The 115,343-nt window shown below is 34.3% G+C and carries 124 protein-coding genes, 6 tRNA genes, 3 rRNA genes, 1 pseudogene and 1 riboswitch (2 of these 135 cut by a window edge); of the genes and pseudogenes, 18 read left to right on the top strand and 116 right to left on the bottom strand.

The window, feature by feature from the left end:
• The 3 genes from MUA37_RS04110 to csoR all read right to left on the bottom strand — a co-directional run.
• Window positions 1-102 carry the 5' portion of an Lmo0850 family protein gene (locus MUA37_RS04110; RefSeq protein WP_002509006.1) on the bottom strand. Its footprint begins 39 nt before the window's first position, so 102 of the gene's 141 nt are visible here — the first part of the coding sequence; the start codon lies at window positions 100-102; its stop codon lies off the left edge, out of view.
• A gap of 169 nt (window positions 103-271) precedes the next feature.
• Entirely contained in the window at window positions 272-478 is a 207-nt protein-coding gene (gene csoZ, locus MUA37_RS04105) for a putative copper chaperone CsoZ (protein WP_002509005.1), read from the bottom strand.
• Between the two features lie 11 nt (window positions 479-489).
• On the bottom strand, window positions 490-783 hold the full coding sequence (gene csoR, locus MUA37_RS04100; protein WP_002509004.1) for a copper-sensing transcriptional repressor CsoR: 294 nt from the start codon (window positions 781-783) through the stop codon (window positions 490-492).
• A gap of 139 nt (window positions 784-922) precedes the next feature.
• On the opposite strand from csoR, the gene cls reads away from it, so the two are divergent.
• Together cls and MUA37_RS04090 are read left to right on the top strand one after the other, a co-directional pair.
• Entirely contained in the window at window positions 923-2,407 is a 1,485-nt protein-coding gene (gene cls, locus MUA37_RS04095) for a cardiolipin synthase (RefSeq protein ID WP_262624844.1), read from the top strand.
• Window positions 2,408-2,479: 72 nt separating this feature from the next.
• Window positions 2,480-3,145, top strand: a complete 666-nt coding sequence (locus MUA37_RS04090; protein WP_394371091.1) for an HD domain-containing protein — start codon at window positions 2,480-2,482, stop codon at window positions 3,143-3,145.
• A gap of 320 nt (window positions 3,146-3,465) precedes the next feature.
• Here the strand turns inward: MUA37_RS04090 and yidC are convergent, their stop codons facing one another.
• The 7 genes from yidC to MUA37_RS04055 all read right to left on the bottom strand — a co-directional run bounded on the left by yidC (window position 3,466) and on the right by MUA37_RS04055 (window position 9,420).
• A complete protein-coding gene (yidC, locus tag MUA37_RS04085; protein WP_021459216.1) occupies window positions 3,466-4,332 on the bottom strand; it encodes a membrane protein insertase YidC in 867 nt (288 codons plus the stop codon).
• A gap of 86 nt (window positions 4,333-4,418) precedes the next feature.
• Window positions 4,419-5,054, bottom strand: coding sequence for a thiamine phosphate synthase (gene thiE / locus MUA37_RS04080; RefSeq protein ID WP_214336814.1), 636 nt, complete (start codon window positions 5,052-5,054; stop codon window positions 4,419-4,421).
• 3 nt (window positions 5,055-5,057) lie between these two features.
• Window positions 5,058-5,840, bottom strand: coding sequence for a hydroxyethylthiazole kinase (gene thiM / locus MUA37_RS04075; RefSeq protein ID WP_031266631.1), 783 nt, complete (start codon window positions 5,838-5,840; stop codon window positions 5,058-5,060).
• Entirely contained in the window at window positions 5,833-6,654 is an 822-nt protein-coding gene (thiD, locus tag MUA37_RS04070; protein ID WP_262624843.1) for a bifunctional hydroxymethylpyrimidine kinase/phosphomethylpyrimidine kinase, read from the bottom strand. The genes thiM and thiD overlap by 8 nt, the downstream gene beginning before the upstream one ends.
• Window positions 6,641-7,336, bottom strand: a complete 696-nt coding sequence (gene tenA / locus MUA37_RS04065; protein ID WP_135024690.1) for a thiaminase II — start codon at window positions 7,334-7,336, stop codon at window positions 6,641-6,643. The genes thiD and tenA overlap by 14 nt, the downstream gene beginning before the upstream one ends.
• Window positions 7,337-7,412: 76 nt before the next feature.
• A riboswitch (TPP riboswitch) is annotated at window positions 7,413-7,514 on the bottom strand.
• A 404-nt stretch (window positions 7,515-7,918) separates the two neighbouring features.
• On the bottom strand, window positions 7,919-8,620 hold the full coding sequence (locus MUA37_RS04060) for a transglycosylase family protein (RefSeq protein ID WP_112369261.1): 702 nt from the start codon (window positions 8,618-8,620) through the stop codon (window positions 7,919-7,921).
• Between the two features lie 431 nt (window positions 8,621-9,051).
• The gene (locus tag MUA37_RS04055; RefSeq protein WP_112369262.1) at window positions 9,052-9,420 is read right to left on the bottom strand and encodes a single-stranded DNA-binding protein; all 369 of its coding nucleotides are present in this window, start codon (window positions 9,418-9,420) and stop codon (window positions 9,052-9,054) included.
• Window positions 9,421-9,606: 186 nt separating this feature from the next.
• Here MUA37_RS04055 and MUA37_RS04050 point away from each other — a divergent pair, with 186 nt between their 5' ends.
• On the top strand, window positions 9,607-10,050 hold the full coding sequence (locus MUA37_RS04050; protein WP_002508994.1) for a YwpF-like family protein: 444 nt from the start codon (window positions 9,607-9,609) through the stop codon (window positions 10,048-10,050).
• A 293-nt stretch (window positions 10,051-10,343) separates the two neighbouring features.
• On the opposite strand, the gene fabZ is transcribed toward MUA37_RS04050, so the two are convergent.
• The 27 genes from fabZ to fdaB all read right to left on the bottom strand — a co-directional run bounded on the left by fabZ (window position 10,344) and on the right by fdaB (window position 34,390).
• Window positions 10,344-10,781, bottom strand: coding sequence for a 3-hydroxyacyl-ACP dehydratase FabZ (gene fabZ, locus MUA37_RS04045; RefSeq protein WP_142019502.1), 438 nt, complete (start codon window positions 10,779-10,781; stop codon window positions 10,344-10,346).
• A gap of 40 nt (window positions 10,782-10,821) precedes the next feature.
• A complete protein-coding gene (murA, locus tag MUA37_RS04040) occupies window positions 10,822-12,087 on the bottom strand; it encodes a UDP-N-acetylglucosamine 1-carboxyvinyltransferase (RefSeq protein ID WP_103387748.1) in 1,266 nt (421 codons plus the stop codon).
• Window positions 12,088-12,198: 111 nt separating this feature from the next.
• Complete coding sequence (locus MUA37_RS04035) at window positions 12,199-12,432, bottom strand: DUF1146 family protein (protein WP_103387749.1); 234 nt, start codon at window positions 12,430-12,432, stop codon at window positions 12,199-12,201.
• A gap of 516 nt (window positions 12,433-12,948) precedes the next feature.
• Window positions 12,949-13,353: a F0F1 ATP synthase subunit epsilon gene (locus tag MUA37_RS04030; protein ID WP_002510309.1), complete on the bottom strand. Its 405-nt coding sequence runs from the start codon at window positions 13,351-13,353 to the stop codon at window positions 12,949-12,951.
• Window positions 13,354-13,371: 18 nt separating this feature from the next.
• On the bottom strand, window positions 13,372-14,784 hold the full coding sequence (gene atpD / locus MUA37_RS04025) for a F0F1 ATP synthase subunit beta (RefSeq protein ID WP_002510310.1): 1,413 nt from the start codon (window positions 14,782-14,784) through the stop codon (window positions 13,372-13,374).
• 23 nt (window positions 14,785-14,807) lie between these two features.
• Entirely contained in the window at window positions 14,808-15,674 is an 867-nt protein-coding gene (gene atpG / locus MUA37_RS04020) for an ATP synthase F1 subunit gamma (protein ID WP_002510311.1), read from the bottom strand.
• A gap of 30 nt (window positions 15,675-15,704) precedes the next feature.
• On the bottom strand, window positions 15,705-17,213 hold the full coding sequence (gene atpA, locus MUA37_RS04015; RefSeq protein ID WP_021458994.1) for a F0F1 ATP synthase subunit alpha: 1,509 nt from the start codon (window positions 17,211-17,213) through the stop codon (window positions 15,705-15,707).
• Window positions 17,214-17,236: 23 nt separating this feature from the next.
• Complete coding sequence (locus MUA37_RS04010; protein WP_142019498.1) at window positions 17,237-17,776, bottom strand: F0F1 ATP synthase subunit delta; 540 nt, start codon at window positions 17,774-17,776, stop codon at window positions 17,237-17,239.
• Window positions 17,776-18,294 carry a F0F1 ATP synthase subunit B gene (locus MUA37_RS04005; RefSeq protein WP_031266549.1) on the bottom strand — a complete coding sequence of 173 codons (519 nt, stop codon included), beginning with the start codon at window positions 18,292-18,294 and terminating at the stop codon, window positions 17,776-17,778. The genes MUA37_RS04010 and MUA37_RS04005 overlap by 1 nt, the downstream gene beginning before the upstream one ends.
• A 106-nt stretch (window positions 18,295-18,400) precedes the next feature.
• On the bottom strand, window positions 18,401-18,613 hold the full coding sequence (atpE, locus tag MUA37_RS04000; RefSeq protein ID WP_002510315.1) for a F0F1 ATP synthase subunit C: 213 nt from the start codon (window positions 18,611-18,613) through the stop codon (window positions 18,401-18,403).
• 38 nt (window positions 18,614-18,651) lie between these two features.
• Window positions 18,652-19,374 carry a F0F1 ATP synthase subunit A gene (atpB, locus tag MUA37_RS03995; RefSeq protein WP_002510316.1) on the bottom strand — a complete coding sequence of 241 codons (723 nt, stop codon included), beginning with the start codon at window positions 19,372-19,374 and terminating at the stop codon, window positions 18,652-18,654.
• A 20-nt stretch (window positions 19,375-19,394) separates the two neighbouring features.
• Window positions 19,395-19,751 (bottom strand): ATP synthase subunit I, encoded by a 357-nt coding sequence (locus MUA37_RS03990; RefSeq protein ID WP_002510317.1) that lies wholly within the window; start codon window positions 19,749-19,751, stop codon window positions 19,395-19,397.
• 145 nt (window positions 19,752-19,896) lie between these two features.
• Window positions 19,897-21,027 (bottom strand): non-hydrolyzing UDP-N-acetylglucosamine 2-epimerase, encoded by a 1,131-nt coding sequence (gene wecB / locus MUA37_RS03985; protein WP_002510318.1) that lies wholly within the window; start codon window positions 21,025-21,027, stop codon window positions 19,897-19,899.
• Window positions 21,028-21,049: 22 nt separating this feature from the next.
• Window positions 21,050-21,679: a uracil phosphoribosyltransferase gene (gene upp, locus MUA37_RS03980; protein WP_002510319.1), complete on the bottom strand. Its 630-nt coding sequence runs from the start codon at window positions 21,677-21,679 to the stop codon at window positions 21,050-21,052.
• Window positions 21,680-21,697: 18 nt separating this feature from the next.
• Window positions 21,698-22,936 (bottom strand): serine hydroxymethyltransferase, encoded by a 1,239-nt coding sequence (locus MUA37_RS03975; RefSeq protein ID WP_142019496.1) that lies wholly within the window; start codon window positions 22,934-22,936, stop codon window positions 21,698-21,700.
• Between the two features lie 23 nt (window positions 22,937-22,959).
• Window positions 22,960-23,487 (bottom strand): TIGR01440 family protein, encoded by a 528-nt coding sequence (locus MUA37_RS03970; protein WP_002510322.1) that lies wholly within the window; start codon window positions 23,485-23,487, stop codon window positions 22,960-22,962.
• Between the two features lie 138 nt (window positions 23,488-23,625).
• Window positions 23,626-24,051: a low molecular weight protein arginine phosphatase gene (locus tag MUA37_RS03965; protein WP_002510323.1), complete on the bottom strand. Its 426-nt coding sequence runs from the start codon at window positions 24,049-24,051 to the stop codon at window positions 23,626-23,628.
• Window positions 24,048-25,091 (bottom strand): L-threonylcarbamoyladenylate synthase, encoded by a 1,044-nt coding sequence (locus MUA37_RS03960; protein WP_214336812.1) that lies wholly within the window; start codon window positions 25,089-25,091, stop codon window positions 24,048-24,050. The genes MUA37_RS03965 and MUA37_RS03960 overlap by 4 nt, the downstream gene beginning before the upstream one ends.
• Window positions 25,092-25,176: 85 nt before the next feature.
• Complete coding sequence (gene prmC, locus MUA37_RS03955; RefSeq protein ID WP_021459000.1) at window positions 25,177-26,013, bottom strand: peptide chain release factor N(5)-glutamine methyltransferase; 837 nt, start codon at window positions 26,011-26,013, stop codon at window positions 25,177-25,179.
• The gene (gene prfA / locus MUA37_RS03950) at window positions 26,000-27,079 is read right to left on the bottom strand and encodes a peptide chain release factor 1 (RefSeq protein ID WP_002510326.1); all 1,080 of its coding nucleotides are present in this window, start codon (window positions 27,077-27,079) and stop codon (window positions 26,000-26,002) included. The genes prmC and prfA overlap by 14 nt, the downstream gene beginning before the upstream one ends.
• Window positions 27,079-27,678, bottom strand: a complete 600-nt coding sequence (locus tag MUA37_RS03945) for a thymidine kinase (protein WP_002510327.1) — start codon at window positions 27,676-27,678, stop codon at window positions 27,079-27,081. Before MUA37_RS03945 ends, prfA begins: the two co-directional genes overlap by 1 nt.
• Window positions 27,679-27,867: 189 nt before the next feature.
• Window positions 27,868-28,125 carry a type B 50S ribosomal protein L31 gene (locus tag MUA37_RS03940; protein WP_002510328.1) on the bottom strand — a complete coding sequence of 86 codons (258 nt, stop codon included), beginning with the start codon at window positions 28,123-28,125 and terminating at the stop codon, window positions 27,868-27,870.
• A gap of 166 nt (window positions 28,126-28,291) precedes the next feature.
• Entirely contained in the window at window positions 28,292-29,608 is a 1,317-nt protein-coding gene (rho, locus tag MUA37_RS03935; protein WP_002510329.1) for a transcription termination factor Rho, read from the bottom strand.
• A gap of 267 nt (window positions 29,609-29,875) precedes the next feature.
• A complete protein-coding gene (locus MUA37_RS03930) occupies window positions 29,876-31,309 on the bottom strand; it encodes an aldehyde dehydrogenase family protein (protein WP_002510330.1) in 1,434 nt (477 codons plus the stop codon).
• A 255-nt stretch (window positions 31,310-31,564) separates the two neighbouring features.
• The gene (locus MUA37_RS03925) at window positions 31,565-31,891 is read right to left on the bottom strand and encodes a winged helix-turn-helix transcriptional regulator (RefSeq protein WP_002510331.1); all 327 of its coding nucleotides are present in this window, start codon (window positions 31,889-31,891) and stop codon (window positions 31,565-31,567) included.
• Between the two features lie 72 nt (window positions 31,892-31,963).
• Window positions 31,964-33,223 carry a UDP-N-acetylglucosamine 1-carboxyvinyltransferase gene (locus MUA37_RS03920; RefSeq protein ID WP_002510332.1) on the bottom strand — a complete coding sequence of 420 codons (1,260 nt, stop codon included), beginning with the start codon at window positions 33,221-33,223 and terminating at the stop codon, window positions 31,964-31,966.
• Window positions 33,224-33,529: 306 nt separating this feature from the next.
• Window positions 33,530-34,390: a class IIb fructose-bisphosphate aldolase FdaB gene (fdaB, locus tag MUA37_RS03915; RefSeq protein ID WP_142019493.1), complete on the bottom strand. Its 861-nt coding sequence runs from the start codon at window positions 34,388-34,390 to the stop codon at window positions 33,530-33,532.
• 210 nt (window positions 34,391-34,600) lie between these two features.
• Between fdaB and MUA37_RS03910 the strand changes: the two genes are divergently transcribed.
• Window positions 34,601-35,134, top strand: coding sequence for a DUF2529 family protein (locus tag MUA37_RS03910; RefSeq protein ID WP_002510334.1), 534 nt, complete (start codon window positions 34,601-34,603; stop codon window positions 35,132-35,134).
• Window positions 35,135-35,549: 415 nt separating this feature from the next.
• On the opposite strand, the gene MUA37_RS03905 is transcribed toward MUA37_RS03910, so the two are convergent.
• The 3 genes from MUA37_RS03905 to MUA37_RS03895 form a co-directional block, all read right to left on the bottom strand.
• Window positions 35,550-37,157, bottom strand: a complete 1,608-nt coding sequence (locus tag MUA37_RS03905) for a CTP synthase (protein ID WP_142019492.1) — start codon at window positions 37,155-37,157, stop codon at window positions 35,550-35,552.
• 320 nt (window positions 37,158-37,477) lie between these two features.
• Window positions 37,478-38,002 (bottom strand): DNA-directed RNA polymerase subunit delta, encoded by a 525-nt coding sequence (gene rpoE, locus MUA37_RS03900; RefSeq protein ID WP_002510336.1) that lies wholly within the window; start codon window positions 38,000-38,002, stop codon window positions 37,478-37,480.
• 108 nt (window positions 38,003-38,110) lie between these two features.
• Complete coding sequence (locus tag MUA37_RS03895; protein ID WP_002510337.1) at window positions 38,111-38,971, bottom strand: GNAT family N-acetyltransferase; 861 nt, start codon at window positions 38,969-38,971, stop codon at window positions 38,111-38,113.
• A gap of 435 nt (window positions 38,972-39,406) precedes the next feature.
• Here MUA37_RS03895 and coaW point away from each other — a divergent pair, with 435 nt between their 5' ends.
• Complete coding sequence (coaW, locus tag MUA37_RS03890; protein WP_262624842.1) at window positions 39,407-40,204, top strand: type II pantothenate kinase; 798 nt, start codon at window positions 39,407-39,409, stop codon at window positions 40,202-40,204.
• Between the two features lie 62 nt (window positions 40,205-40,266).
• Here coaW and MUA37_RS03885 read toward each other — a convergent pair whose 3' ends face one another.
• The 3 genes from MUA37_RS03885 to MUA37_RS03875 form a co-directional block, all read right to left on the bottom strand.
• On the bottom strand, window positions 40,267-40,932 hold the full coding sequence (locus tag MUA37_RS03885; protein WP_021459005.1) for a DUF2750 domain-containing protein: 666 nt from the start codon (window positions 40,930-40,932) through the stop codon (window positions 40,267-40,269).
• Window positions 40,933-41,034: 102 nt separating this feature from the next.
• Window positions 41,035-42,228 (bottom strand): L-aspartate--L-methionine ligase LdmS, encoded by a 1,194-nt coding sequence (ldmS, locus tag MUA37_RS03880; RefSeq protein ID WP_142019490.1) that lies wholly within the window; start codon window positions 42,226-42,228, stop codon window positions 41,035-41,037.
• Window positions 42,225-43,409, bottom strand: coding sequence for a M20 family metallopeptidase (locus tag MUA37_RS03875; RefSeq protein ID WP_002510342.1), 1,185 nt, complete (start codon window positions 43,407-43,409; stop codon window positions 42,225-42,227). Before MUA37_RS03875 ends, ldmS begins: the two co-directional genes overlap by 4 nt.
• Window positions 43,410-43,634: 225 nt before the next feature.
• On the opposite strand from MUA37_RS03875, the gene MUA37_RS03870 reads away from it, so the two are divergent.
• Window positions 43,635-44,099 carry an S-ribosylhomocysteine lyase gene (locus MUA37_RS03870; RefSeq protein WP_002510371.1) on the top strand — a complete coding sequence of 155 codons (465 nt, stop codon included), beginning with the start codon at window positions 43,635-43,637 and terminating at the stop codon, window positions 44,097-44,099.
• A 143-nt stretch (window positions 44,100-44,242) separates the two neighbouring features.
• On the opposite strand, the gene deoB is transcribed toward MUA37_RS03870, so the two are convergent.
• The 3 genes from deoB to deoC all read right to left on the bottom strand — a co-directional run bounded on the left by deoB (window position 44,243) and on the right by deoC (window position 47,484).
• Entirely contained in the window at window positions 44,243-45,430 is a 1,188-nt protein-coding gene (deoB, locus tag MUA37_RS03865) for a phosphopentomutase (protein WP_002510370.1), read from the bottom strand.
• Between the two features lie 11 nt (window positions 45,431-45,441).
• A complete protein-coding gene (locus MUA37_RS03860) occupies window positions 45,442-46,743 on the bottom strand; it encodes a pyrimidine-nucleoside phosphorylase (protein WP_107373943.1) in 1,302 nt (433 codons plus the stop codon).
• A gap of 78 nt (window positions 46,744-46,821) precedes the next feature.
• Window positions 46,822-47,484, bottom strand: coding sequence for a deoxyribose-phosphate aldolase (gene deoC / locus MUA37_RS03855; RefSeq protein WP_103388810.1), 663 nt, complete (start codon window positions 47,482-47,484; stop codon window positions 46,822-46,824).
• A gap of 242 nt (window positions 47,485-47,726) precedes the next feature.
• Between deoC and deoD the strand changes: the two genes are divergently transcribed.
• Complete coding sequence (deoD, locus tag MUA37_RS03850; protein WP_002510366.1) at window positions 47,727-48,437, top strand: purine-nucleoside phosphorylase; 711 nt, start codon at window positions 47,727-47,729, stop codon at window positions 48,435-48,437.
• A gap of 91 nt (window positions 48,438-48,528) precedes the next feature.
• Here the strand turns inward: deoD and MUA37_RS03845 are convergent, their stop codons facing one another.
• The 7 genes from MUA37_RS03845 to MUA37_RS03815 form a co-directional block, all read right to left on the bottom strand.
• Window positions 48,529-48,975: a Dps family protein gene (locus tag MUA37_RS03845; RefSeq protein WP_262615787.1), complete on the bottom strand. Its 447-nt coding sequence runs from the start codon at window positions 48,973-48,975 to the stop codon at window positions 48,529-48,531.
• Window positions 48,976-49,145: 170 nt separating this feature from the next.
• Window positions 49,146-49,529, bottom strand: coding sequence for a thiol-disulfide oxidoreductase DCC family protein (locus tag MUA37_RS03840; RefSeq protein ID WP_002510364.1), 384 nt, complete (start codon window positions 49,527-49,529; stop codon window positions 49,146-49,148).
• A 197-nt stretch (window positions 49,530-49,726) separates the two neighbouring features.
• Window positions 49,727-51,109, bottom strand: coding sequence for an EVE domain-containing protein (locus MUA37_RS03835; protein ID WP_142019489.1), 1,383 nt, complete (start codon window positions 51,107-51,109; stop codon window positions 49,727-49,729).
• Window positions 51,110-51,251: 142 nt separating this feature from the next.
• The gene (locus MUA37_RS03830) at window positions 51,252-51,485 is read right to left on the bottom strand and encodes a hypothetical protein (protein ID WP_002510362.1); all 234 of its coding nucleotides are present in this window, start codon (window positions 51,483-51,485) and stop codon (window positions 51,252-51,254) included.
• A 19-nt stretch (window positions 51,486-51,504) separates the two neighbouring features.
• Window positions 51,505-52,443 carry a type I phosphomannose isomerase catalytic subunit gene (locus MUA37_RS03825; protein ID WP_002510361.1) on the bottom strand — a complete coding sequence of 313 codons (939 nt, stop codon included), beginning with the start codon at window positions 52,441-52,443 and terminating at the stop codon, window positions 51,505-51,507.
• Window positions 52,444-52,832: 389 nt separating this feature from the next.
• Window positions 52,833-53,537: a FadR/GntR family transcriptional regulator gene (locus tag MUA37_RS03820; RefSeq protein ID WP_002510360.1), complete on the bottom strand. Its 705-nt coding sequence runs from the start codon at window positions 53,535-53,537 to the stop codon at window positions 52,833-52,835.
• 163 nt (window positions 53,538-53,700) lie between these two features.
• On the bottom strand, window positions 53,701-54,354 hold the full coding sequence (locus MUA37_RS03815) for an SDR family oxidoreductase (protein ID WP_002510359.1): 654 nt from the start codon (window positions 54,352-54,354) through the stop codon (window positions 53,701-53,703).
• Window positions 54,355-54,502: 148 nt separating this feature from the next.
• On the opposite strand from MUA37_RS03815, the gene MUA37_RS03810 reads away from it, so the two are divergent.
• Window positions 54,503-54,808 (top strand): ArsR/SmtB family transcription factor, encoded by a 306-nt coding sequence (locus MUA37_RS03810; protein WP_002510358.1) that lies wholly within the window; start codon window positions 54,503-54,505, stop codon window positions 54,806-54,808.
• 18 nt (window positions 54,809-54,826) lie between these two features.
• Window positions 54,827-55,753 carry a CDF family zinc efflux transporter CzrB gene (czrB, locus tag MUA37_RS03805; protein ID WP_262624841.1) on the top strand — a complete coding sequence of 309 codons (927 nt, stop codon included), beginning with the start codon at window positions 54,827-54,829 and terminating at the stop codon, window positions 55,751-55,753.
• A 66-nt stretch (window positions 55,754-55,819) separates the two neighbouring features.
• Here the strand turns inward: czrB and MUA37_RS03800 are convergent, their stop codons facing one another.
• Window positions 55,820-56,551 carry a metallophosphoesterase family protein gene (locus MUA37_RS03800; protein ID WP_002510356.1) on the bottom strand — a complete coding sequence of 244 codons (732 nt, stop codon included), beginning with the start codon at window positions 56,549-56,551 and terminating at the stop codon, window positions 55,820-55,822.
• Between the two features lie 130 nt (window positions 56,552-56,681).
• Here MUA37_RS03800 and MUA37_RS03795 point away from each other — a divergent pair, with 130 nt between their 5' ends.
• Window positions 56,682-57,764, top strand: a complete 1,083-nt coding sequence (locus MUA37_RS03795; protein ID WP_262624839.1) for a DUF975 family protein — start codon at window positions 56,682-56,684, stop codon at window positions 57,762-57,764.
• A gap of 144 nt (window positions 57,765-57,908) precedes the next feature.
• Here MUA37_RS03795 and MUA37_RS03790 read toward each other — a convergent pair whose 3' ends face one another.
• The 4 genes from MUA37_RS03790 to glmS all read right to left on the bottom strand — a co-directional run bounded on the left by MUA37_RS03790 (window position 57,909) and on the right by glmS (window position 61,890).
• Entirely contained in the window at window positions 57,909-58,766 is an 858-nt protein-coding gene (locus tag MUA37_RS03790; protein WP_232198692.1) for an HAD family hydrolase, read from the bottom strand.
• 21 nt (window positions 58,767-58,787) lie between these two features.
• On the bottom strand, window positions 58,788-59,570 hold the full coding sequence (locus MUA37_RS03785) for an ABC transporter ATP-binding protein (RefSeq protein ID WP_142019485.1): 783 nt from the start codon (window positions 59,568-59,570) through the stop codon (window positions 58,788-58,790).
• Between the two features lie 43 nt (window positions 59,571-59,613).
• On the bottom strand, window positions 59,614-59,964 hold the full coding sequence (locus MUA37_RS03780) for a DUF2200 domain-containing protein (protein ID WP_002510352.1): 351 nt from the start codon (window positions 59,962-59,964) through the stop codon (window positions 59,614-59,616).
• 120 nt (window positions 59,965-60,084) lie between these two features.
• Window positions 60,085-61,890 carry a glutamine--fructose-6-phosphate transaminase (isomerizing) gene (gene glmS / locus MUA37_RS03775; protein WP_002510351.1) on the bottom strand — a complete coding sequence of 602 codons (1,806 nt, stop codon included), beginning with the start codon at window positions 61,888-61,890 and terminating at the stop codon, window positions 60,085-60,087.
• A gap of 609 nt (window positions 61,891-62,499) precedes the next feature.
• On the opposite strand from glmS, the gene MUA37_RS03770 reads away from it, so the two are divergent.
• The 4 genes from MUA37_RS03770 to MUA37_RS03755 are packed head-to-tail and all read left to right on the top strand — an operon-like array spanning window position 62,500 to window position 67,638.
• Window positions 62,500-64,026 carry a PTS mannitol transporter subunit IIBC gene (locus tag MUA37_RS03770; protein WP_142019483.1) on the top strand — a complete coding sequence of 509 codons (1,527 nt, stop codon included), beginning with the start codon at window positions 62,500-62,502 and terminating at the stop codon, window positions 64,024-64,026.
• A gap of 27 nt (window positions 64,027-64,053) precedes the next feature.
• Window positions 64,054-66,108 (top strand): BglG family transcription antiterminator, encoded by a 2,055-nt coding sequence (locus MUA37_RS03765; protein ID WP_262624838.1) that lies wholly within the window; start codon window positions 64,054-64,056, stop codon window positions 66,106-66,108.
• Window positions 66,101-66,535, top strand: coding sequence for a PTS mannitol transporter subunit IIA (locus MUA37_RS03760; RefSeq protein WP_002510348.1), 435 nt, complete (start codon window positions 66,101-66,103; stop codon window positions 66,533-66,535). The genes MUA37_RS03765 and MUA37_RS03760 overlap by 8 nt, the downstream gene beginning before the upstream one ends.
• The gene (locus MUA37_RS03755) at window positions 66,535-67,638 is read left to right on the top strand and encodes a mannitol-1-phosphate 5-dehydrogenase (protein ID WP_142019481.1); all 1,104 of its coding nucleotides are present in this window, start codon (window positions 66,535-66,537) and stop codon (window positions 67,636-67,638) included. The genes MUA37_RS03760 and MUA37_RS03755 overlap by 1 nt, the downstream gene beginning before the upstream one ends.
• Before the next feature lie 90 nt (window positions 67,639-67,728).
• On the opposite strand, the gene glmM is transcribed toward MUA37_RS03755, so the two are convergent.
• The 20 genes and pseudogenes from glmM to MUA37_RS03655 all read right to left on the bottom strand — a co-directional run bounded on the left by glmM (window position 67,729) and on the right by MUA37_RS03655 (window position 84,425).
• Window positions 67,729-69,081: a phosphoglucosamine mutase gene (gene glmM / locus MUA37_RS03750; RefSeq protein ID WP_002510346.1), complete on the bottom strand. Its 1,353-nt coding sequence runs from the start codon at window positions 69,079-69,081 to the stop codon at window positions 67,729-67,731.
• Between the two features lie 30 nt (window positions 69,082-69,111).
• The gene (locus MUA37_RS03745) at window positions 69,112-70,044 is read right to left on the bottom strand and encodes a CdaR family protein (protein ID WP_002510345.1); all 933 of its coding nucleotides are present in this window, start codon (window positions 70,042-70,044) and stop codon (window positions 69,112-69,114) included.
• A 1-nt stretch (window position 70,045) separates the two neighbouring features.
• A complete protein-coding gene (cdaA, locus tag MUA37_RS03740) occupies window positions 70,046-70,852 on the bottom strand; it encodes a diadenylate cyclase CdaA (RefSeq protein WP_002510344.1) in 807 nt (268 codons plus the stop codon).
• A 210-nt stretch (window positions 70,853-71,062) separates the two neighbouring features.
• Entirely contained in the window at window positions 71,063-71,965 is a 903-nt protein-coding gene (gene rocF / locus MUA37_RS03735) for an arginase (protein WP_002510343.1), read from the bottom strand.
• Between the two features lie 232 nt (window positions 71,966-72,197).
• Window positions 72,198-72,270 (bottom strand) — tRNA-Lys (locus tag MUA37_RS03730).
• Window positions 72,271-72,273: 3 nt separating this feature from the next.
• A tRNA-Gln gene (locus tag MUA37_RS03725) sits at window positions 72,274-72,348 on the bottom strand.
• Between the two features lie 4 nt (window positions 72,349-72,352).
• Window positions 72,353-72,436, bottom strand: a tRNA-Tyr gene (locus tag MUA37_RS03720).
• A 19-nt stretch (window positions 72,437-72,455) separates the two neighbouring features.
• Window positions 72,456-72,531, bottom strand: a tRNA-Val gene (locus MUA37_RS03715).
• Between the two features lie 9 nt (window positions 72,532-72,540).
• A tRNA-Glu gene (locus MUA37_RS03710) sits at window positions 72,541-72,612 on the bottom strand.
• A 3-nt stretch (window positions 72,613-72,615) separates the two neighbouring features.
• A tRNA-Asn gene (locus MUA37_RS03705) sits at window positions 72,616-72,690 on the bottom strand.
• A gap of 16 nt (window positions 72,691-72,706) precedes the next feature.
• Window positions 72,707-72,821, bottom strand: a 5S ribosomal RNA gene (rrf, locus tag MUA37_RS03700).
• A 77-nt stretch (window positions 72,822-72,898) separates the two neighbouring features.
• Window positions 72,899-75,820 (bottom strand): 23S ribosomal RNA (locus MUA37_RS03695).
• A gap of 276 nt (window positions 75,821-76,096) precedes the next feature.
• Window positions 76,097-77,649, bottom strand: a 16S ribosomal RNA gene (locus tag MUA37_RS03690).
• The 16S, 23S and 5S rRNA genes sit together here with 6 tRNA genes alongside, the layout of an rRNA operon.
• A 479-nt stretch (window positions 77,650-78,128) precedes the next feature.
• A complete protein-coding gene (locus MUA37_RS03685) occupies window positions 78,129-79,193 on the bottom strand; it encodes an Mrp/NBP35 family ATP-binding protein (protein WP_002509227.1) in 1,065 nt (354 codons plus the stop codon).
• 302 nt (window positions 79,194-79,495) lie between these two features.
• Window positions 79,496-79,648, bottom strand: a pseudogene (locus MUA37_RS03680) (MFS transporter); the annotation flags it as partial.
• 81 nt (window positions 79,649-79,729) lie between these two features.
• The gene (locus tag MUA37_RS03675) at window positions 79,730-80,185 is read right to left on the bottom strand and encodes a SepA family multidrug efflux transporter (RefSeq protein WP_002509229.1); all 456 of its coding nucleotides are present in this window, start codon (window positions 80,183-80,185) and stop codon (window positions 79,730-79,732) included.
• A gap of 173 nt (window positions 80,186-80,358) precedes the next feature.
• Window positions 80,359-81,687: a multidrug efflux MFS transporter SdrM gene (sdrM, locus tag MUA37_RS03670; RefSeq protein WP_002509230.1), complete on the bottom strand. Its 1,329-nt coding sequence runs from the start codon at window positions 81,685-81,687 to the stop codon at window positions 80,359-80,361.
• A gap of 225 nt (window positions 81,688-81,912) precedes the next feature.
• Window positions 81,913-82,599 carry a PAQR family membrane homeostasis protein TrhA gene (gene trhA, locus MUA37_RS03665; protein ID WP_002509231.1) on the bottom strand — a complete coding sequence of 229 codons (687 nt, stop codon included), beginning with the start codon at window positions 82,597-82,599 and terminating at the stop codon, window positions 81,913-81,915.
• A 14-nt stretch (window positions 82,600-82,613) separates the two neighbouring features.
• On the bottom strand, window positions 82,614-83,804 hold the full coding sequence (locus MUA37_RS03660) for a UTP--glucose-1-phosphate uridylyltransferase (RefSeq protein WP_002509232.1): 1,191 nt from the start codon (window positions 83,802-83,804) through the stop codon (window positions 82,614-82,616).
• A 117-nt stretch (window positions 83,805-83,921) separates the two neighbouring features.
• Window positions 83,922-84,425 carry a metal-dependent hydrolase gene (locus tag MUA37_RS03655; protein ID WP_262624837.1) on the bottom strand — a complete coding sequence of 168 codons (504 nt, stop codon included), beginning with the start codon at window positions 84,423-84,425 and terminating at the stop codon, window positions 83,922-83,924.
• A 172-nt stretch (window positions 84,426-84,597) separates the two neighbouring features.
• Here MUA37_RS03655 and MUA37_RS03650 point away from each other — a divergent pair, with 172 nt between their 5' ends.
• Window positions 84,598-84,858, top strand: a complete 261-nt coding sequence (locus MUA37_RS03650; RefSeq protein ID WP_002509234.1) for a SunI/YnzG family protein — start codon at window positions 84,598-84,600, stop codon at window positions 84,856-84,858.
• A gap of 136 nt (window positions 84,859-84,994) precedes the next feature.
• Window positions 84,995-85,306: a heme oxygenase gene (locus MUA37_RS03645; protein WP_002509235.1), complete on the top strand. Its 312-nt coding sequence runs from the start codon at window positions 84,995-84,997 to the stop codon at window positions 85,304-85,306.
• A gap of 49 nt (window positions 85,307-85,355) precedes the next feature.
• On the opposite strand, the gene MUA37_RS03640 is transcribed toward MUA37_RS03645, so the two are convergent.
• The 3 genes from MUA37_RS03640 to MUA37_RS03630 all read right to left on the bottom strand — a co-directional run bounded on the left by MUA37_RS03640 (window position 85,356) and on the right by MUA37_RS03630 (window position 89,902).
• Window positions 85,356-86,765 (bottom strand): YjiH family protein, encoded by a 1,410-nt coding sequence (locus tag MUA37_RS03640; RefSeq protein ID WP_239441190.1) that lies wholly within the window; start codon window positions 86,763-86,765, stop codon window positions 85,356-85,358.
• Window positions 86,766-87,072: 307 nt separating this feature from the next.
• Entirely contained in the window at window positions 87,073-88,137 is a 1,065-nt protein-coding gene (locus tag MUA37_RS03635; RefSeq protein ID WP_238126132.1) for an alanine racemase, read from the bottom strand.
• Window position 88,138: 1 nt separating this feature from the next.
• Window positions 88,139-89,902, bottom strand: a complete 1,764-nt coding sequence (locus MUA37_RS03630; protein WP_107376850.1) for an IucA/IucC family protein — start codon at window positions 89,900-89,902, stop codon at window positions 88,139-88,141.
• 356 nt (window positions 89,903-90,258) lie between these two features.
• Between MUA37_RS03630 and MUA37_RS03625 the strand changes: the two genes are divergently transcribed.
• The gene (locus tag MUA37_RS03625) at window positions 90,259-92,196 is read left to right on the top strand and encodes an IucA/IucC family protein (RefSeq protein ID WP_262615772.1); all 1,938 of its coding nucleotides are present in this window, start codon (window positions 90,259-90,261) and stop codon (window positions 92,194-92,196) included.
• A 1,174-nt stretch (window positions 92,197-93,370) separates the two neighbouring features.
• Here the strand turns inward: MUA37_RS03625 and MUA37_RS03620 are convergent.
• The 6 genes from MUA37_RS03620 to MUA37_RS03595 form a co-directional block, all read right to left on the bottom strand.
• Complete coding sequence (locus MUA37_RS03620) at window positions 93,371-93,883, bottom strand: Asp23/Gls24 family envelope stress response protein (RefSeq protein WP_002509240.1); 513 nt, start codon at window positions 93,881-93,883, stop codon at window positions 93,371-93,373.
• 66 nt (window positions 93,884-93,949) lie between these two features.
• Window positions 93,950-94,189, bottom strand: a complete 240-nt coding sequence (locus tag MUA37_RS03615) for a DUF2273 domain-containing protein (RefSeq protein WP_002509241.1) — start codon at window positions 94,187-94,189, stop codon at window positions 93,950-93,952.
• Window positions 94,190-94,201: 12 nt separating this feature from the next.
• Window positions 94,202-94,738: an alkaline shock response membrane anchor protein AmaP gene (gene amaP / locus MUA37_RS03610; RefSeq protein ID WP_002509242.1), complete on the bottom strand. Its 537-nt coding sequence runs from the start codon at window positions 94,736-94,738 to the stop codon at window positions 94,202-94,204.
• Between the two features lie 187 nt (window positions 94,739-94,925).
• Window positions 94,926-96,470 carry a BCCT family transporter gene (locus MUA37_RS03605; protein WP_262615770.1) on the bottom strand — a complete coding sequence of 515 codons (1,545 nt, stop codon included), beginning with the start codon at window positions 96,468-96,470 and terminating at the stop codon, window positions 94,926-94,928.
• A gap of 224 nt (window positions 96,471-96,694) precedes the next feature.
• The gene (locus MUA37_RS03600; RefSeq protein WP_002509244.1) at window positions 96,695-97,711 is read right to left on the bottom strand and encodes a zinc-binding alcohol dehydrogenase family protein; all 1,017 of its coding nucleotides are present in this window, start codon (window positions 97,709-97,711) and stop codon (window positions 96,695-96,697) included.
• 17 nt (window positions 97,712-97,728) lie between these two features.
• Window positions 97,729-98,736 (bottom strand): NADP-dependent oxidoreductase, encoded by a 1,008-nt coding sequence (locus MUA37_RS03595; protein ID WP_002509245.1) that lies wholly within the window; start codon window positions 98,734-98,736, stop codon window positions 97,729-97,731.
• 139 nt (window positions 98,737-98,875) lie between these two features.
• Between MUA37_RS03595 and MUA37_RS03590 the strand changes: the two genes are divergently transcribed.
• Entirely contained in the window at window positions 98,876-99,874 is a 999-nt protein-coding gene (locus MUA37_RS03590; RefSeq protein WP_002509246.1) for an LLM class flavin-dependent oxidoreductase, read from the top strand.
• Window positions 99,875-99,996: 122 nt separating this feature from the next.
• On the opposite strand, the gene rpsI is transcribed toward MUA37_RS03590, so the two are convergent.
• The 29 genes from rpsI to rplV form a co-directional block, all read right to left on the bottom strand.
• Window positions 99,997-100,389 (bottom strand): 30S ribosomal protein S9, encoded by a 393-nt coding sequence (gene rpsI / locus MUA37_RS03585; RefSeq protein ID WP_021458975.1) that lies wholly within the window; start codon window positions 100,387-100,389, stop codon window positions 99,997-99,999.
• A gap of 19 nt (window positions 100,390-100,408) precedes the next feature.
• Entirely contained in the window at window positions 100,409-100,846 is a 438-nt protein-coding gene (gene rplM / locus MUA37_RS03580) for a 50S ribosomal protein L13 (protein WP_021458974.1), read from the bottom strand.
• Window positions 100,847-101,056: 210 nt separating this feature from the next.
• Complete coding sequence (truA, locus tag MUA37_RS03575; protein ID WP_002509249.1) at window positions 101,057-101,860, bottom strand: tRNA pseudouridine(38-40) synthase TruA; 804 nt, start codon at window positions 101,858-101,860, stop codon at window positions 101,057-101,059.
• Between the two features lie 3 nt (window positions 101,861-101,863).
• Window positions 101,864-102,670 (bottom strand): energy-coupling factor transporter transmembrane component T family protein, encoded by an 807-nt coding sequence (locus tag MUA37_RS03570; RefSeq protein WP_002509250.1) that lies wholly within the window; start codon window positions 102,668-102,670, stop codon window positions 101,864-101,866.
• Window positions 102,660-103,523, bottom strand: a complete 864-nt coding sequence (locus MUA37_RS03565) for an energy-coupling factor transporter ATPase (RefSeq protein ID WP_002509251.1) — start codon at window positions 103,521-103,523, stop codon at window positions 102,660-102,662. Before MUA37_RS03565 ends, MUA37_RS03570 begins: the two co-directional genes overlap by 11 nt.
• Window positions 103,520-104,332 (bottom strand): energy-coupling factor transporter ATPase, encoded by an 813-nt coding sequence (locus tag MUA37_RS03560; RefSeq protein ID WP_002509252.1) that lies wholly within the window; start codon window positions 104,330-104,332, stop codon window positions 103,520-103,522. Before MUA37_RS03560 ends, MUA37_RS03565 begins: the two co-directional genes overlap by 4 nt.
• A 287-nt stretch (window positions 104,333-104,619) precedes the next feature.
• On the bottom strand, window positions 104,620-104,988 hold the full coding sequence (gene rplQ, locus MUA37_RS03555; RefSeq protein ID WP_021458972.1) for a 50S ribosomal protein L17: 369 nt from the start codon (window positions 104,986-104,988) through the stop codon (window positions 104,620-104,622).
• Window positions 104,989-105,007: 19 nt separating this feature from the next.
• Window positions 105,008-105,952, bottom strand: coding sequence for a DNA-directed RNA polymerase subunit alpha (locus tag MUA37_RS03550; RefSeq protein ID WP_002509254.1), 945 nt, complete (start codon window positions 105,950-105,952; stop codon window positions 105,008-105,010).
• Between the two features lie 75 nt (window positions 105,953-106,027).
• On the bottom strand, window positions 106,028-106,417 hold the full coding sequence (rpsK, locus tag MUA37_RS03545) for a 30S ribosomal protein S11 (protein WP_002509255.1): 390 nt from the start codon (window positions 106,415-106,417) through the stop codon (window positions 106,028-106,030).
• Window positions 106,418-106,440: 23 nt separating this feature from the next.
• Window positions 106,441-106,806, bottom strand: a complete 366-nt coding sequence (gene rpsM, locus MUA37_RS03540) for a 30S ribosomal protein S13 (protein WP_002509256.1) — start codon at window positions 106,804-106,806, stop codon at window positions 106,441-106,443.
• 22 nt (window positions 106,807-106,828) lie between these two features.
• Window positions 106,829-106,942: a 50S ribosomal protein L36 gene (gene rpmJ / locus MUA37_RS03535; RefSeq protein WP_002509257.1), complete on the bottom strand. Its 114-nt coding sequence runs from the start codon at window positions 106,940-106,942 to the stop codon at window positions 106,829-106,831.
• Window positions 106,943-106,973: 31 nt separating this feature from the next.
• Complete coding sequence (gene infA, locus MUA37_RS03530) at window positions 106,974-107,192, bottom strand: translation initiation factor IF-1 (protein ID WP_001118443.1); 219 nt, start codon at window positions 107,190-107,192, stop codon at window positions 106,974-106,976.
• A gap of 201 nt (window positions 107,193-107,393) precedes the next feature.
• The gene (locus MUA37_RS03525; protein ID WP_002509258.1) at window positions 107,394-108,044 is read right to left on the bottom strand and encodes an adenylate kinase; all 651 of its coding nucleotides are present in this window, start codon (window positions 108,042-108,044) and stop codon (window positions 107,394-107,396) included.
• 17 nt (window positions 108,045-108,061) lie between these two features.
• The gene (gene secY, locus MUA37_RS03520) at window positions 108,062-109,354 is read right to left on the bottom strand and encodes a preprotein translocase subunit SecY (RefSeq protein ID WP_002509259.1); all 1,293 of its coding nucleotides are present in this window, start codon (window positions 109,352-109,354) and stop codon (window positions 108,062-108,064) included.
• Window positions 109,354-109,794: a 50S ribosomal protein L15 gene (gene rplO / locus MUA37_RS03515; protein WP_002509260.1), complete on the bottom strand. Its 441-nt coding sequence runs from the start codon at window positions 109,792-109,794 to the stop codon at window positions 109,354-109,356. The genes secY and rplO overlap by 1 nt, the downstream gene beginning before the upstream one ends.
• A 16-nt stretch (window positions 109,795-109,810) precedes the next feature.
• Complete coding sequence (gene rpmD, locus MUA37_RS03510; protein ID WP_002482630.1) at window positions 109,811-109,990, bottom strand: 50S ribosomal protein L30; 180 nt, start codon at window positions 109,988-109,990, stop codon at window positions 109,811-109,813.
• A 15-nt stretch (window positions 109,991-110,005) separates the two neighbouring features.
• On the bottom strand, window positions 110,006-110,506 hold the full coding sequence (gene rpsE, locus MUA37_RS03505; protein WP_002509261.1) for a 30S ribosomal protein S5: 501 nt from the start codon (window positions 110,504-110,506) through the stop codon (window positions 110,006-110,008).
• 20 nt (window positions 110,507-110,526) lie between these two features.
• Window positions 110,527-110,889, bottom strand: a complete 363-nt coding sequence (gene rplR / locus MUA37_RS03500; RefSeq protein ID WP_002509262.1) for a 50S ribosomal protein L18 — start codon at window positions 110,887-110,889, stop codon at window positions 110,527-110,529.
• A 31-nt stretch (window positions 110,890-110,920) separates the two neighbouring features.
• Complete coding sequence (rplF, locus tag MUA37_RS03495) at window positions 110,921-111,457, bottom strand: 50S ribosomal protein L6 (RefSeq protein WP_002509263.1); 537 nt, start codon at window positions 111,455-111,457, stop codon at window positions 110,921-110,923.
• A gap of 24 nt (window positions 111,458-111,481) precedes the next feature.
• Window positions 111,482-111,880 (bottom strand): 30S ribosomal protein S8, encoded by a 399-nt coding sequence (gene rpsH, locus MUA37_RS03490; RefSeq protein WP_002509264.1) that lies wholly within the window; start codon window positions 111,878-111,880, stop codon window positions 111,482-111,484.
• A 30-nt stretch (window positions 111,881-111,910) separates the two neighbouring features.
• On the bottom strand, window positions 111,911-112,096 hold the full coding sequence (locus tag MUA37_RS03485) for a type Z 30S ribosomal protein S14 (protein WP_002482625.1): 186 nt from the start codon (window positions 112,094-112,096) through the stop codon (window positions 111,911-111,913).
• 22 nt (window positions 112,097-112,118) lie between these two features.
• Window positions 112,119-112,658, bottom strand: a complete 540-nt coding sequence (gene rplE / locus MUA37_RS03480) for a 50S ribosomal protein L5 (RefSeq protein ID WP_002509265.1) — start codon at window positions 112,656-112,658, stop codon at window positions 112,119-112,121.
• A 25-nt stretch (window positions 112,659-112,683) separates the two neighbouring features.
• Window positions 112,684-113,001: a 50S ribosomal protein L24 gene (gene rplX, locus MUA37_RS03475; RefSeq protein WP_002509266.1), complete on the bottom strand. Its 318-nt coding sequence runs from the start codon at window positions 112,999-113,001 to the stop codon at window positions 112,684-112,686.
• Window positions 113,002-113,040: 39 nt separating this feature from the next.
• Window positions 113,041-113,409: a 50S ribosomal protein L14 gene (gene rplN / locus MUA37_RS03470; protein WP_002509267.1), complete on the bottom strand. Its 369-nt coding sequence runs from the start codon at window positions 113,407-113,409 to the stop codon at window positions 113,041-113,043.
• A 30-nt stretch (window positions 113,410-113,439) separates the two neighbouring features.
• Entirely contained in the window at window positions 113,440-113,703 is a 264-nt protein-coding gene (gene rpsQ, locus MUA37_RS03465) for a 30S ribosomal protein S17 (protein WP_002509268.1), read from the bottom strand.
• A gap of 25 nt (window positions 113,704-113,728) precedes the next feature.
• Window positions 113,729-113,938, bottom strand: a complete 210-nt coding sequence (gene rpmC, locus MUA37_RS03460) for a 50S ribosomal protein L29 (protein ID WP_002509269.1) — start codon at window positions 113,936-113,938, stop codon at window positions 113,729-113,731.
• The gene (gene rplP, locus MUA37_RS03455) at window positions 113,928-114,362 is read right to left on the bottom strand and encodes a 50S ribosomal protein L16 (RefSeq protein ID WP_002509270.1); all 435 of its coding nucleotides are present in this window, start codon (window positions 114,360-114,362) and stop codon (window positions 113,928-113,930) included. The genes rpmC and rplP overlap by 11 nt, the downstream gene beginning before the upstream one ends.
• A 2-nt stretch (window positions 114,363-114,364) precedes the next feature.
• Window positions 114,365-115,018, bottom strand: coding sequence for a 30S ribosomal protein S3 (rpsC, locus tag MUA37_RS03450; protein ID WP_002509271.1), 654 nt, complete (start codon window positions 115,016-115,018; stop codon window positions 114,365-114,367).
• A 24-nt stretch (window positions 115,019-115,042) separates the two neighbouring features.
• Window positions 115,043-115,343, bottom strand: the 3' portion of a protein-coding gene (gene rplV, locus MUA37_RS03445) for a 50S ribosomal protein L22 (RefSeq protein WP_002509272.1). It continues 53 nt past the right edge of the window; the window shows 301 of its 354 coding nt (coding positions 54-354); its start codon lies off the right edge, out of view; it ends in the stop codon at window positions 115,043-115,045.

Below are 115,343 nucleotides of genomic sequence, written 5' to 3'. Positions count from 1 at the left end.
AGTATGCATAACTTCAAATCTTGATTTAGTTTTCTTTATGTTTACACCTAATGATGATAATAGCTTCACTACATTGTGCAACTTGTCATTGTTATTATTCATATCATCACTCCTAACTATGTACCTTATATTTAATCTTACCCTATTTATATTCATGTTACTACAATATTTCATAATTTTTTTGAAATATTTATTTATCCTTCCATATTTTTGCATTATAAAAAAATTTAAAAACCACAGAAGTTATTTTATTAAATGACTTCTGTGGCTTTTAAAATAGAATGGTATATCCATCATCATATATTTCTTTTTCGATATTATTTAAGTTAGCTGGTGTATCAAATGTAATCTGAACAATACTTTTCTCGAGGCTAACGTGTACTTGATGGACTCCAATAATATTTAACAATTTTTGTGTTAATTGTGCTTGTTGTTTATAAGACGTTAAACCCGCTAAAAAGATGACTTTTGATTCCATGTTGTTCACCCCTAATCTTTCATGAGCTTTTGAAATGTTACTAGTAATTCTTCCATAGCCGCTTCTTGCTCGCCCGCGTTCACTTTGTCCATAATACAGCTCTTCATATGATGATCTAATAATTTTGTAGCAACACTGTTTAACGCAGAACGCGTTGCTCTGATTTGTGTTAAGACATCATCACAATAAACATCTTCATCAATCATTCTATTAATCGCTCTTACTTGCCCCTCTATACGATTCAAACGTGATTTTAAATTGGCTTTTGTCTGAGTAGAATGATGCGCTTTGTCTACCTCTGTCATGTGAAACACCTCTCTTTTTAATTCAACATCATAATATACCCCCTTGACGTATATGTCAAGTGATAAAAAGCATACTTCATGTTACAATAGCGAAGAGTTTCGACAGTAAGACTACATAGTTACTTGGAGGTATGCCACTATGATTGAACTATTTACAATGTTTTACCATAATTCTAATGTCATATTAAACATTGTACTTATTAGTGCGTTTATCTTAAATTTAATATTTGCTTTTACTATTATCTTTATGGAACGCCGTTCTGCCGGTTCAATTTGGGCTTGGTTATTAATTCTCGTATTAATACCTTTATTAGGATTTATCGTATACTTATTATTTGGTCGTCAAATACAAAGAAAACACATTTTCAAAATAGATGAAAGCGACAAAATTGGTATAGAGATGATTGTAAACGAGCAACTTGAAGCTTTAAAAAATGATGATTTTTCAAAAGGCAATCATCAAATTGTTAAATTTAAAGATATGGTACAAATGTTGCTCTATAATAATGCTGCCTTTTTAACTACCGATAATGAAGTTACTATTTATACGGATGGCAGACAAAAGTTCGATGCTTTATTAAATGATATTATTCAAGCTAAGGATTACATACATATCCAATATTACATCTTTAGAAATGATAATTTAGGAAAAAGCATATTAACGGCATTGGAACAAAAGTTAACCGAAGGCGTTGAGGTAAAAATGCTTTATGATGATATGGGTTCACGTACATTGTCATTAAAAGATTTTAAATCTTTTCGCAAAAATGGCGGTCAAGTTGAAGCATTCTTCCCTTCGAAGTTACCATTAATCAATTTACGTATGAATAACCGTAACCACCGGAAAATTGTCATTATCGATGGTCAAATTGGTTATGTCGGTGGCTTTAACGTCGGTGATGAATATTTAGGACTGAAAAAGAAATTTGGCTATTGGCGTGATACCCACTTACGTATAGTAGGAGATGCAGTGAATGCATTGCAATTACGTTTTATGCTCGATTGGAATTCACAATCTACACGTGACAATCTACAGTATGAAGATCGCTATTTCCCAGATGTTAATTCTGGTGGAACAATAGGTGTTCAAATTGCTTCCAGTGGTCCAGACGAAGCATGGGAACAAATTAAATATGGCTATTTGAAAATGATTGCTTCTTCAAAAGAATCAATATACATTCAATCACCTTATTTTATTCCTGATCAAGCTTTCTTAGATGCTGTTAAAATTGCAGCTTTAGGTGGAGTTAATGTCAATATTATGATACCTAACAAGCCTGATCATCCTTTTGTATATTGGGCTACTTACAATAATGTCGCTTCTTTATTAGAGGCCGGTGTCAATATTTATCATTATGATAATGGCTTCTTACATTCTAAGTCCGTAGTAATAGATGATGAAATTGCTAGTGTGGGTACTGCTAATATGGACCACCGAAGTTTTACGTTAAATTTCGAAATCAATGCATTTATCTATGATATAGAAGTTGCACAACAATTACGTGCTGCTTTCGAAAATGACTTAAATGTATCCTATCGCTTAACACAAGAATTATACAATCAAAGAAGTTTGTGGATTAAATTTAAAGAAGGCATAGCAAGATTATTATCACCGATATTATAGTAGTTATAATTCAACTATCAGGTAATAGTTACAGATTTGTTACTTGATAGTTGAATCGAATGGAGTGATCTTTTGAACCCAGAAACCCAAATGACACGTGCATACGAATACATGTCTGCATTCCATAAAAACGATACTACTGGGCATGATATTGCACATGTATCACGAGTGGTAAAACTAGCAACACATATTGCTTCACTCGAACAACCCGCGGATTATTTTATTATTAAAATGGCCGCATTATTACATGACACTGTCGATACTAAATTAACTAATGCTACGACTGCCAAAAACAAACTACAAGCATTTTTATCTGAAATTGGCGTTTCATCACGTGACGCAACTCATATCTGTTTTATTATTGCTCATATGAGTTTTAAAAATGGCCAAAACAATGATATAACCCTGTCTAAAGAAGGCCAAATCGTCCGTGATGCCGATCGTTTAGATGCAATTGGCGCCATTGGCATTGCTCGAACATTCCAATTTGCTGGCCACTTTAATGAAGCGATGTGGTCAGGTGATGTTACATTAGAAGCATTAGAACAAAACGAAGTATCACTTGATCAATTATCACCATCGGCAATTAAGCATTTTTACGAAAAATTATTCACACTTAAATCTTTAATGCATACAAATTCAGCAAAAGCAATTGCCCAACAAAGACATCAATTTATGGAATTATATATTCAACAATTTTTCGCTGAATGGAATTTTCAATACGAAACTGAAATATAAAAAGAGTACGGACATAAATAGTTCTGATTAAAAAATAAACGTCAATTTCTATTGTGCAAATATAGAAATTGACGTTTTCTTTAGTTTTATAAAATTTTGTATATTCAAACGCATTAAGACGAAACCAAGTTCTTATTTATATTGAAACTTGCTGATACTCGGAGAATAGGATGAGTGAGAGACTATACCTAAGCAAGTATGCACAGTTAATATCGTCTAACTTAAAATATAAAGAGGACCACTCCTAAAATGGATTGGTCCTCTTTTTGCTTACATTGAAGCTAATAATTGAGTTGAAATTTTCTTAATATCTTATTCAATTATTTCTTTTTCTTCTTTGAAGCAATTTGAGTGTTCTTACCTTTTTTCTTATTGCCTTCTTCTTCTTTGTTAAATGCTTCTAACATAGGTGCAACTTCTCTTTTAGCAACTTTTGAATAATGCATATTTGCTATTTGTGTTTGGATAATCAAGAATGCGGCACTGACAGACCAATATAAGCCAAGTGCTGACGCTGAACTTAATGAAATCCAAACTATCATGATTGGTGAAATTACCATCATCATATAACCCATTTGTCGTTGTTCATTAGGCATACTTAAACTTGATACATATGCTTGTAAGAAATATAAAATACCGGCAATAATCGTAATCCAAATATCTGGTTTAGATAAGTCGAACCATAAAAAGTTCGGGTGATCTGTAAAGCCACCACTTGATGGATATTTTAATACGAAGAATAATCCCATAATTACTGGCATTTGAATTAGAATTGGTAAACAACCTAACATACTCTTCATTGGATTCATGTCATATTTTTTATAGACTTCCATCATTTCTTGGTTAGCTGCCATTTTCTCTTCTTGAGTACGTGAACGTTTCACTTTTTCTTGAATTGCATCAATATCAGGTTTAGCAACCTTCATTTTTTCACGCATCATATGACTATTTTTATAATTTGATAACATGAACGGTAATAAAATAATACGAATTGCTAAAACAATAACAATAATAGCCAAGCCATAATCATTATTAAACGTTTGACCTAACCAATGTATAACTTTATCCATCGGTTCAACAAATGTATTAAAGAAAAAACCATTTCTATTTTCTGGTTTTGAATAGTCACACCCTGCTAAAAATACCATTACTCCTAGAAGTAAAGGTAGTAGCGCTTTTTTCTTCATTTTTCCACCTCTAATGATATATTCACACAAAAATCATTTTATCATATTCAACATAAAGTGGAAATCAAAAACAAAAATTTTATCTTTTATTCTACAGATTGTAAAAAATATCGAATTGTTTTTGTAATATCGTCACTTTTACTTATTGCAGAAATCACTGATATACCATCCGCACCTGCTGCTAAGACAGGCTGAAAGTTACTCGTTGTGATACCACCAATTCCTACAATAGGCATGTTTCCAACTAAACTACGCAGTGTTGTTATCATTGTCGGGCCAACTGGTGCATTAGCGTCTGCTTTCGAACTCGTATCAAACATTGGTCCTACACCGATATAGTCAATATAACTCAAATCAGATTGTTTATACTCCTCAACTGTACCTACACTTAAACCTATTATTTTGTTTGTAAAGTGTTGTCTAAATTGCTGCACATCAGTATCATTTTGTCCTACATGAACACCATCCGCTTCAATCGTCAACGCTAACTCAATATCATCATTAACAATAAATGGGACGTTATAACCTTTACACAACATGTGCAACTTACGTGCTAATGCTTCTTTCTCAGCTCCTTGTAAAGCGCTTGATCCTTTTTCTCTGAACTGAAACATTGTGATACCTGCTTCTAACGCAGTCTTCAATATTTGTTCAATCGACTGACCATCATTTATATCTTGTGTGCCACAGATAAAATATAGTCGTAAATCTTCTTTTTGCATTACTTACACCTCTTTAACTTGCCGCTGTGTCAAATAATCATCGTATGTTACGTTATACAGCGCATCAATAAACTGAGTCAAAAATGACCCCGGACCATCAGCTACTTGTGCAGCATGCTCTGCAGCAATATTATAAATGGTCACAGCTTCTGCAATATCATCAATTTTTGGCTCTAATTGTTTATTTACAAAGCTAGCAATAATTCCACCTAATAAACATCCTGCGCCTGTGATACGGGTTAACATAGCCGTGCCATTAGTTAATTTTAGTATTTTACCTTCATGTGCGATGACATCTGTTTCACCAGTAATGACTATAGTTGTTTGTAATAATTGCTGTGCTTTTTTGGCAATTGTTACTACATCTAATGTGGTATTACTATCTGTACCTTTCATTGTTGTTTGGGAATCAATTAATGTTAATATCTCAGAAGCATTCCCTTTAATGACGGTTACATCTACTTCTTGTAAAAACTGTTGACAGAATGCTTTTCTAAATTGTGAAGCACCGACAGCTACTGGATCAAAAACAATAGGTGTACTTTCTTCATTAGCTATTTTGGCTATTTCTAACATATCTTTAGCACTATGTTTGGTTAACGTACCAATATTAATCACTAAAGCACCAGCAACTTGTAAAAATTCAACAGCTTCCTCTGGCGCTTCACTCATTGCTGGACTAGCGCCGATACTTAATAAACCATTGGCAGTAAAATGCTTAACTACATCATTGGTATAACATATAACTAAAGGATGTTGTTGACGTACATTTTCTAAATTATTCATCATCTAAACCTACCTTTTTCATATAAGCAAAATGGTTAACTGGGCCTCTGCCATACCCTATTTCCGGTGTATATTCAATACTTAAAGAAATAAATTTTTTGGCTTTTTTAACAGCATCATAAATCGATTTACCCTTAGCAAGTTCAGCCGTAATTACAGCTGAGAAAGTACAGCCCGTACCATGTGTATGTTTAGTTTCAAAACGTGGTTCAGTAAATGTAAACACATCATCTTGAGTAAATAAATAATCTTTTGACTCCGTTAAATCAGCCGAATGACCGCCCTTTATCACTACGCCTTTACTACCAATTTCTTTGATAAATATGTTACCTGCTTGATAAATAGAAGACTCATCATTAATTTTGATACCAGTAATTTCTTCTGCTTCTGGAATATTTGGTGTAGCAACCGTTGCATAAGGCAACAATATAGACTGTAAGTGTTGTTTACCGACGTCTTCCATTAACGAATCACCACTTTTAGCAAGCATAACTGGGTCTATAACATATGGCTTTTCTGGATGTTGCTTAATATAAAATTGGATACGTTCCATCATATCTTTTGAAGCAATCATACCTGTTTTTAACGCTTGTGGTTGCTCATCATCATAAATACTTTCTAGTTGTTCGCTTAACCACTCAGGGTCAAGATTATGAATGTGCTGTACACCTTTAGTGTTTTGTGCAACGATACTTGTAATAGCTGCCATTCCATAAACACCACATGCATGAAAAGACTTCAAATCTGCCATTACGCCTGCACCACCTGTTGGATCAGTACCTGCGACAGTCAAGGCTATTTTAGGCTTTTTCATTAACTTCCCCTCCATAATTCCATTCTTCTTGTACATATGCCATATTGAAAAATCGTCGCTCATGTATTGTACTTTGTAGGAAAGCATCTTTAATTTGGGCTAATTCTTCGTTAGAGCAATTTACTGTTAGTCGATCGATCAGTTGATCAAAAATATTTACTAAGGCATCCATTTCAGTACTATAAAACTCAAACCATTTTGCTAATACACTTGAGTTATTTAACTTACGATCTTTGAGTGCTTGTTGTGCGATTACTTGATAAACATATGGACATGGCGCCATTGCTGCAATTGTATGTGCGGCATTCTCTTTAGTATAAGCATTGTAATACATATGTTTAATATAATGATCTCCGCTCGGTGGCCACACTTTTTCTTGTACAATAGCATCGTAATTTTCACCCACAAAATCGGCAATAATTTCATGAGCTTCTACTTCACCTTCAACAATAAATTGAATTTGTTCTACTAAAAATTGAACATCTTCTAACTTTTCCATTTTGGGAATGAGTAAAGCGTATATGTTCGCAAACTCTTTTAAATATGAAGCATCTGCTCTTAAATAAAATTTAGCTGCAGCTTCTGACAAAGTGCCAGTTAACATGTCTTGTATAAAACCATCTTGATAAATATCATCAATGATGGATTGTGATGCAGTTTTTAATTCTTGTGAAAATGTCATGTATAATTCCTCCTATTAAAAAAAACACATTCAACGTAAGAATGCAGTACAAATTAGGCAGAATTAAACTGTGCTCTACTTTATTAGTCCACTTTCCTACGTTGGTATTAACCAAATCAGGTTATAAGGGTCTGATAACTAATATCATCTCAGCCAATAGGCACCCCTAGCAGTTTTATTATTATATTACTATTAACATAACAAAATCCTATTCATATTGCAAAATTAGATATAAATAGGGAGTGGGACAGAAATCCGATTTTGAAAAAATGATTTCGTCGTCCCACCCCGGCAAGGATGACTAGCGTTGAAAAAAGCTTGATTTAAAGCGCATTTTCAATGCAGTCAGCTACTGCCAATATGTAAAAGGTTTCGAATAAAATAGGGAGTGGGACAGAAATCCGATTTTGAAAAAATGATTTCGTCGTCCCACCCCGGCAAGGATGACTAGCGTTGAAAAAAGCTTGATTTAAAGCGCATTTTCAATGCAGTCAGCTACTGCCAATATGAAAAGAGACTAGGACAATCAATATTGTCCCAGCCTCTAAATTAAATCCTTATATTCATTTACAATTATTTAAATTATGCAGTAACCCATTGTGATGGACCAACTGTGTTGTATAATTCAACTGCAGCTGCATCTTGTACTGATTCTGGAGCTTCTGCTGGTGATACACCAACGTATTCAGCTGGTGCTACTGAATCCCAAGTAGCTTGTAAGAATTGATATTTACCTGCAGCTCCTGAACTTGGATTAATAGCTGTAATATCGCCACCTGATTCACGTTGAGCGATTGCTTGTAAATGAGAGTTTACATTTACAGATGAACCACTTGTAGCTTCACTTGAGCTTTCACTGTTTGAAGAAGTTGATTCTTGTTGTGGTTGTTGAGTTTCTTCAGTTTGTGGTGCAGTTGTTTGTTGTGGTTGTTCAGCTTGCTCACTTTGTTCTGTTGAAGTTGCTTGTTTTGCTGGTGCTGATTGCTCAGTATCTTGAGTTGATTGAGCATTAGTATCAGCTGTTCCTTGACCATAGCCATTGTAACTCCATGACCAATAAGTTCCATCTGATTCAAAATTGTAATCTACTTTATCGTGATTGAATTCATAGTTATAAGCACCTTCATGAATTGGTGCGTCATTTAATTGTTGAGGGTTATTTTGTGCTGTATGTGCTAATTGTGCTTTATCAATACCTTGTTCAGAAGCATCAGCTTGTCCAGATGCTACTCCTGTTACACCTAATCCTAGTGCTAATGTTGAAGTAATTACTGTCTTTTTCATTGTTAATAATCCTCCTATAAGGTAAATAATTTTTATTATCAATTTGCAGTTACCACTATAACATCCAAAATCACCTTGTAGGTTACAACAAAATAAAAAAGTATTGGCTTTTTTTACAACCTAATTACATACAATGTCATAAAAAACATAGCCAAAAATGCCGATTATTACCTTCATATCAAATTTAAATTGAGCATAATTTATATATTGGTATGTAATTATCATGTAATTTATCAGATTATTCTGCATACTATTTAATTACAATTCAAAGAAATAGCCACCAATCGTAAAAAGAAAGATGGCCATTTCAAAGAAGTATAATTGATATTAGGATTTAAAAGTGTATATCATAGTGGTTTATATTGGGAGATAAATTTGAAATAAGATGGTAGTTTTGGCATATAAACTTCAAATTAAATAATGTAGAATTTTTATAGTTTCAGGCCGATAGGATTAGGACTACAGGCTGTTGAAACTTGTGTTAGCGATTTAGGAGAAAGAAATCTAATTGTTTCCACTAATATCTCGGTAATAAAATGTGTTTGCCCTACTTTATCATAACTAGATGATTGTAGATTCCCGATAATGGCTACTAAAGAGCCTTGTGATAAATATTGTTTAATGTTAAGTGCTCGAGTACCTAATGCTTTACAATTTAAATAATCACATGCTTGATGCTCTGTTTTGTATTTGTAATGACGATCTACAGCTAAACTAAAGGTTGCTAGATGTTTACCCTGATTACTATAAATTTTCGGGTCTTTCGTCAGTCGTCCAACAACGACTATGTGGTTAATCATATGTCACCTCCTTATCGATATCATATACAATTAGTAGCTATACCGTCAAAACGCTAAAAGTAAGTGATTGTTGACAGAAACATTCTATATTTTATAATAACTAGCTTCTGAATTTAAAATTACGTTATAATGGGTACATAAATGTAAATATAGTAATTTTTAAATTTTATTAATGGATGTGAGACGATGAAAACATTTAAAGCCGTAAGATTTCAAATCGTATCAGAAAACGGTGGTGTCACTGAATACGAATTAGAAGATGGTGTCATTATCAATAAAGAGAATAGTGGCACTGGCTGGTTATTAGAAATCGTCATTTCAGATTATCACTATGAAACAATGAAAGCTTTTCAAGAAGACGATAGTTTATTAGATATTCGTGTTGTTATCACACGACCTTCAAATGATCCTGCACTCTTTGATGCCACGATAAAGCATATTACTAAATTACAACATTCTATTTCTGTAGTTTTTGAATGCCATATCTATACATTAAGACAAGTATATGCTGAAAGTTTATTAGAACAACTCATCGATGAAGGTCTGACAGGAGATGAACTTAAAACATCATTTAATAGATTGATGCAATCGAAACCTCGTTTAAAAGATGAGAAAAGCGACAAACATTAAATGTACGGAATGATTTAACACATAATATAAAACTATAATTAACTTACTTAGACACTTTTGTTTTTGTCAAAATGACTTATATCAAAAGTGTTCTTTAATTTTGTTTGCTTAAAAAAGTATAATTTACGCATCAAAAAAAGAGCCTGAACACATTATGAAATGCCTTTGTCAAAATAACACTTATTAAAGTGAAAATTTTAAATAAAGCATATCTATTAATGTGTTAGACTCTTTACATATAGTATTAACTATTACAATGCAACGAAGGTTTTTGAACACCTTTCGCTTTATAATTATGCGTCTTGTATTGCAAATGTCAATTCACAACTACATGCTACTTGACCATCTACCGTTGCTTTAGCATTACCTTTACCTATAGGTCCTTTAATTTTTGTAATTTCAACTTCTAATGTCAAAGTATCACCTGGAACAACTTGACGTTTAAAGCGACATTTATCAATACCAGCAAATAAAGCTAATTTCCCTTTATTTTCCTCGCTATTTAACATTGCCACTGCGCCAGTTTGAGCTAACGCCTCAGTAATTAACACTCCAGGCATTACTGCATACTCTGGAAAATGACCTTGGAAAAATGGTTCGTTACCAGACACTTGTTTAATCGCTACACAACGATTACCTTCTTCATACTCAACCACTTTATCAATGAGTAAAAAAGGTTGTCTATGTGGGATGATTTGCTTGATTTGATTATAATCGAAAATTGTTTCCATTTTAAGTTCCTCCAACTTAATTCATTGTTGTAAATTAGCATTAATCTTGAACGCGTACGATATCTGCACCTAATGATTTTAATTTGCCATGTAAGTCAACATAACCACGATCAAGGTGCTTAAGTTCTGTCACCTGTGTTGTACCTTGTGCAACTAACCCAGCTAATATTAATGCAGCTGCTGCACGTAAGTCTGTGGCTTTAACTTGTGCACCTTGTAATTCACTTTTACCTTCAATTTTAGCACTGCGACCTTCAACTGAAATGTTAGCATTCATACGTTTGAATTCGCCTACGTGCATAAAACGATTTTCAAAAACTGTTTCAGTTACAACTTTATTACCTTCTGCAGTCAATAATAATGCCATCATTTGGGATTGCATATCTGTAGGGAATCCAGGATGTGGTAAAGTTTTAATATCCACTGGTTTTAGTTCTTCAGTTGCTCGTACGCGTATAGCATCATCTAAGTATTCTAAATCTACTCCCATTTCTTCCAGTTTATACACTAAGCTTGTCATATGCTCTTTTATTGCACCGTTTACTAATACATCACCACGTGTAATTGCGCCAGCGATAAGTAAAGTACCTGCTTCAATTCTATCTGGAATAATTGCATGTTCTACACCGTGTAGTTTTTCCACACCATTTATAGTGACTGTATCAGTACCAGCACCTAATACATTGCCGCCCATTTCATTTATATAGTTAGCCAAATCTACAATTTCAGGTTCACGTGCTACGTTTTCTAAAATTGTTTTTCCTTCGGCTAATGACGCCGCCATTATAATATTTTGTGTTGCACCAACACTTGGAAAATCTAAATGTATTGTTGTTCCTTTTAAGCCATTTTGAGCATTTGCATAAATAAATCCACCATCCATATGGATTTCAGCGCCCAATTCTTCAAAGCCTTTAATATGTTGTTCAATTGGTCGAGAGCCAATAGCACATCCACCTGGTAACGCTACTTTAGCATGACCTAAGCGTGCTAATAAAGGACCCATCACTAAAATACTTGCTCTCATTTTACTTACATATTCGTAAGGAGCTTCTTCAAATAAAGTTTTGGTTGCATCTACAGATACGTATTCTTCTTCTTTGTTGTATGAAACCTCTGCATTTAATGTAGATATTACATTATTAATCGTTTCTACATCACTTAATGCAGGCACGTTTAATAGTTTACTTTCACCTTCTGAAGCTAATAATGATGCTGTTAATACAGGTAAAACTGCATTTTTAGCACCTGAAACTTTAACTTCTCCAGTTAGTTTATTTCCGCTATTGATAACTATTTTGTCCATCTTAATATCCTCCACTTTAAACTCCTATTTCAGACTCTTTTAAATATTATATTTTTAGTTACTTTCAAAATTATTATATCTTTATTGAAAAATAATTCACAAGTATTTGACCTATTTCATCAAATATTTTAGTTGTGTAGAAAATTGTAATAAATCAATTATAAAATTACTTACTGCAGTACCTAAAAATATAGCAATAAAAATCATACATATTTGTACTTGAACGGGGAAACCCTTTTTAAAAAACTGTTCTAATCTTACAGCATTCAATGCCCAATAACTTATACAAATACAGATAACATGTAATATTAAATGTACTATTGCAAATTGACCTAGATATTCCATTTTCAATTCTCCTCATTATTCTCTAATTAATTATTTTACACGAAATAATTGTTAAAAGATACTTTCACATACTCAATATGTACATTAATTAAGAATAATAAGTTACGATTTACATTCTATATTTCATAAAGAATGGTTTTGTAAAAGTAAGTCTAATAATTTATATTTTCACTTATTTTTATATTTTAAACATTAAAAAGAGGGAGTGGGACAGAAATCTGATTTGAAAAAATGATTTCGTCGTCCCACCCCGGCAAGGATGACTAGCGTTGAAACAAGCTTGATTTAAAGCGCATTTTCAATGCAGTCAGCTACTGCCCATATGTAAAAGGTTTCGAATAAAACATGGAGTGGGACAGAAATCTGATTTGAAAAAATGATTTCGTCGTCCCACCCCGGCAAGGATGACTAGCGTTGAAACAAGCTTGCTTTGAAGCGCATTTTCAATGCAGTCAGCTACTGCCAAAATGAAAAGAGGTTGGAACAAATTAATATTGTCCCAACCTCTTTATTAATTTATTGTAATTCAGCGACACGTAATCTATTATTTGCACGTTCTAACGCGCGTTTTGCTCTATAGATATCACTGTTGTCGTCTTCATTAGCCAAGTGCGATTCTGCTTTTGATTTCGCTAATTGTGCTCTAGCGACATCTATTTCATTCGCACGTTCTGCAGTTTGTACAATAACTGATAATTTATGTTGTCTAACCTCAACAAAGCCTTCACTCACTGCAATATATTCTGAACCACTATCAAAATTCACTTTGACATAGCCGATTTTTAATGCTGCAACTGTAGGAATATGTCCCCACATGACACCTATTTCGCCAGCTGTAGTTTGTAATACAGCAAGTTCAATGTCTTCACGTTCGTATACAGCACCATTAGGAGTGACAATATTTAGGGTTAATGTGTTCATTATCCTTACCTCCTAATTTTAAACTTCAACACCCATATCTTTTGCTTTTGCTAATACGTCGTCCATACTACCAACAAGACGGAAAGCATCTTCAGGAATGTGATCATACTTACCTTCTAAGATATCTTTGAAGTCTTCAACAGTTCGTTTAACTGGAACATAAGAACCTTTTTGTCCTGTGAATTGTTCAGCAACGTGGAAGTTTTGTGATAAGAAGAATTGAATTCTACGTGCACGTTCAACTGTACTTTTATCTTCTTCGGATAATTCATCCATACCTAAAATTGCAATAATGTCTTGTAATTCACGGTATTTTTGAAGTGTTGATTGTACTTGTCGTGCTACATCATAATGCTCTTGTCCAACAACTGATGGTTCAAGCGCTCTTGATGTAGAAGCAAGTGGGTCAACCGCTGGATAAATACCCATTTCTGTTAATTTACGTTCTAAGTTTGTTGTAGAGTCTAAATGAGCAAATACGTTTGCTGGAGCTGGATCGGTATAGTCATCGGCAGGTACGAATACTGCTTGGATAGAAGTTACCGAACCTTTCGTAGTTGATGTAATACGTTCTTGTAATTGACCCATTTCTGTACTTAATGTTGGTTGATAACCTACGGCTGAAGGCATACGACCTAATAAAGCTGATACTTCAGAACCAGCTTGTGTAAATCTGAAGATATTATCGATGAATAATAATACATCTTTACCTTCTTCATCACGGAAGTACTCTGCCATAGTTAAGCCTGAAAGTGCTACACGCATACGTGCACCAGGTGGCTCGTTCATTTGACCGAATACCATCGCTGTCTTTTTAATAACGCCACTATCACTCATCTCGAAGTATAAATCGTTACCTTCACGTGTACGTTCACCTACACCTGCGAATACTGAAATACCACCATGCTCTTGAGCGATGTTATTAATTAATTCTTGAATAAGTACAGTTTTACCTACACCTGCACCACCAAATAATCCGATTTTACCACCTTTAATATACGGTGCTAATAAATCGACAACTTTAATACCTGTTTCTAATATTTCTACTTTCGTAGATAATTGATCGAATGCAGGTGATTCTCTATGAATTGGGTCACGACGTACTGAATCATCAATTTTTTCATCCAAATCGATTGTGTCACCTAATACATTAAACACTCTTCCAAGTGTCGCATCACCAACAGGTACACTAATACTATTGCCAGTATCTTTTACTTCAGTGCCACGTTTAACACCTTCTGTACCATCCATTGCAATTGTACGGACCACATCGTCGCCTAATTGAAGCGCTACTTCTAACGTCAAACTTGTTGTTTCATTGTCTTTTTCTACATCTAGAACTAAGGCATTGTTAATTGCTGGCACTTCATTATGTTCAAAACGAACATCAATGACTGGACCCATAATTTGCGTTACACGGCCTACTCCCATGTTAATTTTCCTCCTTTATTATTCTATTCAAGTGCAGTTGAGCCACCAACAATTTCAGTAATTTGTTGTGTGATAGCTGCTTGACGAGCTCTATTATATTCGAGTGATAAATCATCGATAAGTTCTGTTGCATTATCTGTTGCGTTTTTCATTGCAGTCATTCGTGCTGCATGTTCACTTGCTTTAGCATCAAGTATCGTGCCATAAATCAAGCTTTCCACATACTGTGGTAAAATAACGCTCAATATAGATTCTTTGTCTGGTTCAAATTCATATGATGACATTTGACCATGTCCTAGACTGGAATCTTCTGGAGATAATGGTAAGACAGTTTTCTTAGATGGTTTGTTTTCTAATACAGTGACAAAATGACTAAAGTAAATGTTTAATTCGTCGATTTCTTCATCTCCATATAAATCAATAGCCTTTTTAGCTATCGCTTGAACAGATTTAAAGGATGGTTGGTCAGCAATATCAACGATTGAACCTTTTACTTCATAGCCTCTGTTTTTGAGAAAATCAACACCCGTTTGACCTAGTACTAAAATTTCATATTCATCTGCTCGTTCATGTTTACTTTTGATATCATTCAACAAGTTTTTTAATACACCCGCATTGTATGCACCAGCTAAACCTTGATCACTTGTAATAACTAAATAGCCACTCTTTTTCACTTCACGTTGTTGTAACATTGGATGACTAGAGTTTTTATTAGCTCCAGCAACTGCGGTAATCGCATCTTGCATTTTTTCCATATACGGAGCAAATTGTTTTGTATTACTTTCAGCACGACGTAGTTTTGAACTTGAAACCATGTTCATTGCTTTAGTAATTTGTTTCATTTTTTCCGTAGATTTTATACGTGTATCAATCTCTTTAAGAGATGCCATTATCTCACCACCTTTTGTAGCTTATATCAATTATTGTGATTGACTAAAGCTCTTTTTAAATTCATTAATCGCAGCTTCAAATTTTTCGTTTTCTGGTAATCCACCTGAATTTCTAATCTCATCAAGTAATGATGAAGCATTTGATTTTGCCCATTGATTAAATTCAGTTTCAAAACGAGTAATATCTGCTACTGGGATATCGTCTAAATAACCTTTAGTTAATGCAAAAATAATTAATACTTGGTTTTCAACAGGTAGTGGTTTGTTTTTATCTTGTTTCAACACTTCTACTGTACGTTTACCACGTTCTAATTTTTGTGCAGTAAATTCATCTAAATCTGAACCGAATTGTGCAAATGATTCTAATTCACGATAAGAAGCTAAGTCGAGTCTTAACGTACCTGCAACTTTTTTCATTGCTTTAATTTGTGCTGATCCACCTACACGAGATACAGATTGTCCAGCATTGATTGCTGGTCTAACTCCTGAGAAGAATAAATCAGATTGTAAGAAAATTTGTCCATCTGTGATTGAAATTACGTTTGTTGGCACATACGCAGAAATGTCGCCAGCTTGTGTTTCAATGATAGGTAATGCAGTAATAGAACCGCCACCTAGGTCATCGTTTAATTTTGCTGCTCTTTCGAGTAATCTACTATGTAAGTAGAAGACATCACCTGGGTATGCTTCACGGCCTGGTGGTCTACGTAATAATAATGATAATTCACGATAAGCTGCTGCTTGTTTTGTTAAATCATCATAAACAATTAATACGTCTTTACCATCAAACATAAATTCTTCGCCGATTGTCACTCCTGCATAAGGTGCAATATATAACATTGGCGCTGGGTCTGCAGCTGATGCTGAAACAATGATAGTATAGTCTAATGCGCCTTCTTGACGTAATTTCTCAACATTCGCACGTACTGTTGAATCTTTTTGACCAATTGCTACGTAAATACAAATAGTATTCTCGCTCTTTTGGTTTAAAATAGTGTCAATTGCTAATGTTGTTTTACCTGTTTGACGGTCACCAATAATTAATTCACGTTGTCCTTTACCAATAGGTACTAAGGCATCAATCGCTTTAATACCAGTTTGTAAAGGTTGATCAACTGATTTACGATCCATTACACCAGTAGCTTTTTTCTCCACTGGTCTTGTTTTAGAGGTATTAATTGGGCCTTGTCCATCAATTGGTTGACCTAATGGGTTAACTACTCTACCAACCATTTCTTCACCAACAGGAACTTCCATAACACGACCTGTACGTTTTACTTCGTCCCCTTCTTTGATATCTTGATATGGTCCCAAAATAACAACACCGACGTTAGATTCTTCTAAGTTTTGTGCTAAACCTAGTACACCACTTTTGAATTCTATTAATTCTCCAGCCATAACATCGTTTAGTCCGTGAATTAATGCAATACCGTCACCAATTTGAAGTACAGTTCCAACATCCGTAACAGACATTTCTGACTCATAGTTTTCAATTTGTGAGCGTAATAATGCACTAATTTCTTCAGCTTTAATGGCCATCTATGTCACTCCTTTAATATTTATTAGTTCACTCTTTTGAAATGTTTTTCTAACTGTGCAAGATCATTTTGTATACTTGCGTCCATTACTTTTGTACCTACATTAATTCTAATTCCACCAATTAAAGCAGGATTAATTTCATTTGAAAGAATGACTTTAGATAATTGTGTTTTATTTGTGATTATTGTTTCGATTTCTGATAACTCTTGTTCTGACAATTCATATACAGATTCAACTACTGCATAATCACGGTTGTAAAATTCGTTGTATTGTTGAGTAAATGCATTATAAATTTTATCGATTAGCCCTAAATGACGATTAGATGCAAGAATCATCAGCATATTTTGTATGTATTGATTAGCATTACCAAATACAATACCTACGATTCTACGACGATGATGACCATCTATTTGAGGATCCTGATCCATTGCTACTAAATTAGGAATCTCAGATTGTACAGCCTCATGGATTATTGAAAACTCGTCATAAACACTATCTAGTATTTCTGCATCTTTAGAAGCGTCAAATAATGCTTTAGCATACTTGTTAGCTACAATAGCCATTATTTATCCCCTGCCTCTTTAAGGTACTTAGCAACTAGTTCTTTTTGATCTTGGTCACTAATTTCTTTTTGTAATACTTTAGATGCAATTAGTACCGACAAGTCAGACACTTGATTATTAATATCTGCAATTGCACGTTCTTTTTGGCTGTTGATTTCATTTTGTGCTGTTTCAATCATGCCATTTGCGCGTACATTAGCTTCATTGATAATTTCTTCATGTTGTTGACGTGCTTGTACTTTTGCGTCTTCTAGTATTTTGTGAACCTCGTCCTGTGTTTCTTTTAAAGTTTGTTTATTTTGTTCTTCTAATTTTTGTGCATTTAATTTAGCTTGTTCAGCATCATCAATGTCTTTATTTATATCACGTTCACGTTTGTCCATAACTTCTTTTAAAGGACCCCATGCAAACTTTTTCAATAATGCTAATAAAACAAGAAAAGTAATTAAGGTAACAATGATCGTACCCCACTGAACACCACTAGCTTGGCTTGCACCTAATACTAATGTATTTGTCATCGCATTCACTAGCTCATACACTCCTTTCTTTCATTGTAACTATTTGCTGTTAGATAAAAACGAATGGCGAAAGTCAAAAAACGACTTCGCCTTTTTTAAAGTGTAATTACATGAACATTACGATGAATGAAATTACAAGACCAAGGATTGGTAATGCCTCAACTAAACCAATACCGATGAACATAATTGACATTAATTGTCCACGTGCTTCTGGTTGACGTGCTACACCTTCTACTGTTCTAGATACGATAAGACCGTTACCGATACCTGCACCTAATGCTGATAAACCAATTGCGATTGCTGCTGCGATTAAATTCATTAATAAATCCTCCTAAAAATTGTTTTATAATTTTATTTTTAATGGCTATCTTGTACTTTGTGTGACATATAAACCATTGATAGCATAATGAAAATATAGGCCTGAATTGAACCTATGAAAATCGAGAATGCTTGCCAAACAACTAAACCTGGTAAACCTATAATCCAACCCCATAACAAGTTATTAACTACTAATCCTGATAAAAGAGTAAGTAATAATTCACCAGCATAAATATTACCGTAAAGACGAAGACCTAACGTTAAAGTTGAAGTGAACTCCTCGAATAAATTGATTGGTAATAAGAAAATAGGTTTTGTGTAATTACCAAAGTAACTCTTTGTGCCACGCATTTTAATACCATAATAATGCGTCAACAGAATTATTAGCGTTGACAGTGTTAATGTAACAGTGGCATCTGCTGTTGGTGATTTCCACCACAACGTATGTCCTGACACAATAGAGAATGGTAAGCCAAGCATATTACTCACAAAGATAAACAAGATCAAAGTAACTGCAAGGAAGTGGAATTGACCACCTTTTGACCATGCCATATTGCTTTCAATAATACCTCGAACAAAGTCAAAAACCCATTCTATGAAGTTTTGCTTGCCGGTTGGACGTTTTTGAAGATTACGTGTACATATAATAGCTAGTACAAATACAATAATCGCTGTAATAATTAACATCATAATTGATGATAAATTAAACACGAGGTCTAAACCAAATACATTCCAACTGACAAGAGGGTTGTCGTGTTGCATACAATTTCACCTCTCTTTTACTAGTTTTTTTTCTTATGAATAAACGGTTTAATTGTTACCACAACATAAGAAATCATTAAACCTAAAGCCACACCAAAAATATTGATATTGTCTTTAAAAAAGACCCATATGGTACAAGCTAAAATCGCTACCAAATATCTCCAAATATTGCCCGTAGAAATATGTATCGTGTCACTCTTCTTAGCTTTCGCTAAGTAATATTCGAAAATAATCGTATTGAGTAACGAACCAACAGTACCTATGATTAACCCCAATATAAAAGGTGATTGTGTGAAAAAAAACACAATAATCAATACAATTAATAAGTATAGATAGTATTGTATATATTGATTGAAAATGATGGAGAAACGTTTCAATTTTGTGCCTCATTTCGTCTATTTCATTCGTTTATGAAAACCGTTCCACTCATACAAATTTAATAATAATATAGCCTGTAAGTCGTGTCAATTCTATTAAAATTGTTAAATAAGTTTTTTTGCAGTCGACATAAAATTGTCACATTTAAACAAATGAATTTGGCTTTTTATCAATTATGCCAAAATAATATTTAATATGCTCACAAATGCGACTCGATGCATTGCCATCACCATAAGGGTTTTTTGCTTCACTCATTGCTTCGTAGCTATGCTGATTATCTAAAAGCTCTTTAGTTGCTTGTTCTATTGTTGCTGTTGAAGTACCTACAATTTTTAATGTGCCAGCCGTTACTCCTTCAGGTCGTTCTGTTGCATCTCTTAACACTAAGACAGGTTTACCAAGTGATGGCGCTTCTTCTTGGATGCCACCAGAATCAGTTAGAATAATATGAGACTGATTTGCAAAATTGTGAAAATCAGTTACACCTAATGGTTCTATTAATTCTATTCTGTCATGTCCTGCCAAATAATTGTTTGCAATTGCTCTTACCTTTGGGTTTTTGTGCATTGGATAGACAACTACCACATCGCTATACGTCTCAACAATATTACGTACAGCTTGAAAAATACGTTCCATAGGTTCGCCAATATTCTCTCTACGATGAGCAGTTAATAAAACAATACGTTTACCCGGATGGCGTTTGAGAATTGCTGAATCATAGTGTGTTTTTATTGTAGTTTTCATAGCATCAATCGCTGTATTTCCAGTTACTACAATACTCTCCTCTGGTTTGTTTTCATCTAGCAAATTTTGGGCAGCATTAAATGTAGGGGCAAAATTTAAATCTGCCATTACCCCTACCATTTGTCTATTCATTTCTTCAGGAAACGGAGCATATTTATCCCATGTTCTCAATCCTGCCTCAACATGACCAATAGGAACTTGATTGTAAAATGCAGCTAAACTACCAGCAAACGTGGTCATGGTGTCACCATGTACCAAAATCATATCCGGTTGTTCTTCTTGAATAACACTTTCGAGCTTCATTAACACTTTCGACGTAATTTGTGATAATGTTTGACCTTGCGTCATTATATCTAAATCATAGTCTGGTTGAATGTTAAAAGTATCTAAAACACCATCTAACATTTCTCGGTGTTGTGCTGAAACTACGACTACTGGCTCCAAAGCATTACTTTCTTGTAATGCTTTGACCAGAGGTGCCATTTTCACTGCTTCTGGACGAGTGCCAAAAACAGTCATAATTTTCTTCATTTTACTCCACTCCTGGATGTCACTATTTTGTACCAAACAAACGATCACCAGCATCACCTAAACCAGGTGTTACATATGCATGTTCGTCTAATCTATCATCTAATGCAGCAATGTAGATATCTACATCTTCATGCGCTTCTTTCATCTTTTCTACACCTTCAGGTGCAGCAACTAAACACATAAAACGAATATGTTTCGCCCCGCGTTTTTTCAATGAATTAATTGCTTCTATAGCAGAAGAACCTGTTGCTAACATAGGATCAACTACAACAATTTCACGCTCTTCAATATCTTGTGGTAATTTAGCAAAGTATTCTATTGCCTCTAAAGTCTTTGGATCTCTATATAATCCAATATGACCTATTCTAGCCGCTGGCACGAGGTTAAGAATACCTTGTGTCATGCCTAAGCCAGCTCTTAAAATTGGAACAAACGCTAATTTTTTACCTGTTAAACGTTTTGCTACCATTTTTGTCACTGGTGTTTCGATTTCAACGTCCTGTAAATCTAAATCTCTTGTTACTTCATACGCCATTAACATACCGACTTCGTCAACTAATTCTCTGAATTCTTTTGTGCCAGTATTTACGTCACGAATATAACTTAATTTGTGTTGAATTAATGGATGATCAAAAACATGAACCTTGCCCATTTCATTTCCCTCCTAATATTAATTGTATAAAGGATGATTTGAAGTTAATGCCTTCACTCTAGATTTACCTTCTTCTAAAGTTTTTTCATCTTCTGGATTCTTAAGCACTAAACTAATAATTTTTCCAACTTCTTCGAATGCTTTTTCATCAAAACCTCTAGTAGTTGCTGCAGGCGTTCCTAATCTAATACCACTTGTAACAAATGGTTTTTCTTGATCGAATGGTATTGTGTTCTTGTTACATGTAATACCAATAGTATCTAATGTTTCTTCAGCAATTTTACCTGTGATACCAACTGATGATTTAACATCAACTGCTACAAGATGATTATCAGTACCTCCTGAAACAACTCTGAAACCTTCATTTGTCAATGTTGATGCTAAAGTTTGAGCATTTTTGATGACTTGCTCTTGGTATGTTTTAAATTCGTCTTGTAATGCTTCACCAAAAGCAATCGCTTTACCGGCAATAACATGTTCTAATGGACCACCTTGAATACCAGGGAAGATTTTTTTATCAATTTCTTTTTTATATTCTTCCTTACATAAAATCATACCACCACGAGGCCCACGCAATGTTTTGTGCGTAGTAGTAGTAACAAAATCTGCATACTCAACAGGGTTTTGATGTAAACCAACTGCTACTAGTCCTGCGATATGTGCCATATCTACCATTAATTTAGCCCCTACTTCGTCTGCGATTTCTTTAAATCGTTTGAAGTCAATTTCTCGTGGGTAAGCTGAAGCTCCTGCTACGATTAATTTAGGTTTGTGTTGCTTAGCGATGCTTAAAACTTCATCGTAATCGATTTTTTCAGTATCTTTGTCAACGCCATAGTCTACAAAGTTATAAAATTGGCCACTAAAGTTAACTGGTGCGCCATGAGTTAAATGACCACCGTGGCTTAAGTTCATTCCTAATACAGTGTCACCATGTTCAAGTGCAACTAAGTAAACTGCCATATTTGCTTGAGAGCCTGAATGTGGTTGAACATTAACATGTTCTGCACCAAACAATTGTTTAGCTCTTTCTATTGCTAAGCTTTCAGAGACATCAACGAATTCACAACCACCATAATATCTGCGGTTAGGATAGCCTTCAGCGTATTTATTTGTTAATACTGATCCTTGTGCTTCCATTACTGCTTCTGACACGAAGTTTTCTGAAGCTATAAGCTCGATGTTGTTGTTTTGACGGTTAAATTCATTTTGAATCACTTCATAAATTTCTTTATCTTGCTTTTGAATAAATGACATTGGTAAATTCCCTCGCTTCTGTATTAGTTATATTTCGCTCGTTCGCCACCAATTTTCTTAGGTCTAGATGATGCAATCGTTACATTCGCTTCACCAATTCGTTTTACACTAGTACGTTCAGGGATAGCCACATGTTGTATATGCATACCAATTAATGTTTGACCAATATCTATTCCTTTAGGTACTGAAATAGTCTCTACAACCATTGGATCATTTAATTGCCTATAAGCATAAGTAGCTAAACTACCTCCAGCGTGAACATCTGGCACTACTGTAACTTCTTCCATCGTATGTGGGTCAAAGTTGGATCGATCAATAGTTACTGCTCGATTAATATGTTCACAGCCCTGAAATACGAAAGACACGCCTGTTTCTCGTTCTATAGTCGCTAACAAATTATATATTGTTTCTGCTACTTCCATAGAACCAACGGAACCAATTCGCTCACCTATGACCTCGGACGTCGAACAACCAATCAGGCACAATTCATCTTCAACAAAAAAATCACGCGCTTTGAGTTCATTAAGCAATAACTGCAAATCTTCCTTCATTTTCCCACCCCTTTGAAAATAATTATATACAAAGTGTAAAGTTCTACCATTTACTATATAAATATATAAATTCAGCAAACTTGCTACACCTAGTTATTATAACGTATTTTTCAGATAACTTATACTAATTCTACAAATTTATTGCGTTAATATTTTATTTTTTATTTTCTCAATCAAAGTATTAAGTTCTTCAAAAACTGCGTCGTAAGCGTCTTCATCCGCACCAAACGGGTCACTAACTTCTCCTTGATAACCTGCATATTCTTTAATTGTGAATACATGATTTTGCTGACCAAACATGTAACGAATTGTATCTTTATGCGTTGTTGACATCGTTAAAATTAAATCAGCTTGCAAATCTGTTTCAGTAAACATTTGAGTATGGCTTGGTTGAGGTAATTGTTGTTTATTAATAATTGCTTGGCTGTGTGTTGAAATTGCCCCGCCATTATTTGCATATAATCCTCTTGATTCAATTGTGCAATGTGCCAATTTAGCCTTAGCTATACTTTCAGCTAATGGACTTCTACATGTGTTACCCGTACAAACGAAAATAATCTTCATAAAGTATCTCCATCTATCCATAATTGATTAGTCGCTTTTAACATTCTATTCATTATTGCTGCTGTATCGTCTTTATCTTCAAAAGCATACAAATAAGCCTCGTCAATATCATCTCTTCTGTCTATAAGATGTAATATTTCGTATAGTCTGTGATTAGCTGTTTTAATATCTTGTTCATCATCACACAACTCTATATATTGTGCATTACTCGGCACATAAGATTTTAAGGTTGCTGGTACAATAAATGCTTTACGCTCCCATAATTTATCGTAATTTGGTTGGTGTCGAAAATTTCTTAACAGATAAATAGGTGTTTGCGGTGCATAATGTTTATATTTCATACCTGGAGCAATAGGTCTCTCGCTAACAAAATTTGTTGTTGCAGCAATACTATTTGGAATAACCGCTTCAATCATTTTTTGTGTAATGGAACCTGGTCGTGCAATTTTAAAAGGAAATGACGTACAATCTAATACTGTACTTTCTAAACCTTCCTCACTTTGATCGCCGTTAATAATGCCATCAATACGGCCATTTAAATCTTGATAAACATGGTCGAATTGAGTAGGTGATGGCTTGCCACTTAAATTGGCACTCGGTGCAGCAATAGGTAAATCAACCAATTGTAATATTTGACGACCAATTCGATGACTTGGCATTCTTACTGCAATACTATTTAACCCACCTGACACTTTCGAACATAAATAACCTGATTTCAACGGCAAAATAAATGAAATTGGACCAGGCCAAAAATGTTTCATCAGTAAATAAACTTCATCAGTTATATCTGTCGTAAAATCAGTAAGTTGCTCAAGACTGTGAATATGTACAATTAACGGATTATCTGATGGTCTACCTTTGGCTTGATATATTTTTTTAACCGCATTATCATCCAAAGCGTTTGCCCCGAGACCATACACTGTTTCAGTAGGCAAAGCTATTAACCCGCCTTGATGATAAATTTGTTTAATATCATCTATCTCTGGAAATGTTGTTATATCATCAATATAACTTCTGACATCCCATATTTTTGTATTCACGTAAAATCACATCCTTTTTATTATATTTTAAAATATAATAAAAAGTTATGCAGTTATATGACATACACATAAAATACATAACTTCTTACCATCTAAATGAAACTATTCGATTATTGTTATTAATATCTTTCAAAACTGCTACTTTAATATGTGGATACAGTTCATTGATTATCTCACATAATTTATCACCTTGGTTGTGTCCTATTTCAAAAACAACAGGTGCACCTTCACATAAAACTGCTGGTAAATTTCGTAATATTGCTTTGTAGATAGCTAAACCGTTATCCTCAGCAAATAATGCGCGATGTGGTTCGTAGTCTAATACCGTATCACTCATCAGTGTTGCTTCATTATTTTCAATATAGGGCGGATTTGAAATCAAACCGTTTAACTTAATCCCTTGCTCAATTAAAGGATTTAATGTATCACCTAACAAAAACTGAATATCTACTTCATGTTGTCTTGCATTTTGCCGAGCAATCTCTAACGTCTCAGATGCAATGTCGGTAGCATAAACATTTAAGGTAGGCATTAACTTTTTTAACATAATCGGTATATTACCACTACCCGTACCAATATCTACAATGGTATCACCAGCATGTAACATGTTTAAAAAATGCAACATAACCTCTTCTGTTTCTGGCCTAGGAATCAGACAATTTTCATTGACAGTAAATCGTTCACCATAAAATGTTTGAAAACCAACAATATATTGTACCGGTTCCCCTTGATATAAACGACTTAAAGCATTATCTAATTTTTCCTTGTCTGTTGCGGTTAATTGCTCACTAGAATGAAGTACCATGTCTAAACGTGACCAATTCATTAAATCCATTATTAACCAATCTACCCTTGAAGTTTCGTAGCCTAATGTTGAACAGTGCGCCTTAGCATGCTCAATATATGTCTTAAAGTTCACCATCGTTAAGTTCTTTCAATTTTTCAGTTTGTTCTGAAAGTGTTAACGCATCAATAATTTCATCAATTTTACCTTCCATAATTTGATCTAACTTTTGTATAGTTAAACCAATTCTATGATCCGTCACACGATTTTGAGGATAGTTATACGTTCTAATACGTTCAGAACGATCACCAGTACCAACAGCTGATTTTCTTTCCGAAGCATATTTAGCTTGTTCTTCTTGTACCTTCATGTCATAAACACGCGCTTTTAACACTTTCATTGCTTTTTCACGGTTTTTAATTTGAGATTTTTCATCTTGCGACGTTACTACTGTACCTGTAGGTAAGTGAGTAATTCTTACTGCTGAATCTGTTGTATTTACGTGTTGACCACCTGCACCACTAGAACGATATGTGTCAATTTTAATATCTTCATTACGTATTTCTATTTCAACGTCTTCTGCTTCAGGTAATACAGCTACTGTAGCTGTAGACGTATGTATACGTCCTCCTGATTCTGTTTCAGGCACACGCTGAACACGGTGTGCACCATTTTCATATTTTAATTTAGAATATGCACCTTGCCCTTGAATCATAAAGCTAACTTCTTTATAACCACCGTGGTCACTAGCATTCATCTCTACTATATCCGTTTTATAACCGAGTGTTTCACTATAACGTGAATACATTCTTAATAAATCACCAGCAAAAATCGCTGCTTCATCTCCACCAGCTGCTGCTCGAATTTCCACGATAACGTTTTTATCATCATTCGGATCTTTAGGAATAAGTAGGAATTTCAACTCTTCTTCTAATTCAGGCACACGTGCTTTATTATTGTGCAATTCTTCTTTCAGCATCTCAATTTCATCTTTATCTTTTGTATCTTGCAACATTAGTTCCAACTCAGAAAGATCTTCATTGACTTGCTTATATTCTCTATAAACATCTACAGTTTTTTGTAAATCCGCCTGTTCTTTAGAATAGGCTCTTAATTTATTCGAATCATTTACTACTTCTGGATCACTTAGTAACTCATTTAACTGTTCATATCTTTCTTCAACAATATCTAATTGATCAAACACTACATTTCCTCCTTTTTCTCATCACTTGGTGCGATAATGTGATGTGCTCGACATCTAGGTTCGTAACTTTCATTTGCGCCAACTAAAATTATTGGATCATCTATCTTCGCAGGTTTACCATCAATCAAACGTTGTGTTCTGCTAGATGATGCGCCGCACACTGCGCACACGGCCTGTAATTTAGTTACTACTTCGCTCACTGCCAATAATTCTGGTATTGGCTTGAACGGTTTCCCTCTAAAATCCATATCTAATCCAGCTGTGATTACTCTATGGCCTCTTGCAGCAAGTTGTTCTGCAATATTCACAACTTCGTCCTCGAAAAACTGAACTTCATCTATACCAATAACATCAACTTCAGATAAGTCGTGTCTTAAAATTTCAGAAGCTGTAGTAATGTTAATTGCCTCTATGGCATTACCATTATGAGAAACAATTTTATCTTTATGGTATCTGTCATCAATTGCAGGTTTAAATACCACAACCTTTTGTTTAGCATAAACACCTCTACGCAGTCGACGAATCAACTCTTCAGACTTGCCACTAAACATACTTCCAGTAATACATTCAATCCACCCGGAATGATAAGTTTCATACATTATGAGCTCCACCTTTTTCAAAACATAATCGGTTTATTATATCATATTTAGCGTGCAGAAATCTTTAAAAATTGATAACTGTTTTTAATCAAATTTATAATAAAAAGCAAATCATACACTTTAATAATTATCATTATAAAACAAAAAACATCCTCATATAAATATGAGGATGCGTTATAACAACTACTATTAGCTGTTGCTTGATTTGTAACCGAATTTCTTGTTGAAACGTTCCACACGTCCATCCGCAGCAGCGAATTTTTGACGTCCTGTGTAGAATGGATGTGAATCAGAAGATACATCTAAACGAATAACTGGATATTCGTTACCGTCTTCCCATTCCATAGTTTCTGATGATGTTTTTGTTGAACCACTTAAGAATTTAAAATCTGTAGTAGTATCTAAAAAGATAACTTTGTGGTATTCAGGATGAATATTTTGTCTCATTTTTTTCAGCTCCTTTGCCCTGAACCATCTGGAACAGAGTTATTTGTGAGTTTTTTACCCAATACTAAATAATTATAATTGCTATTATTGAAAAACACAACCCTTTATCTAAAGTTTCATAAAAGTTGTATCGATAACCATATATAGCATGTGCTTAATCAAACAATTAAATGATAGGTTTACCTGTCTTTGTGCTTTCTTCTGCTGCTTTTTGTAGTTGTAAGAAAAAGGTATGGTTATCATCAGTGCGTTTTAATTTACGAATAAAACGTTCTGTAAAATCAAGGGAATCAGTAAACATATTTCTCAATTGCCATAATGATTCTAATTCTTTTGGTGAAATTAACAATTCTTCTTTTCTTGTAGAACTACGACCAATGTCAATTGCTGGGAAGACTCTTCGTTCAGCTAATTTACGATCTAAATGTAATTCCATATTACCAGTACCTTTAAACTCTTCGTATATCATATCGTCCATACGAGAACCTGTATCAACGAGTGCGGTAGCAAGTATTGTTAAACTACCACCCGCTTCAATATTACGTGCTGCACCAAAGAAAGCTTTCGGTTTGTGAAGTGAAGCTGGATCTAAACCACCTGACAAAGTACGGCCACTAGGTGGAATAACTAAGTTGTACGCACGTGCTAAACGTGTAATGGAATCCATTAAAATAATGACATCTTTACCAATTTCAACTAAACGTTTGGCACGCTCTAATAGAAGTTCTGCTACTTTCACATGGTGTTGAGGCGGTTCATCAAAAGTTGAATGTACAACTTCTGCTGACTCAACAGAACGTTCAATATCAGTAACTTCTTCCGGACGTTCTCCAACTAACAAAATAAACAATTCTGCATCAGGTTTATTCGTTGCTATAGCATTGGCTATTTCTTTTAATAGTGAAGTTTTACCGGCTTTTGGTGGCGCAACAATAAGTCCACGTTGGCCTAAACCAATTGGAGTTATTAAATCCATTACTCTAGTTGAATAACGATTTTTAGTAGTTTCTAATAAAATACGTTCCTCTGGATAAAGTGGTGTGAGAGCTTGGAAATGAGGTCTTTTTTTAACTTCTTCAGCGTTTTCATCATTAACAAAGTCAACTTGTAACAAACCATAATATTTTTCATTGTCTTTTGGTTTTCTTACTTTTCCAGTAACCTTGTCTCCACGTTTAATTTCAAAACGTCGAATTTGACTGGCTGAAATATATACATCTTTTTCGCCTTTTGAATAGTTAACAGTTCTCAAGAAGCCATAACCATCTTGTTGAATATCATCAAGGATACCTTCCATATAGTAATTTCCATCTTTTTCCATTTGTGCTTCCATAATAGCTAACACAAGTTCTTTTTTATTTAATTTACTATAGTTGGTAAGCTTTAATGTTTTTGCTTTTTGAGTGAGTTCTTTAGTAGTGTAATTCTTATATAGTTCGTGGAATGATTCGTACTGTGGAGATGTACGTGCTTTTTCAGGCATTATCTTGCACCCATTTCATAAAAAAGTTTATTTAAATAGCCTATTTTTGTCGCTATTCATTGTATAACTATAGCAAATTTTCTTTTTAATTACAAAATCTATTTCAGTAATTAAAAATATGCAAAAAAAGAGCGAGTAAGAAATCAAAGTGCATATTTGATTCCTTAGCATCGCTCTCTAGTAACTTAAAACTTGATCATATATAGTCAAATCAATAAACAATATAAGCCATAGTTAATCATTAAAGTTTTATTTTATAGTGATATTTTAGCCCTCTTGATAATAGCCAGCAATAGATTTAACTTCTAAGAATTCTTCAATACCAAAGTCTCCCCATTCGCGACCAATACCTGATTGTTTATAACCACCAAATGGTAAGTCTGGTTTACGACCTGCTTCATTTATTTCAATAGTACCTGCTTCAACTGAACGTGCGACTTTACGCAAGTTATCTAAGTTTTCACCATATACATATCCAGCTAAACCGTATTTTGTATCATTTGCAATAGCTATTGCTTCATCTAAGTCATTGTATGTGATGACAGACATCACTGGACCAAAAATTTCTTCTTGTGCAATTGTCATTTGGTTATCGACATTGTTAAATATTGTTGGTCTTGCAAAATAACCTTTGTCTAATCCTTCTGGTTTTCCTGGACCACCATATAATAACTCTGCACCCTCTTCAATACCTTTATCAATATAGGATTGAACTTGATCAAATTGTTTTTTACTAATTATTGGACCTACTTGAGTTTCACTATCTGTAGGATCACCAACTTTAATGTTAGCCATCTCTTCTTTTACTGCAGTAAGAAAATCTGCTTTAATACTTTCTGGCACGAGTGTTCTAGTACCTGCCGTACAAACTTGGCCTGTATTATTAACTACTTTCATTACCGCTGCACGTGCCGCTTCTTGAATATTTACATCATCTAATATAATGTAAGGTGATTTACCACCTAATTCTAATGATACTTTTTTAAAGTCTTTAGCGGCTTTTTCCATAATTTTAGCTCCTGTTGGTCCAGAACCAGTAAAGGACATCATTCTAACACTTGGATGCTCACTTAATGGGTTACCTACACCTGAACCATCACCATTAACTAAATTGAATACGCCTTTAGGGACGCCAACTTTATCAAATATTTCTGCCAAAATTATAGCAGCAAAAGGCGTTTCTTCTGAAGGTTTTAGTACTACTGTACTACCTGCTGCAAATGCGGCAGCAAGTTTTAATGAAGTTTGGTTTGTCGGGAAGTTCCATGGTGTAATAAGGCCTGCTACACCAATCGCTTCCTTAACAACTAAATTATTGCCTCGACGTTCTTCAAACTCAAACGTATCAAGTGCATCTCGAGCTGCTACGAAATGATCTAAGCCCATTTGATAATGTACATTTTCAGCAACTTTTGTTGGAGCACCTAATTCGTCGCGAATAGCTGCTACTAAATCTTCTTTTCTATTTTCATATTCTGTTACAATTTTATCTAATAAATTTCTACGTTCTTCGATTGAGCTATTTCTGAATTGAACATATACATTTTCCGCTGCTTGCACTGCTTTATCTACGTCTGCTTTATTACCTTTAGCAATAGTACCCATTACTTCTTCGGTAGCAGGATTAATCACTTCAATATTTTCACCGCTTGCACTATCAATCCATTCACCATTGATATATTGTTTAGTGTAATTTCTCATTATAAGCTCACTCCTTAATTCATTCTACCCACATTGTAACTAACATGACTGATATTTAAACAAATATGCTCATTCTGACCTAAGCTATAGTCTCAATCGTCATTTCGTGTATACATAAATCAGTATTAACACCCCGGCAAAGATGACTAGTATTGAAAAAAGCTTGGTTTGAAGCGCATTTTCAATCCAGTCAGCTACTGCCCATAAAAAAAGACTAGGACGAATCAATATTGTCCCAGCCTCGTTCATATTATTTTATTTCTGTTGTTCTAGTTCAATGTATTCTTGTGCCCACTTTTCCATTGGCACTAAAGCTTGTGATAATGCATAACCTTTATCTGTTAATTCATATATGATGTTCATCGGGCTTGTAGAAATCACTTTCTTTTCTACTAATCCCCATTCGCTTAAATCAGTCAACTTTATACTCAGTGCTCTAGGTGTAATAGTTTTTAAGTCACGCTTCATATCGGAAAAATGCGCTGATTGTTCTGAACATCTAGATAAATAATTTATGATAAGTCCATTCCAACTTCTTCCGACAATTTTAAAAGTTTCTTCAAGATACGGACATACCTCCATCATTTTCACCTCTAATCAGCTTTCGATTTTTACTCTTGATCTCTATCAAGTATATTTATTATACCACATTTTTTATATTTCTTCAGTCCAAATATCTGCACCTAATGCAGAAAGTGTTTTCACAATATTCGTATAACCTCTATAAATATGTTTCACATTATATATTGTAGTTACACCTTCTGCTAATAATCCTGCAACTATTAAGCATGCTCCCGCTCTCAAGTCACTTGCATAAACTTCAGCACCTTTTAATTGGGATGGTTTAATAGTAGCTGTACCATCTGCAGAATGAATATTAGCACCCATTTTTTGTAATTCTTCAACGTGTCTGAAACGTGCAGGATAAATAGTTTCTGTGACGAATGATACACCTTCAGTTAAAAATAGTAGCGGGGTAATAGGTTGTTGTAAATCAGTTGCAAACCCTGGGTAAACTATAGTTTTAATATCTACACTTTTATAAGGTGTATTTCGTTTTATCGACACACTATCGTCATCCACTTGGATATCTACACCTAATTCTTTCATTTTAACAGCTAAAGGTTCTATATGCGTTGGAATAATATTATTTAATTTAATATCATCACCGCAAGCTGCTGCAATACACATATATGTACCGGCTTCAATACGATCTGGTATCACTTGATGATTTGAACCATGTAACTTTGAAACACCATTAATTTTAATTGTACTTGTACCAGCACCTTTAATATCCGCACCTAAACTTGATAAAAATGCAGCTACGTCCACGACTTCAGGTTCTTTTGCAGCATTTTCGATAATTGTTTGCCCTTCTGCTCGAACAGCAGCCAACATAATATTAATAGTTGCTCCAACACTTACAATATCTAAAAAGATATTTGCTCCTACTAATTTGTCTGCAACGAGTTTCATAGATGTGTCACTTGATTCATCAATTTCTGCACCTAGAGCTTTAAAGCCTTTTATATGTTGATCAATCGGTCTTGGTCCTAATGGGCATCCACCTGGTAATCCAATAACACATTTATTAAAACGACCCAACATTGCGCCCATCATATAATAAGACGCTCGTAATGATTCTACCTTATTGTTGGGTAAAGGAGCATTCTCTATTGATTTTGGATCAACATTTAAAGTTGAGCCTTCTAATGTAGTATTTATATTTAAATCGCCTAACAAACTTACTAACGTATTAACATCTGAAATTTCTGGTAAACCACTAATAGTCACATCATCCTCTGCAAGAATTGCAGCTGGGATAATTGCCACTGCACTATTTTTCGCGCCATGATTATTTACCGTTCCACTTAGTGTTTGACCACCTCTAATTTTTATCACTTCTTGAGCCATTCGCATGTTCTCCTTTGCCTATCAATGAAAAATTCTGATTTTACACAATATGTGCATTATAAATTAATTTGATGCCCAATGCAAAAAACATCAATTAATAACTTTAACAATTCGATGTCACTATATTTCATATTAGTTACAATTCCCGTACATCTTTAGTTTCAACCATTTAATTATTACATTTTTTATTAATTTAATATGTTTTACAAAAAACAAATAAATATATCACTAATGCGAGTATATTATAACATAAAAAAACAACTATTATACAGATGTATAATAGTTGTTTGCTAGAAAATATACTAATTATTTAGCTTGGTTAGAAGTACCAAATTCTCTAATTTTTCCTTTTACAGTTTCTTTAATCGCTTCACGAGCTGGTCCTAAATATTTACGTGGATCATAAACTTCTTGATCTTTGTTTAATACTTCGCGAACCGCTTTTGCAGAAGCAATTTGGTTTTCTGTATTTACATTAATTTTAGCCGTACCGTATGGAATAGCTTTTTGGATGTCTTTTGTAGGAATACCAGTACCACCGTGTAATACTAATGGTAGACCTGTAGATGCACCAATTTCTTCCATTTCTTTAAATCCTAATTTAGGTTCACCTTTATATGGTCCATGTACAGAACCTAAAGCTGGAGCTAAAGTATCGATACCAGTTCTTTCAACTAGTTCTTGACACTCTTTAGGATCAGCGTAAATCACGCCTTCAGCTACAACGTCATCTTCTTGTCCACCTACTGTACCTAATTCAGCTTCAACTGAAACGCCATTAGCATGTGCGTATTCAACAACTTTAGAAGTAATTTCTATGTTTTCTTCGAATGGTGCATGAGAAGCATCAATCATTACAGATGTGAAACCAGCATCAATCGCTTCTTTACATTTTTCGAAACTTGAACCGTGGTCTAAGTGAATAGCTACAGGGATTGTAATTTCGAAGTCATGTAGTAAACCTTCTACCATTTTAACTACTGTGTAGAAACCACCCATATATCGAGCAGCACCCTCAGATACTCCTAAGATTACTGGTGCATTTTCTTCTTGAGAAGCTTGTAAAATAGCTTGAGTAAATTCTAAGTTATTTAAGTTGTATTGACCAACTGCATAACCATTTTCTTTTGCGTCAATTAACATTTCTTTCATTGAAACTAAAGGCATGAAAGTTCCTCCTTGAGTGCATTAAGCACGTATTTTTACAATCTAATTATAGCAGAGTTTATTAACTTATGCATTCTTCCAATGAATTGTAAGCGTTTTTATTTAAAAAATTGTTAATTTTACTATAATTATTCCTTAAATTTACCATTTATTGCATTCCAAACATGAATTAATTACAATGAAATGGAAATCAGAACGGAGGAGAATTACATGTCTAAAATATTAAATACACAAATTACTGGTATATTTAATCGTTTAGAAGACCAATCATTAGATATCCAAATGGCTGCACAATGTTTGATACAAGCAATTGGCGGCGAAGGCACAGTCTATGTTAAGGGTTATGATGATTTAAAATTTTATGAATCCTTTATAACTAACAGTAATGAAAAACTAAAATCTAGCGACTTATTATCCTCGATCACTATGACAGAAGCGCTTGATTCAACCGATAGAGTCTTCTTATTCGCTCCTTTTTATACAGATGAAGTAGCGCAAGATGTGCATACACTTATCAACTTAGATATTGATTTTGTTCTAATTTGTAACAAACCGAAAACTGAGGATTTTCCGGATCATTTATTCCATTTTGTTAATTTACAGACACCACGACCAATCGTCTATACTGAAGATTATGATAAAATCATCACACCTCATCCAATGGCTTTTAACTACATTTATTATGAGATTTATACGCAAATGATTGAAATGACGAGAGATTTAGAACTCAACATCAACGATTAATAAATCGCTTTATGGCTGCACTGATTTATTACATTTAGGGGTTTCCAAATCAAATTTAAGAAAAGTCCGAGACATAAATAGCTATAATAAAAAATAAACGCCAATTTCTATTAAGCAGATATAGAAATTGACGTTTTCTTTATTTTTAAATGTCTTTAATACAAAACCAAGTTCTTGTTTTACCCCTATTTATATCCTCAGTCGAGCACGCATGGGTGTTCAGTATGTGTAAGAGACTACAGGCTCGAACCATACCCCAGGCAAGTATGCACGGTCAATTTCATAAACTTTTAAATATAAGGATGACTAGCATTGAAAAAGCTTGGTTTGAAGCCCATTTTCAATACAGTCAGCTACTGCCAATATGAAAAGAGACTAGGACGAATCAATATTGTCCCAGCCTCTTCTTATAAGTTTATTGTTGTTGATGTTTTAATGACGCTTCAATAAATGCTCTAAAGATTTGTTGAGGACGATTAGGACGAGATAAAAATTCTGGGTGGAACTGACAAGCCACAAAGAAATCATTTTCTGGTATTTCTACCATTTCGACTAATCTACCATCTGGACTTGTACCTGAAAATACCATTCCATGTTCTTCAAGTTGTGCTCTATATTCGTTATTAAATTCATAACGATGACGATGTCTTTCTTCAATATCTGTCTCATTATAAATTTGATGTGCAAGCGTACCTTCTTGAATATGACAAGGATATAAACCTAATCTCAATGTACCTCCTAGATCTTCAATATCTTTCTGTTCTGGTAATAAATCGATAATAGGATGTGGCGTATTTGGGTCTAATTCAGCAGAATGAGCCCCTTCTAAACCTAAGACATTTCTCGCAAATTCAACTGTAGCTAATTGCATACCTAGACAGATACCAAAGTAAGGAACGTTGTTTTCACGCGCATATTGAATTGCTGCAATTTTACCTTCACTTGCTCTGAAACCAAAGCCACCTGGAACTAAAATGCCATCAACTTCTCCTAAGTAATCTGCTACATTGTCAGTTGTAACTTCGCTTGAATCAATCCACTTCACATTGATATCTTTTTTGAACGGGTAACCCGCATGTTTTAATGATTCTACTACTGACAGATAAGCATCTTGTAAGCTGACATATTTACCAACTAAGCCAATTGTTATTGCCCCATCCAAACTGTTAACAGTGTCTAATAAAAACTGCCACTCATCTAATTGAGTATCATATTTTGGTGTCAATTCTAGACGATTTATAACAATATCATCCATCTCTTGTTGACTTAATTGTAACGGAATTTCATATAGTGAATCAGCATCACGACATTCAATAACACTTTCTTTTTGAATATCACAGAATAATGCAATTTTATCTTTTAAGTCTTGTGTTAACTCATACTCAGTACGAACTACAATCAAATCAGGTTGAATACCTAGTCCTCGCAGCTCTTTCACACTATGTTGTGTTGGTTTTGTTTTCATTTCTCCAGCTGCTTTAATATATGGTAATAAAGTACAATGTACATACATTACATTTTCTCTACCTAGATCACTACGAATTTGTCTGATTGCTTCAATGAATGGTAATGATTCAATATCACCAGTTGTCCCACCTATTTCGGTAATTACAACATCGGCATTCGTACTCTCTCCTGCTAATAATAAACGTTCTTTAATTTCATTAGTAATGTGAGGAATGACTTGGACAGTCCCACCAAGATAATCACCTCTACGTTCTTTTTTCAAAACGTGAGAGTAAACTTTTCCTGCCGTCACATTTGAATACTTGTTCAAATTAATATCAATAAAACGTTCATAATGCCCTAAATCCAAATCAGTCTCTGCACCATCATCTGTTACAAACACTTCACCATGTTGATATGGACTCATCGTACCTGGGTCTACGTTTAAGTATGGGTCAAATTTTTGAATTGTTACTTTCAATCCTCTGTCTTTTAGTAATCTACCTAATGAGGCTGCAGTGATTCCTTTACCTAATGAAGAAACTACGCCACCAGTTACAAAAATAAATTTTGTCATTTCATGTCCTCCTATTATTCAAACAATATTAAAAGTATTGCAATTGATAATCCTAATATTTACTACGTATAAGGGGTGATACATTGAAATAGGAAATGTCATAATCAACCATTTTACTGCATTTTTGAACTACAATAAACATTATTACTATTATTTTACATCTCAATGATTTTAAAGTTTTAACAAAATAAAAAAAGCTCCCTCTCACATAACTGTAAGGGGGAGCGTATAGTTTATACACGTCGTCCTATTTAAAGGAGCCCGAATAAAATTTTATCATTTTCACAGGAAAAGTCAATTAAATCTGACAGAATAAATTTTTATTCTTCTTCATCGTCAAATTCGTCTTGTTCTTCTTCTTCATCGTCTAGGTCTTCATCATCTTCATCAATAACAATTTCAGATTCATCTATTTCTTCGTCTACTTCTTCATCTTCAGGATCAGCTAATTCATCACTTGTATCTTCAGTAGGTACAGTTTCTTCTTCTGTTTCATCCTCGCCTAATAATTTCAAGTTTTTGTCTTCTTCATCTTCATCATCTAAAATATCAAACTTCTGAATCGTTGGTGCAATTTTCTCTTCGATGTCATCAACAGAATACCAATCACGTAAGCCCCATACATTTTCCCCAACATTCAAAAAGCGACCGTCAGTATTTAAGTCTGTATAGAATTGTACAATTCTATCTTCGACTTCTTGATCTTCATAATGGCCTAATTCTTTAAACTCATCAATAATATCATATAAATTCATTGTATCTGCCTTTTCGTTTAATAACGTATAGGCCATGTCTATAAATGATTTCTCATCAACCATTTCTTTAGTATAATCTTGTATTCTCATAGCTCATAAACTTCCTTTCACAGGCTTTATCTATAAAGTTCTCTTTTTACTCAACTAATAGTAACAAAACTCAACTATAAATGACAAGTATTGATTTCGCAATCTAAACTAGTAATTGATATATTTTTCAAAAATACTAAAATCATCGCCAGATTCTACTTCAACAAAATTACTATTTAAGCATAATGTATCCAGTTCATTTCGTTCACCATATAGAGTAATAGTTATTACATTTACACCTTCAAAATATTTTCTCACAAACGTCGACAATTGTCTTAATGCACTCTGAGCGATGCCACTTGAACGTTGTGCTTGGTCTACTTCAATTGAAGTAATATTTAATCGTTCTTCATGTTGCTCTACACCTATAAAACCAACTTTTTGTCCATCTTTCAACAAATCAATCATGTGTATACCATATTTTACATCATCCTGATTCAATTTTAACATTAAAGATGAAACATATTTAGAATCTAAATCTAAATAGTAGAGTCGCTCTTTCCCTATTGGTCCTTCTTCTTTAGTAGCAGTATGCATAAATCCTGCACGTTCATATACATTCCATGCCCCTTTATTTTCTGCGTCAACTACTAAATAGAGATGATTAAATTCAGGGAACAAATATTGAACATATTGTGGTAAAAACATCATAATTTTTGTTCCATAACCATTGCCTTGATATTTTTCATTAATCGACAATGACCTAACATAAACCACTTTTTTAGGGGTATCGTACCCTTCATGTTGATAGTATTGATGTAAGACAAAAAAACCTATGACTTTATTTTGTTCATTAAGTACGATATTCGCAATTCTGTCCTCATCTTTTATCGCATCATCTAACACTGTTTTAGGTAAAGACGAATAAATTTGTTGTCTTTCACTTAATTCAAAATCATAAAGCTTTGTTCTATATTGTTCTTCAAATGGTTGAACTGTAATATTTTTAAATTGTTTTTTAATAACCATAAATAATCCCCTGCTTAATTTATTTCATGATATTTAAATACCACAAATATCAAATAGATAATCCATATATCTTAATCTTTTGCTCAATAACAGTTATATACGTAATTCAAAAACCAAATGAATGACCTACTGTATTTTCATATGTCCGCGCATTGCTTTCAAAACGTTTATTACAGCACCATAAAGTTTATTACTTGTACTTCATTTTTGTTAAATAGTAGTTAGTTCCTCTACCTCATCGAAAACTAACATAACTTCAGCATGCTCCAACGTTTCCCGAATCATACTTTGATAAAACTCTACAGTCCGGCAGACATTTTACCGTAAATAACCTTAACTACTATATTTTGTAAGCACCTTTGATTTTGATATTTTATTTTCCTTTATTTTATTATAATATAATGTATAATGTAAATTTTTTGAGGTGAGCAATAAATGAAAATCGGCATTGATGCTGGGGGAACGTTGATAAAAATTGTTATTGATGAACAAGGCAACAGAACTTATCAAACTAAATTAACTTCTGAAATTGATGATGTTATTTACTGGTTAAATAATATAGACTGTACGGATATCAGCCTTACCGGAGGACATGCAGCAACTATAAAAGATCGTTTAAAAACTTCATCGCGTATTTTTGTAGAATTTGATGCAGCTGCTCAAGGTTTAAAAATTCTGTTAAATGAACAAGGTCATTTTTTAGATGACTACATCTTTACGAATGTAGGTACAGGTACATCATTGCACTATTATAATGGTGAAAGTCAGCAACGTGTTGGTGGCATTGGCGCAGGTGGCGGCATGATTCAAGGTTTGGGCTATTTACTGACTCAAATACAAGATTATGAAACATTAACAAACACTGCACAAAATGGAAATCGTGACATCATCGATTTAAAAGTAAAGCATATTTATCAAGATAGTACGCCTCCTATACCGGGTGATTTAACAGCTGCAAATTTCGGTAACGTACTTCATAATTTAAATGATAACTTTACTGATGCAGATAAACTTGCTTCTGTCATGGGTGTGGTTGGTGAAGTTGTAACTACTATGGCAATTACTGTAGCTAGGGAACATAATACTGACAATGTAGTCTTTATTGGCTCATCATTTTATAATAATAACTTACTCCAAAAAGTAGTTGAGGACTATACCATTTTAAGAGGATTTAAACCTTTTTATGTTGAAAACGGTGCCTTTTCCGGTGCGCTAGGTACACTTAATTTATAACAATTCAAAAAGACGAAATTTTGTTGTCATAACAAAATTTCGTCTTTTAAGTTAAAGTTTATTTAAAATGTTATTTTATCTATAAGTTTTTGTGCTGACACAACCGTTCCAATAACGCCCGGTTTTAAATCAACGGCAACAGCTTTGTCATCGTCTCTTAACTCATCTAACCATTCCGCAAAAACTTCACCTTCAACTTCAATAATATCACATTCTTCAAAATCTTCATCTCTCACGCGTTCTGCACGTTCACGACTACTCCATACAGGCATGATATTAGGTTTTTCATGTTCATCATCACTAATTAAAATAAATTCCTTTTTATTTTTGGATGTTAAACCGTACACCTCATCTGTAGCAACCACTGCATTATTAAATTCTTTTAATCTAATATTGTCTAGATCACTCATTAATTCATTAGTACTATTAATAATATTTACAAGTTCTCCATCGTTAGTACTTGTAGGATTAATTAATACTTCGTCGCCTTCTTTAAAAACGTTATCCAATTCATACGTAACAAATTTATCAATATCTAAAGCTTTAATTTCATCATAATCAATATCCTCTTTAGATAGAAACGTTTCTGCTTTATCTTTTTGCGTCCACATACAAATTGTATTTTTACCTAATACCTCATGCTTGAATGCTTTCTTATTTTTAGTCGCAACATAGAACACTTCAGTTATCAAGATATCTTGATAAAATGTATACGTTTTATATGACACTACGTACACCTCATTTCATTTTTGTTTATAATTAAAATATATCTAAGACAACAAATATAGTCAATGTACGAATTTAATTTCTCTAACAATACACGCTATAAATTAAGTTGATACTTCCTTTAAAAACAAGGATTCTAAGCTTTCTACCTCTTCTTTACTGGAAGCATGCCATATACATCCGAATCGTGAATTAACCGCTTCATGTTCAAACCAATCACCATCGTAATATGACAACGGGAATAATACACCTTGTTTTACATATTTTAAAATTGTCTGGTAAAACTTCGCATTATCTTTACTTGCAACATAACTATAAAATTTATGATAACCTTTATTTAATGATGGTTCTAATAGTAACATACTAGTTGAACCATTTTGTCTAAAATTTAAATCAATAGCGTATACGTCTCCAAATTTATCAACAAGTAAATCAAATCCTGCTATACCAAAAAAACCTTGTGCTACACCATTCTTCATAATTTCCTCACCAGCTTTAATTACATGTGATGGTACATTGTTGACATTTTGATTACCATGATAAAAGCCATAATCATTTGTAATTTGTTCAGCTGCTCCAATGTATTGCACTCCAGTGTTGTGTGAATAAGCAAATTGGACACAGTAGTTAGCTACTGCTTCTATTTTTTGTTCAATAATAAGTTGCTTCGTTGCTGCCTTTGCATCTTTTATACGTTGGAGTGCTTTGGCTAAGTCTGCATCATTATAACAAATCATAACGCCATAACCACCTGCTGTCGGTAAATCATCACCTGGTTTTATAACAAAAGGGAATTGCCATGCTTGAACACGTTCCTCAAATGCTTCAAATGCAACCACTTCACGTTGTGGTAAATATTTATCATTTGTCCACTTTGGAATTTTAGCCTTATTATTTAATGCAACAAAAATATCTTTATCTAAGGCATAAGCTTCTTTAGATAATAATGATGGATCATGAATATACTGAAAGTAAATAGTTTTTTGTTGTTCCTTCACTAAGTTTTTTAATAACATTTCATACGATGATTTATCACTAAATGTATAAACATTTTGAGGTAACGATTTCCCAATTTCTGCAAAAAGTTGTTCTAACTTATCTGTTACACTTGCCTTGTGAACAATTACTGGCATGTTATCAGCAATAATCAATTCTCTTCCCGTTAAAAAATTAGATTGATGTTCTTCTGGATCTAACCATGGATTGGATATATATGAAGGTCTGGATGTATATACAGTATTACTCGCATAAAGATCGCTAAGCATTAACTTAGTCTGTAGCGAACTTCTATTTGTCATTTCGTATGCCCCTTTACATATTGAAATTGTTCTACAATTTCTTCGAATAATTGCTCATTTATAATTAAATCTAATCCCATTAAAGCGATAATTTTACTACCACGCAACAAAGCTTGGTCTCCATGAGTGCTAGCTGCTGCTTCACGAAAACGATGTGTATGTCCAACTAAGTTTCTAGAACCTATTTTAATATGAGGGTGTATCGTCGGTACTATATGGCTAACATTGCCAGTATCAGTCGAACCATAACCAAAATCATCATCGATAACTTCTTCTTCCATTTCAATAGCATACTTGGCAAATAAATCATCTAATTTTGGGGTTTTTATAAATTCATTAACACCATTTTGAATAGGGCCAAACTCATAATCACAACCAGTTTGAAGTGCCGCGCCTTTTGCTATTTGTCCAACACGTTCTGTTAACTGATCTAAAGCTTTACGTGTTGTCGCACGTGTATAAAATCTAGCATGTGTATAATCCGGAATAATATTGGCCGCTTTGCCCCCATCTAAAATTACCCCATGTACACGTTCACTTTTTTTAATATGTTGTCTAAGTTGTGCTACACCGTTAAAATATGAAATCATTGCATCTAAAGCGTTACGCGCTTCATCTGCATTTTCTGAAGCATGTGTACTTTTACCATAAAATTTAATATCTAAAACATCTACAGCTAATGTATTAATCGTCTTATAGGTTTCGTTTCCAGGGTGCACCATGAGTGCCACATCTAACTCATCAATGATACCTTCTTTCACATACGAAGCTTTAGCACTACCATTGACACCACCTTCTTCAGCTGGACACCCTAAAACAATTACCGTTCCACCAATTTGATCTATTACTTTAGATAACGCAACACCTGCTAATGTACTAGCTGTGCCAATAATATTATGACCACATGCGTGTCCTAATCCTGGCAAAGCATCATATTCTGCAAGAAAACCTATTGTAGGTCCCGGTTTAGTAGATTCATATCTAGCGATGAATCCAGTAGCATGACCTGCAAGATCCGTTTCAATATCAAAACCTTCTTTTTTTAAGTGCTCAATTAATGTACGTGACGCGAATATTTCCTCGTTACCTAGCTCCGGGCGTTGATGTATTTGATGACTCATTTCAATATAATGCCGCTTATTGTTTTCTATATAGTCTAATATTGTTTGTTTATATTCCATACTATCTCTACCCTGCTTTCTTAAGTAATAATTCTATTTAATAATTTTTCCATAGTTAAAATTGCTCGCAATTATTTTGCATAATGAAAATCTAGTCTAATTATTACTCATTCTATCGGGTTTAACTATTTTTGTCATTAATTTTCTAACTATTTACTGAAAATTGTAATTGCAATGCGTGCTTGTTACAATAAATTATATGTATAAATTTAGGAGGGTTTTTTAATGCCAAAAATGAACGTAGAAAGCTTTAATTTAGACCACACTAAAGTTGTGGCACCGTATATCCGTTTAGCCGGGAAAATGGAAGGCCAAAACGGTGATGTTATCCATAAATACGATATTCGCTTCAAGCAACCAAACAAAGAACATATGGACATGCCAGGATTACATTCATTAGAGCATTTAATGGCAGAAAATATCCGCAATCATTCTGACAAAGTTGTAGATGTCAGTCCAATGGGTTGTCAAACCGGATTTTATGCTTCATTTATTAATCATGATAACTATGAAGATGTGTTAAATATTGTTGAAAAAACTTTAAATGATGTGTTAAGTGCTACCGAGGTTCCTGCGTGTAACGAAGTTCAATGTGGTTGGGCTGCAAGTCATTCACTTGAAGGTGCCAAAACAATTGCACAAACCTTCTTAAATGAACGTCATCAATGGCATAATATTTATAGTAATTAACAAAAAAGCGTAAGCCATAAACATTATGGCTTACGCTTTTTTATATTTTTAAATAGTATAAGAATTGAACTAATCTAGCTATTGTAGCTCATAGTACCAGCCTAACTCATATATGGCGAGATCGGCTGTTTCCTACTATACGATTATTTTTCAATGCCCATTTCTGCTAAATAACTGCTGCCATATTTTGGTAGTTGTACATCAAAATTATCAGCAATTGTAGCACCTATCGAACTGAACGTATCATCTTGTCTCAATTCATAGTATTTATTGATTTTAGGGCTAAACATTAGCACTGGTATATATTCTCGAGTATGATCAGTACCATCAGCAGTCGGGTCATTACCGTGGTCTGCTGTAATTATGACCAAATCATCCTCTTGTAAAACATCAATTAATTCTGGTAAACGCTCATCAAAATCTTTGATTGCTTGTGCATAGCCTGGTTTATCACGTCTGTGACCATATAGCGCATCAAAATCAACTAAGTTTAAAAAGCTAATACCACTAAAATCTTCTTTAGCTGTGTCAATCAATTTGTCCATGCCATCCATATTACTTTTTGTTCTAACAGCTTTTGTTACACCTTCACCGTCATAAATATCATTTATTTTGCCTAACGCAATTACGTCATAGTCAGCATCTTTTAGTTCATTCATTACTGTACGACCAAATGGCTTCAACGCGTAATCATGTCTATTAGCAGTACGTGTAAATTGTCCTGGTTCACCTACATAAGGTCGAGCAATAATTCGCCCAATCAAATATTTAGGGTCCTTAGTTAATTCTCGTACTTTCTCACAAATATCATAGAGTTCTTCTAAAGGAATAATATCTTCATGTGCCGCAATTTGTAACACTGGGTCTGCGGAGGTATATACGATCAAATCGCCTGTTTGCATTTGATGCTCTCCCCACTCATCAATAATTTGAGTTCCAGAGGCAGGACGATTTGCTACAACTTTTCGTCCAGTTAGTGCTTCAATTTCTTGCACAAGCTCATCAGGAAAGCCGTCCGGGTATACTTTAAATGGTTGCATAATATTTAGGCCCATAATTTCCCAATGACCTGTCATCGTATCTTTACCAACTGATGCTTCACTCAACTTAGTAAAAAATGCTTGTGGTTGTTCCACTTTATCGATTACAGGTAAAGCATCAATATTCCCTAAGCCTAATTTTTGCAAATTAGGTAAATCTTGTGAAAACCCTTCTAATGTGTGCTTTAATGTATGACTTCCTTCGTCATTAAAAGCTTTTGCATCTGGACCTTCACCTATTCCTACAGAATCCATAACTATTAAATGAATACGTTTAAATGGTGTAGTCATAATTTCCACTCCTATTCTGTAATAACTTTGTGTACTAATGTTGGTGCCGAACCGTTGTCGCTAATTGAAATACTAGCACGTAACTTTTCTATTACATCATCAACTTGTTCTCTATTGGCGTGAATTGTTAATAAAGACTCACCTTGAGCAACTCTATCTCCAACTTTTTTATTTAAGACGATACCTACGCTTAAATCAATGGAATCTTCTTTCGTTTGTCTACCTGCACCAAGTAACATTGAGGCCACGCCTATTTCATTAGCAATAATTTCAGTAACCACACCGTCAGTTTCAGCTGGCAACTCAATTTGATAAGTTGCTTGTGGTAAACGGTTAACATCGTCTACGACTGAGCTATCACCATCTTGATTTTCTAAAAATTGCTTGAATCTTTCCAAAGCTGAACCATTGTTAATCGCTTCTTTTAACAAAGCACGAGCTTCTTCTAAATCTTTTGCTTTACCACCTAAAACTACCATTTGTGAACCTAAAGTTAGAACGAGTTCTGTTAAATCTTTTGGTCCTTTGCCTTGTAATGTTTCGATTGCTTCTTTAACTTCAAGTGCATTTCCGATCGCATTTCCTAGTGGTTGGCCCATATCAGAAATAATTGCCATCGTTTTACGCCCTACATTATTACCGATACGCACCATAGCATGTGCTAATGCTTCTGCTTCTTCTATAGTTTTCATAAACGCGCCATTACCAGTTTTTACATCTAGTACAATTGCATCTGCACCTGCAGCAATTTTCTTGCTCATTATAGAAGATGCGATTAATGGAATTGAGTTTACTGTGCCTGTTACATCACGTAGACCGTATAATTTTTTATCTGCAGGTGTTAAATTTCCACTTTGTCCAATGACAGCTACTTTTGATTCGTTGACTAGTTTAGTAAATTTGTCCTCAGTAATTTCCACATGAAAGCCCTCTACTGATTCTAATTTGTCAATTGTACCTCCAGTATGTCCAAGTCCTCTACCACTCATTTTCGCAACAGGAACACCAACAGATGCTACTAATGGAGCTAAAACCAATGTTGTAGTATCGCCGACGCCCCCTGTAGAATGTTTATCGACTTTAATTCCCTCAATATTTGATAAGTCGATAACATCTCCAGAATTAACCATGGCCATAGTAAGTGCCGCACGTTCATCATCATTCATATCTTGAAAATAAACAGCCATCGCTAAACTAGACGCTTGATAATCAGGAATATCTCCCTTTGTATACCCATCAATAAAAAATTGTATTTCTTCTGTTGTTAATACTTTGCCATCTCTTTTTTTCTCAATTACATCTACCATTCTCATTTGTGTAGCCTCCCTTTATGACTATGTACAATTACATAGTTTCTCCAAAACACAAATCCCTAATTTTTGCTATTTTACTTAATAATCTGAGTCGCTTTCTAAACCTTGAATAATTTGTACGCCTGCACTTGCTCCAATACGTGTAGCTCCTGCTTCTAACATATTATTAAAATCTTCTAAATTACGTACGCCACCAGAAGCTTTTACTTCTAATGCATCTCCAACCGTTTGTTTCATCAATTGTACATCTTCAACTGTTGCTCCACCGCCGGCAAATCCAGTTGATGTTTTCACAAAGTCAGCACCCGCTGCTTTACTTAATTCACAAGCTTTAACTTTTTCTTCGTCAGTTAATAAACATGTTTCAATAATTACTTTTACAGTTTTACCATTAGCTGCGCCTACAACACCTTCGATATCTTTTTGAACTTCTTCAAAGCGTTGATCTTTCAATGCCCCAATATTAATTACCATATCAATTTCAGATGCACCATGTGCAATAGCATTTTCTGTTTCAAAAACTTTTGTTTCTGTAGTTGATGCACCTAATGGGAATCCAATAACAGTACATACTAACACTTCAGTATTTACTAATTGCTCAGCAGCGTATTTTACATGAGTTGGATTAATACATACAGATTTAAATCCATATTGTTTAGCCTCATCTAAAATAGTATCAACTTGTGCTCGCGTAGAGTCCGGTTTTAATAATGTGTGATCGATAAATTTTGCATAATTCATAATTTAGTCCTCCTAATGTGTTTATTAAAATGTACATGGTCAAAGTAAAAACTAAAAGTAATAACACCATAATACTTTTCTAACTCGTTATTGCACTTCCCTTTATACAACTTTTTATGTACACTTTTAATATCTCGCTTCATATGAAATGATTAGCTCATCTATTATTTTACAAAAAAAAGCAAAATTAATAAACATATGTTATCTTTAAATAACTAATGAATTAAAAGGAGAAGATAAAAATGACACAAGGGACAGCTCATATTCAACCAAATGGAAAGAAAATTGCTAAAACAGTACTTATGCCAGGCGACCCACTTCGTGCAAAATATATCGCTGAAAACTTTTTAGAAAATGTAGAACAGTTTAATGAAGTAAGAAATATGTTTGGCTATACAGGAACATATAAAGGAAAAGAAGTTTCTGTTATGGGTTCAGGTATGGGAATTCCAAGCATTGGGATTTACTCTTATGAACTTTATAATTTCTTTGATGTTGATACAATTATTCGTATTGGGTCATGTGGTGCATTACAGGACAATGTTAACCTTTATGACATTATTATTGCTCAAGGCGCTTCTACTAACTCAGATTATGTAGATCAATACAATTTACCAGGTCATTTTGCACCACTTGCTGATTTTGATTTAGTTGCAAAAGCTAAAGCTCAAGCAGATAACTTAGGCGCGGTGACACACGTTGGTAATATTCTTTCTTCTGATACATTCTACAACGCTGACGAAACGTTTAATGCTAGATGGCAACGTATGGGAATTTTAGGAATTGAAATGGAATCTGCGGCACTTTATCTTAATGCAACACATGCCAATAAAAAAGCTTTAGGTATATTTACTGTAAGTGATCATATTTTACGTAATGAAGCAACTACACCTGAAGAAAGACAAAATTCATTCACGCAAATGATGGAAGTAGCATTAGAAATCGCTGACTAATTTAAAATACAGACTTTATTTATAGAATTTTAAAATTAAAAAAAGCTGGGACATCATATTTTGATGTCCCAGCTTTTTTTAATCAATTTTATTATTGTCCAAGATAAGATTTTAACATCCAATTATGTTTTTCGATATTTGTTTGCATACCGATAAACATATCTTCTGTCACATCGTCTTCAGCATCAGATGCTACTTCAATCGCTTCTTCTAATTGTTTAGATACATTTGTAAAATCTTTAGATAACTCAGAAACCATTTGTTCTGCAGTATAGCCTTTACCTGCTTCGTCGATAATTGACATCTCTAGACTTTCTTTCAACGTACCCACTGGATTTCCTCCGACAGCTAAAATACGTTCTGCTAAATCATCTACATATTTACTAGCTTCGTCATATAATTCCTCAAATTTAGTGTGTAGTGAGAAAAAGTTTGGTCCTTTAACATACCAATGGAAATTGTGTAACTTAGTAAAAGCTACTGTCCAGTTTGCAACTTGTTTATTTAATACATTAATTACATTTTCATTATTAGTCATTTAAATTCTCTCCTTCTTATGTCGTTATTCTCTTGATTACATTTATTATTATATAATAATTATTCTAATCTGTAAACTGTTTTCCGATAATAATTTAGAATTATTCTAATTTACTAATGATTACGTGGAGTTTCTACATTTCCTACTTTTACGACTGACAAATTTATACTTTAGTCAATAAAGAACGATTGTTCATAGGCATTAGGCTGATGCCAATGCGTTTTCCACATATTATTTCTATTCTCTGCAAAAAAATTATAACCAATATTACTAATAAAATTAGGCGTAACTTTTAACAAAGCCCCTAACCATTTAAATTTCGTTAATGAAAAAATTAACGTAGCTATTGCTTCCGATTTAAATTGTAGTTGTTCGCCATTTTGTAATATTACACTATCAAAGCGGTTTGCTTCTGGAAAAGTTTGTCTTAATTGGTCACCTGCTGTACTTTTTAGTTTGGCAAATTGATAACGCCGTGATAAGCCATTTTGAATGAGCCATATTGCAAAATTATAACAATAAACACAACCGCCATCATAATAAACTATAGGCATTTAAACACACCTCTTTCGAACATGATACTTTTATTATACCTTTTTTCATACTTTTTCAATCATGGTACAATAATTAAAATTCAAGTAAACAATGTGCTAAGCAACATCGTTTTTTAAATTAATAGCCTTTATTGTATAAATTACAACACGATATCTTATAACAAAAAAACTGGGACATTATGCTGTCCCAGTTTGATTTATAGATTTTGGTTATCCTGATTTACTTTAACAATTCTAGTATATTTTAAAAACTGTTCAGAATAACGTTGTTTGATTTCATTTAAACTTTCATAAGTTATACCAACTATATGCCAGTTAGGATTAAAATGATAAAAAGAATCTTTTTGACGTGACCATTTAATCATATTCCCATGTTTATTATAACGAGGCATGGTCACTTCATAACCTTCTAAAACATTTATAAATGTCTGAAAAACATCAGGATTAATACGATTAAAATTGTCGATTACAAGGTAACTTCTATCAGTACGTGGCATTAAATCAGTAATAAACCCTTCTCTAAAGTACATTGCTCCTGATTCATTAGGTAAATATTTACCATATAACATATCTTCAGTAAAATCTGGATGACCTGAAGTTATCACTGGATTGGCATTCGTTTTATGCAATAGGTTTTCAGCTGCTTTCAGACCCTCGTCACCAGGTTCAACTACTAATAAGATAATAGGCTTAACGTCATCATCTTGTACTGGCATATTTGAGTCTTTATGTACCGATTCAAATTGTGGTTTCACGCCATTATTTTCACTTAATTCTTTAATTGCTTCATATTGTGTTTGAGATAAACTCGCTATGGCTTGTTTCGCATTTTCTTGTAGAAAATATAAGTTTTTTAATTTTGGATGTTTATTTAGTGTAGATAATGTCAATGGTGTGATGTGATGTTCATATAGTACTTCAATTGCAGTACTATTTGTCCTACCTGCAATTGGCGATTTTTCGTGTATATGTTGTGTGACTTCTCCAATACCTACCACAGATTGATCCATTTTTTTATTATAAAAAACAAGCTTATCCCCTTGCTCTAATTGAGTATAAAAGTGATAGCCATTACGTTTAATACCATTGTAAGTATGCGTAAACAAAGTGTAAGTTTGATTAGGTTCAAACGTATCTTCTTCAGAAATAAAGAAATAACGTGGCACTTTCACCGCGCCAGTACCTAAACTTACAATTAAATTAAATTCTTCTTCTGTTATTTGGTTAAATAAGGTTTCTTTCATATTACTCATTCTGAACTCTAACAATTCACTACGTTTTAAGTAATCTGCAGTTAAAGGATTCAATTGTGCCTTTAATTCAAAATGCACTCGGATTTTATTTTGTGCACCTGTTTGCACACTCGTAATTTCGCCATAGCCTAATAGCCCTGTATTCATTTGTACTTGATAAAAGATTACTTGGTCGCCTACTTTAGCTTGTTTAAAAGCACGAAATCCTTGTGATGGATTAAATTGAGCACCGGATTCGAATAATGTAGTTTGACCTACTAATGGTTCATTATGATTCCAGCGATTATAACCGCAATTTAACCAAAAATAACTTGTTTCCTCTGTCATTTACGATACTCCCATCTTTTTTGTGAAATTCTATCTGTCAATTATATTCATACATTATTCCTGAAAACAAATGTAACCTGCTTTTCAGGAATACTTAATTGTATTATTTAACTTGTAGTCTCTGTGCTATACTTATTGTTTTTTACATATTGATTTGTGTTAGTGCACCTAACAATGGCATAACGTTGATAAGTATGCCTCCCAATTTAAGCGTTATTTTCACGTCTTTCTCAGGAAAAGTTACAATTGTACAAACTATACCTAAGAATGCTACAACCATTGGAAAAATAAGAGAAGGATACGGTGGTATATTTAAAAACACACCTGCTCCAGCTAGCAAACCACAAATAAGAGATATATATAAAAACTTATACAAACATATTCCTCCTCTTTCATTACATATAACTAATAATAACTTCGAGCTCACCTTCAAATACAGTGTCTAAATCATCTGACGTTAAAATAAAATTGTCAGCATGGTTCACACTGTAAACTTCACCATCAATTATAACATTGCCTGATCCTTTTAAAATTGAAACCAATACAAATTCTCTCGGTTTCATGTAATTTAACGTCCCTGTAATTTGCCATTTGACAATAGTAAAGAAATCATTGGAGACAAGTTTGACCTGTTTATGATTTTCAATCAGTTCAGTATCAGGTCTTAAGTTTAAATCGTCATCTTTAATCTCTAAAACATCTTGAGCCTTATCCAATTGTAAAGATCGGTCAAGGTAGTCTTGTTGATTTCGTTCATAATCGTAAATGCGATATGAAACATCTGAGGATTGCATTGTCTCATAAACTATAATACCTTCCCCTACTGAATGGACTGTGCCCGCCGGTATAAAATAAAACTCTCCTGGTTTGACTTTCACCGTATTAAAAAGATTATCAAAATCAGCATTTGCTATTTTGTTAAGTGCTTCATTTTTAGATTTAACATTTAAACCATAAATAATTTCTGCACCTGGTTTTGCATCTACAATATACCAACATTCAGACTTCCCATATTGACCATTTTCATGCTCATATGCATAGGCGTCATCAGGATGTACATGTACTGAAAGTGGTGCTTGTGCATCTACCATTTTAGTCATTAAAGGAAAATCTTCACTTGGAAAATCACCAAACATTTCTTTATTATTTGTCCATACTTTATCTAATGTTTGACCTTTAAATGGTCCATTTATAATTTCGCAACGTCCATTTGGATGAGCAGAAATGCCCCATGCCTCCCCAACATTATCACTGGGTAAATTATATCCATAGCGTTCTAAGTTGTTACCGCCCCATACTTTTGAATGGAATACAGGCTTTAAAAATAACGGCATACTACACCTCCGACAATTGTTCGTTTTCATGTTTGAATCACTAGTACACTAGCATATCTCATATTCATTGGAACTGCTTGTTATAGTTCAACTTTTACTAGTTAATGATCACGTATTATCACATGAGTATTGTTCAATTTATTTCTTTATGTATTATAGCAAGTCTCAGTTGATAATAATAGTATATTCAAATATAACTACTTTTTAAGTGCATAGACTGTTGATTGTTTATCAAAATTAAACATCAAGTTATAATAATGTTTCATACTAAGATGCTTCGAGGGATACATTGTGCTATGTCCAAACGTATTGCTTTGCTTATCTCCAAGTCGAATGAATACTTATCGCGTTGAACTAACCCTTACGTAACCATTCTATATATAAAAACATTACTCTTTTTTCTCTTTGAAATTTTGTAAAATAGTTGCTTTTATTTCTGATAAGTGAGCTTCCATCGCTGCGATTGCTTGCTCTTCTTGTTGTTGCTCAATCGCTAAATAAATCGCTTCATGTTCTTCATAAAGTTTTTCCATCGTTTTTTGCTTACTATATATAAAAATCTTACGTGTCTCTTTCATCGAATCTTGCATTAAACCTGAAATATTATTCATTAATTCTACTAATAATGAATTATTTGCGGCTTGAGCAATAGAGAGATGAAATTGCAAATCGGCAGCTTCTCCCGATGTACCATCCGACACAGCTTTCCCCATATCTGTTAAAGCCTTTTTCATATTTTCTAAATCTGTTGTCGAACGTTGAATTGCAGCTTTACCAACGGTAGTACGTTCAATAATCTCACGCAACTCAAGTAGTTCCTCAACTTGTGTTAATGAATTGAATTTTTCTCCAATTTCAAAAAAGATAGGTTCTTTTTGTTTAATAAAAGTACCATAGCCTTGTTTAATTTCAATAACGCCAATAGTCCTTAAAGCGTTTAATGCTTCTCTTATTGATGCTACACTAACACCATAATTTTGAGCCAATTTTTGTATAGATGGCAACTTATCGCCAACTTCATATTCTCCTGTTTTAATTTGTTCTAATAACAAATCTGCAACTTGTTCGTAAATTTTTACGTTCGAAATCTTCATTGTAGCTCCCCCTTACGATATCACAATTATATCAAATTATTTGCACTAATAATTAATGAAAGCCAATTCTTCCATATAATAATAAAAAAAGAGTGGGAAAATAATCAAATTAAACTAAATTTGATTTCATTTTCCCACTAAATATGATTAACATGCAATTCAATTATTTAAATTTATTAATTGCAGTTGTTAGTTCTTCTGTACCACTAATAATTTGGAATTCTGAATTATCAAAACCTGTTGTTGTTAGCACTTGACTAATTACAGAGGCAACATCTTCTCGAGGTATAGTTCCTTTGCCATCAAAGAAAGCAGCCGCATCAACTCTACCTGTTCCCGCTTCATCAAGTAAACCACCTGGATGGACAATGACATAGTTAAGACCAGAACGTTTTAAATGTTCATCCGCATAGTGCTTAGCGATTGTATATGGTTTTAATGCACCACTCTCATCAAATGCTTCTCTTCTAGAATCATAAGTAGATACCATCACATATTTTGACACATGATTTGCTTTACTTGCTTCGATAGTTTTCACAGCACCATCTAAATCGACAATAATTGTTTTATCAGCACCTGTGTTACCACCAGAACCTACTGAAAATACAACTTGATCGAATCCTTTAAATTTATCTGTCAGTGTCTCAATACTATCATTTTCAACATCGATAAGTTTGGCATCTATGCCTTTTCCTTGTAAATCATTTATTTGTTCTTCTTTTCTAACACCAGCAGTAAATGTTTCACCTGCATTTTGCAATTGCTGAATCAAATATTTACCTACACCACCATTAGCACCGATAACTAAAGTACTCATTAAATATACCTCCTCAAATTTACTAATTAATATACAGAATATACCCAATTGCTAATAAACAAAACTAATACGCTCACTTTTGACATGAGTAACACTTTATATTAATATATGAATATAAATACATATATTAATATAAAGAGGTGATTGTTTGACTCAACATTTTACTGATATATCTCCAGACTCTCTTGATACAGTCACTACCATTTTTAAAGCACTAAGTGATGGTACTAGAATCCGTATAGTAAATTTATTATCACAAGGTGAATGCAGTGTGGGCCATATTTCTCACACGTTACAAATAAGTCAATCTAATGTTTCACACCAATTACGTATACTTAAAGAAGCACATTTAGTCAAAGCTAATCGTCAAGGCCAATCAATGATTTACACAATTGATGATACGCATGTCACTACATTGCTACACCAATCATTACACCACGCAGAACATCAATAATGAAAAGAGGGATGACTTATGTCTTCACATAATCACGACCATAATCATAGCCATGTGCATACAAATAACAAAAAAGTATTATTATTCTCATTCATAATTATTGCAACCTTTATGGTAGTAGAAATTATTGGTGGGTTTGTAGCTAATAGTTTAGCTTTACTATCTGATGGCTTACACATGTTTAGTGATGCCATATCGTTAGGCGTAGCCTTAGTTGCGTTTATTTATGCGGAAAAACATGCTACTTTAAACAAGACATTCGGTTACAAACGTTTTGAAATTTTAGCAGCGTTGTTTAATGGGGTTACATTATTTGTTATCGGTATCATGATTATTGTTGAAGCAATAAAACGTATGTTTAACCCAATCGAAGTCCAATCCACAGAAATGTTCATAATTAGTGTTATCGGCTTAATTGTTAATGTCATAGTTGCTACACTTATGTTTAAAGGTGGCGATACTAAAGACAATATCAATATGCGTGGCGCTTTTTTACATGTCTTAGGAGATCTGTTGGGTTCTGTAGGAGCAATTGTTGCTGCTATCATCATTTGGATTTGGGGATTTACTTTAGCCGATCCAATAGCTAGTATTATCGTATCGTTATTAATTATTAAAAGTGGCTGGGGTATTACAAAATCATCTGTCAATATATTAATGGAAGGTACACCGTCGAACATTGATATGGAAACTGCCATCAGCGTATTAACAGAAGAACCAGAAATCATCGCAGTACATGATTGTCACTTATGGACTATTTCTAATGACATCAATGCATTAAGCTGTCATGCAGTCGTCTCCCCAAAATTAAGTATTGATGACTGTGAATATATCTTACAACGTATTGAACATAACCTAGCACATTTAAATATTCAACATATGACTATCCAATTAGAAACACCTAAACATAAGCATGACGATCACACATTATGTACATTGCATTAATTACAAAAGACACGATAAGCAAACACCGTAATAAATTGATATGGTGTGACTTATCGTGTCTTTATATTATAGAAATTTATCAAAAATTAATGATTTACCAGGTACTTGTTTTTCATCAAACCCACGTAAAAATTCTTCATTATCATATGCTACTTTAACTCGGTCAATAGAGATGACATCCTCTTCAATAGTAACCAATCCATAAACAGCATGAGCACCATTGTTTAACCCCACTGCTCCTGGATTAAAATATATTTTTTCTTTGTCATCAAACAAATGAACTGTATGATTATGGCCAAAAACAATTAAATCAGCTTGTTTATCACTAAATAACGTTTGCATTGCTTCTTCTGTAGGTTCAGTGATTGGACTGAATGGTTGTTTATCAATCGGTGCACTCAACTGCTCATTCGGTATTTCATAATGAATAAATAAAACTTTTTTATTTCCAAATTTTTTCTCTATTACTCTCGGTAATTCATTTAATTTGTCATAATAATCTTCATCTAAATGATTTTCAATCCACTGATGATGTTCAAAAAATTTATCTTTTAAATCTTCTGGGTAAGGAGTATCGTTAACTAACGACATAACCGCTTCATCATGATTGCCGGCAATAATTTCCATGTCATCTCTGTCAAAAATATAATCTAGAACTTTATTCGTTTCATGACCCACACCAATATTATCTCCAAGATTATAAATTTTATCTACATCGCCTTTTCTATCAATATCATCTAATACCGCTTCGAGTGCATCAAAATTACCATGTACATCAGTAATAACTGCAAATTTCATGATGATGTCTCCTTTCATTATTTCTCATTAGGACATTTTAACATTTTATACCTGTTTTGTTACCTATTAATTTTAAAAATTTCATTTTTTTGATATTGTGATTATATCATTAAAAAGGAGTGCTTAAATTTTGTTTAAATTTCATAAACTTGCTATACGAAATGCCAAACCACAAAATGGGAAAATTTTAATGTTTACTATAGTAGGTTTTCTCATAGCAATGATATTAGCATATCTTGCTGTCTTACCAGTTCAACCAGCTATCTATAAATTTGCGATAGCACAAGCAACACAACAACCCATAGGTTCATCTATATTTATGATTATATTAGCCATTATCATACCATTAGTAGTATTTTTATTCATTGGCTATCCACTAATTTCAAGTGTAATATATACTATAGATAAAGCTTTAACAAAGCAAAATACTAAATTCACAGATATTTTTTCAACATTTAAAAAAGGTAAATATCTAAAATCTGTAATTTTAGGATTAATCACATTAATATTTTTCATCGTATTAATGCTAGTAAATTTATTATTAGGCAAATTGCTTAACTTTTTAATAGTTAAAGGATTTTCGGCATTACAAGGTCCTATCAGTAGCTCATCAAATGCTTTAGGTATATCACTAACTATACAAATTATCGCAGCCACAGTTCTAGTGTTTATCCTATCATTTGTTTATTGGCTATTTGTTGTCATCGTCGTTAACTATACTTTATCCTTTGTGAAAAACCCTGATTTAGGCGTATGGAAAGCAGTTAAACAAGGATTTGCAAAAATTAAAAATGGTAATAAAACTTGGTTTAAATTTTATTTAGGATTATTATTACTTAATTTAATTGTTATATTATTTGCTAACCCAATAAGTCAATTAGTTAATATTTTAACTGGTGGCATATCTCAAACTGTAGCAGTAGCGCTAACTTATGTAATTACAATTTTAGTTGTTGTTATTCGTTTAGTTGTTTACTATATTAACTTGTTAGCAATTATCCAATATCATATTGAAGATGGTTCAACTGCTAACTTAGCATCTAGTAAAAAGAAAAAAAGTGATGACAAGAGCTTAACTAATCAAGTAAAACAACAAACAACTGATGACACCACTGCATCATCCAATATTAAAGATGACGCAAAAAAACAAGCTTCTGATGCTCAATCAAAAGTTGAAGATGTCGCAAAAGATATCAAAAATAAAAAAGAATAATTAGTGAGTAATTAAAATGTAGGAGACTTATTTAAAGTCATCCTAAAAAATGACTAATCCTTTAAATAAAGGATTAGTCATTTTTATTATCTTAAATGTTATTATTTATTTTAATAAAATCAATGTCTTAACTTTTGCTCTATGTTATAACGTTAAAAACTTTTGTTGTAAATAATGTGCTGCACCATCTTCTTCATTAGTTAAAGACGTCACTTCATCGCAAAGTGCTTGAATTTCTGGGCGTGCATTTTTCATTGCGACAGTGTGTTGACCAAATGCAAACATCGCACGATCGTTATCACTATCACCAATTACTAATGTTTCACTTTGTTTAATACCAAAATACTCTATCATTTCTTTAATGCCCGTGCCTTTATCAACATTATATGGCATTGTTTCTACATTAAAGCGGGATGAATTTGACACACTAATACTGAGATTTTCTTTTTCTTCACCTAACATTGCTCTAAATGCTGTGATTTTATCGTATTCAGGTGAAAATAAATAAATTTTCGAAAATTTTTGGTCTACCAATTCTGTAACCCACTCTACCTTGTCTTTGATCGCATCTTTTCTTGAAAACCATTCACTTTCCCCTACATTTCCAGGCGGGGTATCAGCTTCAAACATCGTCATTGCCCACCGTTTGTCTTCCGCTAAAATAACGCGTGTTGAATCAAAAGGAAATACCTCATAGTAAATACCTTGTTGTCGTGCTTTTTCAACAATTTGTGTGACTGATGCTAAAGTTAAACTATGTTTAAATACTTCTTTATCATCAACTATACCTAGCGTCCCATTTGAACTAATAATGCCATCTACACTAAAATTTTCTGGTACTAAATGATGAATTTCATTATGTGCTCTGCCTGTTGCTAAAAACACTTTATATCCTTGTTTTTTTAGTGCATCAATAGTACGGACTGTAGTATCACTCACAAAATTATCTTTATGTAAAATTGTCCCATCCATATCTAAAAAAATTGCTTTAACATTAGTCATTTCATATCCTCCAGCTGTTGTTTAATCATTACTAAAAAGTGCATATCTATTATTTTGATAAGCTACTTTAACATTTTTATTAAAAAATTCCGATAATGTAGTGTCGTTCAATATTTCAGTTATTGGTCCCGCTTTATAGCAAACGCCATTTTTCAGTAATAAGCCCTTATCAATTTGTGGTGTAATTTCTTCAACAAAATGAGTCACATAAATAACTGCTAAGTCAGGATTATCGACATACATTTGTTCTAACGCTTGCAGCAAGCTTTCCCTAGCAATAAAATCTAATCCGGTAGCAGGTTCATCTAGCACAAGTAACGATGGATTCCCCATTAAAGCACGTGCTATTAATACGCGCTGACGTTCTCCTGTAGATAAATAGCCATAATATTGTTGTTCAAATTCTGTCATACCTAATTGCGCTAAATAAGTTTGCGCAGCTTGCTTATGGCTTTCAGTTGGTTGTTGAAACACACCTATAGATTTAAAAGCTCCACTGATAACTACATCAAGTACTCGCTCCCCATCTTGAAATCGATTCATTAAACTATGCGATACAAATCCAATATGACTACGTACATTTTCTGCAGAATAACCAATTTTACCTGGTGTCATACCAAATAATGTCATCTTGCCTGCTGTATTAGGTTCATAAGCATTTAAAATATTAAGCAAAGTTGTTTTGCCAGCACCATTTAAACCATACAACATCCAATGTTCCCCTTTATGAATTTGCCATGAAACATCAGACAGGATATTGTTCCCTTGTTTACGTCGTGCAATGTGTTCCAAATCAACCAACATACGTGTCACCGCTTTCTATCTTGTTTTTACTTAGATAATAATATTACTTATCAAGTATAGTAGCCAACGACTTACCTTTAGCCACATCATCAATTAATTTATCCAAATATCTAATTTCTTTCATTAAGCTTTCTTCCATATTTTCTACTCTTACACCACATATCACACCTGTTATGTTCCGTCTTGATGGATTTAATCGAGGAGCTTCAGCAAAAAATGTTTCAAAATCAACATCAGCATTTAGTTGTTGATGCAACGTTTTAATATCGTAACCCGTTAGCCAACTGATTACTTCATCTACTTCATCTTGCGTTCTACCTTTTTTCTCAACTTTCGTGACATAATGTGGATACACTTTATTGACAGCCATCGTATATATTTTTGGTTGTGACATTAGCGACACCTCACTTTGCGTTAACTTTAGTTAATATCCATAGTTTACCATTTAATATAGCAGATAAAAATAGAACCATATGACAAATATCATATGATTCTACTTTAATATGTGTATTAATTATTCAACTGTAACTGATTTTGCTAAGTTACGTGGTTTATCAACATCTAAGTCTCTGTGTAATGCTGCATAATAAGAAATTAATTGCAACGCTACAACTGATACTAATGGAGTTAATAACTCGTGTACATGAGGAATGACATAAGTATCTCCATCCTTATTAAGACCTTCCATTGAAATAATACATGGATTTGCTCCACGTGCTACAACTTCTTTCACATTACCACGAATTGATAAGTTTACCTTCTCTTGAGTTGCTAAGGCAACAACAGGTGTACCATCTTCAATAAGAGCTATTGTACCGTGTTTCAATTCGCCACCAGCAAAACCTTCAGCCTGGATATATGAAATTTCTTTAAGTTTCAACGCGCCTTCTAAACTAACATTATAATCAATAGTACGGCCGATAAAGAAAGCATTTCTTGTTGTTCTTAAGTAATCAGTTGCTACTTGTTCCATTACATCAGCATCATCAACAATTGCCTCGATCGCCGTTGTTACTTTTGCTAATTCACGTAATAAATCGATTTCTGATTCTTTACCATGTTCTTTAGCAACAATTTGTGACAAGATTGATAATACAGCAATTTGTGCTGTGTATGCCTTAGTTGAAGCTACAGCTATTTCAGGACCAGCATGTAACAATAATGTATGATTTGCTTCACGTGATAACGTTGAGCCAGGTACATTTGTTATCGTTAATGATTTATGTCCTAATTTATTAGTTTCTACTAATACTGCACGACTATCTGCTGTTTCACCAGATTGTGAAATGTAAATGAATAATGGTTTTTCTGATAATAGTGGCATGTTGTAAACAAATTCTGACGCTACATGTACTTCTGTTGGTACACCTGCCCATTTTTCAATGAATTCTTTACCAACAAGACCTGCATGGTAACTTGTACCTGCTGCAATAACATAAATTCTATCAGCTTGTGCTACATCTTTAACAATATCTTTATCAATTTTCAATTCACCATTGTCATCTTGATATTCTTGAATGATACGACGCATTACAGCTGGTTGTTCATGAATTTCTTTCAACATATAATGATCATAAACACCTTTTTCAGCATCTGCTGCATCAATTTCAGCAGTATAAGCTGCACGCTCTTGTTCTTGGCCATTTTGATCTTTAATGATTACTTTATCTCTTTTAACAATAACAATTTCATGGTCATGAATTTCTTTATATTGATTTGTTACTGTTAACATTGCAAGTGCATCTGACGCAATAACATTAAAATCATCGCCGACACCAATTAATAATGGAGATTTATTTTTAGCTACAAAAATTGTTTCATTATCGTGGCTATCAATTAAACCTAAAGCATAAGAACCTTCTAATAAAGATACAACTTTACTAAAAGCCGCTTCAGTTTCTAAACCTTGATTTGAGAAATGTTCAACTAATTGTACAATTACTTCAGTATCTGTATCAGATAAAAATGTTACATCTGCTAAATATTCATTTTTTAATTCTTCATAGTTTTCAATGACACCGTTGTGAACTAAAGTAAAACGTTCAGTCGCTGATTGGTGAGGATGTGAGTTTTCATGGTTTGGTACGCCATGTGTTGCCCAACGTGTATGACCAATACCCACATTACCGTCTGTATTTTCACTATCAGTTACTTTTCTTAACTCTGCAATACGACCTTTTTCTTTAAATACTGTTGTACCTTCTTCATTCACAACAGCTACACCAGCTGAATCGTAACCTCTATATTCTAATTTTTCCAAACCTTTTAATAATAATTCTTTGGCATTATCATGCCCAATATATCCAACAATTCCGCACATATTTAATTTCCTCCAGTTGTCTAGCAACAGGGGGTTCTCGTATAAAAATAGCTCTCACTGTATTGATGCTTATTATTATAAATCACTTAAAAAAGTACAGAACCCCCCTATTGCAGTATAATCGTTTTCGTTATTTGTTTTATGGCTAACTTATTAACTTTGTGCACAAGGTTGCCCTAGTGTTTTCCTTAATAAGATAACGAATGAGCCACATCCGAGATAGCATCCGCCGAAAAATCGATAACTATCTTCCTCGTCTACAAGCTTCATAGTTAAGACATATTAGTATTTCTGATTAAATACTAAATCTTGGACTTAATTATTCATCACTTGCACAGGCGCTTTAAATTGATATTACTTTCTCTTTGCCCTCCTTCCACTCAATAAAACTATTGTACAACTTATATATATCCTTTGGCAAACTTTTTATGACTTTCAGTAAATTAATTGTAAATTTTTCATTAAGATGTAAATCAATGAAACCTATTTTTGGTAATGACAATTATGTCATGAATCGTGTGCCAAAGTTGAAATTAGTTTATATTGTGGCTAACGTGGTAAAACCCTTACAATTAAAGTATAAAAATTATAGAAAAAGAGGTGCATATTATGTCTCAAGCTCAGACTGAAGAAAAGAAGGGTCTTGGTCGTAAAGTACAAGCATTTGGGTCATTTTTAAGTAGTATGATTATGCCTAATATTGGTGCATTCATCGCTTGGGGTTTTATCGCTGCCATATTTATCGACGGTGGTTGGTTCCCAAATAAAGATTTGGGCGGCTTAGCTGGTCCGATGATTACGTATTTAATTCCATTATTAATCGCTTATAGTGGTGGTAAATTAATCCATGACATGCGAGGCGGTATTATTGCAGCTGTAGCAACAATGGGTGTAATTGTTGCATTACCAGATACACCAATGTTGCTAGGCGCTATGATTATGGGGCCACTTGTTGGTTGGCTTATGAAAAAAACCGATGAATTCATTCAGCCTAGAACGCCACAAGGTTTTGAAATGTTATTCAATAATTTCTCTTCTGGTATTCTAGGTTTCATCATGACAATAGTAGGATTTAAAATATTAGCTCCTATTATGCAGTTTATAATGCATATTTTATCAGTAGCAGTAGAAGCATTAGTTCATGCTCACGTTTTACCATTAGTAAGTATCATTGTTGAACCTGCAAAAATTGTTTTCTTAAACAATGCAATTAATCACGGTGTATTTACACCATTAGGTGCAGACCAATCAGCTTCAGCAGGTCAATCAATCCTATATACTATTGAATCAAATCCTGGGCCAGGACTTGGTGTGTTATTAGCATATATGATTTTTGGTAAAGGCACTGCTAAAGCAACGTCTTACGGTGCAGGAATTATCCACTTCTTTGGTGGTATTCATGAAATTTATTTCCCTTACGTTTTAATGAGACCGTTATTATTCATCGCAGTTATTTTAGGTGGTATGACAGGTGTAGCAACTTACTCATTATTTGATTTTGGATTCAAAAGCCCAGCATCTCCAGGGTCATTTATAGTCTATGTTTTAAATTCTCCTAAAGGTGAATTACTATACATGATTATAGGTGTCGTTTTAGCGACTTTAGTGTCATTCTTAGTATCAGCTATTATTTTAAAATTCACAAAAGAACCTAAACAAGATCTTGAAGCAGCTACTGCCAAAATGGAAGAAACTAAAGGTAAAAAATCTAGTGTATCTTCTAAATTAGCAAGTAGTGAAGGTGCTGCAACAACTGACGCTAGTGAACAAGAAAATAGTGAAGCTGACGACGATGCTGATTTATTAGATAATTATGATACGGAAAATGTAGACGCGCATGATTATAGTAAAGTAAATCATGTCATATTTGCTTGTGATGCAGGTATGGGTTCAAGTGCGATGGGAGCTAGTATGTTACGTAATAAATTTAAAAAAGCAAATATTAAAGACGTTAACGTAACTAATACGGCAATTAATCAATTACCATCTGATGCACAACTTGTCATTACTCAGAAAAAATTAACTGACCGTGCAATCAAACAAGTACCAAATGCTATTCATATCTCAGTTGATAATTTCTTAAATTCCCCTAGATATGACGAATTACTAGCAAACTTAAATCAAGAAGAAAATTAATATAAACAGACAAAGGAGGACACGACTATGTTGTTAAGTACCCGTGAAAAAGAAATTATTGCCATGTTAATTAAATACCATGGTCAATATGTAACAATTTACGATATTGCTCAACATTTAGCAGTGTCCTCTCGTACTGTTCATAGAGAGTTAAAATCAATTGAAAGCGCATTGGCCAACTTCAATATCACTTTAGAACGCGTTAATAAAAAAGGGTTGCAATTATTAGGGAATACTATTCAAATCGAACATTTAAAACGATATATTCAACAACATACCACCGTTGATTTATCAGTAGAAGAACAAAAGGTAATTATACTTTATGCTTTGATTCAATCGAAAGAATCTATAAAGCAATATAGTTTAGCACATGAAATTGGTGTCTCTATCCAAACATTGACTAAATTGTTAGATGACTTAACTGAAGAATTATTACAGTATCAACTGGTACTACAGAAAAAAAGAGGAGAAGGTATCTATTTAAATGGTCCTGAATCCAAAAAAAGAGAACTCTTAAGTCAACTCATGGTTAATAATTTAAATAGTACTAGTGTTTATTCAGTCATTGAAAATCATTTTGTCTATCAATCTATTAACCAAAATCAATTAAACATGGTAGACATGGATAAAATATTCCAAGTAGAACGTATTCTTATGGACCATTTAGGTCGCTTACCCTACACCCTAACAGAATCAAGCTACCTTACATTAACTGTTCATATTGTATTAAGTATTGATCGTATGTTGAATGGTGATTATGTTTCATTAAACGATGAATTATATATTGACATTCGTCATACATTTGAACATGAAATAGCCACTGCTTTAAGTTTACATTTGGAACATATTTATGGCGTAGCGTTTAATCAAGCAGAGATTGGTTTTATTACTATACATTTACGTGGCGCAAAGCGTAAAGATTCTAATCAAGTAGATAGTAGTGACGAAAGTGAACAGTTCCCAATTGATACTTTTATTACACAAGTATCACGCATCTCGCAAATTTCATTTGATAATACTGCAACATTAATTGAAGGACTTAAATTGCATATCATTCCAGCAATAAATCGTCTTAAAGCGAATATTGAGACATATAATCCTTTAACTGACATGATCAAGAAAGATTATCCTTTATTATTTGCTAGTGTAAAGAAAGCACTTTATATGGTATGGCCTAAACTGCAATTTCCTGATAGTGAAATAGGCTTTATCGTGCTTCATTTTGGCGGTGCAATTAATAAGAAAGTTACTTCAGATTTTCATGTGTTGGTGGTATGTAGTAGCGGAATTGGCACAAGTCAAATTTTAGCTGCACGCTTGCAACAATCATTTCCAGATATCACTAGTACGACACAAGCGTCAGTCGGTGATTTAGTTGATTTAGATTTACAACGCTATGCAGCAATAGTATCAACGGTTGATTTAGATATTTTCGCACCTTATATTACTGTCAATCCGTTATTACCAGATACAGATATTAATCATGTCGCATCTTTCATGAAACTACAACAAACACAGTCACAACAATCGATTGAACTTGAATCTAATATCAACATAAGTATTCAACATCAAGATGATACTTTGCGTTATATACGCAATGGTTTAACTTTACTTGATAATGTAAATATTGAATATACAGATGTTACAGAAATAAATGATTATTTAACGACACATTTATATCAACAACAAATTATAAACGATGTACAGTCATTCGCTGATGAACTTCAACAACGTTCATTGACACAAAATTATATTTTGGACCCCTATCCAATCGCTATACCTCATTTAAAACATCGATTGATTTTGCGTCCATATATATTAGTTACAATATTAAATCAGCCAATGGAAGTTATTGATGATCAAAATGACAAACACACTATTCAGTATTTACTTGCTATGTTTGCACCAGAGGATGACTTTAGCGCTGAAATTATTAGCCGCTTCTCTAGTGCCTTTGCAAATCATTTAACTGAATTGGAAACACTTATGTTATATCCCGAACGCATTCGGGAATTGGTGAAACAAAGCTATTTACAAGAATTACAAAATAAATTACAAGATGGAGTGGATAATTATGACTGAATTATTTAGTAACGAAAACATTTTTTTAAACGCAACTGTGAGCAACCGTAATGAAGCCATTGAACAAGCTGGCCAAGCATTAGTGTCAAGTGGTGCAGTTACCGATGCATATATTCAAGCTATGAAAGACCGTGAAGAAGTTGTTTCAACATTTATGGGTAATGGCTTAGCTATTCCACATGGTACTGACGAAGCCAAAACAAGTGTTTTAAAATCTGGTTTAACTTTACTACAAATTCCAAACGGCATTGACTGGGATGGCGAAGAGGTAAAAGTTGTTGTAGGTATCGCTGGTAAAGATGGTGAACATTTAGATTTACTATCTAAAATTGCAATCACATTTAGTGAAGAAGAAAATGTTGACCGTATCGTTAATGCTTCTTCTGCTGAAGAAATCAAACAAGTATTTGAGGAGGCTGAAGCATAATGAAAGCATTACACTTTGGAGCAGGTAACATTGGACGAGGATTTATCGGTTATATTCTTGCCGATAATCAGGTTAAAGTTACTTTTGCCGATGTTAATGCAGAAATTATTGACGCCTTAGATCAACAACATGAATACGATGTTATTTTAGCTGATGAAGCTAAAACAACAACTCGTGTTCATAACGTTGATGCAATTAACTCAGGACAACCTTCTGATGAATTAAAACAAGCTGTATTAGAAGCTGATATAATTACAACTGCAGTTGGTGTCAATATTTTACCTATCATCGCAAAAAGCTTTGCACCTTATTTAAAAGAAAAACAAAATCATGTCAATATCGTTGCGTGTGAGAATGCTATCATGGCTACGAATACATTAAAAGAAGCAATATTAGATATTACTGGTCCATTAGGTGATCATATTCATTTTGCTAACTCTGCAGTAGATCGTATAGTACCTATTCAAACAAATGACAATATTTTAGATGTTGTAGTTGAACCATTTTTCGAATGGGTGGTCGAAAAAGACGCATGGCATGGTCCAGAATTGAACCATATTAAATATGTTGATGATTTAACACCTTACATTGAACGTAAGTTACTAACAGTTAACACTGGCCATGCTTTCTTAGCATACGCAGGTGCTTATCAACAATTACCTACAATACTAGAAGCTATTAAAAACTCACAAATTAAAGATGGTTTACATGCGGTATTAAAAGAAACAAGTGCTTATATTACTAAAGAATTCAACTTCAATGAACAAGCACAAGCACAATATGTCGATAAAATCATCGGTCGTTTTGAAAATCCTAATCTATCAGATGAAGTAACTCGAGTAGGTCGTGGTACTCTTAGAAAGATTGGGCCAAAAGATAGAATTATCAAACCACTGACATATCTTTATAATCACAATCTGCCACACGACAATTTAACTAAGTTAGCTGCATTATTATTAAAATACGATGACGTTAACGATCAAGAAACAGTTGAAAAAAATAAATATATCGATACTCACGGATTAGATGGTTTCTTGAAAACGTATGCTAAAACAGATGATCACTTAACTACTGAGATTATAACAGCTTACAATCAATTATAACTTCAGTATCAATAATGAGTTATCGTAAATTTTCAGTTAAAAAAGGATGAGACACAAATCGTGTCCCATCCTTTTACTATATTATAAAACTTAATCTAAGCCCATTTTTTCTTGTACAACATCCGCAATAGTTTTAGCAAAACGTTGGGCATCTTCATCTGTCGCAGCTTCTACCATAACACGTACTAATGGTTCTGTACCTGAAGGTCGCACTAAGATTCTACCCTCGCCATTCATTTCAACTTCTACTTTAGTCATAATTTCCTGAACGTCTATATTTTCTTCTACTCTATATTTATCTGTAACGCGTACATTTACTAATGATTGTGGATATTTTTTCATTTGAGCTGCAAGTTGACTTAATTTTTTACCAGTAAGTTTAATTGTAGCCGCAAGATGTACGCCTGTCAGTAATCCATCTCCTGTAGTATTGTAATCCATCATAACAATATGTCCGGATTGCTCGCCACCTAAGTTATAATTACCTCTACGCATTTCTTCTACAACATAACGATCTCCAACTTTTGTTTTATTAGATTTAATTCCAGCTTCATCTAGCGCTTTATAAAAGCCTAAGTTACTCATTACAGTAGATACAATCATGTTATCATTTAACTCGTGATTTTTAGCCATTTCTTGACCTATGATAAACATGATTTGGTCTCCATCTACAATATCTCCATTTTCATCAACAGCAATAAGTCTATCACCATCGCCATCAAAAGCTAATCCGAAATCTGCTTCTGATTCAACTACGGTTTTAGCCAATGTTTCTGGATGAGTTGAGCCTACTTGTTCATTTATGTTATAACCATCTGGATTACAACCAATAGTTACTGTATCAGCTTCTAAATCACCGAATAAAAATGGTGCTAATGATGAAGTAGATCCATGTGCACCGTCTAATGCTATCTTCATACCATCTAAATCAACATCAATTGTAGATTTTAAGTAACTTATATATTTTTGAGCGCCTTCAAAGTAATCAGAATAATGCACAATGGCATCACCTACTGGTCTTGGCAGATCCGGATTTTCTTGGTCTAAAAGTGTTTCAATTTCTTGTTCTTGCTCATCTGATAATTTAAAACCATCTGAACCAAAGAATTTAATACCATTATCTGCAACTGGATTATGGGAAGCGGAAATCATAACACCCAACTCTGCTTCCATTGCCTTAGTTAAATAAGCAACACCTGGAGTTGAAATTACACCTAATCGCATTACTTCTGCACCAATTGAAATCATACCAGCGATTAATGCTGATTCAAGCATTTGTCCCGATACTCGTGTATCTCTTCCAACTAATACTTTAGGGTGATTTTTCCCTTGATTATGGGCTAAAACATAGCCACCGTAACGCCCTAATTTAAATGCGAGTTCAGGAGTTAGCTCTTTATTTGCTATCCCTCTAACTCCATCTGTACCAAAATATTTTGCCATTTTTATTTCTCCTTTTGCTCTATAATTATATTATTTAACTATAACTTTTGCAGTAGTGTCATTAGGTTCTACTTTAGATACTTCATCCGGAACATCCAGCTGTACTGACTTGTCTGTTGTTTCTGATATATTATCTAAGTCTATTTCACCTTTTATCTCATCTACATCTTCAAGTTCTTTTCTGTTACCAAAAACCTCTACTTCTTTATCACTTAATTCGATGTCATCTATTTCTTTGCCATTTGCTAAACTGCCAGTTGTTTTAGTCTTAATTTTCACCTTTTTACTGTATGGCTCTACTTTAGCACTTAAGTTCACTTCTTCTGGCTGAATAGAAACATCTAATTTATTTAAGTTTCTATCAAATGCTGTGATTTTGGCAACATCAGTTGTATCTTTACTAATTTTACTATTATTTTTATACGTTGCTTTCAAGTACGCAATTTTATCAATTTGATCTTGTCCTCCTGTTACTTTCACAGTATCAGGAGAAACAGATTGTTCACTCACTTTATAATCTGCATCGACATCATTACTACTTACATCTGGCTCAACTTTTAAGTTTTTCGTTACTTTTTCTTCTAAGTTAACAGTAGCCTCTTTAGGCTTCACATCATAATCTATATCTTTGTTTAAGCCATGAACTTTAAACTGTGTTGTATGTCGTCCAGATTTTTCACTGTTTAAATCAAGTGTTACTTTGATATTTTGTCCATTTTCAGCTTTTAAAATTTGCGACTGTGGACCAGATATTTCTACATCAACTGTTTCAGGTACTTTACTAGCATATAATTTATTACTATTATATTTTACTTCCACTGGAACATCTTGAAGTGTCTCTGTTGTCTTTTGACTAAATTTGTCTGCATTAAACATATTTCCAAACACATTATTTGCAGATAAAAAGAAAAACACAGCGAGAGCTAAAGCAATTAAGCGTAAACCCCATTTACTTTCCAACATATTATTTCACACCTTTCTGTTGTAAGTGTGAACCAAACCAATGTTCTGCCAATAATTCTTCAAATGCTTCAGTGGATATATCTTTACGTAATTTGCCATCAAATGTTACTGAAATAGATCCTGTTTCTTCGGATACAATAACAGTAAACGCATCTGATACTTCTGATATACCAACAGCTGCTCTATGTCGCGTACCTAGGCTTTTAGCAATTTTAGCACTGTCTGATAGAGGCAAATAGCATGCCGCACTGGCGATTTTATTTTCTTGAATAATCATAGCACCATCATGCAACGGTGTATTTGGAATGAAAACATTTGTTAACAATTCTTGAGAAATATTGGAATTCATTGGAATACCAGTTTCTATATAATCTTGTAAACCAGTATTTTTTTCAAAAACAATTAAAGCACCAATACGTCTTTTCGCCATATATTGCACTGCTTTTGATACAGCTACTATGAGTTTATTTTCATCACTGTTAATATTACTACCATAGCGCTTAAATAAACTACCTCGGCCTAGCTGCTCCAAAGCTCTTCTAATTTCTGGTTGGAAGATAACAATTAATGCTAATACCCCCCATTGAATAACTATATCGAACAAGCGCGATGTTGCCGTTAAGCTCAACATTTTACTTATTTGTTGTCCGATTACTATTACGATAATTCCTTTTAATAATTGAATGGCCTTTGTACCTTTAAATACTGTAATGAGAAGATAAAGTACGTACCATACGATTAGTAAGTCTAGTACACTTGTTATTATTTTAACAGTGTTCCAATTATCAAATAAGCTGGATAAATCCATAACATCTCCTCCGGTATTCTAATCCCATAATATGTATTATACCAATCTTCGCTTAGCCTGTCATATCATGCCTGTTCATTATATAAATAACTTTGACATTAAATTAATTATTTATCAAAATTATATCTTATTATTTATACCCTTAATAAGATAACAATAAAAGACGTTTATGATGAAAAGTTGATTCATCATAAACGTCTTTTGCACTTACTATAATAAAGTTTCTCCGAAGAAACTACCCATTAAACAGACAGCTTGTTCAGCTGTGTGATTGTTTTGATCAATTAATGGATTTACTTCTACAACATCCATTGATGTAATCAAATTAGTATTGTGCAGCATTTCTAAAGCAAAATGGCTTTCTCTGTATGTAAGTCCACCTAATACCTTAGTACCTGTACCAGGTGTTTCCACTGGATCAAGTGCATCAACATCTAGTGACAGGTGAATTCCATCTGTTTTGTCTTTTAGATAAGATACTGATTCTTCCATTACTTGCTTAATACCGTTTCTATCAATATCAGCCATAGTATAAGTTTTGATATTATTTTCTCTGATAAAGTCACGCTCACCAACATCTAAGTCTCTCATACCTATTAATACAATATTTTCAGGTTTCACTTTAGGTGCATAACCAGAGATATTCACTAATTGTTTATCGCCATCCCCTAGCAATACCCTTAAAGGCATACCGTGGATATTCCCTGATGGAGATTCTTCAGGAATATTTAAATCACCATGGGCATCGTACCATATAATACCCAAATTTTCATAATGTTGACTGACCCCTGATATAGAACCAATAGCAATAGAATGATCCCCACCAATGATAAGTGGAAAAGCTTGATTTTTTATACTGCTAGAAACTGCATTACTTAAATTTTCAGAAACCTCAATAATTTCATTTAAATTGCGTAATCCTTCTTGTTTACCTTTGAATTTTTCAACGTCAACAGCAGGAACGGCAATATTTCCTTTATCTTCTACTGAATGACCTATATTTTTAAGTCGCTCTACTAGTCCAGCATATCTCAAAGCATCCGGTCCAAAGTTCACCCCTAATTTTCTTTGTCCAAATGTAGATGGTGCTCCAATAATATGTATGTTCTTCATATTCTCATAACCCCTTTGTAAAGAATTTAATATAAGAATACGTTATCATTAACTATCTTTCAAGTTTTCTTAGTACTGAGAAAGCCCGACATGACAGGCAAAATACATATAAAATCATAATTTTGATTTAACATTCACTATATACAACATTTATGTATATTTTATCAAAGAAAATGTATATAAAATTTCATAAAAAAAGAAGTACTTTCATAAGAAAGTACTTCTTCAATAGTGAGCCATAGAGGATTCGAACCTCTGACCCTCTGATTAAAAGTCAGATGCTCTACCAACTGAGCTAATGGCTCTAATGGCTGGGCTAGCTGGATTCGAACCAGCGCGTGACGGAGTCAAAGTCCGTTGCCTTACCGCTTGGCTATAGCCCATTAATGGTGGAGGGGGGCAGATTCGAACTGCCGAACCCGAAGGAGCGGATTTACAGTCCGCCGCGTTTAGCCACTTCGCTACCCCTCCGACATTATAAAAATAAAAATGGTGGAGAATGACGGATTCGAACCGCCGACCCTCTGCTTGTAAGGCAGATGCTCTCCCAGCTGAGCTAATTCTCCAATATGTAATGACCCCGACGGGACTCGAACCCGTGTTACCGCCGTGAAAGGGCGGTGTCTTAACCGCTTGACCACGGGGCCATATGGCTCCACAGGTAGGACTCGAACCTACGACCGATCGGTTAACAGCCGATAGCTCTACCACTGAGCTACTGTGGAATAATTTTATTACAATGCCTGGCAACGTCCTACTCTAGCGGGATGTAAATCCAACTACCATCGGCGCTAAGGAGCTTAACTTCTGTGTTCGGCATGGGAACAGGTGTGACCTCCTTGCCATTGTCACCAGACAATGTATGTGAATGTAGTTATACATTCAAAACTAGATAGTAAGTAAAATAACTAAACCAAGTAAAACCTATTAAAATTGATTAAGTCTTCGATCGATTAGTATTCGTCAGCTCCACATATCACTATGCTTCCACCTCGAACCTATTAACCTCATCATCTTTGAGGGATCTTATAACCGAAGTTGGGAAATCTCATCTTGAGGGGGGCTTCATGCTTAGATGCTTTCAGCACTTATCCCGTCCATACATAGCTACCCAGCGATGCCGTTGGCACGACAACTGGTACACCAGAGGTATGTCCATCCCGGTCCTCTCGTACTAAGGACAGCTCCTCTCAAATTTCCTACGCCCACGACGGATAGGGACCGAACTGTCTCACGACGTTCTGAACCCAGCTCGCGTACCGCTTTAATGGGCGAACAGCCCAACCCTTGGGATCGACTACAGCCCCAGGATGCGATGAGCCGACATCGAGGTGCCAAACCTCCCCGTCGATGTGAACTCTTGGGGGAGATAAGCCTGTTATCCCCGGGGTAGCTTTTATCCGTTGAGCGATGGCCCTTCCATGCGGAACCACCGGATCACTAAGTCCGTCTTTCGACCCTGCTCGACTTGTAAGTCTCGCAGTCAAGCTCCCTTATGCCTTTACACTCTGTGAATGATTTCCAACCATTCTGAGGGAACCTTTGAGCGCCTCCGTTACTCTTTAGGAGGCGACCGCCCCAGTCAAACTGTCCATCTGACACTGTCTCCCACCATGATCAATGGTGCGGGTTAGAAATCCAACACAGCGAGGGTAGTATCCCACCAACGCCTCCACGTAAGCTAGCGCTCACGTATCTAAGGCTCCTACCTATCCTGTACAAGCTGTGCCGAATTTCAATATCAGACTACAGTAAAGCTCCACGGGGTCTTTCCGTCCTGTCGCGGGTAACCTGCATCTTCACAGGTACTATGATTTCACCGAGTCTCTCGTTGAGACAGTGCCCAAATCGTTACGCCTTTCGTGCGGGTCGGAACTTACCCGACAAGGAATTTCGCTACCTTAGGACCGTTATAGTTACGGCCGCCGTTTACTGGGGCTTCGATTCGTAGCTTCGCAGAAGCTAACCACTCCTCTTAACCTTCCAGCACCGGGCAGGCGTCAGCCCCTATACATCACCTTACGGTTTAGCAGAGACCTGTGTTTTTGATAAACAGTCGCTTGGGCCTATTCACTGCGGCTTTCCTGGGCGTGAACCCTAGAAAGCACCCCTTCTCCCGAAGTTACGGGGTCATTTTGCCGAGTTCCTTAACGAGAGTTCGCTCGCTCACCTTAGAATTCTCATCTTGACTACCTGTGTCGGTTTGCGGTACGGGCACCATAATTCTAGCTAGAGGATTTTCTTGGCAGTGTGAAATCAACGACTCGAGGAATAAATTCCTCTCCCCATCACAGCTTGACCTTAATGAGTACCGGATTTGCCTAATACTCAGTCTTACTGCTTGGACGTACAATCCAATCGTACGCTTCGCCTATCCTACTGCGTCCCCCCATCGCTTAAAACGAATTGAGGTGGTACAGGAATATCAACCTGTTGTCCATCGCCTACGCCTTTCGGCCTCAGCTTAGGTCCCGACTAACCCAGAGCGGACGAGCCTTCCTCTGGAAACCTTAGTCAATCGGTGGACGGGATTCTCACCCGTCTTTCGCTACTCACACCGGCATTCTCACTTCTAAGCGCTCCACATGTCCTTGCGATCATGCTTCAACGCCCTTAGAACGCTCTCCTACCATTGTCCTACGGACAATCCACAGCTTCGGTAATATGTTTAGCCCCGGTACATTTTCGGCGCAGTGTCACTCGACTAGTGAGCTATTACGCACTCTTTAAATGATGGCTGCTTCTAAGCCAACATCCTAGTTGTCTGGGCAACGCCACATCCTTTTCCACTTAACATATATTTTGGGACCTTAGCTGGTGGTCTGGGCTGTTTCCCTTTCGAACACGGACCTTATCACCCATGTTCTGACTCCCAAGTTAAATTGATTGGCATTCGGAGTTTGTCTGAATTCGGTAACCCGAGAAGGGCCCCTCGTCCAAACAGTGCTCTACCTCCAATAATCATCACTTGAGGCTAGCCCTAAAGCTATTTCGGAGAGAACCAGCTATCTCCAGGTTCGATTGGAATTTCTCCGCTACCCACAACTCATCCGCTCACTTTTCAACGTAAGTCGGTTCGGCCCTCCATTCAGTGTTACCTGAACTTCAGCCTGGTCATGGGTAGATCACCTGGTTTCGGGTCTACGACCAAATACTCAACGCCCTATTCAGACTCGCTTTCGCTGCGGCTCCACATTTGCTGCTTAACCTTGCATCAGATCGTAACTCGCCGGTTCATTCTACAAAAGGCACGCCATCACCCATTAACGGGCTCTGACTACTTGTAAGCACACGGTTTCAAGTTCTCTTTCACTCCCCTTCCGGGGTACTTTTCACCTTTCCCTCACGGTACTGGTTCACTATCGGTCACTAGAGAGTATTTAGCCTTGGGAGATGGTCCTCCCGGATTCCGACGGAATTCCACGTGCTCCGTCGTACTCAGGATCCACTCAAGAGTGTATAAATTTTCGACTACAGGATTATTACCTTCTTTGATTTATCTTTCCAGATAATTCGTCTAATTTATACATTTGTAACTCCGTATAGAGTGTCCTACAACCCCAATAAGCAAGCTTATTGGTTTGGGCTCTTCCCGTTTCGCTCGCCGCTACTCAGGGAATCGATTTTTCTTTCTCTTCCTCCGGGTACTAAGATGTTTCAGTTCTCCGGGTATGCCTTCAGACATGATATATATTCACATGTCGATAACACGACATAACTCGTGCTGGGTTTCCCCATTCGGAAATCTCTGGATCACAGCTTACTTACAGCTCCCCAAAGCATATCGTCGTTAGTAACGTCCTTCATCGGCTTCTAGTGCCAAGGCATCCACCGTGCGCCCTTAATAACTTAATCGTTTGTTTAAATCAAACATTGTTTCATTTAAACCCAAAATGTTATTAATCTGTGAGTGTTCTTTCGAACACTAGCGATTATTTGTTTTGAATTCAAGCTTTTTCAAACTTTAATTCACTCGGTTTTGCTTGGTAAAATCTATATTTTACTTACTTATCTAGTTTTCAATGTACAATTTATGTTGAATCCTCAAATTATGAGCATTCAAAACTGAATACAATATGTCAATGTTATTCCTTTTCAACTTCGTAGAAGTTGTTCCGAATATATCCTTAGAAAGGAGGTGATCCAGCCGCACCTTCCGATACGGCTACCTTGTTACGACTTCACCCCAATCATTTGTCCCACCTTCGACGGCTAGCTCCATAAATGGTTACTCCACCGGCTTCGGGTGTTACAAACTCTCGTGGTGTGACGGGCGGTGTGTACAAGACCCGGGAACGTATTCACCGTAGCATGCTGATCTACGATTACTAGCGATTCCAGCTTCATGTAGTCGAGTTGCAGACTACAATCCGAACTGAGAACAACTTTATGGGATTTGCATGACCTCGCGGTTTAGCTGCCCTTTGTATTGTCCATTGTAGCACGTGTGTAGCCCAAATCATAAGGGGCATGATGATTTGACGTCATCCCCACCTTCCTCCGGTTTGTCACCGGCAGTCAACCTAGAGTGCCCAACTAAATGCTGGCAACTAAGTTTAAGGGTTGCGCTCGTTGCGGGACTTAACCCAACATCTCACGACACGAGCTGACGACAACCATGCACCACCTGTCACTTTGTCCCCCGAAGGGGAAAGCTCTATCTCTAGAGTGGTCAAAGGATGTCAAGATTTGGTAAGGTTCTTCGCGTTGCTTCGAATTAAACCACATGCTCCACCGCTTGTGCGGGTCCCCGTCAATTCCTTTGAGTTTCAACCTTGCGGTCGTACTCCCCAGGCGGAGTGCTTAATGCGTTAGCTGCAGCACTAAGGGGCGGAAACCCCCTAACACTTAGCACTCATCGTTTACGGCGTGGACTACCAGGGTATCTAATCCTGTTTGATCCCCACGCTTTCGCACATCAGCGTCAGTTACAGACCAGAAAGTCGCCTTCGCCACTGGTGTTCCTCCATATCTCTGCGCATTTCACCGCTACACATGGAATTCCACTTTCCTCTTCTGCACTCAAGTCTCCCAGTTTCCAATGACCCTCCACGGTTGAGCCGTGGGCTTTCACATCAGACTTAAGAAACCGCCTACGCGCGCTTTACGCCCAATAATTCCGGATAACGCTTGCCACCTACGTATTACCGCGGCTGCTGGCACGTAGTTAGCCGTGGCTTTCTGATTAGGTACCGTCAAGACGTGCACAGTTACTTACACGTTTGTTCTTCCCTAATAACAGAGTTTTACGAGCCGAAACCCTTCATCACTCACGCGGCGTTGCTCCGTCAGGCTTTCGCCCATTGCGGAAGATTCCCTACTGCTGCCTCCCGTAGGAGTCTGGACCGTGTCTCAGTTCCAGTGTGGCCGATCACCCTCTCAGGTCGGCTACGTATCGTTGCCTTGGTAAGCCATTACCTTACCAACTAGCTAATACGGCGCGGGTCCATCTATAAGTGATAGCAAAACCATCTTTCACTTTAGAACCATGCGGTTCTAAATGTTATCCGGCATTAGCCCCGGTTTCCCAGAGTTATTCCAGTCTTATAGGTAGGTTACCCACGTGTTACTCACCCGTCCGCCGCTAACGTCAAAGGAGCAAGCTCCTTATCTGTTCGCTCGACTTGCATGTATTAGGCACGCCGCCAGCGTTCATCCTGAGCCAGGATCAAACTCTCCATAAAAAATTATGATGTTTGATTAGCTCATAAAATACTAATTGTGTGTTATCTCTAACACGTTTAAACCAACGATCGTTGTCGTTGTGTTTGGAATTAACGTTGACATATTGCGATTCAGTTTTCAATGTTCATTCATACTTGCTTTACAATGTTAACATATCAATTTATGTTTGTCAACAAAGAATTAATATTTCAAACATGTAATTAATATTACTTTTATAATTCTAATATTATATTTTAAATTCATCAAGCATCAATTTTACACTTTTAAATTTAAAAATTAATAATTTTTTTGTTTTTTACGACTTTTTTAAAATATCAAGTTTTGACTACCAAGTCAACAACTTTTTATTATTTTTTGTCAGCTAATAATTAACGAAACTGCCTTGCAATCTCTTTTGGCTCACAAGAAATAATTGTATCATCAAATCAAAAAATTGCAATAGAAAAACACACAAAAATATGTGTGTTTTTACACTGCTTTATTTGGTTGTTTTATCAATGATTTGTTGAGCGATATCTTGATAAATTTTACCTAGTCGATCTTCTGTTTGATAAATTGATGGTGAGAAGTCTTTAGGATTCCATGAGGGTTGTTCCAGTGGAAGCTGTCCTAGTAACTCAGTTTGTAATTCATCAGCTAACTTCTCTCCACCACCAGTACCAAAGACATATTCTTTATTGCCGGTTTCCTTACTTTCAAAGTAAGACATATTTTCTATTACACCTAAAATAGAATGCTCGGTATGTTTAGCCATTGCACCTGCACGTGCTGCAACAAATGCTGCAGTTGGATGTGGCGTTGATACAATTATTTCCTTACTAGATGGCAACATTGTATGTACATCTAGTGCAACATCACCAGTACCTGGTGGTAGATCTAAAATTAAATAATCTAGATCTCCCCATCTTACTTCAGTAAAGAAGTTAGTCAACATTTTACCTAACATTGGCCCTCTCCATATTACTGGTGCATTTTCTTCAACGAAAAAGGCCATAGATATAACTTTAACGCCGTGACGCTCTACCGGAATAATTTCTTTGCCATCGACACCTGGTCTTTCATCTATTCCCATCATATCTGGTACGCTAAATCCATAAATATCTGCGTCGACTAAACCTACTTTTTTCCCTTCTCTTGCCAATGAAACTGCAAGGTTTACAGCTACAGTAGATTTACCAACGCCCCCTTTACCTGAAGCAATTGCGATAAACTCTACAGGGTTGTCTTTAGACAATAAACCTTCTATTGTTTGTGGTTGATCTTTAGATGTACCTCTATAAGATTCCACTGTTTCTGCAGGTAATTCTTCAAAACGTATACCAACTGTGTTCGCTCCGTTTTCTTTCAATACTTCTACAATAGCCATTTGTAAATCTAACTGCGGTTGTCCTCCTAATTGAGCAATAGCAATTTTCACACTTACATGTGCAATTTCTTCTTTGATTGTTACATTGACAATCCCTTTTGTTTCTTCTAATGGTACATCTAATATTGGATCTTTAACTTTTCCAACAAGAGATTTTACTTCTTCTACTGTTAACACAGCAAGTCCCCCTCAATTTATGTAATCATACATATATTCTAACAAAAAGTAAGTTGTATTTGTTCAAGATAATTCAAATTAAGTATATAGTTTATTTTTTATCAACAAAAGCAGTTAGCTCAATATTTCTTTGGTATCGAGCTAACTGCTTTAATTTTATAATTATATTTCTCTATTATTTACCGCTTCTCTATCTTCACGAATAAACAATGCCAAAATGAAGCCTATTATAACTAAGCCTGTCACAATAGCAAACGTAAAATCAACACCTGCTGCCAATGCTTGACGTTGAATTAACTCATTTGTGATGTGTTTTCTGTAATGTCTAATCCCTTCATAATTTGAGGTAAGGCAGTATTTAATAGTGTTTGATTAAGGATTGTTACAAATGCACTGACAACCATTACTGCTACAATCATATTTCTAATAGATTTAGTAATACTTGATCCAGTCATAAATTCACTCCTTAGCTCTTATTAAAATTTAATTGCTACCTCATTTCGTTAGCAAAGCAAAATTAAAATACCTAAAAAATTTTATTTTTTACTATTTAAGTCTTCGCTATCAGGATAAAACACTTCTTTACATATGAATAAAATACCTATAATAACAACAAGAACCCAAAAATCTATATTGATATAACTATAATGTATATGCACTACAAAATAAAAAAGCATCGTTGTTACTACAAATGTTATTAAATGATACGTGAACCCTTGAAAATATGGACTATCATGTAATTTTTTGCGAAAATAGTCCATTAAATTCTCTATGGCAAATAACGTAAAGTAACCAAATACGATATAACTACCATAGTAAATCAAATTATCATAAAAACCTTTATTATATCCAAAATCCGCCAATTGTAGATAAATAAGAATTCGACTTAATCCAAATAAACCAAAACCTAAAAAGGACAAGAAAATTGCGCCGGAGAGGATAAAAATTGTGAGAACAATTAATGTTGTTAAAAAGTATCTTATAAACTTCATTGCATTTCTTGCCCTCCTAGTTTTAGTCACTACAATTCAAATGTAAATCTTAATTAATCATTAATCGGCTTATTGCATAATATATACTAACACGCAAAGTAAAACTAACTAAAGTTATAAATACAAATAATTATAACCATGAATAATAACTACCATCAAAATATTGTTCTAACTTATTTTTTTATTCTTTGATTTAGCGACACCCATAAAATAACTAGCACAGTTAAAAATATAAATGTTGCATAAATAATATTATGTATATGTAATTGCACATAGCTTATTTCCATCGCATATATAATACCCATAAGTGTAGCGCCAATTGAACTCCCTAAACTTTTAATCAAAGTATATAATGACATCATTCGTTTCATATATGATGGATCTGTTTCCTCTTGAGTAATAACGCTATCTTTAGTATAAACAATTCCAAAACTGACACCTGCAAATAACAAGCTCCCTGCTATAAAAACAGGCATATGTGTGCCTAATATTATCAACACACCACATACATATAACATAGTAAACGCGAATAAATATAAACCTTTTCTAGTAAAATGAGCTTCAATAGTGCCTAAGGTGAAGTTTAATGCTAACCATGCAATAGAAATTGGAAATATTATAAAGCCACTTTGTAATGGGGATAAGTGTAATTGCTCTTGCAAGTAAATTGGCATATATAAATTATACCCCATTAACATCATTGCATAGATAAAATCTGTAACAAAAATTACAATGATAGTTGGATTAAATTCAGACACAGGAACGAATGGAGATTGTATCTTGTGTTCATATTTGAATAACAAGTAACCTACAATCACTGTAATGAATAGCAAAGTAAGATTAATCTCCCACGCGAAACGGCTCATGACAGCTGATAAAAAGACGAAAATCAACAGATAAAAAAGGGTCATACCTTTAAAATCTGTATCTTTGGACTGAGTTTGTTCGTTATCAAAATTAAAGGTAACAATTACTAGTATAATTGCCAAAATTGCTATAGGTATATTCACAAAGAATAGCCAATGCCAAGTAGCAAATTCCAATATAGCACCACCTAATACTGGCCCTATAATACTAGAGATACCCCAGACGCTTCCGATAACACCCATTATTTTATATCTTAACGGTATTTCAAAAGCTAATTTAGGTACAATTTGCCCCAATGCCATCATTACGCCTGCACCTAATCCCTGAATAAGTCTTGATAACACAAGTATAATAAACGTTTGACTTATTCCAGCCAATAAACTGCCCAGCATAAACAAGCACAAACCGCTAACTGTAATATAAATTATTTTATACCTGTCTAACAATTCTCCAACTATTGGATTAGCAATTACAATAGCCATAAAATATACAGCAAAAATAAGTGAAATCTCAGATGTAACATTGAACTCTACTTTCATTGTAGGTAATGCTAATGACACAATTGAAGTTTCTATCGCAGACATAAACATAATTAACACAAGTGCGATGACAATACCACAAGACTTCAAATTCATATCAATGCCTCACTTTACCAATAAATTTATTTCTTTTTATAATCAAATAGTAACCTCTTTAATTTATTATAAAGGTATTTTACGTTAATTAATCATATATTTCACTAATAGTTTTTTCCTAATTTAATTATTCAATTAACGAAAAAAGAGAAAGTAATCAAAATACAACGCTTTGATTACTTTCTCTTTCTATTCAATAAACAGGCTCATAAACCTATTTAATAATTACATAAAATATACAATACCTATAAAATGAAATGCTGCAGCTATCACAATAAAAATATGCCAAATCATATGGAAATATGGTCGATTTTTTTGTGCATAGAACCATGCACCACCGGTATAAGCTAAACCACCTAATAAAATAAATAACATAAATATCACGGATGTTTTCATGATGATTACAGGAACAAATAATACACCTACCCAGCCCATAACTAAATACATGGCTAAACTTAGCTTATGATTTACTTTTTTCGCTAGTGATTTATATAAAATTCCCCATAAGGTGATTCCCCATAAGATAATCATTGCTGTCCATCCTAACCAACCACCTACTAGTGACAAGCAAATTGGCGTATAAGTACCAGTTATCGCAATATAAATCATACTATGATCAATAATTCGCATAATGTACTTATGAGATGATTGATTTGCCATCGCATGATACACAGTTGATGCAATAAACATCAAAAATATACTAATTACGAATACAGAAACACTAAATGATAGTAATGCATCACCATGTAAATAACTGCGCACAGCAGCATAAGGTAAAATACATAACGTTATTAACGCAGCTAAACCATGTGACACCGAGTTACCTATTTCTTCACCAAACGACAACGGTATGATGTCTTTAAATGTTTCCATTATTTTATGATCATGCTTTGAATTTGTAGATTCTGTCATGCTCATTACCGTCCTTAGTCTATAATATTCATGCGTTTTAAATCGGCTGTAGCTGTTTCAACACTATCCTTACCTTCTTTATTTTTTAATGGCGAAAATTCTTCATCCCTATTAACTTGTAAAGTCACAAAGCTATTCGCATATTTAAAAATATCAAAATAAAAAAGTTCAAATTTTAATGTTGGTGCTTGAATCACACCAAAGTCTTCATCTAACTGCTTAAGATTTTTTATCGCTAAATGATAAGGTAGTTCATAATCTACTACATTACGTATAAATGATAAATTAAACGCATGAATACCGATATTGGCATTGTTTAAAGTATTAGCAACTGAGTCATCTAATTCCGAATACTCAAACACAGTATCTTTATGGTCCACATTTACTAAACGTCCAACACTCTCACCATCATGTGGCTGAATAGATTTAGTTGTCACATCTTTCTCATGTGCATATGTATAACCTGCAAACAACGGATCTAATACTTTTACCAATACATTATCAATATTATTTAAAAATATGTATTCCACGCCTCGTTCTTTCATCTGGTCTAAATAGCCAGCTTGATTTAAAGATTTAAAAACGCCGCCGTTACCATTTGGTGTTTCTAAGATATCACCATTTTCGTCCAAGACTAATTGTCCATGTTCGTTTAAACACGTTACATCATCTTGCCTAAAGAAATATACATGATCACTATCATAACCAAAATAGTTCTGGTCTTCAAAAAACAATTGTGTTTCTCTATCATTTAATTTGCTAGTCATAATATACCAATCAATTGTAGTACCAGTCTGTTCAGCTAACTGTAATAATTGGCGAGCTTGCAACTCAAACAAACTTATACCTTCGATTTCAAAAGTACCTTTAGGTCCTTTATAACCTAAACGCGTCCCTTGTCCACCAGCCATTAATAATACAGCAAATTTACCATTCTTTATCGCTTGGATACCTTGTTGCTCATATTGAGCTTTTTCAATATCTGATAATTCATTACTTTTCTCATATTTTACTTCATCAACTGAAGAAACATCGCTAATCATTTGTTTATTAAGATATAAAGACTCATATAAAGACTGAATTTCTGCTAAATCTAAAGATTTAACTTTTTCATTAAGTTTTTCCTTTTCATTAGCACTCATTAGCTTTTCGAACTCTACCAAGTGACCTTGATTATACTTGTCTAGTTCCTTTTTATCCAACATGTTCTCTCTCCTTAAATCCATATAATCATTATAGAAATAAATATAGTTTATTACATACAGTATATAAAATTTTACTGTATGTACAATATAGCAAATCATTAACAATGACAAACAATATCATAATAAATGATTAATAAAATTATTAAAATAAGATTGGAATAAAGTGTAAAAGCCTCCAATCGTTAGTGTTGTTGCTAACGATAAATCAACTAACCCTCCCGTTTTAAACTGTACTGGAAATTTAATACTAATAGGGATAGGATACAATAATTTAACGCCACGTGGTGTCAACATATCTAGTATAACATGTGAAAGCAAACCACATATAATTGTAATTAAATAATAATTAGGCGTTTGAATCATATACAATAAAGCAGCAATGATTGAAACAAATAAAATAGAATGAGTAAAGGTTCGATGTCCAAATAAAAGTCGTATAATAATACTAATAAACTTAAAGCGTCTTCCAATTCTACTTTGTGCATGACAAATATCTGGTAATAAACTTGAGATAATTGCTAAAGTAACGACTGTAACGGAAATAAATAAATCTGTTTCGTAATATTCTATGGCTAAAGCTCCAACTAAAAAGCCACAAGATGCGTGTGTTTTACCTGTCATTTTCACTTCTCCTTATCGCCATATTTTACCACATAATTAAGCGAAACGCGAACATACTTTCGCAATAGTTAAAGTATAACCTAATTTTAAAAAGTATCACATAATCACTTGAAAACGATTACAGTATGTTATATGATATAGCTATAAATTTATTAAAGGATGTGTTCAAGATATGGCAATGACAGTTAAAAAAGATAATAATGAAGTAAGAATTCAGTGGAGAGTTGCAGATATCAAAATTCCTACAAACGAAATTAACAACATTTCGCAAGACCAAAATATCCATGCAGTACCTAAATTAGATCGTGACAAAGTGTACAGAATTGGTTCTACATTTGGTAAAACGAATCGCGTTATTATCGACACGGATGATCATGAATACATTATTTATACGCAAAACGATCAAAAAGTTTACAACGAACTTACTAAATAAATAATTATAAGTTTATCAAAAGAGGCAAAACTATAGTTTTGCCTCTTTTTTTGCTAAATTAACGCTCTAGTATTTGACGTTTTATTAAACAGCAATTTATGATAAATAGTAATAACTAACAAAGAGGTGAAAAGTCATGTATGTTGTGACAAATAGAATTGATGTCAAAAAAGGTTTTGCCGCAAAAATGGCAAGTAAGTTTACACAGGGCGGTAAAATTGAAGAACTTTCTGGATTTAAACGTATTGAAGTATGGCAAATAGACGAAGATTTAGACTATGATCAAATGTACGTTAATACTTGGTGGGAATCAGAAGACGATTTTAATGCTTGGTTAAGTAGTGATGCTTTCAAAGAGGCACATAGTAACAAAGGCAAGCAGCAAGAAGAATCGCCTGTAATTGGCAACAAAATAGTAAAAGCACATGTACTTTCTTCGTTAAATTAGTCACCTATAGCAAAAGGTCAGAACCATAATTCATGGTCCTGACCTTTTGCTAGTTAAAATAGAGATGTGCCATTAAAGCAATTATAGGTAACGCTATAATAGTACGAATTAAAAAGATAATAAATAATTTAAAAATACTTACAGGAATTTTAGAACCTAATATTACGCCACCAACCTCAGATAAGTAAATAAGTTGGGTAATACTTAACGCCCCAATAACAAATAATGTGATATTATTACCAACACCTTCAATCAGGATAGATGGTAAAAACATATCAGCAAAACCGACAATAATAGTTTCTGATGCTCGTGCCGCTTCTGGTATTTGCAGTAATTCTAAGTATGGCACAAATGGTTTACCGATAATTGCAAATACTGGGGTATACGTAGCTATAATTGTGGCTAGTGTCCCAATACTCATTACTACTGGTAGAATTACAAACCACATATCTACTACAGTTTTAAAGCCCGATTTAAAAAACAAAGCAAATCCTGGTGCTTTAATTCCTTTTTCAGTAGCCATATCAAAACCATGACCAAGCGTTGTTTTTCCTTCAGGTAATTTTTCGGTTCTCATTTCTTCTGGTACTTCTTTGGAATATTCATCTTTAATTTTATTTAACGGCCATATTCTCGGCATAATGACAGCTAATACCAAACATGAAACTATCACAGTTAAGTAAAAATAGAAGAAATGACTTTGCATGTTAACAGTTTCTGCTACAACAATCGCAAACGTTAAAGATACTACACTAAAAGTTGTTGCAATTACCGTTGCCTCTCTTCTCGAATAAAACCCTTCTTGATATTGTCTACTCGTAATCAATACTCCAACTGTACCATCACCAATAAACGACGCCAGATTATCTACAGTAGACCGGCCTGGTAAAGTAAATAATGGACGCATTACTGGTCTAAAAATGGGTCCCAATAATTCTAATAGTCCATATTCCATTAATAAAGGTAAAAATAATGCCGCAAAGAAAAATATCGTTACTAGCGTTGGTAATAAACTAGAAAACACTAAACCACCAGTATCTTCAGAATAAATTACTTCGCTCCCTACTTTTAAATAAGTACACCATACAAATACTACAGCTAATATTCTAAGTAATAGCCAAACCATTTTAACGTTGAAAGCATTGTATAATAACCCTTCAGGTTTTAATTTATGTTTCAAAATCGTGGAACATAACACTGATAATATCCCAGATAGCGTAATAATAATAACAATGATAAGTGGCATCGCATCGCCAATTAACGTTTTTACTTGTCCTGCTAAATAAGCTACAGTTAAAGTAGTTTCCTTTTTACCATCTTGAGTCACGGAAATTGGTGTTAAAAATAAAATAATACCAATCAATGACATAATTATAAACTTAATACGACCTTTTATAATTTGCGATTTACTATATTGATTCACTTCATTATCACCCCTTAGGTGGTATTTTTTATGCATATAGCAAAATTCACACAGCGATTATTATAACCCATTGTGTATAAATATGTAAATGATAAGTTTTTTATACACGCGCCTTTCACCATTTGATAAATAACTTAAATAAGGTAATTCAAATAATATTGTCTTTGAATTACCTCTACTTTATATGAAAACGCTTTCAAATGCAATGTTTTATTTTATCTGTATAACTGACTAATTTCGAACCTACTCATCTATAACTCTATCGGCTATTTTTACCTTAATTTCAGCTACCTACTACTCTCAAACTCAGTTCTTTTTAATGATTATAAAAACTAAAGCATTGTTATAATTTAAAGCTGTTAAGTTGTTTGGCATTTAAACTTTGAGTCATTATTGTTATGCCATTATCCGTGATGTAATTTTTAGGTATATTTTCCATGTACATGCTTTGTGCTAAAGCATGATAGTTTAATTCAAATTCTAAGTTATCTCCGACTTGATAGTAATCACAATTCATCAAATCTATCATTAAATGATCACTTGTTGCACCTATTATTTTCACTTGTCTGTTGCGTGCTGTTAAACCATTAATTGCCGTATCTAAATAACCAATATCAACGATAGCTTGCAAATAGTGTTTCCCAGATGCCATATCAAGTCTCGGTTTAATTTCAAGAATTTCTCCTTCTAACACGATCGAATTTTGAAACAGAATAGGACTAGGCTGACTCGTTATCGTATCTACACCTCTGAATAATGTTTCCCCAATTCGTAATTCGTTTATTTTCCCTAAATCATTGTAAAACATTTGTGTCAACATACTAGAGTTACCACCAGAAATGATTTTAAAATGATATTGAGTATCAGTTTCTATTGTTTTGATAAAATGATTTATCATATCTACATCATCTTCAGATGGAGGAAGTGTATTAAAACACATAAAATTAAACGCAAGACCAACGAGACAAATATGATGTAATTTTAAAATCTCATTTATATAACTGATGACATCATACGTAAGTACACCTTCACGTGCATCTTTCCAATCTATCATTAAAAGTATTTCATGTTTTGTTCCTTCGCTTTTAGCTACTGCATTTAATGCTTTAATTGACTTCAGTTCAGTTTGAATACTTATTTTAGAAAGTTTAACAATTTCTTGTAGTTCATTTTGGCCAGGACTACGCAACATTGTATATGTAATATCTTTAGCTGTAGCTTTTTTAATATTATCAATTCGTGCATCTGCAAAGTGCGTAATACCTAATTTTTTTAACTCATTTACTATAACTTGATCTCCAGCAATACATTTAGTTACAGGTGTAAAATGTACATGATGTTCATTCAGTAATGTCAGTAAAACTTTGGCGTTATATTGAATTTTGGATAAATTAATTGTTAATTGCACTTTACTTCCACCCCTCTTCACATATAGGATTATCGATTTCAGTTGTGATATATTGTTTCACTTTATTTTCCATTCTCATGCGTAATAAAGCTTTAACTTTAATTGTGGGTGCAAATAATTGTTGACGTAATTCTGACGCATGTGGTTTATTATCATCTATTGCTGCATTGACGATTTCCGACACTATTTGAAATAACTCTGCTTCATTCACCTGTTTATATTGTCCGAAATGATGTATTAATTCAGCAAATTGATTTTGAATTACTGAATGTTGAAATTTAGCTATTACATCCACGATATTATCTGCCAACAAACTATCATTCATGACATTGATTTGTGGTGCCGTAGTTTTTAAAGTATCTAAGTCTATTCTGGATCCACCTAAATCTCTAACAATAAAGCGCATTTGAAAATCAGGTCCTAAATTAACAACCGTATTTTGCATATGTGCTTCTAGTGCTATTCCATAATCTTGAATATAAGCTATGAGCGGTGTAATCAACGCATATGCATAATGCTGTAAAAATTCGTTGATTGAGGACTGGTTTATGTCATAATTTAGCCATTCTAAGTAGCTATCAATTATGGTGTTACCATCTACTGGGTTTTTATTCACTAAACACGCCGAAACTAACGTCAAACCATTATAAGAAATGTGAGGTTTACTACGTATAATATACGACAAATGCTTAGCCTTTGCCGCTTCAGTATTTGCATATAATCCAAATGGTTCCGTAGCAACTTGGAGTAATGGATATGCTTTAGTTAACTGTTGCAATTCATAACTTACGTGTGGTCCATCGATAGTAGTAACATGCCCCACTGTACGAATAGCACTAGTTGCTTGCACTTTTATAGGTAATTTGACATGAAATGGGCGCCCTACTAGCTCCATAGTTCTGAAAGACAATGTCGCTTTAGATGGAACCTCAAATGGAGTAGGTAATAAATAGCCTTCTAGAATCCACTCCTTAAATGTGTCTACAATAACATGTTCATATTGCCATGGATGAACTAATATTACTTGGTAATCTTTTAAGTTCAATTGTTGAGATTCCAAAAATGCTTTCAAGCGATATTTGTAATCTGGCAACACCACATCCAACATATATTGTTCATGATCTTCCATGGAAGTCGCTACCGCTTTATCTTTATGGATAACCATCAGTTTTAGTGGAATAATTTGACCAAATTCAGGTGAATATAGTTTCATATCCGCTTCAGATAAGGGAAGTTTTGTTTTACTAAGCGGATGTGTAGGATGTCCTTCAATAACCAACCCCTCTGAAACAGTTAACTCGTCAACTTCACCTTGTTCAACAATGTGCTGTAACCATGCACAAAAATTTATATTTTGAGGCATACGTGAAAACTTCAGACTGTCAGCAATATTTTGCTGTCTATTGTCAAATTGTTCATAGATTAACATAAAACCTGTTCTACTAGAAATCAGCTCTGAAGTTAACTGTTGGCTAATCTTTAAATCAAAATTATCATTTAAAATTGCTAATAATTGCTCTAAATTGTCTATCTTAATTGATTGTTGTCCTCGTTTATACGTAATAAAACCACTCAACCTATATCGTTTCATAGCACTAGCCTGTGTATAACAAACTTCTAAGATTTGACCTTTATATTGAATGTATAATTTACTATCTTCGACTTGCAATTTTAAGTTGTCTGAAGCTATGTCTTCTTTAATAATGGCATTTAATATTCGATGTTGAACATTTAAATCTGCCAACTGTCTTGTTGTATATTCCATATAATAGGTGTCCTCCATTTTTACTTCCCAAATTTCACTATACATGCTGTTCATTCATTCAATAAACTAAACATAGTTATTGTAAAATACTGCTGATAATATTGTTAAAATCCATGCTAACTCGGCAATATTTAATAACATAAAATAATTAAATTACTTCGTCTAAATAGCTACGGTTTAACTTACTACATGTGATAACCACACAATATATGATAAAATTTAATAATAAAATATAACGCTAGTATAAAGGTATGGGAAAATACTCCCACACTTAATTGATAACCATTATCATTATAGATACTATTGATTGTACAAATATAAAATGCATTTGTAAAATAAATTTTTTGAGGTGGGTTATGACAAATATAAATAATTATAACGATTTAAATATACAACTTACTCCTGAAGAAGCGTCTGCTTATACTTATTTATCTACCAATGAATCACAGTGGGCTGACAAATTCAAAAGTGCTATCTCACTAAGTAGAGATAAAATAACCCAACGCTTGGTAGCATCAATGTATAGAGAGAACTTAGCAAATTGTTATAATAACAGTTCTATCAGAGAAGTTACTGACATACCTTTTACTTTGAAAACGAGTCGCTCACATGTACTACAGCTCTACTTCTCAAATTCAAATAAAGTAATAATAGCACCTATTGTGGGGATGTATGCATTTAATCGTGTAGACGTGGAAGGTCCATTTTATTTTTTAGAAGAAGATAAATTAACACGTATCACACATCCAGAGCTAATTTTAAATTGCATATTAACTGAATTACCAAAATTAGATACTAATGCAACGTTGCAATTTAAAATGGATCTTGAAAACAGTATTGCCAATTTAGCGTTAGCACTAAGTTATCAACTATATTCATTTTCACAAGTTACAGCACCGTTGTGGACATTAATTGAAAACAGTAAAGATAGTTATTTACGCTCAGAACAGTCTGTCATTGAAGGACATCCTTTACATCCAGGCGCTAAGTTACGTAAAGGGCTAACAGCAAGAGAAGCCATTCAATACTCAGCAGAATTCGATAAGCCCATTTCACTGCATTTTGCGTTATTACATAAGTCAGTGGCAAAGTCACAATCACTTACATCCGATTACAATGAAGCTTTATTTCAACGATTTCCAAACTTGCGACAATGTGTCGTCGCTGAAGTAGGACATTCTCAACTGCCAAACTATTATGTACTTGTTATACATCCATGGCAATTTGAGACAATTTTCAAATCGCAATATGATGACCTCATACAATCTAGTTTTTATATTCCTTTAAATTATCAATTAGATTATTATGCTGGTCTCTCTTTTAGAACATTAATGCCAAAAGTAGATACGACACCACATATTAAATTGGCTACCAACGTACATATTACAGGTGAAATTCGAACTTTATCTGAACAAACAACATTTAATGGACCATTAGTATCAAATATTTTAAAAGATATCATATCTCAAGATAATTTATTCAAGAATATACAAGCTTCAACTGTCGATGAAATAGCTGGTTTACATTATTACAATAGCTCTGAGCAGCAGCAAACAAAGCGTAGTGAACAAATTGCTACTTTATTTCGCGAAAATATTTATCAGCTAATCGAAAATGATAGTACCCCAATAGTGCCTTCTAGTTTAGTTAGTTGTCATGTTTATAATAGTGAAACTCCTTTAGAAACATTAATCACGCGTTATTATGACAATTACGCTTTTGACTCTATAGAAACAGCAGCTATAGCTTGGTTAACACATTATAGTAAAACACTTTGCGACTTAGTAATACCTTTAGTAGCCAAATATGGAATAGCTCTAGAAGCACATTTACAAAATGCTATTATTTCAATTGATAACACTGGTGCATTACACCATATTTATATTCGTGATTTTGAAGGATTACGCATTGATACTCAACAATTAAATGCTATGGGATACAGTACAAAAAACTTTCATCAAAAATCACTAATCTTATCCTCAAATGCACAAACAGTGTTGAACAAAGCCTTTTATTCAACCGTTCAAAATCATATCGGAGAGCTTATACTGACAGCAGTAAAAATTTGGGATGCCCCTCATATAGAAAATATAATCTGGTCAAATGTCAGAACTTTAATTGAACAAAAACTAGATGAAGTTGCACAATCAATGGATAATAGTAACAGAATTAATAACTTTAAAGAAATTCTGTTTGCTCCGACTATTGACTATAAATGTGTTACAACTATGCGTTTAGTTGATGAAGCGGATTATTACACCTATGTAAAAGTTAATAATCCACTACATAAATAAAAACAATCGTCGTTGCACATTAAACTATCAACACAACAATTGTGTAATTCCCTCTCTATAAGTCCACACTGTTAGCTTCTAACAAAAAAGGGAGTGGGACAGAAATCTGATTTTGAAAAAATGATTTCGTTGTCCCACCCCGGCAAGGATGACTAGCATTGAAACAAGCTTGGTTTGAAGCGCATTTTCAATGCAGTCAGCTACTGCCAATATGAAAAAGGGTTTCGACAAAAACATGAAGTGGGATAGAAATCTGATTTTGAAAAAATGATTTCGTTGTCCCACCCCGGCAAGGATGACTAGCATTGAAACAAGCTTGGTTTGAAGCGCATTTTCAATGCAGTCAGCTACTGCCCATATGAAAAAGGGTTTCGACTAAAACATGAAGTGGGACAGAAATCTGATTTTGAAAAAATGATTTCGTTGTCCCACCCCGGCAAGGATGACTAGCATTGAAACAAGCTTGGTTTGAAGCGCATTTTCAATGCAGTCAGCTACTGCCCATATGAAAAAGGGTTTCGACTAAAACATGAAGTGGGACAGAAATCTGATTTTGAAAAAATGATTTCGTCGTCCCACCCCGGCAAGGATGACTAGCATTGAAACAAGCTCGGTTTGAAGCGCATTTTCAATGCAGTCAGCTACTGCCCATATGAAAAAGGTTTCGACTAAAACATGGAGTGGGACAGAAATCTGATTTTGAAAAAATGATTTCGTCGTCCCACCCCGGCAAGGATGACTAGCGTTGAAAAAAGCTCGGTTTGAAGCGCATTTTCAATGCAGTCAGCTACTGCCAATATGAAAAGAGACTAGGACGAATCAATGTCGTCCAAGCCTCCATACCGTAGAAAAATTCTTTGCATTAATTTGCGAAAGGTTTGTTTATTTTCTATTTATATAGTTTTGTCAAAATAGTAGTGCTTTTTCGTATATTTACGTTAGTAGGAGATAATGTCGACCTATCGAATCATCTGATACATATATAACCTATATCCTGTTGACAGTGATTTATGCCGACTCCTGTGGGTAAAGCACTAGCCGAAGACTACAGGCTGAGGCAGTGCCCACGGAAAGCGTGCATAAAAACTGCCAATATACCAAACAGTCAGCTACTACCAATATGAAAAGAGGTTGGAACAAATCAATATTGTTCCAACCTCTTATTTACTATTAATTATTGTAAGCCTTTGTCTTGGCTATTGCTTGAACTTTGACTTTTTTCATTTTTTTGTGACCATTCTTTTTTAGTCATTACATCTTCAACATGCATATTAACTTCCACAACGTCTAAACCTGTAATGTATTTAACTTGTTCTTTCACTAATTCAGTCACTTTGCGGAAGATTTTTGGTGCTGATTCACCATATTCTACGATAACTTTTAAATCAACTGCAGCTTGTTTTTCACCGACTTCAACGCTTACACCACGTGTTACGTTACCACTATTATTTCCAAATGAATTAGAAATACTGTCGACGAATCCGCCTTTCATTTCTAAAATACCATTAACTTCACGAGCTGCAATACCAGCAATTTTTTCAATTACTTCATCTGAGAAAGTTAATTTGTTTGAGAATTCTGGTTCTTGTTTGTCTTGTTGCTGTTGTTGTTGTAATTCTTGTTCTTTTTCATTTACACCTGTTTGGTTGTCATAAGCTTGTTTAGCTTTATTGTTATCTACTGCCATATTTATTTCTCCTTTTTTTATGAAATTAATCATTTATTATTATTGCTTCCGATGAAGACTATAGCTTTAACTCCACCGGTTAAGGAAGTTTAAGAAATCTTGCTTACGGTCTTTAGTATACCCGATACCAATACCGATTAAACACAATATAATAATTAATATAGTTTTCCAAAAGCCGAGTGTTAAAAATAATATTGCGATAATTAAGAAGGCTAGAAAACCGATAATACGCCATTTAAATGTTTTGAAAAAATCCACTACTACTTGTGTTGAATCTTGTTCATTTTGATTGTTATTGTTAGTCATGATTACCCTCCCTTACAACACGCGTTGACCTGAAGATTTTTGATCTCTAACGTTAACTTCTAATTTTTTAACTGGAATTTCTGTAAAGTGTTCAACATTTTGTTTAATGTCTTCTCTCACTTGTTCAGTTAAACTACCAACTTGTACGTCACCTGGTACAAAGAAATCTGCTTTGATTGTTATATGCGGATTTTTCTTTTTATTATAAAGCTTTGCGACTACATTCGGTTGTCTAATTTCGTCATATTTCACTACTGTGTCATAAGCCGATTTTTCAACTGCTTTACGGGAGACATAAATATGTCCATCTGCGTAATTTTTATATAAGCCTGGCTTTCTGTGTGTCGGTTTAAATAAGCTAAATACTAAAATCAAACCTATTAAAATTAGAAAGGCTGCTAACCCAATCAATGTAGGTTTAAACCAACTATATTGTAATAAGTAATCTTGATATTTTGTTATTCTAGAATCGTCAAGGTACATAAACAATAAGAAACCAACAATGACGACAATTAAGAGCCCTAAAATAAAGTTTTTTAGTCTTTTCACCCGTATGACACCTCCTATGCATTTTTATTATGTACAAGTACAACGAGCCATACAGAAGTATTACCCCGTTTGTTAATCTTAAAAACGTTATTTTATTTTTTTTATTACAATTTTCTTTTAAACATGTACTAGTAGATAAAATTTCGTCATATATAATAACTTAGCTATCAAATTGTACCTGTCTTATTTAATCTTCTTTCATTTTTAATTCCTGATGTTTCGACTGAGCTAACTTAAACTGTTGATTTCTCGGCTTTTCAATCGCTAAAGATTTAAATAACGACCATATCATTAATATAATTACTATTGAAAATGGTAGTGCAGCAATAATCAGTAAATTTTGTATGGATTGAGTACCACCTGTATAAATCATGATCATTGCAAACAGCGCTAAAATTACTCCCCAACTTACTTTGACAAAACTTGTAGGATTAATATGTCCTTTCGAGCTGAGCATTCCTAACACATAGGTAGCTGAATCAGCTGAAGTAACAAAGAAAATCATGATAACTACTAATGTTATTAAACTTAATATAAATCCTAACGGATAATGTTCTAATGTAGCAAAAGTAGCCGTTTCAGTTGCATACTTAGCTATATCTGCTATACCATGCTGCTGCAAATAAATAGCTGATGTGCCAAATACTGCAAAGAATATGAAACAAACAAGTGCCGGTACGAATAACACACCTAAGATAAATTCTTTGATAGTTCTACCGCGTGAAACACGTGCAATAAAGATACCAACAAATGGTGCCCATGAAATCCACCATGCCCAGTAGAAAATAGTCCAATTTTGTAGCCATTGGAATTTCTCTCCACCAGATTGTGGAATACGTAAACTCATTTTGAAAAAGTTGGCAATGTAATCTCCCAAGCCATTAGTGAAAGTATTTAAAATACTCAATGTTGGTCCTACACAGAATAAGGCAACTAATACGACAAAAGCTAATGCCATATTAATATTACTAAGGCTTTTAATTCCTTTATTTATACCTGACCACGCTGACCAAGTAAATAAGATAGTAGCAATAATTATAATAACAACTTGAACACCAAAATTAGATGGTATATTGAATAAAAAGTTTAAACCTTCGTTAATTTGTAAAGCTCCAAAACCTAATGTAGCTGCCACTCCAGTAACTGTCGCAATAATGGCCAGTACATCTATCGCTTGTCCTAGAGGACCACGCATAGTTTTTTCGCCAAACAATGGCATTAAAGTTGCACTAACAAGACCGGGATAACCTTTGTGAAAACTAAAATAAGCAAATATTAAAGCCACAATCCCGTACACAGCCCAAGCATGAATACCCCAATGAAAAAATGAAAATTGCATTGCTTCATTGATAGCTGTTTGTGTTCCTGCTTTATGTATTGGTGTCATAGTGAAAGCATGACTTATAGGTTCTGCAGTAGTCCAAAAGACTAAACCAATACCCATACCAGCACTAAATAACATCGCAAACCATGATTTTAGTGAGAATTCAGGATCTTCCCCTTCTTTTCCTAAAGTAATACTGGCATATCTAGAAAATAATAAATAAATACAAACTATTAAAATAAATAATACTAATAGTAAATAGTACCAGCCAAAATTAACTGCTATAAAGGAAGTAATATTTTGAGTTATAGTTTCCAGTGTTTTTGGCCATATTGCACCGTATATTACAAATCCAGTACAGATAAGTAATGCAATCCAAAATACTCCCGTAATTGATTTCTTTCGCATAATTCATTCACTCCGTTTAATTGATATATAACTTATACCCTACGACATGCAAATTATACATTTAATGCATGTTTAACTAATAAAAATGGCGAACATAACAATCTATAATTGGAATAGATTGTTATGTTCGCCTTCATATTTTAGCAAAGCTTATAAATTGTGTAACTTTATATAATTGTATTCACTTGATACATTAATTCTTGTGTTTACTATTAGTTGTTAGTTCAATCATTTGTTAAGTTAATAACTAATTTTCCAATCATCTGATTAGACTCTAATAGTTCATGTGCAGAATAAAGTGATTCTGCCGTTAAACCTTCAATAACTTTATTTGTGGTAGGTTGGTAGATTCCTGCTTCAAAGTTAGCAGTAACATCATTTAAATAACGATGATGCATAATCATATCATCCATTTTATGCAAAGGTCTTGAATACATATATTCATGTGTAAAAGTCACACTTTTATTTTTTAATAAGTTTAAATCTTGTTTGTCATTAAATGCTACAATAGTAGCAATTTTTCCACGTGGTTTGACTAAATCAATCATAACTTCGTAATACATGTCAGTACTAAATGTACAAAATACAAAATCTACTTCTGCTAACTCATTTGATTTAAACGCTGCTCTCAAATCTTCTTTATGGTTAAGTACTATGTCAGCACCCATTTGTTGCGACCATTCTACTGTCGCATCACGAGAAGCAGTTGTAATAACGTAGAGTCCATACTGTTTAGCAATTTGTGTAGCAATACTGCCTACTCCACCAGCTCCATTGATAATAAGTATAGACTTCCCTACATTATCTTCAGCAATATGGGAAATACCGAATACATCAAATAAAGTTTCTGACGCTGTTAACGCAGTTAATGGAATGCCTGCAGCTTCTGTATTGGATAAATTTTGAGGTTTCAAAGCAACAAGCTGCTCATTAACAAGTTGATATTCTTGATTCGAACCTTGACAGTCTGGTGAGCCTGAATAATACACGGTGTCACCAATATCAAACAGTGTTACATTATCACCTATGGCCTCTATTGTACCAACACAATCATAGCCTAGAATCCTTGGTCCGTTTTGTACCGGGGATTGTCTAATTTTAGTATCAACAGGATTCACACTAATCGCTTCGACACGAACCAGTAATTCTTTATCATGTGGTTGAGGTGTATCAATATCTAATTCGTAAAAATGATTTCCTTCTTCTAATGAAAAAGCACGATCTGCAACTATTGCTTTCATGTTATGTCATTTCCTTTCTATTCGAGATCTTTTACACGTACAACTTGTTTACCAAAATTATCACCAGTAAATAAATTTCTAAATGCTTGTGGTAAATGCTCAAAGCCATCCATAATTGATGTTTTACTTTTAATTTTATCTTCTGTTACCCATTGTGCAAGTTCTTTACTAGCATTTGCAAAATCATCTGCATAATTTGCAACAATGAAACCTTGCATTAGTGCTTGTGATTTAATTAATATCGGCTGAATTCTAGGACCATGATCTATTTCTACGTCATTATATCCTGAAATTGCTCCACAGACAGGGATACGTGCAAATTGATTTAAATGCTTCAATACTTCATCAGCGACATGGCCACCAACATTTTCGAAGTATACGTCTACACCATCTGGCACAGCATCTGCTAATAATGAGGCATATTGTGAATCTTTATAATCAACGGCTGCGTCAAATCCTAATTCTGTAACGAGATAATCAGTTTTTTCCTTACCACCCGCTATACCAACAACACGTGCACCTTTTAATTTGGCAATTTGACCTACTACAGAGCCGACTGCACCAGACGCCGCAGAAACAACTACAGTTTCACCTGCTTTAGGTTGCCCAATTTTTAATAAACCATGATACGCCGTTTGACCTGTCATACCTAAAACACTTAAATATAAATGTAGAGGTATGTCAGTTTGAGTTACTTTAGTTACATCATCAGGTTGAATATTAACAGCTGTTTGCCACGGTAAACGGCCGACTACAATGTCACCATTACTAAACCCTTGTGCTTTACTCTTTATTACTCGAGCGACAATATGACCATTTAAAGGTTTATTTACTTCAAATGGCTGTACATAAGACTTACCTTCATTCATTCGCCCTCTCATATAAGGATCTACAGAAATATAAATTGCTTCAACTTGTATTTCTCCGTCACTAGGGTCTGCTAAATCCACGGTTTCATATTTAAACACATCGTCCGTAGGTACACCTTGAGGTCTTTTGGCTAATAGAATTTGTTCAGCTTTCATAATTTATCGCCTCCGTATAAAAATAATATTTCAAGTTAATTCTATATTTACTTCTTACTGGAATCAATCAAAGTGATTAATTAATTAGTGAATGTTATGATAATCGTATTATTATGGTCAATATGGAGGAACGTGTGGGATGAAATTAAGTATTTTAGATTATGTGCCAATTTTTGAGGGCGAAAATGCCACATCTGCATTAAATCATACTATTGCCTTAGCTAAAGTTGCTGAACAGTATCATTATCATCGCTATTGGATTGCAGAGCATCACCAAGTATTTTCGGTTGCTTCGAGTGCTCCTGAAATGATTATGATGTCACTGTTAGAAAATACAACATCAATTAATATAGGTAGTGGCGGTGTTATGTTGCCACATTATAGTGCATATAAAGTAGCAGAACAATTTAAAACAATGGAAGCTAGACACCCCGGTCGTGTTGACTTAGGTATAGGACGTTCACCGAGTTTTCCAAACGTTAACGCTGCATTAAACGAAAACAAAACAGCAACTGTAAATTACGAGCAACAACTCATCGATTTATCGACATATTTTAATGATGACATAAACACACACAATCGTTTTCACGCATTGTATGCTACACCTATGATTAGTACACAACCTTCAATGTATTTACTTTCTACTAGTGTAGATAGTGCAAAATTAGCTGCTAAACAAGGCTTACCTCTAGTAGTAGCATTGATGGGACAACCGACAACGAAAATTAAACAAATGATTCAAACTTACAAGCAAGAATACTTGCAATATCGTCACGAACAACCACCTTATGTCATCGTTGCTACTTTTGTCATTACAGCTGATACTCAAGAACAAGTCTCCGCTTTAGAGCAGCCTTTTCATTTATGGTTATTACGGATAAATTATTTAGATCAACCTACTGTTTATCCTTCTATTGACTTTACTGTCAATCGTGGTTTTTCTGCACGTGAATATCAAAAATTCGAACAAAATAAACGTCGAGTCATAGCTGATACCCCTAATAATGTTAGACAGCGATTGTCATCATTAGCTACAGAATATAACGCTGATGAAATTATGATACTTCCCCATGTATATGGAACAAATAATCGTATTCGTTTAGTTGAACTTTTAGGACAATTAAATGATGACAACTAAGTAATATATTTAAAAGAACTAGCCAGAAATTTGGGGTTAGTTCTTTTATTTTATTCAGAGTGAAATTAAAACATAAAAAAAGCACTTCCCAATTGGGAAGTGCTTTGAAATGACACCAATAATTAACGTTTTGAGAATTGTGGTGAACGACGTGCTTTTTTAAGACCTGGTTTTTTACGTTCTTTCATACGTGGGTCACGTGTAAGTAATCCAGCACGTTTTAATGAAGATCTGTATTCAGGATCTGCTTCTAATAATGCACGAGAGATTCCGTGACGGATAGCTTGTGCTTGTCCAGTGAATCCTCCACCGTGAACATTTACTAATACATCGTAGTTACCTTTTGTTTCTGTAACGTCGAATGCTTGGTTAATGTCTAAAATCAATGATTCAAATGGTAAGTAGTCACGTACGTCACGACCATTAACTGTCATGTTACCTTCACCTGGTACTAAACGTACACGTGCTACTGAGTTTTTACGACGGCCTGTGCCTTTATATTCAACTTGTGCCAATGTAATTTCCTCCTTCTAATTAACCACGTAACTCGTAGTTTTCTGGTTGTTGTGCAGCGTGTGGATGTTCAGCGCCACCATATACAAATAATTTTTTGCCTTGTTTTTCGCCTAAACGAGTGCTTGGTAACATACCTTTAATTGAAGTTTCAAGTAAACGTTCTGGATTTTTTTCTCTTAATTCACCAGCAGTAACTGATTTGATACCGCCTGGGTGATTTGAGTGACGATAGTAAACTTTGTCTTGTGCTTTGTTTCCAGTGAATTGGATTTTACCAGCATTGATGATGATTACATAATCACCTGTATCAACGTGTGGTGTGTAAGTTGCTTTATTTTTACCGCGTAAGATAGTTGCTACTTCTGAAGATAAACGACCTAATGTTTGTCCTTCAGCATCAATAACATACCATTTGCGCTCAATGTTTGCTTCATTAGCCATAAATGTTTGACGCATAATAATTGTCCTCCTAAGAAATAAATGTTTCGTCTTTTGTTAGTACATAATTTGTTACGATGTAAAGCTGAGATTTCATTTATTTGTTAACTGTTGTTCTACCTGCTTATATATCTAGTAACACAATAAGTTTCCGGGGCTTATCGTGGGGTGATATAAAACAATACCGTTAGTAATCTTATAATTTTTATGTCTATTTGTCAATCTAATTTAGTCATTTTGTAATGATTTTTTTCTGTGAATTGTTATGTCATTTCCAAAATCTTCTAATAGTGTTGCTTCTGACAAATAAACATGCTCTAAATAAAGTCCTTCTGCAGGTGCAGTAAATGGCACTTCATTTCTATCTTTAGATTCGAGCAAGCGGGGAACATCTTCAGGCTGCCGTTTGCCTTTACCTACTTCAATTAAAAATGCCACCAATACTCTAACCATATTATATAAAAAACCTGATCCGGTAACGACATAGTCAAAACCATCTGAGTTAGCTATAATTTCACTTTGATATAAAGTTCTAACTTTACTTTCTACTTCTGTTTTTTGGGAACAAAATCCTGTAAAATCATGTGTGCCAACAAAAGCTTGTGCAGCTTGATTCATTTTAGTTAAATCTAACTGGACATTTACGTGCGTTTTTAAGCCACTTTGGAATGGATCACGCTGTGAAGTTTGATACACTTTATAACGATACGACTTTCCTAAACAGTCATATCTACAATGAAATTCATCATCCACAACAGTTACATCATGCACAAGTATATCATCTGGTAAGGCACTATTCATAGCATATTTCCACTTTTCTGGTGCAATATTTAACTCCGTATCAAAATGAAAATATTGTTCTAACGCATGGACACCTCTATCAGTCCTACTTGTCGGGTGAATACGAACATGTCGCTTATGCATGCGTTTTAAGATTTTTTCAAATTGTTGCTGCACAGTTCTACCTGATTGCTGAATTTGAAAACCCATAAACTGTGTTCCTAAATATGAAATTTTAACTAATATACGCATGATTTACACTCCTAAATATTTCAACAAAATTAAAACAATTATAATGGGTATAATTGTTAATATAACTAATGTGTCAGTTTGCTTCCATTCTAGCTTGCGATAACTAGACCTAATAGCGTTAGTATCATAGCCTCTCACTTCCATAGCAATAGCCAAATCTTCGGCACGTTGAAATGCAGATATAAATAATGGAATTAGTAAAGGAATAAATGCCCGTACTCGATTCACTATACTGCCTGCGCTAATTTCAGACCCCCGTGATTTTTGTGATAAGATAATTTTATCTAGTTCAACCATTAACGTAGGTATAAATCTCAATGCAATCGACATCATCATACTTAATTGATGTACAGGTATCTTAATTAGTTTTAAGGGGGCTAATAATTTTTCAAAGGCATCTGTCAGATCTATAGGGCTTGTTGTGAGTGTCATAATTGTTGAAATCATCATAATAAACATCAGTCTCAAAACAATAAATATACCCTCTAAAATACCCTCTGTATCAATAGATATAAAGCCTATTTCAACTAACCGTGTGCCACCTTTAGTTAAAAATAAATGCATGATAAATGTGAATATGAGAAAAATCCAAATTGGTGTTAAACCTTTAATAAGATACCATAACTGTATCCTCGCAGCTTTTAAAATGGAAATAATTAATACAAATAACCATGCATATGTAGCAAATGAATGTGCCAGAAAAATTAAAATAATGAAGAGAAAGACAAATATTAATTTTGCTCTAGGATCTATATGATGAATAAAAGTATTAAGCGGCAAATATCTTCCAATAATAAACTTATCTTTCATTGTTTTGCCACTCCTTATACATTTTTACAAACGACTGTTCTGTTAATGCCAATTTATCAAAATGTATATTATGTTTCTGCTCAATATCTCTTTGTAATTGGACAATATCTGGTACTGCTAAATGTAATTGTTCAACATATGCTTTATCAGCAAATAACTCTTCTGGCGTACATGTGTGTACAATATGTCCTTGCCTCATTATCTTTACTTCTTCGACATAACGTGCAACGTCATTCATTTCGTGTGAAACTAAAATAATAGTTTTTTGTTCTTGTTGCTGTAAATGCTTAATTTTTTCCATAATTTGCTTGCGGCTTTGTGGATCTAATCCAGCAGTCGGTTCATCAAGAATAATAATATCAGGGTCCATTGCTAAAATAGCAGTCAATGCTATTTTGCGCATTTGACCACCTGACATTTGAAAGGGCGATTGTGACATCACTTCTCTTGTAAAACCAAAGTCTAACAATAATTGAAAGGCTTTGTGCTTAACTTTTTCAACATCCATGCCAAAATTTTTCGGTCCAAATGTTATCTCTCTCTCAATTGTATCTTCAAATAATTGAGATTCAGGAAATTGAAAAACCATACCTACATTTTTACGAATCGTACGTAAGTGCTTATCTTTGGTTTTACGCTGAATTGTTACTTCATTAAATTGCATTTTGCCAGATGTCGGTTTTAACAAACCATTAAAATGTTGAATTAAAGTAGATTTTCCGGAACCTGTTTGTCCAATTATCGCATAATATTTACCATCTTGGAATTCAGTCACTATATTATTAAGTGCTTGATACTCATACGGCGTTCCCTGTTGATAAATGAAATTAACGTGATTAAAATTAACAGTCATAGTTTATCCACCAATCCTTGATAAGTAACGTATTCTAAAGGATATCCTAATAGTTCATGTATGCGCATAGAAAATGGTAAATCGAGGCCAATATCTTTAAGCGCTGAACCTTGATTAAATATCTCCTCTGGGGAACCACTATGGAATACCGTCCCTTTATCTAACACTATTAAGTGATCCGCCTCCATAGCTTCAGACAAATCATGTGTGATTGAAATAATCGTTACTTCTTTTTCTGCGTTTACTTGTCTAATTAATTGATTCAAATATTGTCTTCCCTCAGGATCTAACATTGAAGTAGCCTCATCCAATACGATAACTTGCGCATTTAACGCTAAAACCCCTGCAATTGCTACACGTTGTTTTTGTCCACCAGATAATGATTGCGGCTCATTTTGAGCATACTCAGTCATATCTACTTCTGCCAATGCCTGTGGAACCACTTGATGCATTTCAGCATGTGAGATTCCTTGATTTTCTAACCCAAAGGCAACATCAAACTCAACTGTAGCACCAACAAATTGATTTTCTGGATTTTGAAAGACGATTCCTACATTTTGACGTACTTCCGTTGATAAATTTTCATTTACTACTTGGCCATCATATAATACCTCTCCACTAGTGGCCTTCTCAATACCTACCATTAATTTTGCAATAGTAGATTTGCCGGAACCATTATGTCCTACAATAGATGTCCACTTTCCTTTAGGAATAGAGAAGGAGACATCACTCAATGCTAAAGGTTCATCACTTTTATAGTTAAATGAAACATCGTTAAATTGTACTATAGGTGTTGATATGTCTCCCATTTAGACTCCTCCTAAAAGCTTTATATACCTGTTCTATTTTACATGATTTTATAGTCAATGTATATCTTCTGAATAGATTAGATGATTTACTTATATAAATAAAAAAAGCCATAGCTTACACTATAGCTTAAATAAAAAAGCGCGCACCCCATCAAATATTGAGTTCACGCTTTAAACATTATTTGGTTAGATGGGGTACTCTGAGCTAGACAATATTTGTATGTGGCAAACATTATCGTTGCACTCATTTGCTTTATACGTAGTAGCACGTATATTTTATATTAAAATTATACTAATTCGATAATTACTGATTCGGCACCGTCACCGCGACGTGGACCTGCTTTAAGAATGCGAGTGTAGCCACCTTGGCGCTCAGCATAACGTTCAGCAATTTCACCGAATAATTTTTGTACTGCAGTTTGCGTAGTTTCATCTTCGTTTAGAATTTCAACATTGCGCAAAGTTTTAATAGCATTACGACGAGAAGCTAAATCGCCTTTTTTACCTAAAGTGATCAATTTCTCTACAATACTACGTAGTTCTTTTGCACGTGCTTCTGTAGTTTCGATACGCTCACTAACGATAAGTGAAGTAGCTAAATCACGTAACATTGCTTTACGTTGATCAGAAGTACGACCTAATTTTCTGTAACCCATGAGTTGACCTCCTTTTTAATTAATCTTCTTTTCTTAAGCCTAAACCTAAATCTTCAAGTTTGTATTTCACTTCTTCTAAAGATTTACGACCTAAATTACGTACTTTCATCATATCAGCTTCAGATTTATCAGCTAATTCTTGAACAGAATTAATACCTGCACGTTTTAAACAATTGTATGAACGCACGGATAAGTCTAATTCTTCAATAGACATTTCTAGTACTTTTTCTTTTTGATCTTCTTCTTTTTCAATCATGATTTCAGCATTTTGTGCTTCATCAGTTAATCCAACAAAGATGTTTAAGTGTTCAGTCATTATCTTAGCAGCTAATGAAACTGATTCTTGTGGTGTAATAGATCCATTTGTCCACACATCTAATGTTAGTTTATCAAAATCACTACTTTGTCCTACACGTGTATTTTCTACTGTATAGTTTACACGCTCAACAGGTGAATAAAGTGAATCAACAGGAATTACTCCAATTGGTAAATCACTAGTGTTATTTTGTTCAGCTAATGCGTAACCTCTACCCTTATTTGCAACAAGACGGATTTTTAAATGACCACCTTTAGATACAGTTGCCAATTTAAGTTCAGGATTTAAAATCTCAACATCACTATCATGAGTAATGTCACTTGCAGTTACTTCGCCTTCATCTTTAACATCGATTTCTAGTGTTTTATCTTCTTCAGAATAGATTTTTAACGCTAATTTTTTAACGTTCATTATGATTGTAGAAACATCTTCAACCACATTATCTATTGCAGAAAACTCGTGAAGTACACCTTCAATTTCGATATATTTTACGGCTGCACCTGGTAATGAAGATAGTAGGATACGACGTAAGGAGTTTCCTAGTGTAGTACCATAGCCACGCTCTAGTGGTTCAACAACGAACTTACCGAATTTAGCATCTTCACTAATTTCAATTGTTTCAATTCTAGGTTTTTCGATTTCTATCATTTACAAATATCCTCCTTAAGTACGTCGACTAGATTAATACTGTATTTCTCAGTGACCTGCGACAATAACAATAAATTATACGCGACGACGTTTTGGTGGACGACAACCATTATGTGGTACTGGAGTAACGTCACGGATTGCAGTTACTTCTAAACCAGCTGATTGTAATGCACGGATAGCTGATTCACGGCCTGGTCCAGGTCCTTTTACTGTAACTTCTACAGATTTTAAACCATGTTCCATTGCTGATTTTGATGCAGTTTCAGCTGCCATTTGTGCTGCAAATGGAGTTGATTTTTTAGATCCTTTGAATCCAAGTGCACCTGCTGATGACCATGATAAAGCATTACCAAATTCATCAGTGATTGTTACGATTGTATTGTTGAATGTTGAACGGATGTGTGCCACACCATTTTCAATATTCTTTTTCACTCTACGTTTACGAGATACTTGTTTACGTGCCATTTAAAATTTGCCTCCTTTACCTATTATTTTTTCTTGTTAGCTACAGTTTTAACTGGGCCTTTACGAGTACGTGCGTTGTTTTTAGTTTTTTGTCCGCGCACTGGTAATCCACGACGGTGACGGATTCCACGATAAGATGAGATTTCCATTAAACGTTTGATGTTTAAGTTTTGCTCACGACGTAAGTCACCTTCTACTTTATAACTATCTACAACTTCACGGATACGACCTAATTCATCGTCTGTTAAGTCTTTTACGCGAGTATCTGCTGAAACATTAGCTTCTTCTACAATTTTTTGTGCTGTTGTAGTACCGATACCATATACGTAAGTTAAAGAAATAACAATACGCTTTTCACGTGGGATATCAATTCCTGCTATACGTGCCATATTTATTTACACCTCTCTTTTATTAACCTTGTTTTTGTTTGTGTTTTGGGTTTTCACAAATTACCATGACTTTACCTTTACGTTTAATGACTTTACATTTTTCGCAAATTGGTTTTACTGATGGTCTTACTTTCATTTTTATACCTCCCTATATTATGGAGTGACGATTATTTATAACGATAAGTAATTCTGCCGCGTGTTAAATCATACGGAGACATTTCTACTGTTACTTTGTCGCCAGGTAGAATACGAATATAATTCATTCTGATTTTACCACTTACGTGTGCCAAAATCTCGTGACCATTTTCTAATTCTACTTTAAACATAGCGTTTGGTAAAGTATCTAATACTGTACCTTCTAATTCGATTACATCTTGTTTAGCCATTTATTAACTTCCCCCTTTTTACTATAGTTGGTTATCGTGAACAATCAACTATAACCATACGTGTCTATCAGTGCGTGTTAATAAGTTCAACAAAAATAAAAGAATTACTTTCGCTATAGCTCACTCACATTTATTTTTTCAATACGTTAATACTTACTCAAACTATGATGACTGCAATACATAGACCGTACTAAGTTGATTCTACTTTAAGTCGTCTAAGATATTAATAACGTCAGAAGTAACTTCTTTAATATCTTTAGAACCGTCAATGTTTTCAAGTACACCTTTATCTTGATAGTAAGATAAAATTGGTTTAGATTGTTTTACATTAACGCTTAAACGATTTGCAACTGTTTCAGGGTTATCATCTTCACGTTGGTATAATTTACCACCATCAAGATCACAAACGCCATCTACTTTTGGAGGATTGAATACAAGATGATAAGTTGTACCGCATGTCTCACAAATTCTACGACCTGTAAGGCGGTTCATTAATTCTTCTTCAGGTACCTCTATATTGATAACTGCATCAATGCTTCTGCCTAGCTCTTGCATAATGTCATTTAAAGCTTCAGCTTGTTCAATAGTACGAGGAAAGCCATCTAATAAGAATCCTTTTTTTGCATCGTCTTCAGAAATTCTTTCTTTAACGATACCCACAGTAACTTCATCAGGAACTAATTCTCCACGATCCATGTACGATTTAGCTTCTTTTCCTAAATCTGTCTCATCTTTAATCGCTTTTCTGAACATGTCACCAGTAGATATGTGTGGAATCGGGAATTTCTTTACAATTTCACTCGCTTGAGTTCCTTTACCTGCTCCAGGTAAACCCATTAAAATGATATTCATAAGTGCCCTCCTACAATTTATCTACCACCAAAGCCTCTATATTCTTTTTGGCCCACTTGAGCTTCAAGACTTTTCATTGTTTCAATTGCTACACCAATTACAATTAAAAGACTCGTTCCGCCAACCTGAATAGATTGCGGTAAACTCATCACTTTAGTTGCAATTATCGGTAGAATTGCAATGACAGCTAAGAAGATTGATCCAACGAATGTTAATCGATAGAGTACTCTAGTAATATATTTTTTAGTTTGTTCTCCAGGTCTAATACCCGGAACGTAACTTCCTTGTTTCTTAAGGTTTTCTGCCATCTTTTCAGGATTAACCTGTACAAACGCATAGAAATACGTAAACGCAATAATTAGTACTACATATACGATCATTCCAATATTGTTAGATGGATTTGCTACATCTGATACTTTTTGTGCCCAATCAGCATCAGGGAAGAACAGTGTTAATGTTCTAGGTAGTAAAAAGAATGCCATTGCAAAGATAACTGGAATTACCCCTGCTGAATTGACTTTTAAAGGTAGATATGTTGCTTGTGAACCTAATCGTTGCGCTGTTTGTTTCTTCGCATATTGAATTGGTATTTTACGTACAGCTTGTAGTACGAAAATTGCACCAACCGTTAATAAAACCATTCCAACTAGTAATCCAATTACTTTTAACCAAGCCATAGTTACGTCATCTTGTCCGACGAATGCTTGTTGATAAAATTGAATTAATGATGATGGAAGCGTTGATAATATTCCTGCAAAGATAATAATTGAAATACCATTACCAACACCAAATTGCGTAATTTGCTCACCTAACCATATTAAAAATGCTGTTCCAGCTGTTAATACTACAGCAATTAATAAATAACTTGTAATCGATTGATCCATGATCAATTGACCTTTTAAGTAGTTATTAAATTGGAACGCCATCCCTATAGATTGGACGAACGCAAGTATTATTGCAAAATACCGTGTAAAATTATTCAATTTTTTCCTTCCAGCTTCACCTTGTTTTGCCCATTCAGTGAATTTAGGTACAATATCCATTTGTAACAACTGCATTACAATTGATGCAGTGATATATGGCATGATACCCATTGCAAAGATTGAAAAGTTCTTCAAGGCACCGCCACCAAACGTGTTTAACAAGTCAGTGACACCTTGAGAACCTTGTTGACTATCAAAGGCAGCTGGATTAACACCAGGTGCTGGAATATAAGTACCTATTTTGAATATAACTAACATTGCGAGTGTAAAAAAGATCTTGTTACGAACTTCTTTGGTTTTAAAGAAGCTCACAAGCGTTTGAATCATTAGATCACCTCGTGTGCTCCACCTTTAGCATCAATAGCATCTGCTGCAGAAGCAGAGAATTTATGAGCTTTTACTGTCAATTTCTTCTCTAGTGAACCGTTACCTAGTACTTTAATACCAGATTTTTCACTTTTAACTACGCCAGATTCTACTAATAAAGCTGGAGTTACTTCAGTACCTTCCTCAAATTTATTAAGTTGGTCTAAGTTAACAATAGCATATTCTTTACGATTAATGTTAGTGAAACCTCGTTTTGGTAAACGACGGAATAAAGGTAATTGTCCACCTTCGAAACCTGGTCTTACACTACCACCTGAACGCGCTTTTTGACCTTTTTGTCCACGTCCACTTGTTTTACCGTTGCCTGTAGCCGCTCCACGACCGACACGGTTACGTACTTTACGAGAACCTTCAGCTGGTTTTAACTCATGTAATTTCATTTCGGCACCTCCTTAATTATTTTTCTTCTACAGTCACTAAGTGACTTACTTTGTTGATTTGCCCACGGATAGCAGGGTTATCTTCAACAACTACTGAAGAATTAGTTTTTTTCAAACCTAAAGCTTCAACAGTTTTACGTTGTGTTTCCGGACGACCAATAACACTACGAGTGAGGGTAATTTGTAATTTAGCCATAACTCTATTCCCTCCTTAATTGTATAATTCTTCTACTGATTTGCCACGTAATTTCGCAACTTCTTCAGCATTTTTAAGATTTTGTAATCCATTAAGAGTGGCGCGAACCATATTAATTGGAGTATTAGATCCTAATGATTTACTTAAGATGTCAGTAATACCAGCTAACTCTAATACGGCACGAACTGGGCCACCTGCGATAACACCTGTACCAGGTGCAGCTGGTTTCATGAATACACTACCTGAACTGAAAGTTCCTGTAATTGTATGAGGTGTAGTACCTTCAACACGTGGAACTACAACTAAATCTTTTTTAGCTGCTTCAACAGCTTTTTTGATTGCTTCTGGAACCTCTTGTGCTTTACCTGTTCCAAAGCCAACGCGGCCATTCTTATCTCCCACTACTACTAAAGCAGTGAAACGGAAACGACGTCCACCTTTTACAACTTTTGCAACACGATTGATCGTTACAACGCGTTCTTCAAATTCTTTAGTTTCTTCTTCTCTACGAGCCATGTAATTGTCCCTCCTTTAAATTAAAATTCTAAACCGTTTTCGCGAGCTGCATCTGCCAATGCTTTAATACGTCCGTGGAATAAATATCCTCCACGATCGAATACTATTGTTGATACGCCTTTGTCGCTTGCTTTTTTAGCAATTGTTTCGCCTACTTTTGCTGATAATTCAACTTTTGAAGATTCTGCATTAGCAATTTCTTTATCTTGAGTTGAAGCTTGAGCTAAAGTTACACCTTTAACATCATCGATGATTTGTGCATAGATGTGTTTGTTTGAACGGTAAACGTTTAAACGAGGTTTTTCAGCTGTACCAGATAATTTAGTACGAACACGTGCATGTCTTTTCAAACGTACTTTGTTTTTATCAATTTTGCTGATCATTTCAATACTCCTTTCTGTAGAAAGTTATTTATTATTTACCAGTTTTACCTTCTTTACGGCGAACGTATTCACCTTGGTAACGGATACCTTTACCTTTGTATGGTTCTGGTGGTCTAGTTGAACGGATGTTAGAAGCATAAGCACCAACGCGTTCTTTAGAAATACCAGTTACAGTTACAGTTGTGTTTTTCTCAACAGTGAAAGTAATGCCATCTTCAGCTTTAATTTCTACTGGGTGAGAGTAACCAACGTTTAAAATTAAGTCATTACCTTGCATTTGTGCACGGTAACCAACACCAACAAGTTCAAGTGTTTTTGTGAAACCTTGAGAAACACCTTGGATCATATTGTTAATTAAAGCACGAGTTGTACCATGTACTGTTCTGTCATCTTTAGAATCAGTAGGTCTAACAACTTCTAAAGTAGTTTCATCTTGTTTGTATGTCATTCTTTCGTTTAAAGTTTTAGATAATTCGCCTTTTGGACCTTTAACAGTTACATTGTTACCTTCTATGCTAACTGTTACGTCGCTAGGGATGTCAATAATTTTTTTACCAACACGACTCATGTTATCGCACCTCCTTATTTATTATTACCAAATGTATGCTAAGATTTCTCCACCGATATTACGCTTTCTTGCTTCTTTGTCAGTGATAACACCTTCAGAAGTTGATACTAGAGCAATACCTAAACCGTTAAGTACTTTAGGTACTTCGTTAGCTTTAGCATAAACACGTAAACCTGGTTTAGAAATACGTTTTAATCCTGTGATAACACGTTCATTGTTTTGACCATATTTTAGGAATAAACGAATTACACCTTGTTTATCGTCTTCTACAAATTCAACGTTTTTTACGAAACCTTCACTTTTTAAGATTTCGGCAATTTCTTTTTTGATATTAGAAGCAGGGAATTCTAACTTTTCGTGACGAACCATGTTTGCGTTTCTTACACGAGTTAGCATATCTGCAATTGGATCTGTGATTGTCATTGATTGTTGCCTCCTTTCAGACTCTTTTAATTACCAGCTAGCTTTACGAACGCCAGGGATTTGGCCTTTATAAGCTAATTCACGGAAACAAATACGGCATAATTTGAATTTACGATATACAGAATGTGGACGACCACAGCGTTCACAACGAGTATATTCACGTACTTGGAACTTTTGTTTTTTTTGTTGCTTAGCAACCATTGAAGTTTTAGCCACTTAATTAGCCTCCTTTTAGAGATTATTTTTGAAATGGCATACCGAATTGTGTTAACAATTCACGAGCTTCCTCGTCAGTGTTAGCAGTAGTTACGATAACGATATCCATTCCACGTACTTTTGATACTTTGTCATAGTCAATTTCAGGGAAAATTAATTGTTCTTTAACACCTAATGTGTAGTTACCGCGACCATCGAATGCAGTTTTAGAAACACCGCGGAAGTCACGAACACGTGGTAATGATACAGCAATTAATTTATCTAAAAAGTCATACATTCTTTCGCCACGTAAAGTAACTTTAGCACCGATTGGCATACCTTCACGTAAACGGAATGTTGCAACTGATTTTTTAGCTTTTGTAACTAATGGTTTTTGACCAGTGATTTGTTCTAATTCTTCTACAGCGTTATCTAACACTTTAGAGTTTTGAACAGCGTCACCGACACCCATATTTACAACGATTTTTTCGATTTTTGGTACTTCCATTACTGAACTATAATTAAATTTCTTAACCAAGCTTTCAGCAACTTCTGTATTGAATTTTTCTTTTAAACGGTTCACAGTGGATCCTCCTTTCAACTAGTTATTAGTTATTAGATTTGATTTCTTCGCCTGATTTTTTAGCGATACGAACTTTTTTACCATCTTCGAATTTATATCCAACACGAGTAGGTTCATTCGTTTTTGGATCTAATAATTGTACGTTAGAAACATGGATAGCTGCCTCTGTTTCTAAGATTCCACCTTCAGGGTTAAATTGAGTTGGTTTTTGGTGTTTTTTGATAAAGTTGACACCTTCCACAACGACACGGTCTTTTTTAGGTTCAGTTGATAATACTTTACCTTCTTTACCTTTGTCTTTACCTGCGATAACTTTTACGTTGTCACCTTTTTTGATATGCATGTGTGGCACCTCCTTAAGCTTATATATTATAAAAGATTATTATAGTACTTCTGGAGCTAATGATACGATTTTCATGAAGCTACCTTCACGTAATTCACGAGCAACAGGACCGAAAATACGAGTACCACGTGGGCCTTTGTCGTCACGGATGATGACACATGCATTTTCATCAAATTTGATATATGAACCATCGTTACGACGTACGCCAGATTTTGTACGTACGATAACAGCTTTAACTACTTCGCCTTTTTTAACAACGCCACCTGGTGTAGCATTTTTAACAGAAGCAACGATTATGTCACCAATATTAGCTGTTTTACGACCAGATCCACCTAATACTTTGATTGTAAGAACTTCACGAGCACCAGAGTTATCTGCTACTTTTAAGCGACTTTCTTGTTGGATCATGAGTTAAACCTCCTTTATCTATAGTGTTTATTATATGATTACTGATTCTTCAACAATTTCGACTAAACGGAAACGTTTAGAAGCTGATAAAGGACGAGTTTCTTGAATCTTAACGATGTCCCCTAACTTAGCTGAGTTGTTTTCATCATGAGTTTTATATTTTTTAGAGTATTTTACTCGTTTACCGTATAATTTGTGTGTTTTGTATGTTTCTACAAGTACAGTTACAGTTTTGTCCATTTTATCTGAAACGACTCTACCTACATAAACTTTACGATCATTTCTTTCGCTCACTTTTGTAACCTCCTCTTTCAATTAATTATTGATTAGCTTTACCTTGTTCAATTTCTCTTTCACGAGCAACAGTTTTTAGACGGGCAATCGTTTTTCTGACTGTGCGAATACGTGCAGTTTCCTCTAATTGACCTGTAGCTAACTGAAAGCGTAGGTTAAAAAGCTCTTCTTTCGAAGATTTGATTTGTGCTTCAATCTCTGAAGTGGTTAAGTCTCTAATTTCCTTAGCTTTCATTTGTTTCACCACCCAATTCTTCACGTTTTACAAACTTAGTTTTAACTGGAAGTTTGTGACTTGCTAAACGTAATGCTTCACGCGCAACGTCTTCGTTAACGCCTGCAATTTCAAATAAAATTCTACCAGGTTTTGCTACTGCAACCCAGCCTTCTACAGCACCTTTACCAGCACCCATACGTACTTCTAAAGGTTTTTTCGTATATGGTGTATGAGGGAAGATTTTAATCCAAACTTTCCCGCCACGTTTCATGTAACGTGTCATTGCAATACGAGCTGATTCGATTTGACGAGATGTGATCCAAGAAGTTGTAGTTGCTTGTAAACCATACTCACCAAATGTTACATAGTTACCGCCTTTAGAACGACCAGTTGTTTTAGGACGATGTTGACGACGATATTTTACACGTTTTGGTAGTAACATTATTATTTTCCTCCTTCACTAGTGTTCTTAGTAGGAAGAACTTCTCCACGATAGATCCATACTTTGACACCTAATTTACCGTAAGTAGTGTCAGCTTCTGCGTGTGCGTAACCAATGTCAGCACGTAATGTATGAAGTGGAACAGTTCCTTCTGAATATTGTTCAGCACGAGCGATGTCTGCTCCAGCTAAACGACCTGATACTTGTGTTTTAATACCTTTAGCACCAAGTTTCATAGCTCTTGTAATAGCTTGTTTTTGTACACGACGGAATGAAGCACGGTTTTCTAATTGACGCGCGATGTTTTCTGCAACTAAACGAGCATCTAAGTCAACCTTTTTAATTTCGATTACGTTGATGTGTACTTTTTTATCAGTTAATGAATTTAATTTATTACGAAGTTTTTCAATTTCTGAACCGCCTTTACCGATTACCATACCTGGTTTACCAGTATGAATAGCGATGTTGATACGGTTAGCAGCACGTTCGATGTCTACATGAGAAACTGATGCTTCTTTTAATGCGTTATCAATGAATTTACGGATTTTTAAATCTTCATGTAATAGTGAAGCGAAGTCTTTTTCTGCATACCATTTAGCTTCCCAATCACGAATTACACCGACACGAAGTCCGATTGGATTAATTTTTTGACCCACAGTGTTCCCTCCTTAAATTTTTTATTAAGCTTCTTTAGCTTCTTCTTTACCGTCACTTACGACGATTGTAATGTGGCTTGTACGTTTGTTAATCGCACTTGCACGGCCTTGTGCACGTGGACGGAAACGTTTTAATGTTGGTCCTTCGTTAGCATATGCTTCTTTCACAACTAACTCATCTGTATTCATGTCATAGTTATGCTCTGCATTTGCTAAAGCGGACATTAATAATTTTTCAACAACTGGTGATGAAGCTTTGTTAGTTAATTTTAAAATTGCAATAGCTTCTCCAGCGCTTTTACCTCTAATTAGATCTAATACTAAT

It is taken from the genome of Staphylococcus arlettae (assembly GCF_025560845.1).
GTDB classification, from domain to species: Bacteria; Bacillota; Bacilli; order Staphylococcales; family Staphylococcaceae; genus Staphylococcus; species Staphylococcus arlettae.
The sequence above is the reverse complement of the archived record's forward strand: the minus strand, read 5'-3'. Positions and strand labels throughout refer to the sequence as shown.

What these genes read in the sequence shown, in the direction of transcription:
- csoZ (WP_002509005.1), bottom strand. Translation starts at nt 478, where the DNA reads ATGGAATCAAAAGTCATCTTTTTAGCGGGTTTAACGTCTTATAAACAA.
- csoR (WP_002509004.1), bottom strand. Translation starts at nt 783, where the DNA reads ATGACAGAGGTAGACAAAGCGCATCATTCTACTCAGACAAAAGCCAAT.
- cls (WP_262624844.1), top strand. Translation starts at nt 923, where the DNA reads ATGATTGAACTATTTACAATGTTTTACCATAATTCTAATGTCATATTA.
- yidC (WP_021459216.1), bottom strand. Translation starts at nt 4,332, where the DNA reads ATGAAGAAAAAAGCGCTACTACCTTTACTTCTAGGAGTAATGGTATTT.
- thiE (WP_214336814.1), bottom strand. Translation starts at nt 5,054, where the DNA reads ATGCAAAAAGAAGATTTACGACTATATTTTATCTGTGGCACACAAGAT.
- thiM (WP_031266631.1), bottom strand. Translation starts at nt 5,840, where the DNA reads ATGAATAATTTAGAAAATGTACGTCAACAACATCCTTTAGTTATATGT.
- thiD (WP_262624843.1), bottom strand. Translation starts at nt 6,654, where the DNA reads ATGAAAAAGCCTAAAATAGCCTTGACTGTCGCAGGTACTGATCCAACA.
- tenA (WP_135024690.1), bottom strand. Translation starts at nt 7,336, where the DNA reads ATGACATTTTCACAAGAATTAAAAACTGCATCACAATCCATCATTGAT.
- MUA37_RS04060 (WP_112369261.1), bottom strand. Translation starts at nt 8,620, where the DNA reads ATGAAAAAGACAGTAATTACTTCAACATTAGCACTAGGATTAGGTGTA.
- MUA37_RS04055 (WP_112369262.1), bottom strand. Translation starts at nt 9,420, where the DNA reads ATGATTAACCACATAGTCGTTGTTGGACGACTGACGAAAGACCCGAAA.
- MUA37_RS04050 (WP_002508994.1), top strand. Translation starts at nt 9,607, where the DNA reads ATGAAAACATTTAAAGCCGTAAGATTTCAAATCGTATCAGAAAACGGT.
- fabZ (WP_142019502.1), bottom strand. Translation starts at nt 10,781, where the DNA reads ATGGAAACAATTTTCGATTATAATCAAATCAAGCAAATCATCCCACAT.
- murA (WP_103387748.1), bottom strand. Translation starts at nt 12,087, where the DNA reads ATGGACAAAATAGTTATCAATAGCGGAAATAAACTAACTGGAGAAGTT.
- MUA37_RS04035 (WP_103387749.1), bottom strand. Translation starts at nt 12,432, where the DNA reads ATGGAATATCTAGGTCAATTTGCAATAGTACATTTAATATTACATGTT.
- MUA37_RS04030 (WP_002510309.1), bottom strand. Translation starts at nt 13,353, where the DNA reads ATGAACACATTAACCCTAAATATTGTCACTCCTAATGGTGCTGTATAC.
- atpD (WP_002510310.1), bottom strand. Translation starts at nt 14,784, where the DNA reads ATGGGAGTAGGCCGTGTAACGCAAATTATGGGTCCAGTCATTGATGTT.
- atpG (WP_002510311.1), bottom strand. Translation starts at nt 15,674, where the DNA reads ATGGCATCTCTTAAAGAGATTGATACACGTATAAAATCTACGGAAAAA.
- atpA (WP_021458994.1), bottom strand. Translation starts at nt 17,213, where the DNA reads ATGGCCATTAAAGCTGAAGAAATTAGTGCATTATTACGCTCACAAATT.
- MUA37_RS04010 (WP_142019498.1), bottom strand. Translation starts at nt 17,776, where the DNA reads ATGGCTATTGTAGCTAACAAGTATGCTAAAGCATTATTTGACGCTTCT.
- MUA37_RS04005 (WP_031266549.1), bottom strand. Translation starts at nt 18,294, where the DNA reads ATGACAAATACATTAGTATTAGGTGCAAGCCAAGCTAGTGGTGTTCAG.
- atpE (WP_002510315.1), bottom strand. Translation starts at nt 18,613, where the DNA reads ATGAATTTAATCGCAGCAGCAATCGCAATTGGTTTATCAGCATTAGGT.
- atpB (WP_002510316.1), bottom strand. Translation starts at nt 19,374, where the DNA reads ATGCAACACGACAACCCTCTTGTCAGTTGGAATGTATTTGGTTTAGAC.
- wecB (WP_002510318.1), bottom strand. Translation starts at nt 21,027, where the DNA reads ATGAAGAAAATTATGACTGTTTTTGGCACTCGTCCAGAAGCAGTGAAA.
- upp (WP_002510319.1), bottom strand. Translation starts at nt 21,679, where the DNA reads ATGGGCAAGGTTCATGTTTTTGATCATCCATTAATTCAACACAAATTA.
- MUA37_RS03975 (WP_142019496.1), bottom strand. Translation starts at nt 22,936, where the DNA reads ATGTCATTTATTCAAAAGCAAGATAAAGAAATTTATGAAGTGATTCAA.
- MUA37_RS03970 (WP_002510322.1), bottom strand. Translation starts at nt 23,487, where the DNA reads ATGAAGGAAGATTTGCAGTTATTGCTTAATGAACTCAAAGCGCGTGAT.
- MUA37_RS03965 (WP_002510323.1), bottom strand. Translation starts at nt 24,051, where the DNA reads ATGAAGATTATTTTCGTTTGTACGGGTAACACATGTAGAAGTCCATTA.
- prmC (WP_021459000.1), bottom strand. Translation starts at nt 26,013, where the DNA reads ATGGTGAACTTTAAGACATATATTGAGCATGCTAAGGCGCACTGTTCA.
- MUA37_RS03945 (WP_002510327.1), bottom strand. Translation starts at nt 27,678, where the DNA reads ATGTATGAAACTTATCATTCCGGGTGGATTGAATGTATTACTGGAAGT.
- MUA37_RS03940 (WP_002510328.1), bottom strand. Translation starts at nt 28,125, where the DNA reads ATGAGACAAAATATTCATCCTGAATACCACAAAGTTATCTTTTTAGAT.
- rho (WP_002510329.1), bottom strand. Translation starts at nt 29,608, where the DNA reads ATGCCTGAAAAAGCACGTACATCTCCACAGTACGAATCATTCCACGAA.
- MUA37_RS03930 (WP_002510330.1), bottom strand. Translation starts at nt 31,309, where the DNA reads ATGAGAAATTACACTAAACAATATATCAATGGTGAATGGATTGATAGT.
- MUA37_RS03925 (WP_002510331.1), bottom strand. Translation starts at nt 31,891, where the DNA reads ATGGAGGTATGTCCGTATCTTGAAGAAACTTTTAAAATTGTCGGAAGA.
- MUA37_RS03920 (WP_002510332.1), bottom strand. Translation starts at nt 33,223, where the DNA reads ATGGCTCAAGAAGTGATAAAAATTAGAGGTGGTCAAACACTAAGTGGA.
- fdaB (WP_142019493.1), bottom strand. Translation starts at nt 34,390, where the DNA reads ATGCCTTTAGTTTCAATGAAAGAAATGTTAATTGACGCAAAAGAAAAT.
- MUA37_RS03910 (WP_002510334.1), top strand. Translation starts at nt 34,601, where the DNA reads ATGTCTAAAATATTAAATACACAAATTACTGGTATATTTAATCGTTTA.
- MUA37_RS03905 (WP_142019492.1), bottom strand. Translation starts at nt 37,157, where the DNA reads ATGACAAAATTTATTTTTGTAACTGGTGGCGTAGTTTCTTCATTAGGT.
- rpoE (WP_002510336.1), bottom strand. Translation starts at nt 38,002, where the DNA reads ATGAGAATACAAGATTATACTAAAGAAATGGTTGATGAGAAATCATTT.
- MUA37_RS03895 (WP_002510337.1), bottom strand. Translation starts at nt 38,971, where the DNA reads ATGGTTATTAAAAAACAATTTAAAAATATTACAGTTCAACCATTTGAA.
- coaW (WP_262624842.1), top strand. Translation starts at nt 39,407, where the DNA reads ATGAAAATCGGCATTGATGCTGGGGGAACGTTGATAAAAATTGTTATT.
- ldmS (WP_142019490.1), bottom strand. Translation starts at nt 42,228, where the DNA reads ATGACAAATAGAAGTTCGCTACAGACTAAGTTAATGCTTAGCGATCTT.
- MUA37_RS03875 (WP_002510342.1), bottom strand. Translation starts at nt 43,409, where the DNA reads ATGGAATATAAACAAACAATATTAGACTATATAGAAAACAATAAGCGG.
- MUA37_RS03870 (WP_002510371.1), top strand. Translation starts at nt 43,635, where the DNA reads ATGCCAAAAATGAACGTAGAAAGCTTTAATTTAGACCACACTAAAGTT.
- deoB (WP_002510370.1), bottom strand. Translation starts at nt 45,430, where the DNA reads ATGACTACACCATTTAAACGTATTCATTTAATAGTTATGGATTCTGTA.
- MUA37_RS03860 (WP_107373943.1), bottom strand. Translation starts at nt 46,743, where the DNA reads ATGAGAATGGTAGATGTAATTGAGAAAAAAAGAGATGGCAAAGTATTA.
- deoC (WP_103388810.1), bottom strand. Translation starts at nt 47,484, where the DNA reads ATGAATTATGCAAAATTTATCGATCACACATTATTAAAACCGGACTCT.
- deoD (WP_002510366.1), top strand. Translation starts at nt 47,727, where the DNA reads ATGACACAAGGGACAGCTCATATTCAACCAAATGGAAAGAAAATTGCT.
- MUA37_RS03845 (WP_262615787.1), bottom strand. Translation starts at nt 48,975, where the DNA reads ATGACTAATAATGAAAATGTAATTAATGTATTAAATAAACAAGTTGCA.
- MUA37_RS03840 (WP_002510364.1), bottom strand. Translation starts at nt 49,529, where the DNA reads ATGCCTATAGTTTATTATGATGGCGGTTGTGTTTATTGTTATAATTTT.
- MUA37_RS03835 (WP_142019489.1), bottom strand. Translation starts at nt 51,109, where the DNA reads ATGACAGAGGAAACAAGTTATTTTTGGTTAAATTGCGGTTATAATCGC.
- MUA37_RS03825 (WP_002510361.1), bottom strand. Translation starts at nt 52,443, where the DNA reads ATGCCGTTATTTTTAAAGCCTGTATTCCATTCAAAAGTATGGGGCGGT.
- MUA37_RS03820 (WP_002510360.1), bottom strand. Translation starts at nt 53,537, where the DNA reads ATGAAGATTTCGAACGTAAAAATTTACGAACAAGTTGCAGATTTGTTA.
- MUA37_RS03815 (WP_002510359.1), bottom strand. Translation starts at nt 54,354, where the DNA reads ATGAGTACTTTAGTTATCGGTGCTAATGGTGGTGTAGGTAAATATTTG.
- czrB (WP_262624841.1), top strand. Translation starts at nt 54,827, where the DNA reads ATGTCTTCACATAATCACGACCATAATCATAGCCATGTGCATACAAAT.
- MUA37_RS03800 (WP_002510356.1), bottom strand. Translation starts at nt 56,551, where the DNA reads ATGAAATTTGCAGTTATTACTGATGTACATGGTAATTTTGATGCACTC.
- MUA37_RS03790 (WP_232198692.1), bottom strand. Translation starts at nt 58,766, where the DNA reads ATGACTAATGTTAAAGCAATTTTTTTAGATATGGATGGGACAATTTTA.
- MUA37_RS03785 (WP_142019485.1), bottom strand. Translation starts at nt 59,570, where the DNA reads ATGTTGGTTGATTTGGAACACATTGCACGACGTAAACAAGGGAACAAT.
- MUA37_RS03780 (WP_002510352.1), bottom strand. Translation starts at nt 59,964, where the DNA reads ATGTCACAACCAAAAATATATACGATGGCTGTCAATAAAGTGTATCCA.
- glmS (WP_002510351.1), bottom strand. Translation starts at nt 61,890, where the DNA reads ATGTGCGGAATTGTTGGATATATTGGGCATGATAATGCCAAAGAATTA.
- MUA37_RS03770 (WP_142019483.1), top strand. Translation starts at nt 62,500, where the DNA reads ATGTCTCAAGCTCAGACTGAAGAAAAGAAGGGTCTTGGTCGTAAAGTA.
- MUA37_RS03765 (WP_262624838.1), top strand. Translation starts at nt 64,054, where the DNA reads ATGTTGTTAAGTACCCGTGAAAAAGAAATTATTGCCATGTTAATTAAA.
- MUA37_RS03760 (WP_002510348.1), top strand. Translation starts at nt 66,101, where the DNA reads ATGACTGAATTATTTAGTAACGAAAACATTTTTTTAAACGCAACTGTG.
- MUA37_RS03755 (WP_142019481.1), top strand. Translation starts at nt 66,535, where the DNA reads ATGAAAGCATTACACTTTGGAGCAGGTAACATTGGACGAGGATTTATC.
- glmM (WP_002510346.1), bottom strand. Translation starts at nt 69,081, where the DNA reads ATGGCAAAATATTTTGGTACAGATGGAGTTAGAGGGATAGCAAATAAA.
- MUA37_RS03745 (WP_002510345.1), bottom strand. Translation starts at nt 70,044, where the DNA reads ATGTTGGAAAGTAAATGGGGTTTACGCTTAATTGCTTTAGCTCTCGCT.
- cdaA (WP_002510344.1), bottom strand. Translation starts at nt 70,852, where the DNA reads ATGGATTTATCCAGCTTATTTGATAATTGGAACACTGTTAAAATAATA.
- rocF (WP_002510343.1), bottom strand. Translation starts at nt 71,965, where the DNA reads ATGAAGAACATACATATTATTGGAGCACCATCTACATTTGGACAAAGA.
- MUA37_RS03675 (WP_002509229.1), bottom strand. Translation starts at nt 80,185, where the DNA reads ATGAAGTTTATAAGATACTTTTTAACAACATTAATTGTTCTCACAATT.
- sdrM (WP_002509230.1), bottom strand. Translation starts at nt 81,687, where the DNA reads ATGAATTTGAAGTCTTGTGGTATTGTCATCGCACTTGTGTTAATTATG.
- trhA (WP_002509231.1), bottom strand. Translation starts at nt 82,599, where the DNA reads ATGACAGAATCTACAAATTCAAAGCATGATCATAAAATAATGGAAACA.
- MUA37_RS03660 (WP_002509232.1), bottom strand. Translation starts at nt 83,804, where the DNA reads ATGTTGGATAAAAAGGAACTAGACAAGTATAATCAAGGTCACTTGGTA.
- MUA37_RS03655 (WP_262624837.1), bottom strand. Translation starts at nt 84,425, where the DNA reads ATGACAGGTAAAACACACGCATCTTGTGGCTTTTTAGTTGGAGCTTTA.
- MUA37_RS03650 (WP_002509234.1), top strand. Translation starts at nt 84,598, where the DNA reads ATGGCAATGACAGTTAAAAAAGATAATAATGAAGTAAGAATTCAGTGG.
- MUA37_RS03645 (WP_002509235.1), top strand. Translation starts at nt 84,995, where the DNA reads ATGTATGTTGTGACAAATAGAATTGATGTCAAAAAAGGTTTTGCCGCA.
- MUA37_RS03640 (WP_239441190.1), bottom strand. Translation starts at nt 86,765, where the DNA reads ATGCATAAAAAATACCACCTAAGGGGTGATAATGAAGTGAATCAATAT.
- MUA37_RS03630 (WP_107376850.1), bottom strand. Translation starts at nt 89,902, where the DNA reads ATGGAATATACAACAAGACAGTTGGCAGATTTAAATGTTCAACATCGA.
- MUA37_RS03625 (WP_262615772.1), top strand. Translation starts at nt 90,259, where the DNA reads ATGACAAATATAAATAATTATAACGATTTAAATATACAACTTACTCCT.
- MUA37_RS03620 (WP_002509240.1), bottom strand. Translation starts at nt 93,883, where the DNA reads ATGGCAGTAGATAACAATAAAGCTAAACAAGCTTATGACAACCAAACA.
- MUA37_RS03615 (WP_002509241.1), bottom strand. Translation starts at nt 94,189, where the DNA reads ATGACTAACAATAACAATCAAAATGAACAAGATTCAACACAAGTAGTA.
- MUA37_RS03605 (WP_262615770.1), bottom strand. Translation starts at nt 96,470, where the DNA reads ATGCGAAAGAAATCAATTACGGGAGTATTTTGGATTGCATTACTTATC.
- MUA37_RS03600 (WP_002509244.1), bottom strand. Translation starts at nt 97,711, where the DNA reads ATGAAAGCAATAGTTGCAGATCGTGCTTTTTCATTAGAAGAAGGAAAT.
- MUA37_RS03595 (WP_002509245.1), bottom strand. Translation starts at nt 98,736, where the DNA reads ATGAAAGCTGAACAAATTCTATTAGCCAAAAGACCTCAAGGTGTACCT.
- MUA37_RS03590 (WP_002509246.1), top strand. Translation starts at nt 98,876, where the DNA reads ATGAAATTAAGTATTTTAGATTATGTGCCAATTTTTGAGGGCGAAAAT.
- rplM (WP_021458974.1), bottom strand. Translation starts at nt 100,846, where the DNA reads ATGCGTCAAACATTTATGGCTAATGAAGCAAACATTGAGCGCAAATGG.
- truA (WP_002509249.1), bottom strand. Translation starts at nt 101,860, where the DNA reads ATGCGTATATTAGTTAAAATTTCATATTTAGGAACACAGTTTATGGGT.
- MUA37_RS03570 (WP_002509250.1), bottom strand. Translation starts at nt 102,670, where the DNA reads ATGAAAGATAAGTTTATTATTGGAAGATATTTGCCGCTTAATACTTTT.
- MUA37_RS03565 (WP_002509251.1), bottom strand. Translation starts at nt 103,523, where the DNA reads ATGACTGTTAATTTTAATCACGTTAATTTCATTTATCAACAGGGAACG.
- MUA37_RS03560 (WP_002509252.1), bottom strand. Translation starts at nt 104,332, where the DNA reads ATGGGAGACATATCAACACCTATAGTACAATTTAACGATGTTTCATTT.
- rplQ (WP_021458972.1), bottom strand. Translation starts at nt 104,988, where the DNA reads ATGGGTTACAGAAAATTAGGTCGTACTTCTGATCAACGTAAAGCAATG.
- MUA37_RS03550 (WP_002509254.1), bottom strand. Translation starts at nt 105,952, where the DNA reads ATGATAGAAATCGAAAAACCTAGAATTGAAACAATTGAAATTAGTGAA.
- rpsK (WP_002509255.1), bottom strand. Translation starts at nt 106,417, where the DNA reads ATGGCACGTAAACAAGTATCTCGTAAACGTAGAGTGAAAAAGAATATT.
- rpsM (WP_002509256.1), bottom strand. Translation starts at nt 106,806, where the DNA reads ATGGCACGTATAGCAGGAATTGATATCCCACGTGAAAAGCGTATTGTT.
- rpmJ (WP_002509257.1), bottom strand. Translation starts at nt 106,942, where the DNA reads ATGAAAGTAAGACCATCAGTAAAACCAATTTGCGAAAAATGTAAAGTC.
- infA (WP_001118443.1), bottom strand. Translation starts at nt 107,192, where the DNA reads ATGGCTAAACAAGATGTAATCGAATTAGAAGGTACAGTATTAGATACT.
- MUA37_RS03525 (WP_002509258.1), bottom strand. Translation starts at nt 108,044, where the DNA reads ATGAATATCATTTTAATGGGTTTACCTGGAGCAGGTAAAGGAACTCAA.
- secY (WP_002509259.1), bottom strand. Translation starts at nt 109,354, where the DNA reads ATGATTCAAACGCTTGTGAGCTTCTTTAAAACCAAAGAAGTTCGTAAC.
- rplO (WP_002509260.1), bottom strand. Translation starts at nt 109,794, where the DNA reads ATGAAATTACATGAGTTAAAACCAGCTGAAGGTTCTCGTAAAGTACGT.
- rpmD (WP_002482630.1), bottom strand. Translation starts at nt 109,990, where the DNA reads ATGGCTAAATTACAAATTACCCTCACTCGTAGTGTTATTGGTCGTCCG.
- rpsE (WP_002509261.1), bottom strand. Translation starts at nt 110,506, where the DNA reads ATGGCTCGTAGAGAAGAAGAAACTAAAGAATTTGAAGAACGCGTTGTA.
- rplR (WP_002509262.1), bottom strand. Translation starts at nt 110,889, where the DNA reads ATGATCAGCAAAATTGATAAAAACAAAGTACGTTTGAAAAGACATGCA.
- rplF (WP_002509263.1), bottom strand. Translation starts at nt 111,457, where the DNA reads ATGAGTCGTGTTGGTAAAAAAATTATTGACATCCCTAGCGACGTAACA.
- rpsH (WP_002509264.1), bottom strand. Translation starts at nt 111,880, where the DNA reads ATGACAATCACAGATCCAATTGCAGATATGCTAACTCGTGTAAGAAAC.
- rplX (WP_002509266.1), bottom strand. Translation starts at nt 113,001, where the DNA reads ATGCATATCAAAAAAGGTGACAACGTAAAAGTTATCGCAGGTAAAGAC.
- rplN (WP_002509267.1), bottom strand. Translation starts at nt 113,409, where the DNA reads ATGATCCAACAAGAAAGTCGCTTAAAAGTAGCAGATAACTCTGGTGCT.
- rpmC (WP_002509269.1), bottom strand. Translation starts at nt 113,938, where the DNA reads ATGAAAGCTAAGGAAATTAGAGACTTAACCACTTCAGAGATTGAAGCA.
- rplP (WP_002509270.1), bottom strand. Translation starts at nt 114,362, where the DNA reads ATGTTACTACCAAAACGTGTAAAATATCGTCGTCAACATCGTCCTAAA.